Raw genomic sequence first — 113,350 nt, 5'->3', positions numbered from 1 at the left:
GACGCCATCGGCTCGGCGAGCTGCCCGCGTCTGGGGCGCAGGGGTGCGGTCTTCGGCATGGTGACGCGTCCTTTCCTCGGCCCACGCTCAAGCGCGGCGGCCGATGCGGGATGCGACTCGGGTGAGCCGGAACCAGTAGAAGCCGTGGCCCCCGAGGGTCAGCAGGTACGGCAGTTCGCCGATCGCGGGGAAGCGGACCTCGCCGAACAGCTCGACCGGATGGCGTCCGGCGAACTCGCGCAGGTCCAGCTCGGTGGGCTGGGCGAACCGCGCGAAGTTGTTCACGCACAGGACCAGGTCGTCCTCGTACTCGCGCAGGAAGGCCAGCACCGCGGGGTTGGAGGAGGGCAGTTCGGTGTAGGTGCCCAGGCCGAAGGCGGGGTTCTGCTTGCGGATCTCGATCATGCGGCGGGTCCAGTGCAGCAGCGACGAGGGCGAGGCCATGGACGCCTCGACGTTCGTCACCTGGTAGCCGTAGACCGGGTCCATGATCGTGGGCAGGTAGAGGCGTCCCGGGTCGCAGGTCGAGAAGCCGGCGTTGCGGTCCGGGGTCCACTGCATCGGGGTGCGTACGGCGTCGCGGTCGCCGAGCCAGATGTTGTCGCCCATGCCGATCTCGTCGCCGTAGTAGAGGATCGGCGATCCCGGGAGAGCGAGGAGCAGCGCGGTGAACAGCTCGATCTGGTCGCGGTCGTTGTCCAGCAGGGTGGCGAGCCGGCGGCGGATGCCGATGTTGGCGCGCATGCGCGGGTCCTTGGCGTACTCCGCGTACATGTAGTCGCGCTCTTCGTCGGTGACCATTTCCAGGGTCAGCTCGTCGTGGTTGCGCAGGAAGATGCCCCACTGGCAGCCGGAGGGGATGGCCGGGGTCTTGGCGAGGATTTCCGAGACCGGGTAGCGGGACTCGCGGCGCACGGCCATGAAGATGCGGGGCATGACCGGGAAGTGGAAGGCCATGTGGCACTCGTCGCCGCCCGCGGAGTAGTCGCCGAAGTAGTCGACCACGTCCTCCGGCCACTGGTTGGCCTCGGCCAGCAGCACCGTGTCCGGGTACTGCGCGTCGATCTCGCGGCGTACCCGCTTGAGGAAGGCGTGACTGGCGGGCAGGTTCTCGCAGTTGGTGCCCTCTTCGGCGTACAGGTAGGGCACGGCGTCGAGACGGTAGCCGTCGACCCCCAGGTCCAGCCAGAACTTCAGGGCGGCCAGCATCTCCTCCTGCACGGCCGGGTTCTCGTAGTTGAGGTCGGGCTGGTGGGAGAAGAAGCGGTGCCAGTAGTACTGGCCGCGGACCGGGTCGTAGGTCCAGTTGGACGCCTCGGTGTCGACGAAGATGATCCGGGCGTCGGCGTACTGGGTGTCGTCGTCGGCCCAGACGTAGTAGTCGCCGTACGGGCCGTCCGGGTTCTTCCGGGACTCCTGGAACCACGGGTGCTGGTCGCTGGTGTGGTTCATGACGAAGTCGATGATCACGCGCATGCCGCGCTGGTGCGCCGCGTCGACGAAGGCGACGAAGTCGGCGAGGTCGCCGAACTCGGGCAGCACGGCGGTGTAGTCGGAGACGTCGTAGCCGCCGTCGCGCAGCGGTGACTTGAAGAAGGGCGGGAGCCACAGGCAGTCCACGCCCAGCCATTGCAAGTAGTCCAGCTTGGCGGTCAGGCCCTTCAGGTCGCCGACGCCGTCGCCGTTGCTGTCCTGGAAGGAGCGGACGAGGACCTCGTAGAAGACGGCTCGTTTGAACCAGTCCGGGTGCCGGTCCCCCGCGGGGGTGTCCTCGAAGGTGTCCGGCACGGGCTCGTTGACGGTCATGAGGCTCCTGCCCCTCCGTTCTGCGGCGCGCCGGCGGACGGCCGCCGGACGTGGAAGACGTGGGCGGGAGCCCGGCCGGGCTCGAGCCGCACGTAGTTCGTCCGGCCCCAGTGGTAGGTCCGACCCGTGAGTTCGTCGTGGACCGGCACGGACTCGTGCCAGTCCAGGCCGAGCTGCGGCATGTCGAGCGAGATCGTGGCCTCCTGGATGCGATGCGGATCGAGGTTGGCGACCACCAGGACGACGTCGGACCCGACGCGCTTGCTGTACGCGATGAGCGCGTCGTTGTCGGTGTGGTGGAAGCGGAGGTTCCTCAGCCGGTGCAGCGCGGGATGGGCGCGCCGGATGGTGTTGAGGCGGGTGATGAGGGGGGCGATGGTGGTGCCCTCGTGTTCGGCGCGGGTCCAGTCGCGGGGTTTGAGCTGGTACTTCTCGCTGTCGAGGTATTCCTCGCTGCCTTCGCGCAGGGGGGTGTTCTCGCAGAGTTCGTAGCCGCTGTAGATGCCCCAGGCGGGGGAGAGGGTGGCGGCGAGGACGGCGCGGACCTCGAAGGCGGGGCGGTGGGTCGAGGTATTCCTCGCTGCCTTCGCGCAGGGGGGTGTTCTCGCAGAGTTCGTAGCCGCTGTAGATGCCCCAGGCGGGGGAGAGGGTGGCGGCGAGGACGGCGCGGACCTCGAAGGCGGGGCGGTGGCCGTGCTGGAGGTAGGCGTGGAGGATGTCGGGGGTGTTGGCGAAGAAGTTGGGCCGCATGTAGGAGGCGGCGTCCCCCGTGAGTTCGGTGAGGTACTCCGTCAGTTCGGCTTTGGTGTTGCGCCAGGTGAAGTAGGTGTAGGACTGCTGGAAGCCGACCTGGGCGAGGGTGTGCATCATCGCGGGGCGGGTGAAGGCCTCGGCGAGGAAGACGACGTCGGGGTCGGCGCCGTTGATCTCGGCGATGACGCGTTCCCAGAAGGCGACGGGTTTGGTGTGGGGGTTGTCGACGCGGAAGATCCGCACGCCGTGGTCCATCCAGTGCCGCAGGACGCGCACCGTTTCCGCGACGAGTCCGTCGGGGTCGGTGTCGAAGGCGATGGGGTAGATGTCCTGGTACTTCTTGGGCGGGTTCTCGGCGTGGGCGATGGTGCCGTCGGGGCGGTGGTGGAACCACTCGGGGTGTTTGTGGACCCAGGGGTGGTCGGGGGAGCACTGGAGGGCGAAGTCCAGGGCCACTTCGAGGTCCAGGCGTGCGGCTTCGGTGACGAAGTGGTCGAAGTCGTCGAGGGTGCCCAGGGCGGGGTGGACGGTGTCGTGGCCGCCTTCGGGGGAGCCGATGGCCCAGGGGACGCCGACGTCGTCGCCGGTGGCGGAGAGGGTGTTGTTGCGGCCTTTGCGGTGGGTGGTGCCGATGGGGTGGATCGGGGGGAGGTAGACGACGTCGAAGCCCATCGCGGCGATCGCCGGGAGGCGGCGGGCGGCGGTGCGGAAGGTGCCGTGGGGCTGGGTGGGGGTGCCCTCGGAGCGGGGGAAGAACTCGTACCAGGCGCCGTACAGGGCGCGTTCCCGCTCGACCAGCAGGGGCAGCGGCTCGGAGGAGGTGACCAGGTCCCGCAGGGGGTGGCGGGCCAGGACCGCGTCCACCTTCGGAGCGGGGGAAGAACTCGTACCAGGCGCCGTACAGGGCGCGTTCCCGCTCGACCAGCAGGGGCAGCGGCTCGGAGGAGGTGACCAGGTCCCGCAGGGGGTGGCGGGCCAGGACCGCGTCCACCTCCGGCGTCAACGCCGCCGCCAAACGGGTGGCCACCGGCAGTGTGTCGTCGAGCAGGGTCTCCGCCGCGGCCAGCACCACCGACCGTCCGGAGTCCGCCGGCACGCCCGCGGCGGCCCGCCGGTACAGCTCCGCCCCCTCCTCCAGGACGAGGCCGGTGTCGATGCCGGCCGGGACCTTGATCCGTGCGTGGTGCCGCCAGGTCGCGACGGGGTCGCTCCACGCCTCCACCCGGTACGTCCAGTTGCCCGGTGCTCCCGGGCAGACCTCGGCGCCCCAGCGGTCGGTGCCCGGGGCCAGCTCCCGCATCGGCGTCCAGGGGCCCGGCCGGCCCTCGGGGTCCTTCAGCACGACGTTGGCGGCCACCGCGTCGTGCCCCTCCCGGAACACGGTCGCGGTGACCTCGAACGTCTCTCCCGTCACCGCCTTCGCCGGGCGCCTGCCGTTCTCCACCACCGGGTGGACGTCCCGGACCGGGATACGTCCGATCCCCATGGTCGCACTCATCCGCATCTCACCTCCGCCGTGCTCGGGGCCGGGCGCGGGCCCGGCCGATTGGGTTGGGCCGATCGGGTCAGGCCGCACCCGAGGGGGTCTTGTGCCCCGTCGGGGAGAGCCGCTCCGTCCGCTCCTGCGCATGGGTGAGCAGGTTCGTCCGCAGATACCTTTCGGCGGCGTCCGCCGCCTCGCGTGCGCACCGCTTCCCCATCAGCACGCAGAGGGTGTATCCGGAGTCCTCGAAGGTGGTCCGGACGGCGACGTCCGTGGGGGACGCCAGCATCGAGCGTTCCCAGGCGCGGTAATGCCGCAGCTGCCGGGCGACTTCGCTCTTCGCGGGGAGCAGCATGGCCGGTCACCTTCCGGACGGTCCGGTGGTACGGACGATCGGGTTCTGGACGATCGGGGTCAGGGACGGTCGAGTTCTTCACACATGGTGCATGGATGGTGACAGCCCGTCTTGTTGGATCTTCAACTGCTTTTCGCCGCCCGCGCCCGTCCGGATTCCGGCTCCGAGCTGCTCGTGTTGCACGAATGGACTACCGCTCCCACTCTGGAGTGACTCAGAAGCGATCAGCGCTCACGCTTCGTGATCGGGGAGCCCGTCCCCCAAGGGACGTGGAGGAGCGAGAGCCCTCGCGGTGAGGAGCCACGACGATGAAGACCGCAGTGCCCTGCTACTACCACCTCGACGTGGAAGTGAGCCCGGAACGGGTCGGACAGGTCAGGCGCATCCTGGCCGCTCACCTCCGGTTCTGGAACCTGGAGAACCTCGTCGAACCCGTCTGTTCGGGCGCCGAGATGCTGCTGCTGGCGATCGACGAGCACGCGAGCGACAAGAACACGTCGATCGAGATGTGGTGGAACCGCCAGCACCTCATCACGGCCGTAGGGGGCAACGACCAGGCGCTCCGTCCCGACCAGGACCTGCGCACCTGTCTGCAGCACCTCGCCGCCAACAGCGACGGCTGGGGCTGCTGCGCCACCGACACCGGTTCGAAGGTCATCTGGTTCTCGCGCCGCGCCCGCGCCGGCGAGCGCGTCCCGCTGGTCGCGACGGATCCCGAGCCGATCACCCAGGAGGGGCTGGAAGTGCCGCGTGAGATCATGCCGGTGGCCCGGGTGGCCGGCTGGGCACGTACGGGCGACGGCGTGCTGGAGGAGGCCCGGTGACCCGCGCCAGGCCGAACTGGAAGGGGGCGCCCGTGTGGAGCGGGCTCCCCTACCCCCTGGGGGCCGCGTACGACGGACAGGGCACCAACTTCGCCCTGTTCAGCGAGGTCGCCGAGCGGGTCGACCTCGTGCTCGTCGACGACGACGGCAACCACAGCACCATCCCGCTGCCCGACGTGGACGGCTTCGTCTGGCACTGCTACCTGCCCGGCGTCGGCCCGGGACAGCGCTACGGCTACCGGGTCCACGGCCCGTGGGCCCCGGCCGTCGGCCACCGCTGCAACCCGGCGAAGCTGCTCCTCGACCCGTACACCCGGGCCGTGGACGGGCTGGTGGACAACCACGCCTCCCTCTTCGAGCGGGCCCGGGGCAAGGCGGACCCGGGCGACAGCGCCGGGCACACCATGCTCGGCGTGGTCACCGACCCCTTCTTCGACTGGGGCGACGACCGACCGCCCAGGCGCCCCTACTCGGAGAGCGTCATCTACGAGGCCCACGTCCGCGGACTCAGCCGCACCCACCCCGGCGTCCCCGAGGAACTGCGCGGCACCTACGCCGGCCTCGCGCACCCGGCGGTCGTCGAGCACCTGACGTCCCTCGGCGTGACGGCCGTGGAGCTGATGCCGGTGCACCAGTTCGTCCACGACGGGGTGCTCCAGGACCGGGGCCTGTCCAACTACTGGGGCTACAACACCATCGGCTTCTTCGCGCCCCACAACGGCTACGCCGCCCTCGGCACGCGCGGCCAGCAGGTCAGCGAGTTCAAGTCGATGGTCAAGACCCTGCACGAGGCCGGCCTCGAAGTGATCCTCGACGTGGTCTACAACCACACCGCCGAGGGCAACGAGAAGGGCCCCACCCTCTCCTTCCGCGGCATCGACAACGCCTCGTACTACCGCCTGGTGGACGGCGACTGGCAGCACTACTACGACACCACCGGCACCGGCAACAGCCTGCTGATGCGCCACCCCTACGTGCTCCAGCTCATCATGGACTCGCTGCGGTACTGGGTCACCGAGATGCACGTCGACGGGTTCCGCTTCGACCTCGCGGCCACCCTGGCCCGGCAGTTCCACGAGGTGGACCGGCTGTCCGCGTTCTTCGACCTCATCCAGCAGGACCCGGTGATCAGCCGCGTCAAGCTGATCGCCGAGCCCTGGGACGTCGGCGAGGGCGGCTACCAGGTGGGCAACTTCCCGCAGCTGTGGTCGGAGTGGAACGGCATGTACCGCGACGCCGTACGGGACTTCTGGCGCGGCGAGGACCACACCCTCGGCGAGTTCGCCTCCCGGCTGACCGGCTCCTCCGACCTCTACCAGCACAGCAGGCGCCGCCCGCGCGCCAGCGTCAACTTCGTCACCGCGCACGACGGCTTCACGCTGCGCGACCTCGTCTCGTACAACGACAAGCACAACGACGCCAACGGCGAGAACAACCGGGACGGCGAGAGCCACAACCGGTCCTGGAACTGCGGCGCGGAGGGCGACACCAAGGACCCGGCCGTCCGGGAACTGCGCGGCCGGCAGCAGCGCAACTTCCTGGCCACGCTCCTGCTCTCGCAGGGCATCCCGATGATCTGCCACGGCGACGAACTGGGTCGCACCCAGCGCGGCAACAACAACGCCTACTGCCAGGACAACGAGATCTCCTGGATCGACTGGCGCCTCGGCGACGAGCAGCGCGCGCTGCTCGACTTCGCCCGGCGCCTGATCGCACTGCGCGCCGACCACCCCGTGCTGCGCCGGCGCCGCTACTTCCGCGGCGAGACGGTCACCCATGCGGAGCAGCCGCTGCCCGACCTGGTGTGGCTGCGGCCGGACGCGCGGGAGATGACCGACGACGACTGGCAGCGCTCCGACGCGCACATCGTCGGCGTGTTCCTCAACGGCGACGCCATCGCCGAACCCGACCCCCGGGGCCGGGCCGTCGTCGACGACTCCTTCCTGCTGCTGCTCAACAGCCACTGGGAGCCGGCCGACTTCCGGCTGCCCGACGTCACCTACGGCGAACGCTGGACGACCCTGGTCGACACGGCCGACCCGGAGGGCGTCCCCGACGAGGCCGAGCACAAGGCGGGCACCCGGCTGACCGTCGAGCAGCGCAGCCTGGTGCTGCTCTCCCGGCCGTCCCGCACCGGCCGGTGAGCCGGTGAGGTCAGCTGCCGAGGCGGCGCGCGGTCACCGTGAACTGCGCGCCGTCGGCGTCCCGGAGCACCGCCTCGTCCTCGCTCAGGGAGAGCACGCTGCCGCCGTGCCGCTCCGCGGCGCGGGCGCAGGCCGTGACGTCCTCGACGGCGAAGTGGACCTGCCAGTGCGGCCGCACGGCCGGGTCCGGGGCGGCTCCCAGGGCCCCCGACTCGATGCGGGCCACCACCTCGTCCTCCTGGCGCAGGACCACCTCGTCACCCTCGTACCGGACCTCGCAGCAGCCCTGCCCCGACGCCCAGTCGAAGATCTCGCCGTAGAAGATGGCCGCGTCGAAGGCGTCACGGGTGTGCAGCCGGATGAAGGCGGGGCGCTTGGTGCGCCAGGCGTCCCAGTCCGAGAACAGCTCGCCCTCCCAGATCCCGAACGTCGCGCCGTCCCGGTCGGCGAGCAGGGCCGCCCGCCCCGGCGGCAGGGAGATCGGCCCGACGGCGGCGGTGCCGCCGCGCTCCTGCGCCCGCGACGCGGCCTCGTCGGCACTGCGCACGGCGAAGTACGGCGTCCAGGCCACCGCCATCTGCCACATCGCGGCGACGGCGGCGATCCCGGCCACCGGCACCCCGTCGGCCAGGGCGATGCGGAAGGGCTCGCCCAGCCGGGCGGGCCGCCACTGCCAGCCCAGCACGGCGGAGTAGAACTCCTCGGTGGCCTTCAGATCACGGCTGGTGAGACTCACCCAGCAGGGGGCCCCGTAGACGGAGTGCGTGGACAGCAGGCCCTCCCTGCGGGCGGAGGAGGTCATGTCGTGGTTCATGGCAGTCGTGTCCTGGTCTCGTCCACCGGCAGCCACCGGCTCCACACCAGTGTCCGGCCGGGAGTGCGGCGGGCGCCTGGCGAGTACCCCGCACATGGCGCCGAAACGGTGGCGCGCCCGCCCCGGGCGGCCCGGTGGCGCGGCACGCCACGGCTGGCGAGGATGGGGGTCCGGAGGTGACCATGCCCCCCACCGACGTGCGCCCGGGCCCTGCCCCGGGCGCGGATTCCGACTCGGACCAGATATTCCGGCTGCAGGAGGAGGTCCGGCAGCTCAAGGAGGCGGTCGTATCGCACGCCGTCGTCGACCAGGCGATCGGTGTGATCATCGTCCTCGGCGGGGTGACGCCGGACGAGGGGTGGATCGTCCTGAAGGAAGTTTCCCAGCATACGAACATCAAACTCCGCAATGTGGCGGAAACGGTACTCATCTGGGGGCGCACCGGAGTGATGCCGCCGGAAATCCTGGCCGCTCTGGAGGACCGCCTGGGGCGGCCCGCGTTCAGCGGGCCTCCGCCAGGATCTCCTCGCGTATCCGGTCGAAGCAGCCGGTGAGCAGCCGGGAGACGTGCATCTGGGAGATGCCGAGCTGCTGGGCGATGCGACTCTGCGTCATCCCTCCGAAGAAGCGCAGGTAGAGGATGGTGCGCTCGCGTTCGGGCAGCGCCTCAAGGCAGGGCCGCACGGCCACCCGGTCCACGACCGCGTCGAAGGCGGGATCGGGGCCGCCCAGCGCGTCACCGAGGGCGTACCCGTCGGTGCCGGGCATCTCCGCCTCCAGTGACAGCGCGGAGAAGCACTCCAGGGCCTCCATGCCGGTACGCACCTCGACCGTGGTCAGTTGCGCGTGCTCGGCGATCTCCTCGACGGTCGGGGGACGCCCCGGCGTGGTCTGCGCCAGCTCCTTCGCCGATCTGCGGACCCGGTTGCGCAGATCCTGGATCCGGCGCGGCACGTGCAGCGTCCACATGTGGTCGCGGAAGTGCCGTTTGATCTCCCCGGTCACGGTCGGCACGGCGTACGCCTCGAAGGCGTGGCCGCGCTCCGGGTCGTAGTGGTCCACGGCCTTGACCAGGCCCAGGGCCGCCACCTGATACAGATCCTCCAGGTTCTCGCCGCGGCCCCGGAAGCGGACGGCGATCCGCTCCGCCATGGGCAGCCAGACCCGGATCAGTTCGTCCCGCAGCGCCTTGCGCTCGGGTCCCTCGGGCAGCCCGGCGAGACGGTCGAACGCCGCGGCCGTGTCGGGGGCGTCGTCGTGCGGGTGGGGCTTGGTTCTGCCGGCGACACGCATCACGCGCACCTCCCTCAGCAGGGGTGCTGGCAAGTCCTCGTATATATGGATACTGAGCGCGAATGCCCCGAACGGCCACTCGAACGGCTGCGTACCGGTGACCGGACGGCCGCCCGGTCGCGGGACGTGATGTGCGGCACGCTCCGGGTGATCGCGCGGACGGGCGCCGGCGGATCGTCCCTGCGCAACGCTTGATCATCGATCAAAAGGGGCGAAGCTGCTGGCCACAGCGCATTCCGCTCATTTGACAGTGCGATCGGCGCACAGATAGGAAGCAGCGTCGAGAGGTCGAGAGGGGCACCGTGTACGAGCCGAACGTGGTCGGGGACTGGCAGGAGTACGACGAGCACGCCGGCCTGCGGGTCCGTGTCCACCGTCTTGAGCCGGCCGAGCCGCCGCGTGGGCGTGACGACGCCGCCGAGGGGCTGACGTACTTCCGGGTCCGGGTGACCGTCGAGAACCGGGGCGTGCGGCAGCTCGGCATCCACCTGGAGGACGGCCAGATCGACGTGCGGATCGGCCCCGACGGGGAGAGTGCCTTCCTCGACTGGCGCAACTCCCAGTTCATCGAGGGCTTCGACGTGTACCCGCTGCGCCGGGCCACCGCCGTGCTCTACGGAGCCGGCCCGGAGGCGAGCCTGAGCCTGGTCGACGTCCAGGTGCAGCTGAGGGTGGACGAGGAGTGGGCCGACCGCCGGCTGTGGAGCGGCGCCCTCGGGCTGCCCGACGGGGCCGGCGCCGCCCCGTGCGGCACGGCACGGGACGAGGGCGTGGCACACCAGGTGAGCGCCTTCCTGCGGGGCCAGTCGGAGGAGGGCTCCGCCTGACCCGCTGATCTGCCGGACGGCCGCTCCCGCCGAGCGGCCGCTCCCAGGGGGCGATGCCGCTCTCAGTGGGCGATGCCGTCGATGATCTCCCGGGCGCCCTGCCGCAGCAGGGCCACCGCGACCGAGGTGCCGAGGGTCGCCGGGTCGAGCCGGCCCGCGCACTCGTGGGCGTTCAGCCGGGTCTTGCCGTCCGGGGTGAAGACGCAGGCCCGCAGCGAGAGTTCCCCGCTCCGGTCGACGCGGGCGTGCCCGGCGATCGGGCTGTTGCAGTGCCCCTGCAGGACGTGCAGGAACGTGCGCTCCGCCGTCGCCTCCCGGTGTGTTTCAGGGTGCCCGAGGCCGCTCACCGCGTCGATCAGGCCGCTGTCGCCCTCGCGGCACTGCAGGGCGAGGATGCCCGCGCCGATCGGCGGCATCATCGTCTCGGGGGAGAGGACCTCGCTGATCACGTCGGCCCGGCCGATGCGCTCCAGACCGGAGACGGCGAGCAGCAGCGCGTCCGCCTCGCCCGCGGCGAGTTTCGCCAGCCGCCGGTTGGCGTTGCCGCGGAACGGCACGCACCGCAGGTGCGGGTGGGTGGCGGCCAGCTGGGCGACACGGCGCACCGAGGACGTGCCGACGCGCGTCCCCTCCGGCAGCTCGGCCAGGGCGAGCCCGTCGGGGTGGACTAGCGCGTCCCGCACGTCGTCCCGCTTCAGGAACGCGGCGAACACCGTGCCGGCGGGCAGCGGCCGGTCGGCGGGCACGTCCTTGACGCAGTGCACCGCGAGATCGGCCTCGCCCGACAGCAGCGCGGCGTCGACCTCCTTGGTGAACGCGCCCTTGCCCTCCACCTGCGACAGGTCCCCGAGCCACTTGTCGCCGGTGGTCCTCACCGGTACGACCTCGGTGCGCACGCCGGGGTGGAGGGCCGCCAACTCGGCCCGGACGCGCTCGACCTGAGCCAGCGCCATGGGCGAGTCGCGGGAGACGATGCGGATCAGTTCGGGGGCGGACATGCGGACACGATAGTGCGCGCGGGGGCGTCCACGGGTCGAGGTCCGCTCGACCGGCCCGTTGCCGCCCCCCGTCTCACGCGTACGGGTCGAAGGGGACGCCGGCGGGCTTGGCGGCGGCCAGGTGGGGGGCGAAGCCGGCGTCCTTGAGGCCGAAGTCGGCGCTGCCGAAGTCGTAGGCGCTCAGCTTGTCGCGCAGGCCCGCCGGGTAGCCGTCCCAGCCCACCAGGGCCGGGTACTGCCAGGTGCCCTTGTGGTTCTCCGGCGGCTCGTCGCCCGAGGTCGCCAGGCGGAAGCAGTGGGTGCTGATGCCGTCCTTGTGGTAGACGATCTTCGGATGGGTGCCGTCGAAGCGGACGGCCGACCGCTCGTGCACGCTGAACGAGCCGTGGTTGGACGTCGACACGTACTGCACGGTGTCGTCCTTCACCCACACCACGACGTGCTCCCAGTCGTGCCGGTGTCCGCCGAGGCTCGTGCCGGGCAGCGCCTGGTCCTTCTCGAAGTAGAGGCCGTACATGTAGGCGCACCACCCGTTGTCGCACTTGGCGCGCGAGTAGCCGTTGGTGTTGTCCAGGTCGGAGGCGTCGCGGCAGTTGCCGTTGAGCGCGCCGGTCGGGTTCAGCCCGCCGTTGACCGCTCCGTCGGCGCCGATGGCCGGGGTGGGGTAGCAGCCGTCGGTGTCGTAGTCGAAGGCGGGCTGGTACGCCCGCTCCAGACGGTCGGCGTTGCCGGGCAGCCCCGGCGGCGGGGCGGCGAACGCGGTGGCGGGAAAGGCGACGACGAGGGCGAGGGCACCCAGCGGTGCGGCGAGCCATCTCCGGCGGGGCGTTGCGGCGGTACGCGAGGGCATCGCGTCCTCCTCAGGCTGGCGCAGCCCAACGGCTGTGGGGGGAAGGGGAGTTCAGGGTCCCCTCTTTTCACGCCCGCGCCAAGGGGGCCCGGGTGTCCCCGCGGTGAAAGGCAGCCCAACACCTGACCCGGCGTCACGCGCTCACACCAGGTCGTCCGGAATGTCCGCGGCCGACTCCTCGGGCGCCAGGTCGGGGCGGAGTCTGAGCCAGGACGGCTGGCGCAGCATGCCCTCCCGGGTCCGGGTGCTGTAGCGGACCTCACCGACCAGCCGGGGCACGACCCAGCGCGCCCCCGGCACCGGCGGCACCGGGTCGAAGGGGCAGACGTCCGTCGCGGCGGCCGCCAGCAGCTCGGCCAGCTCGGCGCGCTCGCCCGCGCTCCAGCCGGTGCCGACGCCGCCGACGTAGCGCAGCCGGCCCGCGGCGCGCTGGCCGACGAGGACGGCACCGGGCAGGCCGACGAGCCGTCCCTTGCCGGGCAGCCAGCCGCCGACCACGACGTCCTCGCTGCGCATGTTGCGGATCTTGGTCCAGGCCCGGGAGCGGACCCCGGGCTCGTACACCGAGTCCAGTCGCTTGCACACCAGCCCCTCCAGGCCGTGCTCGCGGGTGGCGCGCAGCGCCTGTTCGCCGTGGCCGACCAGCGCGGCCGGGGTCGACCACGACGGCCCGTTCAGGCCGAGGTCCGTCAGCCGCTCGCGGCGGCCGGTGTAGGGCGTGCGCAGCAGGGAGCGGCCCGCCAGGTGCAGGGCGTCGAACAGCACCAGGTGGACGGGGACCTTCGCCGCCCGGTGTGCCGCCCGGCCCGGGGCGTGGGCGAGGCCCATCCGGGACTGGAGCAACTGGAAGTCGGCGCGGCCCCGTTCGTCCAGGGCCAGCACCTCGCCGTCCAGTACGGCGGGGGTCTCGCCGAGCGCGGTGGCGAGCGGCGCCAGCTCGGGGTAGGCGGCGGTGATGTCCTGGCCGGAGCGGGCGCGCAGCAGGACGCTCCCGTCGCCGGGCAGGTAGACCACCACGCGCTGGCCGTCCTGCTTGGTCTCGTAGGCCCAGCGCGCGTCCTGCGCGGCGGGCGGCAGGGTGCCGGGGGTGGCGAGCATCGGAGGGATCAGCGGCAGCTCCACGGGTCAGTTCTCGACCCGACCGGGCGCCGTCACGCGCGTCGACCGCCAGGTTCGCCTGAACGGCGCCGGTCCCGGGCGGGCGGGACCGGCGCCGTCGCGGGCGCGGTCAGCGGACGGAGGCGGGCTCCGTCTCGACTCCGTCGGCCGGTGCCGTGCCCGCCGCGGGGGCGGCGGGACGGTGCCGGGGGATGAAGGACGCGATGGCGAAGGCCAGCAGGGCGGCGCCGGCCCCGATGGCCATGACCACCTTGAACGCGTTCTCGGACGGCAGGGCGAAGCCGCCGAGGTCGATGGTCATCTGGGCCAGGATCACGCCGGCGATGGCACTGGCGACCGACGTGCCCAGGGACCGCATGAGGGTGTTGAGGCTGTTCGCGGCGGCCGTCTCGCTCGCCGGCACCGCGCCCATGATCAGCGACGGCATGGCGCCGTAGGCGAAGCCGATGCCCGCGCTGATGACGCAGGAGACCAGGACCAGGTGCCAGACCTCGGCCATCAGCACGATGTTCAGACCGTAGCCGGCCGCCACGATCAGGGCGCCGATCATCAGCGTCACCTTCGGGCCCCTGGCCTTGGAGACCTTCGCGGAGACCGGGGCGAACGCCATCATCACCAGACCGGACGGCGCCATCACCAGACCCGTGGTCAGCAGGGAACGGCCGAGTCCGTAACCGGTGGCCTCGGGCAACTGCAGCAGCTGCGGAAGGACCAGGGACATCGCGAACATCGAGAAGCCGATGGCGACGGACGCCAGGTTGGTGAAGAGCACCTGACGGCGGGCGGTGGTGCGCAGGTCCACCAGGGGCTCCGTGGTGTGCAGCTCCCACCAGCCCCACACCAGCAGGATCACCACGGCCGCCGCGAACAGACCGAGGGTGGTGCCCGAGGACCAGCCCCAGTCGCCGCCCTTGGAGATCGCCAGCAGCAGGCTCGCGAGACCGGCGGCCATGCCGATGCCGCCGAGCAGGTCGAAGCGGCCGCCGGTGCGCACCGCCGACTCGGGGACCAGGGCCAGCACCAGCACCAGGGACACGACGCCGAGCGCGCCGGAGAGCCAGAACAGCATGTGCCAGTCGAGCTTGTCCGCGATCAGCGCGGCGGCCGGCAGACCGAGCGCGCCGCCGACCCCGAGGGAGGCGCTCATCACCGCGGTGGCGCCGGCCAGCCGCTCGGCCGGCAGCTCGTCGCGCATGATGCTGATGCCGAGCGGGATCACGGCGGCGGACAGGCCCTGCAGGGCGCGGCCGGCGACCATCGGGACCAGCGCGTCGCTCAGTCCGCAGACCACCGAGCCGGAGATCAGCAGCACCAGGCTGAGCAGCAGCATCCGCCGCTTGCCGAACATGTCGCCGAGCCGGCCGACGACCGGAGTGGCCACCGCGGAGGCGAGCAGCGTGGCGGTCACCGCCCAGGCCGCGTCCGAGGCCGACGCGTCCAGGAGCTTCGGCAGCTCCGGGATGATCGGGATGACCAGGGTCTGCATCAGCGCGACGACGATCCCGGCCAGGGCCAGTACCGCCACCACGGCGTTCGGCCGTGGTGGGGCGGGGGAAGCGGGCATGGAGAAGCCTTTCGAGCGATGAGTACGGCGATGAGCCGGAGTACGGAGTGCGAACTTTTTAAGTCAGTCGCTTGAAGTATCCTACGGGGTATGGAGAGGGAACGCCCGTCCGGGCCGGGCGGCGACCCGGCGCCGCCGCCCCGTAGGCTTCCGTGACAGCCCGCCGTACGGCGGCGGACCTGCGACGACTCGAGGGACTGGTCGTCGCGGGCCGTAAGGAGAAAGGTCCCGGCGCGGTGGTGATCATGGCGGGCAGGACGGTCCGGACGGAACAGGTCAGCGCGACCCGGCAGCTGATCCTGATCACCGCTGAGCGGCTGTTCGCCGAGCACGGGGTGTACGCCGTCTCCAACCGCCAGGTCAGCGAGGCCGCCGGGCAGGGCAACAACGCCGCCGTCGGCTACCACTTCGGTACGAAGGCGGACCTCGTCCGGGCCATCGCGCAGCGCCACTCGGAGCGGGTCGAGGACCTGCGCGCCCGGCAGCTCGCCACCCTCGGCGACTCGCCCGACCTGCGCGACTGGGTGGACTGCCTGGTCCGTCCCCAGTTCGACCACCTGGCGGCGCTGGGCAGTCCCACCTGGTACGCGCGGTTCTGCGCCCAGGTCATGACCGACCCGGCGCTGCGGCAGATCATGACCGAGGAGTCCCGCGCCTCCGTCTCCCTGCGGGCGATCATGGAGGGCCGCAACCGGTGCATGCCCGCGCTGCCGGCCGAGGTCGTCGCGGAACGGGGCGACATGGCCCGCCACCTCATCGTGCACACCGCGGAGGAGCGGGAGCGGGCCCTCGCCGAGAACCGCCCCACCCCGCGCGCCAGCTGGCAGGAAGCGGCCGACGGCCTCGTCGACGCGATCGTGGGGATGTGGCTGGCGCCCGTCACGCCCCGGGGCGGGGGGTGACGGGCGCCAGGTGGTGGGTGACGGGTCAGCGGGTGAGGCGGATCCGGGTCACGGTGTCCTCGGCGGCGCCGGCTCCCGACTTGTCGACCACGTAGGCGGTGCCGTCGGCGATCTCCACGTGGTTGGGGTTGGCGCCGGTGGTCACGGTCTCCTCCACGGCGCCCCGGCGCGGGTCGACCCGGGTGACGGTGGCGTCGGTGCGGTTGACGACGAGGACGTCGCCCGAGCGCTCGTCGGTCGCCACGGACAGGGCGCCGGCGCCGGTCGCCACGGAGGCGGTGACGACGCCCTTGCCCAGGTCGATCACGGAGACGGTGCCGGAGGTCTGGTCGGCGGTGTAGGCGGTCCGGCCGTTCTTGGACAGCGAGACCGAGATCGGGCCGTCGCCCGCCGGGAGGAAGCGCGGGGCCGCGGAGCCGCGCCGCAGCTCGATCAGCCGGTCGTTGTTCAGGTCGGCCGCGTAGAGGGTGCCCGTGCTCTCGTTGACGGCCAGGCCGGTCGGGGCGGAGCCCTCGACGGTGATCCGCTTCTTCTCCTCGAGCGACTTGGAGTCGTAGGCGACCAGCGTGCCGTCGCCGAAGCCGCTCGCCCACACGGTGTTGTGCCGCTCGTCCACGACGATCTCGCGGGCGTGGGCGACGTTCGGCAGGCCGGCCAGGCGCTTGCCGGTGCGCTGGCTGTAGACGGAGACGGTGTTGTCGCGGGTGTTGGTCGTCCAGACGGTGTTGTGCTCGTCGTCCACCGCCACGCCGTAGACGGCCTCGACGGCGCCGGTGGCGCTGTCGGTGACCGGCGGGGTGAGGTCTGCCTTCACGGCGAGGGTCCGCGGGTCGACCTTCAGCAGGTGCGACTCGGTGACCGGCGGACGGCCCACGGCCGCGGTGACCCACAGCACGTTGTTCCGCTCGGAGTACGCCGACTGGTACAGGCCCTTGGTGAGCTTGGCGGTGGTGACCTTCGAACCGGAGGTGTGCGCGGAGGCGGTGCCCGCCAGGGTCAGCGTGCTGCCCGCGGCGACCGCCACGGCGACGGCGGCGGTGAGCGCGGTGCGGTGACGGTGGGGGCGGACGGCGGGGGTGGACGAGGACATGATGGTGGAACTCCCTCTTCTGAGCGGGGTCGACCCATTGATCCCTTAAGATCAAGGAAGGTAAGCCTAACCTAACTAAGAGATGATGGACGGTCAATTGACTTCCGCACACGCGATCGCCGAGGCCCCTCCCGAAGGCGCCCCGCACCACCCGCCCCGCGCGCCCCGCACCCACCCGGTGCCGCGACTGGCCGACCCCGTGTGCGAGCTGCCCGGCCCGGACGGCACCGAGGGCTTCTGGGAGGACATCCGTGAGCGCGGCACGCCCCTGGTCGGCCCCGATCCGCTGGGCGACTCCGAGCGCCGGGCGGTGACGTTCCTGTGGCGCGGCACCCCCACGACCCGCGCGGTCCAGGTCCTGCCGAACAAGCTCGGCGACCCGCGGGACCCCGCCGGAAACCTCATGGAGCACGTCCCCGGCACGGACGTGTGGCACTGGACGCTGCGCCTGCGCCACGACTGGCGCGGTACCTACGACCTGTACGTCGACGAGGGCGGCGAACCCGCGCCGGGAACCGCCGCGTACTGGCGCCGGCTGCGCACCCGCAGGCGCGGCGACCCGTACAACTCCCGTGCCCTGCCCCACCGCTGGGACGGCGGGGCGGTGCCTTACGCCGAACTGCCCGCCGCCCCGAACGCGGCGGACTGGGCGCCCCGCCCCGGCGTCCCGCACGGCACCCTCAGCGAGCACGCCGTGGTCAGCGCGCGCCTCGGCGGGAGCCGCCGGGTCTGGCTGTACGAACCGCCCGGCGGAGCCCGGGAGCAGGACGGGCTGCCGGTCCTGGTGCTGCTCGACGGCGAGCACTGGGGGCCGCGACTCGGCCTCGCCCACCTGCTCGACAACCTGATCGCCGACGGCCGCGTCCCGCCCCTCGCCGCCGTGCTGCCGGAGGCCGTGGACGAGGCGACGCGCTGGGCCGAACTGTCCTGCCGGCCCGAGTACGTGGACTTCCTCGCCCGCGAGCTGCTGCCGTGGGCGGCCGGGCGGCTCCCCCTCACCGACGACCCGGCACGCACCGTAGTCGCCGGGCAGAGCCTCGGCGGGCTGACCGCCGCGTACGCGGCCGTGGCGGCGCCGCAGCGCTTCGGCAACGCGCTCGTCCAGTCCGGGTCGTTCTGGTGGCCCGTCGGACCGGAGGCGGAGTGGCTCACCCGGGCCCTCGCCGAGGGCCCCCGGCCGCCGGTGCGCTTCCGGCTCTCCTTCGGCACACAGGAGTGGGTCGCCCTGCCCGCCGCCCGCAGGCTGCGCGACACCCTGGCGTCGATCGGCTGCCACGACGCCTCCTACCGTGAGTTCAACGGCGGTCACGACTACCTCTGCTGGCGCACCGAACTGGCCGACGGGCTGGTCGAGCTCCTGGGCCGCTGACGGCGGCCCGCGTCACGCGTCGAGTTCCTTCAGACGCGCGGCGAGCACCGCCGCGACGTCGTCCAGGTACCGGTCCCGCATCAGCTGCGGGTGGGTGCAGTCCAGGTCGTGGTTGGTGATCGCGCCGCTCACGTACGGACGCCACGCCTCGCGCGTCAGCCAGTCCTCGGCGCGCGGGGCGGCGGCCGTGAAGAACAGCACGTCGCCGTCGTAGGCGGCGTGTTCGTGCGCGCGCATCATGCGGGCGTGGTTGGGCACGATGTCGACGATCCGGGACAGGGTGCGCTCGGGCAGCCCGGCCAGCGGACTGCCCGCCCGGCGCAGGGTGGCCAGCACGTCCTCGCGGTCGCGCTCGCCGGTGCGGTCGAAGCCCGCCATGCGCAGCACCGCGGTCAGCGCGTCGCCCTCCTCGGGTGCGGGCCGCTGACGCCACTGCTCGGAGGGGAAGGCGTCGAGCAGCGCGAGGAGTTCGACCTTCTCACCGGCCCGCTGGAGCAGCACCGCCACGGTGTGCGCGAGCACCCCGCCGACCGACCAGCCGAGCAGACGGTACGGGCCGTGCGGCTGGACGCCGCGGATCTCCCGGGCGTAGTCCTCCGCCTCCTCCCGCAACGTGCGCGGCAGTCGCTCGTCGCCGGTCAGACCGCGGGCCTGCAGACCGTACACGGGCTGTTGCGGCCCCAGCCGCGCGGCCAGCCCGGCGTAGCACCAGGAGAGGCCGCCCGCCGGGTGGACGGCGAACAGCGGTGTCCGCTCGCCCTCGGTACGCAGCGGCAGTACGACGCCCAGCGCCTCCTCGGCGGCCGGTCCGGCCGCCTCCAGCCGAGCGGCGAGCGCGGCGGGCGTCGGCGCCTCGAACAGGGAGCCGATGGTCAGTTCCGTACCGAACTCCTCCCGCACCCGCGCCACCAGCCGCACCGCGAGCAGCGACGTGCCGCCCAGGTCGAAGAAGGCGTCCTCGGGTCCGACCCCCTCCGCCTCCAGCACCTCGGCGAACAGCCGGACCAGCGCCGCCTCGTGGGCGGAGGCCGGGGGCCGTGCGCCCGCGCCGCCCGCGAAGACCGGGGCGGGCAGCTCACGACGGTCCAGCTTGCCGCTAGGGGAGAGCGGGAACGCCGCCAGGACCACGACGGCCGCCGGGACCATGTGCTCCGGCAACTCGCGGGCCAGCGCCGCCCGTACGTCCGCCGGCTCGGCGTCACCGGTGACGTAGCCGACGAGACGGTCCTCCCACACCACCGCGCAGGCGCCGTCGACGCCGGGCCGGGCGGCGAGCGCCGCCTCGATCTCGCCGAGTTCGACGCGCTGACCGCGCAGCTTCACCTGGTGGTCGGTGCGGCCGAGGTACTCGACCTCGCCCCCGCCGGTCCAGCGCGCCAGGTCGCCCGTGCGGTACATCCTGGCGCCCGCAGGCCCGAACGGATCGCGCACGAACCGGGACGCCGTCAGCTCCTGCCGGCCCAGATACCCGTCGGCCAGTTGCACGCCCGCCAGATACAGCTCGCCGGGCACACCGGGCGGGCACGGCTGGAGCGCCGCGTCCAGCACGTACAGGCGGGTGTTCCACACCGGCCGGCCGATCGGCACCGGGCCCCGGTCCGCCGGGTCGCAGGCGTGGTACGTGACGTCGACGGCGGCCTCCGTCGGACCGTACAGGTTGTGCAGCCCGACGCCAGGAAGCAGACGGGCGAAGGTCTGCGCGGTCTCGCGGGGCAGCGCCTCGCCGCTGCAGAAGACCCGGCGCAGCGCGGCCCCGCACCCGGCCGCTTCCGGGGCGGCCAGGAACACCTGGAGCATCGAGGGCACGAAGTGGCAGGTGGTGACCGCCCGTTCGCGGATCAGCCGGGCCAGGTACACGGGGTCCTTGTGCCCGCCCGGCTCGGCGACGACCAGAGCCGCGCCCTCCCGCAGCGGCCAGAAGAACTCCCACACCGACACGTCGAACGACGACGGCGTCTTCTGCAGCACCCGGTCCCCGGCGGTCAGCCCGTACTCGTGCTGCATCCACCGCAGCCGGTTGTCGATCGCCCGGTGGGGGACGACCACGCCCTTGGGACGGCCCGTCGAACCGGACGTGTAGATGACATACGCCGGATGGGAGGGAGTGAGGGCGCGGGGCGGGTTCGTCCACGGGTACGCCGACACGTCGAGGCCGTCCAGGACGACCGTCTCGGTGCCCGTGCCGTCCGGGAGCCGGCCGGCGCGGTCGGCGACGGCGCAGACGGGCGCCGCGTCCCGGAGCATGTACGTCAGGCGCGCCGCCGGGTAGTCCGGATCCAGCGGCAGATAGGCCGCCCCCGCCTTGAGCACGGCGAGCAGGGCCACGACCAGCTCCGCCGAGCGCGGCACCGAGACGGCGACCACCGCGCCGGGCCGGGCGCCCAGGGACTGCAGGTGCCGGGCGAGGCGGTTGGCGCGGACGTTCAGCTGCCCGTAGGTCAAGGCGGTGTCCCCGTACACGAGCGCGGTGGCGTCCGGCGTGCGGGCGGCCCGCGCTTCGATCGGCCCGATCAGCGTGGTCGGGGGCAGGGCACGGTCGGTGCGGTTGAACTCCTCCAGGACCAGGGCCCGTTCGGCCGGGGTGAGCACGGCGTGCTCGGCGAGCGGGCGGTGCGGGTCGTCGAGGGTCAGCCGGTCCACCAGGTGCAGGAACCGGTCCTGGTGCGCGGCCAGGGTGTCGTCGTCGTACAGGGCCGGGTTGCCGTCGTGGTCGATGCGCAGGCCGCGGCCGTCGGCACGGTCGTGGACGTTGACCGTGAGGTCGTCCACCGGACCCGCGGACAGGTTCCGGGCGAGCGCCGGGGCGCCCGCGAAGTCCACGCCGTAGTCGAACGGCATGATGTTGACGAGGGGGCCGACCAGCGCGCGGCTCTCGCCCAGCAGGCCGAGGTCGCGGCGGATGTCCTCGTAGCGGTAGCGCTGGTGGCGCCGCACCTCGCGGATGCCGAGCACCACCTGCCGCACCAGTTCGGCGAAGGACACCTCGGGGGACACGGCGAGCCTGAGCGGCAGCACGTTCATCACCATGCCGGGCACGCGCAGGGACACCGAGCCCATGCGGCCCATCATCGGCAGGCCGAGCACCACGTCCGGCTGCGCGGTGACGCGGGAGACGTAGAGGGCCTGGGCGGCGATCAGCACGTCCGGCCAGGTGGCGCGGAGGCGGGCGGCGAGGTCCCGTAGCCGCAGCGTCGTCTCCGGGGTCACGTGGGCGCTGCGGCGCAGGAAGGTCCGGGACGGCAGCGCCCCGCGCCCCGCGAGCCGGGGCGCCTGCGGACGGTCGGCGAACGCCCCGGCCCAGTGGGCGCGGTCCGCGTCGAAGGCCGGTGAGGAGCGGTACGCCGCGTCGTCGGCGATCAGGTCGGCGAGGGAGCCGAAGGCGCGCGGGACGGGCTCGTCGCCGCGGGCGAGGGCCGAGTACACCTCGGCGGTGCGGCGCACCAGCAGGGAGTAACCGTAGCCGTCCATGACGAGGTGGTGGACGCGCTGGTACCACAGCCAGCGGTCCGGTCCGACGCGGAACAGGGCGTGCCGGAACAGCGGGCCCCTCGCCAGGTCGAAGGGCTCGGCCAGGTCGGCGCGCATCCACGCCTCCGCCTCGGCCTCGCCGGCCGGCTCCCGCACGGTCAGCGGCACTTCGACGTGGTCGGCGACGTACTGGCGGGGCCCCTCACTCGTGTCCTCGACGCGGACCACACGCAGCGCCTCGGCCTCGGCGGTCACCCGGCGCAGGGCGGCGGCGAACAGCTCCGGGTCGAGCCGGCCGTCGATCTCCAGGCACTCGGCGGTGTTCTGCGCGGGGCTGAGCGGGTCCAGGGCCTGTGCGTACCACATGCCGGACTGGGCCGCGGTCAACGGGAGTCCGGCCGGACGGGAGACGCTCACACCGCCCCCAGCAGGGGAGCCCAGGCCTCGATGGCGGGCCGCTCGGCCAGGTCGGCGAAGTCGGCCGTCACGGCGTGCTCGCGGCGCCAGCGTTCGAGCAGCGTCATGACCCGGACCGAGTCGAGGCCGTGGTCGACGAGGTTCTCGTCGACGGGTATGTCCGCCGGGTCCTCGCCGAGGCAGTCGGCGACGTCGGCGCGGATCCGTTCCACGGTGAGCGGGGTGGGTGCCACGGCTCAGACCTCCTTCAGGAGCGCGTCGGTGGTGGTGACGACCGCGCAGCGGCCGGCGGCCCAGCGCAGCGCCATGTCGTGGTCCTCGCGGGAGAAGTCGGCGACCGCGTCCGCGACGACGAAGGCGAGGAGGTCCCGCTGCCAGGCGTCGGCCGCCGTCATCAGCACGCCGATGTGCGCGTACACACCGACGATCACAAGCTGGTCGCGGCCCGTGTCGCGCAGCAGGTCCGCCAGGCCCGTGCGGACGAAGGCGCTGTACTTCCACTTCGTGAGCAGCGTGTCCCCGTCCTCCGGCGCGACCGCCTCCGGCACGGCGAGCTTGTCGGGGTCGTCGGCGACGCCGGGGCCCCAGAAGTCGAGTTGGAGTCCGCGCTCCTCCGGCGTCTGGCCGCCGCGCTGGGCCGAGTAGACGACCGGGACACCGAGGCGGCGGTACTCCTCGACCAGCCGCGCGGCGTTCCCGAGCATGCCGGTCAGGGGCTGTTCACCGGCCGGGAAGGCGGAGAGGAAGTGCTGCTGGAGGTCGTGCACGAGCAGGACGGCACGTGCGGGATCCACGGTCCAGGACACGCGGTTCGCGGGGAGTTCGTCCGCTGCCGGGAGCGGATAGGGGGCGATGGCGGGCAGGGCCATGGGGGAGGGCCTCTCGGGGTCGGACTCACCGGCGGCGGAGCGCAGGTGCTTCTTGCTGATCTTGCCTACGCCGGTCTGCGGGAAGGCGTCGACGAACTCGACGAGGTCGGGCACCTTGTAGGCGGCGATGCCGCGCTCGCGCACGAACCGTTTGACCGCGACCGGCCGCAACGGCTCGGCGCCCTCGCGCAGGATCACGTAGGCGAGGGAGCGTTCGCCCAGGTAGTCGTCGGGCACCGCGACCACCGACACGTCGTGCACGGACGGGTGGCCGAGGATGATGTTCTCGACCTCCTCCGGCGCGATCTTCTCGCCGCCGCGGTTGATCTGGTCCTTGGCCCGGCCCTCCACCACGAGATGGCCCGTCGGGGTGCGGCGCACGATGTCACCGGTGCGGTAGAAGCCGTCCTCGGTGAACGCCCGCCGGTTGTGCTCCGGGGCCCGCCAGTAGCCGCGGATCGTGTACGGGCCGCGGGTGAGCAGATGCCCGAACTCCCCGTCGGGGACGTCCCGGTCGGCGTCGTCGACGACACGGATCTCGTCGTCGGGTGAGATCGGCCGCCCCTGCGTGGTGACGACGGTCTCGGTGTCGTCGTCCAGCCGCGTGTAGTTGACCAGGCCCTCGGCCATCCCGAAGACCTGCATCAGCCGGCAGCCCAGCGCCGGCTCCAGCCGTCGGGCCGCCTGCTCGCTGTACTTGGCACCGCCGACGAGCGCCAGCTCCAGGCTGGACACGTCGTGCGCGGTCTCGGTCGCGGCCTGCGTCCACACCAGCGCCAGCGGCGGCACCAGGCCCGTCATGGTGATCCGCTCCCGGGCGATCAGCGGGAACGCGGTGTCCGGGTCGGGCTTCGGGCACAGCACCACCGTGCCGCCCGCGTACAGCACGCCCAGCCAACCGGGGGAACTCATCGGGAAGTTGTGCGCGGCGGGCAGCACGACGAGGAACCGGGTGTCGCCGTCCACGCCGCAGATCTCGTTGGAGCCCCACACCGAGTACAGGTAGTCGTCGTGGGTGCGCGGGATCAGTTTGGACACGCCCGTCGTCCCGCCCGACAGCTGCAGGAACGCCAGCTCGTGCGGCTCGGGCCCGTCGAACGGGGCGGAAGGCTCGCACGGCACTTCGGCCAGCGCGGTGTGCTCGCCGGGCTCGCCCGCCACGAACACGTGCTTGAGAGTCGGCGCCGACTCCCGCATCCGGGAGGCGAGTTCCCGGTGGTCGTAGCCCGCGTGCACGTCCGGGACGACGTACGCGACGGCCTCGGCGAAGGAGCAGAAGTGGGCGATCTCCGTCTCCCGGTGCGCCGGCAGCGCGTACACGGGCAGCGCGCCGATGCGGAACAGGGCGAACACCACCTCGACGAACTCGCCGACGTTGGGCAGCTGTACGACGACCCGGTCGCCCTTGCCGATGCCGTGCGCGAGGAACCCGGCGGCGAGCCGGTCTGCGCGCTCGTCCAGTTCCCGGTAGGTCCAGGTCCGGCGCTCGGGTGCCGGGTCGACCAGGGCGAGCCGGTCGGGGTGCTCGGCTGCGCGCTCACGGAGCATGCCGCCGAAGGTCTCGCCGCGCCAGTAGCCGGCGGCGCGGTAGCGTGCGGCGAACTCGGCCGGCCAGGTGGGCGCGTCCACGCCCGGGGCGAGGGTCACAGCGATGCTCCCACCGCGTCCAGGAACGTACGGAACTTGGCGGCGGTCTCCGCCGTCTCGGACTGAGGCGTGGAGGCCGCCACGACGCCGGCGCCGGCGAACAGCCGCAGGGTCCGGCCCTCGGCCTCGGCGCAGCGGATCGTGACGACCCACTCGCCGTCGCCGTCCGCGTCCTGCCAGCCGACCACGCCGGTGTAGGCGCCCCGGTCGAAGGGCTCGGACTCCGCGATCACGGCCCGTGCCGTCTCGGTCGGGGTGCCGCACACGGCGGGGGTGGGGTGCAGGGCGGACGCGAGGTCCAGCGCGGTCGTCCCGGCGTCGGCCACCTCGCCCGTGACCGTGGTCGACAGGTGCCACATGGCCGCCGTACGCACCAGCGTGGGCCGCTCGGGCACCTCCAGCGCGCCGCACAGCGGCGCCAGCGCCTCGCGTACGGCGGCCACGACGACGGCGTGCTCGTGCAGGTCCTTCTCGGACTCCAGCAGGGCGACCGCGCGTCGCACGTCCTCTGCCAGGTCCTCGCTGCGGGGCGCCGAGCCCGCGAGCGGGTTGGCGGTCAGCCGGCCGCCCCGCCGGGCGACGAGCAGTTCGGGGCTGGCACCGATGAGGGTGCGGCCAGGACCGCTGGGCACGGCGAAGGTGTAGCCGGCGGGGTCGCGGCGGGCCAGGCGGCGCAGCATCGCGGGCAGGTCCGGCTCGTGGGCCGAGGTGAGTTCCAGGGTGCGGGCGAGGACGACCTTGTCGAACTCCCCGGCCCGCATGCGCTCGACCGCCGCCGCGACCGCCGCGCCGTACCGCTCCGGTTCGGGGACCTCCCGCACCGTCCACCGGGGCCGGTCCAGGCCCTCGGGGACGGGCAGGGCGATCAGCGGGTCCTCCCGCAGGGGCGGTGCCCAGCGCACCGACTCCGGTACCGCGAGCGAGGGTGGCGCGTCCGGGGCGAAGGGCAGCGCGCCGACGACCACCGGCACCGGATCGCCCGGCCGGCGCAGCGCGTTCAGCACCTCGCGGACCCGCACGGCGGGCGGGCGCGAGTCGTGGGGTATCGCGGCGGCGGTGCCGCGGCCCAGCAGGGTGCGGTGGGGTGTGGCGAGGAAGCGGTCGGTGGCGGGGCGGTAGGACCCGAGGAGAGCGGTCGCGGCACCGGGTGCGGTCGGCCCGGCGGTGTGCGGGAACTCGTGAAGGGGTTCGTGCAGGGAAAGGGACATGGCTGTCTCCTGTGGGGTGGCGTGAGCGGTCCCGTGGGGGAGGGGCGGGCGGGTCAGGCCCGCAGGGTGGCGCCGCCGTCGACGTACAGGTCGTGCATCGTGATGTGCCGGGCGCGGTCGGAGGCCAGGAAGACCACCGCGTCGGCGATGTCGGCCGGGTCGGCGATCCGGCCCAGCGGGATGCCCGTGCGGTACGAGGCGAGGTCTCCGTCGATCACGCGCCGTGCCGAGGCCGTCTCCTCACCGGCCGTCCACAGGGCGCGCTGCATGTCGGTGAGGGTGGAGCCGGGGGAGACCGTGTTGCAGCGCACGCCGTGTCCGGCCACTTCCAGGCCGAGACACTTGGTGAACATGACGGCGGCGGCCTTGGAGGCGGCGTAGGCGGCGAGGCCCGCCCGGGGGATTCCGGCCGCGTTGGAGGCGACGGTGACGATACTGCCGCGCCCGCGTCCGCTCATCCGGCGGGCGGCGGCGCGGGAGACGTGGAAGACGCCGGTGGAGTTGACGGCGAACGTGGCCGCCCAGTCCTCGTCGGTCAGGTTCACGACGTCCGACGGGCGCAGGATCCCGGCCACGTTGACGGCCACGTCCAACGGACCGAGGGTGCGTTCGGTCTCGTCGGCCAGCGACTCCACGGCGTCGGCGTCGGTGACGTCCAGGAGGCGTGCGGTGACCCGGTCCGCGCCGTGCTCTCCGGCGAGCTCCTCGATGCCCCGGGCCGTGCGGTCGGTGGCGAGGACGCGGGCGCCCTGTTCGACGAGCGCGGTGACGACCGCCGCGCCGATCCCCCGGCCCGCGCCCGTCACGAGGGCGAGCCGCCCGTCGAGTCCGGCGCTCACGAGGTGAGCGCCTTGGTCAGGTCGTCCAGGACGATCCGGGCCGCGAGCGGGCCGCCCGCGCTGTTCCACGCGGAGCCCTGGACCACGACCACGCGGCCCTCCCGCTCGGCCTTCAGCCTGCCGAAGTTGGGCACCTGCTTCGCCTCGGCGTACGCCTTCTCCCCGTCGGCCTTCTCGCCCAGGGTGCCGAAGAACAGCCAGTCCCCGTCGATCGTGGAGAGCTTCTCCAGGCTGACCGGCTCGCTGTGCCCGGTGCCGACCCCCTGCTGGTCCTCCGGCCGGTCCAGGCCGAGGGCGGTGATGGTGGCACCCACGTGGCCCACGCCCCGTCCGACCGCGGACGGCGCCTTGTTCTGCCAGCGGACCACGCTCACGACGGCGCCGGCGTTCTCGCCCAGCTTGCCCTTGGCCGCGCTCACGTCGGCGTCGAAGCCGCTGAGCACCTTCTCCGCCTCGGCCTTCCGGTTCAGCGCGTCGGCCGTGGCGGTGAAGGCCTTCTTCCAGTCCTCGTTGAGCTTGGCGGTGACCACGGTCGGGGCTATGGACTCCAGCTTGGAGACCTCCTTCTTCACCGCCGTGGTCTCGTCGATCAGGATCAGGTCGGGTTGCAGCGCGGCCAGCTTCTCCATGTCGGCCTCGGCGACCGTGGCGACGACCTCCGCCCCGCCCGCCTTGTCGGCCAGATAGGTGGAGACGCCCTTCTGTCCGCGTCCCGCGGTCGCGCCGACCGGCTCGACGCCGAGCGCGAGGGCGGCGTCGAGGGTGGGCTCACTCAGGGTGACGACCTTCTTCGGCTCGGCCGGCACGTCGACCTCGCGGCCCGTCGCGTCGGTGATCTGCCGGGTGCTCGCGTCCTGGCCGCCCGCGCTGTCGCCGTCGTCGTCACCGCAGCCGGTGAGGAGCAGGGCTCCCGCCACGACGGCGGCGACGGAGGTCACGACGGTTCTGCGGGAGGCATGTACGAACGACATGAGAAGAGGACTCCTTGGCACAGAGATGTGTGAGTGGGTGGAGAGTTACGTGGTTCAGAGGGCGGAGGCGGCGTCCGTGCCCAGCAGACGCACCAGGCCGGTGGCGAGGGCACCGTGCCAGCAGACGTAGTCGTGGCCGCCGTTGTACGCGTCGTAGCTGACCCGGTGCCCCGTCGTGCGCAGGGTGTCGTACAGGGCGAGGGCGTGGTCGGCCATGGAGCCCTCGTGCAGTCCGACGTCCAGATGGACCGTCAGGGGCTCGGCGGAGCCGGACGCGTAGCGGCCGACGAGCCAAGGCCTCCCGTACACCTGGGGTTTGGCCGCGCCCGCGGGCGGCAGGCCGGGGCGCCACCACAGGGAGGGCGACTGGGCGAGCACATTGGCGAACCGGTCGGGACGCAGGAGGCCGGCGTACAGCGCGGTCATGCCACCGAGGCTCTGACCGGCGACCACGGTCCGGCGCGGGTCGGTGGTCAGCGGCCAGCGTCCGGCCGCCCAGGGCAGCAACTCGTCCGCCAGGAAGGCGACGAACGGCTCCCGGCAGCCCAGGTCGCGCCACCGGGTGTGCCGGTCGACGGCGTCCGGCGCGACCACGACGAGGGGCGGCAGCGCGCCGTCGGCGATCAGCGCGTCCAGCGTGTCGCCGAGGCCGAGCCGCCCGAACCACATGTCGCCGTCGCACACCACCGCGACCGGCAGCGGTGCGCCGGCCCCGTGGTCGTGCCCCGGCGGCAGATAGACCCAGGCGTCCCGGTCGCCGACCGGCTCCGTGCCCGGTACCCGGTGCCGCTCCACCCGCCCGGCCGGCACGGTGCCCCGGCGCCCGGCCCAGGGCTCGGCCGGGGCGTGCGGCAGGGAGAAGACCGAGCTGTGGGCGGGCTGCCAACGGGTGACGACGGTACGGCGGTTGAGCGGGTCGACCGCGGCGTGCGCGGACAGCGACCGCAGCCGTTGTTGGAGGGCGGCCGGGTCGGTGGGCGCCTCCTTGAGCGAGATGTCGGCGGCCAGCCGGTACGAACCGCGGTGGTCGGCGCGCAGCCGCAGCCCGAGATACCAGACGTCCGTGCCGGGCACCCTCTCCAGCAGCGAACCGGCCAGCCGGTCGCGGTCGGTGACACGGTTGCCGAACAGCAGGACCAGGCGCGTGGCGCGGTGCCCCCGCCACAGGAACGTGACCGCGCGGTGGCCCGGTTCACCCTCGATCTCCTCGACCAGCGGGGTGCCCAGGCGTTCCGTCTCGCTCCAGAACGCGGCCGCCAGCCCGGTCCGCCGTGCCTCGTCCGCGCCCTCCGTCTCCTCCAGCAGGCGTGCGACGCGCGGGCCTGTGATCCGGGCCGGGCGGACGTCCGGCGCGGTGGCACCGCGGGAGGTGGGGCGGGGGAGCGTGGTCATCGGCGTTCTCCGTGAACCGCTGGGCAGAGGTCGGGCAGGAACCAACAGCCGCCGACGAAATCGTCAACAGCCGAAGTTAGGTTAGCCTAAGCTAATCACATGTCCATCGGAGTGTGTGTATCGCGACCGGCCGACCTGGCGCCCGTCGTTCGTCAAGGCGTGCCGCGGGCGGCGGGCTCATGAGCGCCGCGACCGCCCCCGCCCCGGCCGGCCTCGCGCCCGCTGGGAAGAAGCCCCGGCCCAGGGGCTCCCTGCGTGTGGCGGGCCTGCTGCTCGGCGTGGTCCTGCTGGTGGCGACCGCCGCCCTCTCCCTGGCCGTCGGGGCCAAGCAGATCCCCCTCGACCAGGTCTGGTCGGCCCTGTTCACCCCCTCAGGCACGGAGAACGACGCGATCGTGCGGGACTTGAGGCTGCCCCGCACCCTCATCGGCGCGGCCGTCGGCACGGCCCTCGGGCTCGGCGGCGCGGTCATGCAGACCCTGACGCGCAATCCGCTCGCCGATCCCGGGCTCCTCGGCGTGAACGCGGGCGCGTCCGCCGCCGTCGTCACCGCGATCGGCGTCCTCGGCATCACCTCGTTCACCGGCTACCTGTGGTTCGCCCTGGCCGGGGCCGCCCTCGCCGCCACCGCCGTGCACGCCCTCGGCGGCGGCCGCCGGGCCACCCCGGTCCGGCTCGCGCTGGCCGGAACCGCCGTCAACGCCGCCCTGTTCGGCTACGTCAACGGCCTCTCGCTGTGGCACCTGAGCACGCTCGACGAGATGCGGTACTGGTCGGTCGGCACCCTCGCCAAGCGCGACGTGTCCCTGCTGCTCACCGTCGCGCCGCTGCTGGTGGCCGGTACGCTGCTCGCCCTCGTCCTGGCCCGGCCGCTCGGCGCGCTCGCCCTCGGCGAGGACCATGCGCTGGCGCTGGGCACCCGGGTGCGGCGCGTACGGGCGCTGTCCGTCGTCGCCATCACCCTGCTGTGCGGCGGCGCCACCGCCGTGTGCGGGCCGATCGGCTTCGTCGGCCTGATGATCCCGCACGCCGCCCGCGCCTTCTGCGGCCCCGACCCGCGCTGGATGTTCCCCTACTGCGCCCTGTACGCGCCGGTGCTGCTGCTCGTCTCCGACGTGGTCGGACGGATCGCGGTGCCGCCGTCCGAGATCGAGGTGGGCATCGTCACCGCCTTCCTCGGCGGCATCCTGTTCATCCATCTCGTCCGGCAGCGGAAGGTGGCCCAGCTGTGAGCGTCGTGAAGGACGACGCCGCGCCGGTCCGCGCGGACGGGCGACCTCGGACGCGCGGCCTGCGGCCCGGGCTGCTGCGTGCCGGCCGCTGGTCGCTGCGCTACGACACCCGGGCCCTGGTGGTCTGCGTGGCGCTCGGCGCGCTCACGGCGTGCGCCATGGTGCTGGCCATCGGCACCGGGACCTACGAGCTGTCCCCGCCCGAGGTGCTGCGCACCCTGGCCGGCGACGGTCCGCCGGGCGCCGGTTTCGTGGTGCTCGACCTGCGGCTGCCGCGTGCCCTGGTGGCCGCGCTGGTCGGCTTCGGGACGGGCATGGCCGGCGCGGTGTTCCAGTCGCTGACCCGCAACCCGCTCGGCAGCCCCGACATCATCGGCTTCGGCAACGGCGCCTCGGCCGGCGCCCTCGTCGCGATCATCTTCCTCGACGCGGGCGCGCCACAGGTCGCCCTCGGCGCGGTGTGCGGGGGACTCGCCACCGCCGCCGCCGTGTACCTGCTGGCCTGGAAGCGGGGTGTGCACGGCTACCGGCTGGTGCTGGTCGGCATCGGCGCCTCCGCCGTGCTCGGCTCGGCGACCAGCTTCCTGTACGTGCGCGCCGACATCGGCAAGGCGGCGCAGGCGGCCGCCTGGATGATCGGCTCGCTCAACGCCCGCGACTGGACCGACGTGCGCACCGCGGCGCTCGGGCTGGTGGCCCTGGTCCCGGTCGTCCTGGTCCACGGGCGGCGGCTGACCATGCTCGAGATGGGCGACGACACCGCCGCCGCGCTCGGCGTGCCGCCCGAACGCAGCCGTCTCGTCCTGTTGAGCGCCGGCACGGGACTGACCGCGATGGCGGTCGCGGCGGCCGGTCCCGTCCCGTTCGTGGCCCTCGCCGCGCCCCAGCTGGCCCGCCGGGTCACCCGCGCCGCGGGCCCGGGCGTCCTGTCCGCCGGGTGGATGGGCGCGTTCCTGGTGACCGCCGCGGACCTGACCACCCAACGGCTCACGGGTTCGGCCCTGCTCCCGGTGGGCGTGGTCACCGGCGTGGCAGGCGGCGCCTACCTGGCATGGCTGCTGAGCAGGGAGCGATGGGGGTCCCGGTTGTGAGGCCCGGTGGTGGGGGCGGCGGGGCTGCCGGTCGGGCCTGTGGCCGGTTGGGTGGGGCTCCCGGTCGGGCCCGGCGGGGGCTCGCCGTCGGGCTCGTGGCGGGCGCTTGGTGAGGCTCGCCGTCGTGGGCTCCGTCGGGGCTGCTGCGGGTTGCCGGTCGGGCTTACTGCGGGTTTGGCGAGGGCTGCCGGTCGGGCTCGTGGCGGGCTTGGTGGGGGCTCCCGGTTGGGCCCGGCGGGGGCTTGCCGGCGGGCTCGTGGCGGGCGTTTGGTGAGGCTCGCCGTCGTGGGCTGCGTCGGGCTGCTGCGGGTTGCCGGTCGGGCTTGCTGCGGGTTTGGCGAGGGCTGCCGGTCGGGCTCGTGGCGGGCTTGGTGGGGGCTCCCGGTTGGGCCCGGCGGGGGCTTGCCGGCGGGCTCGTGGCGGGCGTTTGGTGAGGCTCGCCGTCGTGGGCTGCGTCGGGCTGCTGCGGGTCGCCGGTCGGGCTTACTGCGGGTTTGGCGAGGGCTCCCGGTCGGGCTCGTGGCGGGCTTGGTGGGGGGCTCCCGGTCGGGCCCGGCGGGGGCTTGCCGGCGGGCTCGTGGCGGGCTTGGTGCGGCTCGCCGTCGGGCTCCGGCCGGCTTGCTGCGGGTTCCCGGTCGGGTCCGTGCCGGGCTCGGCGGAGGTTGCCGGCCGGAACCCGCCGGGCATGGTGTGGGGCTCACCGCCGGGTTCGTGCCGGGCTTGGTGGGGGCGAGAGGACCGCCGGGGCCCGTGCCGGGGCACCACTGGACCCCCCGCGAGGGCTCGCCGCCGGGCGCGTCACTGGGCCCGGTGGCGTGTCACCGTACGTCGGCCTCGCTCGTCGTCGGCGCGTCCATGGCGGGCGGCGTCGCGGGCGGGGACGGCTCGCGCAGGCCGCACAGCAGCAGTCGGCCCGCGGCGGGCAACGCCACCAGCGGCAGCAGCGCCGCCCGCAGGGAGGCCGCGTCGGCCAGCACGCCGAGCACCGGGGCGGCCAGGCCGCCGATGCTCACGGTCAGCCCGAGCGTGACCCCGCCCGCCGTGCCCACCCGGCGCGGCAGGTAGTCCTGGCCCAGCGTGATGTGCAGGGAGAACGGCACGTACAGCCCCGCCGACGTCAGGGCGACGAACAGGTACACCGCGGGTCCCGGCACGAGGACGACCCCGGCCACCGCGAGGACCGTCAGCACGTACGACCGCCGCACCACCTTCAGCCGTCCGTGCCGGTCGGCGAGCCGGCCCCCGGCGACGGTGCCCACCGCGCCGCCCAGGTAGAGCACGAACAGCGCCACCGTCCCCGCCGCGCTCCCGCCGCCCACCCGCTCCCGGACGTACAGCGACACGAACGTGCTCAGGCAGACGAAGACGACGGAACGGCAGACGACGGCGCCGGTGAGCCGCAGGAAGGACGCCCAGTCGTCCCTCCCCGCCACCACCGCCGTACGGCCGCCCGACCCGCGGACCGCCCCGGCCCGACGCACCGCCACCCCGCACAGCACGGCGCCCACGACCGCGGGCAGGACCAGCAGCCCGGAGGCGCCCAGGCCGCCGCCTCCGACGACGGCCCACACCAGCGGCGGCGCCAGCGCGAAGCCGACGTTGCCGCCCAGGGAGAACCACCCCATCGCCGTATGGCTGCCCCGCGCGGCCTCCCGCGCCGCCCTCGCCGCCTCCGGGTGGTACGCGGCGACCCCGACACCGCCCGCCGCGACGGCCGCGAGGGTGAGCGCGTAGGAGCCGGCGAGGCCGCCGAGGGCCACCCCCGCCCCGGCGGCCAGCGTGCTCAGCGGCAGCAGCCACGGCAGCGCCCACCGGTCGGTGAGCGCCCCGAACAGCGGCTGCACCAGCGACGACAGCAGCGAGGCGGCGAGGACGACGCCCGAGGCGGCGGCGTAGCTGTACGCCCGCTCGGCGACGAAGTACGGCACCAGGGCGGCCACCGTGCCCTGGTAGACGTCGACACAGGCGTGGCCGAAGGACAGCAGGGCGATGGGCCGGTTGCGGGTGCGGGTCACCCGTCGATCGTCGCGTCCACCACCGTTGGCCCGCTTTCGATAACCTGCCGACTTGTGTCGGACATCCGCCAGAACAGCGCGGCAGCGGGTACCGGTCCGGGGACCGGTGCCGAGGCGGTGCGCGTTCGCCACACCCCGGCGGCCCCGACCCGCGCCCAGCGGCTGCTCGCCGGGCAGCGGATCGACGCGCACCGGCACGACGAGCACCAGATCGTCCACGCCGGGTCCGGGGTCGTCGCCGTCACCACCGAGGCCGGCACATGGTTCGCGCCGGGGACGCGGGCCATCTGGATCCCGGCCGGCACCGTGCACGCCCACCGGGCCCACGGCCGCCTCGACCTGCACCTGGTCGGCCTCCCCGCCGACACCAACCCGCTCGGCCTCGACACCCCGGCCGTCCTCTCCGTCGGCCCGCTGCTGCGCGAGCTGATCGTCGCCTACACCCGCGACCCCGGGGACACGGGGCCGGAACGCGGCCGGCTCCTGGCCGTACTGTGCGACCGGTTGCGCGCCTCGGCGCAGCAGCCGCTGCGCCTGCCCGCCCCCGCGGACCCCCGGCTGGCCGCGGTCTGCGCGCTCGTCCACGCCGATCCCGCGGACACCCGGACCCTCGCCGCCCTCGGCGCCGCCACCGGCACCTCCGAACGCACCCTCAGCCGCCTCTTCCGCCGCGAGTTCGGCATGACCTTCCCCCAGTGGCGCACTCAGTCGCGCCTCTACCACGCCCTGCGCATGCTCGCCGACGACCTGCCCGTCACCACCGTCGCCCACCGCTGCGGCTGGTCCTCCGCCAGCGCGTTCATCGAGGTCTTCCGCCGTGCGTTCGGCTGCACACCCGGCACCCACAACCGCCGGGCGTGAAACGGGCACCACCTGTTCCTTACCGTCGAGTAATATCGCGCGGCAGGCCCCCATGAGGAGGAACCGTGTCACGGTCCGAACGCTCACCACTGCTGCTCGCCGGCCTGCTGGCCACCGCGGGCGTCGCCCATTTCGCCCAGCCCCGCACCTTCGACGCGATCGTGCCGCGCTCCCTGCCGGGCACGCCGCGGGCATGGACGTACGCCAGTGGCGTCGCCGAACTCGCGCTGGCCGCCGGACTCGCCCTGCCGCGCACCCGCAGGGCTGCCGCACTCACCGCCGCCGCCTTCTTCGTCGGGGTGTTCCCCGCCAACGTCAAGATGGCCTGGGACTGGAGGCACCGCCCCACCCCGCAGAAGGCCGCCGCCCTGGGACGGCTGCCCGCGCAGGTGCCGCTCGTGCTGTGGGCCCGCGCCGTCGCCCAGGGCAGCGAGGGCCGGTCATGAGCAGGCTCCCCGCCGTGGGCGACACCGTCGAGGACTTCACCCTGCCGGACGAGACCGGCACCCCGCGCCGCCTGTCCGAACTGCTCGCCGACGGACCGGTCGTCCTCTTCTTCTACCCCGCGGCCCTCACCACGGGCTGCACCGCGGAGGCCTGTCACTTCCGCGACCTCGCCGCCGAGTTCGCCGCGGTCGGCGCCCGGCCCGTCGGCGTCAGCGGCGACCCCGTCGAACGGCAGCAGGAGTTCGCCGGACGCCACACCCTCGGCATGCCGCTGCTGTCCGACGCCGACGGCACGGTCCGGGAGCGGTTCGGGGTGAAGCGGGGGTTCAGCCTGGCTCCCACCAAGCGGGTCACCTTCGTCGTCGGACCGGACCGCACCCTGCTGGAGGTCGTCCGCAGCGAACTGAGGATGAACACGCACGCCGACCGAGCCCTCGCCGCGCTCCGCGCTCACCGGGAGTGACGGGGCCACCCGCGCCCCACCCCGGTTGATACCGCATCGTCCTGGGATGATCCTGGACGGCATGGAGGAATCCTCCGCCACGATGACCGTCGACGCCCGCGGACTGGTGACCGGGTGGAGCGACGGCGCGCGGCGGCTCACCGGATACACGGCCGAGGAGGTCGTGGGACGCCCCGCGCGGCACCTGCTCGCGCGGGACGCGCCCCCCGGCCCCCTGTCCCGCACCGTCCCGGCCGGCACCCCCGTCCTGTCCGGCACCGCCGTGGTCCGGCACCGCGACGGCCGCCCGGTGGGCCTGCGGCTGCGGGCCTGCCCGCTGCTGGGCGCCGACGGCGGACCGGACGGCTACGCGGTGACCGCCGACCCACCCGGCGCCCCGGCGCCCGCCCTGATCGACGACGCCGTACGGCAGGCCTCCCTGTCGATGTCCGTCCTCGACCTCGGCCTGCGCTTCCTGCACGTCAACGAGACCGCGTGCCGGATGATGGGCAGACCGGCCGACGAACTGATCGGCCGCGGCCTGGCCGACACGCTGGCGGACTTCGAGGGCGACGCCCGGTCCTTCCTGCACCACCTGCGAGTCGTCGCCGACACGGGGCGGCGCGTCCAGTACGAGAGCTACTCGCCCGCGCCGGCCGGTACCCGCCTGCACGCCTGGACCGTGGAGATCTGGCCGGTCCGCGACGCGTCCGGCGCGCTCACCGCCGTCGCCATGGCCGCGCTCGAGAGCACCGAACAGCACCGGGCCCGCGAGCGGCTGGCCCTGCTGAACGCGGCCGGCACGGTCGGCACCACCCTCGACGTCGTCCGCACCGCCGAGGAACTGGTCGGACTCCTCGTGCCGCGGTTCGCGGGCTTCGCCGGCGTCGACCTGCTCGACTGGGTCCTCGGCACCGACGAACCCCTCGCGACGCCGCCCGAGCACGCCGGACTGCGCCGGGTGGCCCACGCCTTTGCCACCGAGGGCTTCCCCACCCCCGCCGTGCACCTCGGCGGGCACGAGGTCCACCCGTCCGACAGCCCTCCCGCCCGGGCGGTGCGGGAGGGCCGCGTCGTCCTCAGCGGCCCCGGCGACCCCGAGTTCGACCGGTGGATGCGCACCCGCGAGGCCGAGGCCCCGCACAACCGCCCCTTCCGGGAAGCCGTCTGCTCGGTGCTGGCCGTGCCCCTGCGGGCCCGCGGCACCACCCTGGGCGTCGCACTGGCCGCCCGGACCGCGCCCCGGGAGCCGTACGCCACCGAGGACGCCGTACTGGCCGAGGAACTGGTCGGCCGGGCCGCCGTCTCCATCGACAACGCCCGTCGCTTCGCGCGCGAGCGCTCCACCGCCCTGGCGATCCAGCGCAGCCTGCTCCCCAGGGACCTGCCCGGACAGGCCGCGGTCGAGGTGGCCCACCGCTACCTGCCCTCCGCGTCCGCGGCCGGCATCGGCGGCGACTGGTTCGACGTGATCCCGCTCTCCGGCACCCGCGTCGGCCTCGTGGTCGGCGACGTCGTGGGCCACGGCATCCCGTCCACGGCGACCATGGGCCGGCTGTGCACGGCCGTGCGCACCCTCGCCGACGTCGACCTGCCCCCCGACGAGCTCCTCACCCACCTCGACGACCTCGTCACCCACCTCGCGGCCGTCGGCGGGGACGACGGCGTCGACGCGGAGATCGCGGAACTGGGCGCCACCTGCCTCTACGCCGTGTACGACCCCGTGTCCCGGCGACTGGCCCTGGCGGCCGCCGGTCACCCCGCACCCGCCCTCCTCCTCCCCGACGGCACCACCCGGATGGTCGCCATGACCGCCGGGCCGCCGCTCGGCGTCGGCGGACTGCCCTTCGAGGCGACGGAGCTGGAACTGCCGGAGGGCTCCGTCGTCGCCCTCTACACCGACGGACTGGTCGAGGACCGCGACCGCGACGTCGACCACGCCACAGCGGAACTGTGCCGGGCGCTGGCCGCGCCCGCGAACTCGCTCGAGGCGCTGTGCGACGGCGTACTCAAGGCCGTGCTGCCCGAGGAGCCCGGCGACGACGTCGCCCTGCTGCTGGCCCGCACCCGGGCGCTGGGCGAGGACCGCGTGCGCACCTGGGACGTCCACCCGGACCCGGTCGGAGTGGCGGCCGCCAGGCGGTCCGTCGGCGAACAGCTGACGGCGTGGGGGCTGGACGACGCGGCCTTCGTCACCGAACTCGTCGTCAGCGAACTCGTCACCAACGCCATCCGGTACGGCGAGCCGCCCATCCAGTTGCGCCTCATCCGCCACACCGCCCTCATCTGCGAGGTCGCCGACGCCAGCTCCACCTCGCCCCACCTGCGCCGCGCCCACGCCTACGACGAGGGCGGCCGGGGCCTGCTCCTGGTCGCCCAGCTCACCCAGCGCTGGGGCAGCCGCCAGACGGACACCGGCAAGACCATCTGGGCCGAACAGGCGCTGCCCGCGCAGTGAACCGCCCGCGCGGTCGCTGCTCGCCCGTCCCTACTTCCCGCCGTCCTCCGCGGCCACCCGTGCCAGCGTGCGGCCGGTGCGCGCGGAGCGGGCCCGCCGGGGGGCGGGGGTGCCGTGCCCGCGCCCGCCGCCGCCCGTCTTCACCAGCAGCCACGCCGCGTCCTCACCGGCGCCGCGGTCCGGGCCGCCGCGGAACCGGGTCAGCGCGTACTCGCCGCGCAGCTTCGCGCCGTGCAGCCGGAACCGGGCGTGCCCGTGCGCCAGCGACTCGGCGAAGTCGACCGGCCGTCCCCGGCGGTCGTGGCTCAGCGGCTCGTAGGTGCCGCGGTCCCACACGATCACCGTGCCGCCCCCGTACTCACCCGCCGGGATCACGCCCTCGAACTCCTCGTACTCCAGCGGATGGTCCTCCGTCGGCACCGCGAGCCGCTTGTCGCTCGGGTCCGCGGACGGACCCTTCGGCACCGACCAGGACTTGAGCACGTCCGCCACCTGCAACCGGAAGTCGAAGTGCAAGGTGCTCGCGTCATGGATCTGCACGACGAAGCGGGGTGCCACGCCCTCACCGGGGGCTCCGCCCTCGCCGGGCGGCCCCCCTCCAGCGGGTTCACCGGTCCGGCCGAAGTCCCGTTTGCCGTGGTAGTCCCGCAGCCCGTCGCCCTTGCCGCCCACCTGACGCTCCTTCCCGGGAGAGCCTCCCCGACCCGGACCGGGTACCCCGCTCAGAACTCCTCGTGCACCTCCGGGTCGCCGCCGATCCGCCGGTGCGCGCGGTCCGCCACCGTGCGCATCTGCTCGGCGTCCAGTTCGAAGCCGAAGACGTCCAGGTTCGCCCGCTGCCGCGCCGGGTCGGCGGACTTCGGGATCGGCACCGCGCCCAGCTGGGTGTGCCAGCGCAGGACCGCCTGGGCGGGCGTCACCCCGTGCGCCTCGGCGACCGCGGCGACGGCGGGGTCGTCCAGCAGGTCGCTGCCCCGGCCCAGCGGGCTCCAGCTCTCGGTGCGGATGCCCTTGCGCTCGTCGTAGGCGCGCAGGTCGTCCTGCGGGAAGAGGGGGTGCAGCTCGATCTGGTTGACGGACGGCAGGACACCCGTCTCCTTCTCCAGCCGCTCGATGTGCTCCGCCGTGAAGTTGGAGACGCCCACCGAACGCACGAGGCCGTCCTCGCGCAGCTTGACCATGGCCTTCCAGGAGTCGACGTACTTGTCCACGCGCGGCAGCGGCCAGTGGATCAGGTACAGGTCGACGTACTCCAGGCCGAGACGGGCGCGGGACTCCTCGAACGAGGCGAGCGTCTCCTCGTAGCCGTGGTGCCGGCCGGGCAGCTTGGTCGTCACGACGATCTCCTCGCGGGGGAGACCGGCGGAGGCGACGCCGCGGCCGACGCCGGTCTCGTTGCGGTAGTTCGTCGCCGTGTCGATCAGGCGGTACCCCGCCTCCAGGGCCTCGCGGACCGCCCGTTCCGCCTCGTCGTCCTTCATCGGCCAGGTGCCCAGGCCCAGGGCGGGGAGCGTGGTGCCGTCGTTGAGCGTGTACGCCGGGATGCTGATCACCGTGGGACCTTCCCTCGACTGTGCGCGGCGGTGTGCCGTCCGGTCCAGCCTCGCCCACGCCGGGACCGGTGATCAACCGGACGGCGCGCAAGGACGTCTGCCACGATCGGCGCATGACGACCGACAGGGCAACGGACAGGGCAACGGACACGACGACGGCAGAGCGTACGGCGGCCACCGGGGCCGGGGGGATCGAGGTGCGGCCGGCCGCCGGGCACATCGGCGCGGAGATCCGCGGCGTGGACCTGGCGGCGGGCCTCGACGCCGCCCAGGTCGCGGCGGTGCGGACGGCCGTACTGCGCTGGAAGGTGGTGTTCTTCCGCGACCAGCGCCTCGACCACGCGGGCCACGTCGCGTTCGCCCGCCTCTTCGGCGAGCCGGTCGTCCTGCCCCGGCGCGGCACGGCCTCCCCGGCCGGCTTCCCGGAGATCGAGACCACCGCCGACCGGCTGGAGCTGGGCGGGCGGTTCGGGATGGAACACGACGAGTGGCTGCGGCGCCGGCGCCACACGCTGCTGCGCGGCTGGCACTGCGATCACGGCGCCCGCGTCGACCCGCCGGCCTTCACGATCCTGCGCGCCGAGACCGTCCCGCCGTACGGCGGCGACACCACCTGGTCGAACCTCGCCGCCGCCTACGCCGGACTGTCCGCCCCGCTGCGTGCCTTCGCCGACACCCTGCGCGCCGAACACCGCCTCGGCGTCGGCTACCAGCCCCGGCCCGGCGACGACGCCTACGTCCGGCATCTCCTCGACCACCAGACCGCGACCGTGCACCCGCTGGTCCGCGTGCACCCGGAGACGGGGGAGCGGGTGCTGTTCGTCAACGGCTACTACGTCGAACAGATCGCCGGGCTCTCCCGGCCCGAGAGCGCGGCGATCCTCGAACTCCTCATCGAGCAGGCCACCCGTCCCGAGTACACCGTCCGCCTCCGCTGGGAGCCGGGCAGCGTCGCCTTCTGGGACAACCGCGCCACCATCCACCTCGCGCCCAGCGACAACGCCCACCTCGGCCACCCCCGCACCATGCACCGGGTGATGCTCACCGGCGACGTACCGGTGGGCGTCGACGGCACCCCGTCCGAGCCGGTCGTGGGGAGCGAAGCGGGCCGCTGGTGAGACGCCCCCCCGGGTGAGGCGGCCCCCGGTGAGGCGGGCCGGGCGCCGGTCACACGAGCGGGATCGTCACCTCGTCCTCGACCGGCGGGTCCTCCTCCTGGGCCCGGTTGCCCGTGGCGGCGAAACAGCGCAGCCGGACCGCTTCCGGCGTCACGTCCAGGCGCAGGAAGCACTTGAAGAAGGGCGGGCTGTACGTCGCCGAACCCGGCGAGAACACCGACGTGTAGATCTTGCGCACGGGCAGCCGGAACCGCTTGCGGCGCTCGGGCCGCCGCGCGGTGCCGAGCAGTCCGGCGACGATCCGGGTGCGCCGGGTGACCCGCGCGCCGGCGCCCGGGGCGCGGCCGGTGCGGATGCCGAGGCGTTCGGCGATCACGGCCGTCGCCTCGGCCTCCGTGAGGGTGAAGAAGCGCCGCAGCCGCAGCCGGCGGCCGTACAGGGCGCTGTAGAAGGCGAGCGAGTCGCCGCGCAGCGGATAGGAGCGGAAGTCGTCCTCGGTGACGCCGGCCACCGACACGCGCGGAATCGTGTGAGTGGCGTGCATGAACGCACCCCCGCCGCCCGCCACGACGTACTGGACGGTGCGGCCGTCCACGTCGACCGGATAGCGCTGGTAGTTGTGGATGTCGCCGCCGATCGCCGCGACGTAGTGGTGGGCGGGGTCGCGCACGATGTCGTCGACCGTGCCGCCGCCGTCGACGGGGCAGGGACGGTGCTCGCCGTCCACGTACAGGGGCGAGCCGGTGACGAGGATCTTCGGCCGGTCACCCGCCGACACCTCGCGCAGCCAGGCGCCCTGCTCCGCGTCGATCGTGCCCAGGAGCCCCGTGTCGATGCCGACGATCCGCACCGGACCGGCGTCGAGCGCCCAGTACGGCCCCGGCTGGACGGCCTGCTGGGCGGGGGCCGAGCGCAGCTTGCGCGCCTCGTCCAGGTGCGGGCCGTCGTCCGGGCGCGGCCGGTGCCACAGCAGGGACCGCAGCCGGGCGGGGGTGAACGGGCGCGGCGCGGGCTCCGGCGGCAGGGGCGGGGCGTCGTCGCAGAAGACGCGCATGAAGCCGCCGAGATCCTCGTACCAGTCGTGGTTGCCCGGTATCGCGTATATGGGCGCCCGGTAGTCGCGGTAGGGGCGGAAGAACTTCGTGCCGTAGTCGTCGGCGCTGCCCACCGGGTAGATCACGTCGCTCGCCAGGACCGCGAACCGGGTGTTGCCGCCCGCCTTCAACAGCCCGGGCACGACGGCGTACTGGGGGTCGTCGCCCTCTCCCGTGTCACCGATGACCAGGAAGGAGAACCGGTCGGGGTCGTCCCGCCGGATCACCTTGTCGGCCGGTGCCCCGGCCGCGGCCCGCTGCGCCACCCAGCGGGAGCGGGTGTGGCCCGTGGGGTCCCCGAACCACGAGGCCAGCACGCCGTTGCGGGCGGCCCACAGCGTTCTCGGGTTCAGCCAGGACAGCTTCTCGGTGCGCTGCGGCATGAGCGCCCGGTAGGCGCCGGGCTCGGCGGAGCCCCAGCCGGCGCCTTCGGCGGAATCGCGTGAGGAGTTGGACACCCGGGCACGGTAACAACGCCCGGTCCGGGGGCCGGACGAGGGCGGCCTCGCCAAGTGCGGCGTCGAATGGGCCGTTTCGCGGACGTCCGGGTCAGAACGTGCGCTTCAGGAGGTCGAGCAGCGCGTCCCAGTGGCGTTCCGTCGCCTTCTCGTCGTACGCGGAGGTGTCGGCCTGGGTGTAGCCGTGGTGCGCTCCCGCGTAGACCTCGCAGCGATGGGTCACGCCCGCCGCGGTCAGGGCGGCTTCCAGACGCTCCTGCTGCTCGGCGGGCATGCCCGGGTCGTGGTCCGCGTGGGCGAAGTAGGCCTCGGCGGTGATGTCCCCGGCCACCAGGTGCGGACTGCTGGGACCGTCCGTCGCCAGGTTCCCGCCGTGGAACCCGGCCACCGCGGCGACCCGGTCCGGGTATGTGCCGGCGGTGCGCAGGGCGAGTCCGGCGCCCATGCAGTAGCCGGTGAGCGCGACGGGGCCGTCGGCTGCCTCCGGGGCCCGGGCCAGCCACTCCAGGTAGGCGCCCGCGTCCCGCATCGCCCGGTCGGGGGTCAGCGACTTCATGATCGGGCCGAGCTGCCGGAAGATCTCCGGCCGTGCCTCCGGGTCGATGAACTCGGGCAGCTCCACGACGGGCGTCCGTCCGCTGCGGTAGAAGACGTTGGGCACCAGGACGGTGTACCCGGCGCCGGCCAGCCGGTCCGCCATGGCGCGCAGGGACGGGCGCAGCCCGAAGGCGTCCATGTACAGCAGGACCGCGGGATGCGGTTCCCCGTCGGCCGGGTGGGTCAGACAGGCGTCGGCGGTGCCGTCGCCGGTGGGGATGTCGACGTCGGTTCCCTCTACGGCGGTCATGGCGTGATGTGCCTCTCTCTGGCTGGTGTTCTCGCGGTCGGGCGGGCGGTGCCGCGCTACTCGAACCGGGTCGTGTCGCCCGCGCCCCGTCGCACGATCTCCGCCTCGCCGTCGGAGAAGTCGACGACCGTGGTCGGCTCGGTGCCGCAGTCGCCGGAGTCGACGACCGCGTCCAGCACGTGGTCGAGCCGGTCCTTGATCTCCCAGCCCTGCGTCATCGGCTCCTCCTCGTCGGGCAGCAACAGCGTGCTGGACAGCAGCGGTTCACCGAGCTCGGCGAGCAGGGCCTGGGTGACGACGTGGTCGGGGATGCGCACGCCCACGGTCTTCTTCTTCGGATGCTGGAGCATGCGCGGCACCTCCCTCGTCGCCGGCAGGATGAAGGTGTAACTGCCGGGGGTCGACGCCTTGATCGCCCGGAACACGTCGTTGTCGATCTGTACGAACTGCCCGAGCTGCGCGAAGTCCTGGCAGACCAGGGTGAAGTGGTGCCGGTTGTCCAGGTGCCGGATCGACCGGATGCGGTCGATGCCGTCGCGGCTGCCCAGCCGGCAGCCCAGCGCGTAGCAGGAGTCCGTCGGGTACGCGATCAGCGCGCCGGAGCGGACGCTGTCGGCGACCTGGGCGATGCTGCGCGGCTGGGGGTTGTCGGGGTGCACGTCGAAGTACTTCGCCATTCATCGAGCTTATGCCCGCTCGGCCGCCCCGACCGACAGGCCCGGCGATCCCGCCCGCCGACGCCGGAACGGGCCTCTGCACAGAGCCATGAGGTAACGTCCCCGACCTGGGCCGAAGACGAGGCGAGGCGAGGAGAAGGCCGACGTGGCGGGCCGAGAGGACGCGGAACGGCAGCGGACATCCGGAGCCGGTGAGCACGCGGGATGGGCACGGGAACTGCTCGAGCACCTGCGGCCGGCCGGACGCGACCTGAACCGGGTCGTGACCTGGCTCGCCGGCACCGCGCACGCGGCCGTGTCGCTGCAGGACGGCACCGGCCGGCTGCTGGCCGGCACCCGCGTGCCGCTGGACGAGGGCCTGGTCGCCGACGTCACCTCCGGCCGGATCGCGTCGGCCGCGCTGGAGGACCGGGGCCGCCATCTCCGGCTCGTCCGCGTGGAACGGTCCCACCCGGCGCGGGCCGCCGTCCTCGCGGTGGCGCGCGAGAGACCGTTCGACCGGCGCGTCTCCGACATCGTCACGCACGCCGCCCAGGTGGTGGAGCTGCTGCTGGCCGGCCACGAGTCGACCGCGGCCGGACAGCGGCTGCGGCGGGCCACCTCCGACCTGCGCCTGGCCATCCTGCAGCTGCTGATGGTGGAGGACACCGTCTCCGCCCGCCGCGTGGCCGCCGGACTGTGGCCGGGCCTGCTGGACACCGACACGGCCTGCGTGTACGTCGTGGAGAGCAGCCCCGCCGAACGGGACCGCATCGCCGAGGAGTGCGTGTCGGCGACGGAGGAACGGGCGCTGGTCGTGCGGTGCCCGGCGGTGGACGGACACGTGATCGTCCTCGCGCCGCGCGACACGGCCGGGCAGGAGCTGCGCTCGCTCGTCGGCCGCCGCCCCGGCGTCTTCCTCGGCGGCAGTGCCCGGCAGGGCCTCGCCCGTACCGCGGCCGCCTACGGACAGGCCGTCAGTGCCCTGGCCGTGGCCCGGTTCCGTCCGCAGAAGGCGGCCCTGTACGCCGAGCGGACCCGTCCCGAGCGGCTGATGGACCCGGCGGAGCTGCACGACTGGACGGCCGGCGTGCTGAGCCCGCTCGACACCCTGTCGCACCACACGCGTGCCGAACTGCTCGCCACCACCCGGCTCGGCCTGGAGTTCACCGCCGTCAACACGGCGAAGGTCCTCGGCGTCAGCCGCAACACGGTCCGCGCCCGCATGGACCGGGTCGAGTCGATGCTGCGCACGGACTTCGCCGACCTGACCGTCCGGGCCGCCGTCCACCTGGCCCTGAACGCCCAGGTGGGCCTCGCCGAACCCCCGCCGGGCGCCGGCGCACGGGCCGGTGCCGCCCGGCTCACCGACCTGCTGTCCGGACCCGCGCTGCGCACCTGGGCCGTCGACCTGCTCGGCCGGCTCGAGACGGACGGCCGGGACCTGAGGCGCACCCTGCGCACCTGGATCGCCGCCGGCGGCAACGCCGAGCGTGCCGCGCAGAGGCTCGGCATGCACGCGCAGACCGTCCGCGAGCACGTCCGCAGCGCCGAGCCGGTCCTCGAACGCGAGCTGCTCGCAGCCGGCAGCGACCTGTACGAGGTCGTGCTGGCCCACCTGGCGGCCGGTGACCTCGACCAGCCGCCGCTGCACGGGACGAAACCGGGCCATCCGGACTCACCTGTGCACGAGTGAGTCCTCCGGGCCCGGCAGCGGGCATCGGCACGATTCACAACCGCGGAGCCGTCCACGTAGGTTCGACGGGCAGGGGGCACGACCGGAACGGGGGACCGGTCGCGCCCCCTGGGACCGGTCAGCCGTGGGGCAGGATCACCGCGCGGCCGTTGACCTTGCCCTCGTGCAGCCGCTCGTAGGCGAGCGGGGCGTCGTCCAGGGAGTACGTCTCGGTGTGCACCGACACGGCGCCGGAGCGGGCCAGGTTCAGTACCTCGATCAGCTCGCTGCGGCTGCCCCAGTACGGGGCGTTGACCGACACCTCGAACGGCAGCATGCCGAACCCGACGGGCAGCGACCCGCCCCCGATGCCGACCAGCGTGACATCGCCCTCGACGGCGGCGACGGCCCCGGCGGTCTGCACGGTGGGCGCCACGCCGACGAAGTCGAACACGGCCTCGGCGCCGAGACCGCCGGTGATCTCGCGCACCGCGTCCGCGGCCTTCGCGTCCGACAGCACCGCCTCGTGCGCGCCCACCGCACGGGCGAGGCGCAGCTTCTCCTCGCTGACGTCCAGGGCGACGACCCGGGCGGACGTCAGGGCGCGCAGCAGCTGGATGGCGACGTGGCCGAGACCGCCCGTGCCGATGACCACCGCGGTCGAGCCGGGGACCAGCTTGGGCAGCGACCGCTTGATCGCGTGGTACGGCGTCAGCCCGGCGTCGGTGAGCGGCACCGCCGCCACCGGGTCGAGCCCGTCCAGCGGGACCAGGTGCCGGGGGTCGTCGACGAGCAGGTACTCGGCCATGGAGCCCGGCCGCCCGAGCCCCGGCGGGCGGATGCCCAGCTCGTCGGCGCGCAGGCAGTAGTTCTCCTTGCCCTCGGCGCACTTGGCGCAGGTGCCGCAGCCCCAGGGCCCGTACACGGCGACCGCGTCGCCCTCGGCGATCCCGCTCACCCCGGCGCCGAGCGCGGCCACCGTGCCGACGCCCTCGTGGCCGAGGGTGAGCGGAAGCTCGTACGGGAAGCCCTCGGCGGGCCAGCTCATCACCGCGATGTCGGAGTGGCAGACGCCGGCCGCGGTCACCTTCAGCAGCACCTGGCCGGGGCCGGGTTCCGGATCGGGGACCGTGACGACCTCGGGCGGGGCCCCGATGGTGCGGTACTGCAGTGCCTTCATGATCGAACTCCTTTGTTCTCCCCCCGGTTCGTCCCCCTGGTTGTGCGACCGGTGGTCAGACGGCGGTGTAGGCGCCGTCGACCAGGTGATAGCTGCCTGCGACGAAGGACGCGCGCTCCGAGAGCAGGAAGGCGATCAGCTCGGCGACCTCCTCGGAGCGTCCGAGGCGGCCGGCCGGGTGCAGGGCGACCAGGCCGTTGTAGGCCGCCTCGTCCATGGTCTTCAGCAGCGGGGTGTCGATGAAGCCCGGACCGACCGCGTTGATCCGGACGCCCTGGGCGGCGTACTCGGCGGCGGCCGCCTTGGTCAGCCCGACCACGCCGTGCTTGGCGGCGACGTAGGCGGGGGAGCCGGCGAAGCCGACCGAGCCGAGGATGGAGGCGACGTTGACGATGGAGCCGCCCCGGCCCGCGGCCAGGATGGCGGGCAGTTCGTAGCGCATCGAGTAGAAGACGCCGTCGAGGTTGGTGTGCACGACGCGCTGGTAGGCCTCCACGTCGTACTCGCCGGTCGGGGCGCTGGGGCCGCCGATGCCGGCGTTGTTCACGGCGAGGTCCAGGGTGCCGTACGTGTCGACGGTGAACCTGACGGCCGCCTCGACGGACTCCGGACGGGTCACGTCCAGCTCGACGGCGGCGGCGCGGACGCCCTGCGCCGTGAGCTCGGCGACGGCCTTCTCGGCGCCCTCGGCGTTGAAGTCGGCGACGACGACGTTCGCGCCGCCGGCACCGAGTCGGCGGGCGGTGGCCAGTCCGATGCCGGAGGCGGCGCCGGTGACGAGGGCGGTACGTCCGGCGAACTCGGCGGCGTACTCGATGGTGGCGGGGGTGGTGCCGGTGGTGCTCATGGTGCTCTTCTCACTCTTCGGTGGTGCTGTCGGGGGTCGCGGCCGCGGCCTCCGAGGTCAGGGCGTCGTAGGCCCGCTCCACGAGGGCGGCGAGGTCTGCGGCTCCCGAATCCCGCTCACCGCCGCGCGCCCACAGGCGCAGGGCGGCGATCAGGACTCCGGCGGCGGCGTCGACGACGGCGGCCGGGCGCACGTCCCGGGCGTCGTCGCTGCCGAGCCGGCCGGCGACGATGCGGATCGACTCCTCCTGGGCGTCGACCCGGATGCGCTGGTAGGCGGCGAACAGCTCGGGCTCGGTGTCGGCCAGGGCCAGCAGGCGGCGCATCCGCGGACGCACGTGCCAGGCCGGGTCCTCCCGGTCGGCCAGCCACTCCCGCACGGCCCTGCGATAGGCGAGCAGGGGCGGCTCCTCGGCGGGGCGGGAGCGCAGCAGCGCGTTGATCCGGTCGCCGTCCCGGCGGACGAAGTCGAGCGCCGCGTCCTCCTTGCCGGCGAAGTGCCGGCTGAACGTGCGGCGCGTGACGTCCGCGCGCTCGGCGATCGCCTCCACCGTGGTCGCCGCCGAGCCGCGCTCCAGGAGCAGGTCGCAGGCGGCGGTGGCCAGCGCGTCGCGGGTCTGCCGCGCCTTGCGCTGCCGCCGGTCCTCGGTGGCGGGGGAGGGCTTCGTCGCCGTCATGCCTCCGAGCGTACACCTGGAAGTGTCCCAATGAGACATGTGACCCGATGGGACATTACGTGTCCGGAGCGACCACGCCGTACGGCGCGGCTCATCCCGCGTGCCGCAGCGCCGCGCGCGCCGCCGCGACGGCCTGCTCGGCGTAACCGCGTCCGAACAGCACGGCGTGCACCAGCAGCGGGAAGAGCTGGTGCACGCCGACCCGGCCGGCCCAGCCGTCGGCGAGCGGCGCCGCCCCCTCGTAACCCGCCAGGATCCGGTCCAGGTGCGGACAGCCGAAGAGCCGCAGCATCGCCAGGTCGGTCTCCCGGTGCCCGCCGTGCGCGGCCGGGTCGATCAGGTGGACGTGCCCGTCGGCGCCCCACAGCACGTTGCCGTTCCACAGGTCCCCGTGCAGCCGGGCAGGCGGCTCCGCGGGTCCCGCCAGTTCGGGCAGCCGCTCGCAGACCCGCTCGACGTCGGCCGCCTCGCCCGCCCGGACGGTGCCGGCGTCGACCGCGCGGCGCAGATACGGCAGCACGCGATGCGCGGCGTACCAGCGGGGCCAGTCGTCCCCGGTGACGTTGCGCATCGGGGCGAGCCCGATGAAGGCGTCCTCGGGCCCGCCGGGCGGCGCGGCACCGAACGCCGGCGCCCCGGCGGCGTGCAGTTCGGCCAGGTCCCGGCCGAACCGCACCGCCGCGCGGGCGCTCGACGGCCCCTGCGCCACGCGGTCGGAAACCAGCCGGCTCTCGTCCACGCCGTGCACCACCGGGACCCGCACCGTGCCCGCGTCCGCCAGCCAGCGCAGCCCCGCGGCCTCGGCCCGCGCCGCACCGGGGCCGTCCGCGGCCTTGACCACCACCGAGCGGCCGTCGTCGAGGTCGACTTCGGTGAGCGCACCGGACAGCGGGCGCTCGCCGGTCACCGCCCGACCGGTGAACCGGGCCGCGACGGCCGACGAAGAGCTGGCGGGACACATGACCACGAGCCTAGGACCACCCCACCGCCGAGTCGGGTCCACGCCACGGCCGACCGGCGGCGTGCCGGGGTTTCCTGCCGCCGACCCGGTGAAAAGCGCCGGGTATGCCGATCGGACACCCCGGGCGCGGGGGAGCAATGGGACTATGACCAGTTCAGCGTTTCATCGCACGATCACCCTGCCCGCCCCCGTGTGCCGGCAGGCCGCACAGCACCTCGAGCAGGCGGTGCACAAGGCCATCGACGGTGCCGCCACGCCGTGGCGCGCGTTCCGCGGGGCCGACGGCGACGACTTCGCGTTCTCCGTGCCGGTCGTCGAGCAGGCCGCGGGCTGTCTGCTGGTGCTGGCCGCCGAGAGCGCCCAGAGCCTGCGGCCCTCCGCACTGCGCGCCCTGATCACCGTCGCGCTGCACCTGCGGGACGCGGCCGAGGCGGTCCGCCGTCCCGCGGTCCCCAGCCCGGCCTGGTGAGCGCGGACCCCGCGCGAAAGGTGCGGGAACGTGGGTCCGGCGCGAGGGTGCCAGAACGCGGAGCACGCGGAAACGCCGCACCCCAGGTCTGAACGTGTGTTTGGCTCGGAGTCATGGAGTACAAGCGATTCCTCGACTGCCTCGCGGCCGACCACGACCGGCTGCGGGCCGTCGTCGAGACCGACGCCGACGCCCCGGTGCCGGCCTGCCCCGGCTGGACCGTCGCCGATCTGACTCGCCACGTCGGCGAGGTCTACCTGCACAAGGCCGCCGCCATGCGCGACGGGGCCGAGCCCGATCCCTGGCCGCCGAAGGAGTTCGCGGACGAGGCGCCGACGGCGCTGCTCGACCGGGGCTGCACCGCGCTGCGCGCCGAGTTCGCCACCCGCGCCCCCGGGGACCCGGCCGGTACCTGGTACGGCCCCGACCAGAGCGTCGGCTTCTGGATCCGGCGGATGGCGCAGGAGACCGTCGTCCACCGCATCGACGCCGAACTCGCCACCGGACGGCCCGTCACCCCCGTACCGGACGACCTCGCGGTCGACGGGGTCGACGAACTGCTCGAGGTGTTCGCCACGTACGCCGTGGCCGAGTGGGGCGACTACTTCGCCGGGATCCTGGACGGCTCGCCGGGGCGTACGTTCCTGGTGCGGGCCGGTGACGACGCGGCGTGGCGGGTGCGGACCGGTCCGGGGGAGTTCACCGTCACGGACGGCGCGGGCGACGGCACGGCCGACGTGACGCTGAGCGGCTCCCCGGAGAGCGTGCTCAGGTCGCTCTGGAACCGGGCGGGCGACGGCGGGGACGGCGGCGTGAGCGTCGAGGGCGATTCCCGGGCCGTGGCGGAACTGAGGCGCTGCATCGTCGTCGCGACCCAGTGAGCGGGCGCCCGGCACGGGGCCCGCGCCGCGGGCGTCAGGTGCCGACGAGGCGCAGTGCCAACCACAGGGCCACCGTCGAGGCGGCGACCGTGGCCGGCACGGTGAGCAGCCCCAGCCGGGTGAAGCGGCCCAGCTCCACCTCGAGGCCGTGCCGGTGCAGGATGCGCCGCCACAGCAGGGTCGCCAGCGAACCGACGTAGGTCAGGTTGGGACCCAGGTTCACACCGATCAGCACGGCGAGGACCTGGGCGGGGCCGGCGGGCGCGGCCAGGGGGAGCAGGGCGAGCACGGCCGGCAGGTTGTTGACGAGGTTGGCCAGCAGCGCGGCGACCGCCGCCACCCCCAGCAGCGCCGGCAGCGAGTCCCCGTCGGGCAGCAGCCGCCCCAGCCCCCTGGCCGGGCCGTCCGCCACCACCGCCTGCACCACGACGCCGAGGGCCAGTACGAACAGGCAGAACAGCGGCGCGGCGGCGCCCGCCATCTCCCGGGGCGTGACATGGCGCCGGGCCAGCGCCCGCACCCCGAGCACCAGTACGCCGCCGAGCGCCGCCCAGGCGGGGTCCACCCCGGCCGGCGACGCCAGGGCGAACCCGGCCAGGGTGAGGGCCACGACGATCACGGTGAAACGGGGCACCGCGGGCGCGGGCGGCGTGGCCGGCACGGTCGGCCCGGCTCCGGCGGCGCCCGGCGCCTTCGCGGGCACGGGGCGGACGCGTGCGGGAGCGACCGGTACGGGGCCGACGCGCGCGGGCGCGACGGACACGGGCTCGGCCAGGTCCGCGCGGAAGAAGCGGCGGAAGACGGCGTACTCGACGGCGATCGCGGCCAGCCAGGGCAGCGCCATCAGCGCGGCGAACCGGGTGAACGTCAGCCCACTGGCCGTGAACGCCAGCAGGTTGGTCAGGTTGGAGACCGGCAGGAGCAGCGAGGCGGAGTTCGCCAGGTGAGCCGTCGCGTACACGTGCGGGCGGGCCCGGGCCCCGGCCCGGGATGCGGTGGCGAGGACCACGGGGGTGAGCAGGACGGCGGTGGCGTCCAGACTCAGCACGGCCGTCACCGCGCAGGCCACGGCGAACACCCCCGCCAGCAGCCGGTGCGGGCTGCCCCCGCACCGGCGGGCCACGGCCGCGCCGACGGCCTCGAACAGGCCCTCCTTCGCGCACAGGTACGCCAGCATCAGCACCAGCGCGAGGAAGGCGACGACCGGCAGCAGGGTACGGGTCTGCTCCCACGCCTCGCGCGGGGTGACCGCGCCGAGCGCCAGCACCAGCGCGGCGGCGGGCACGGCGGCCACCGCCTCCGGCAGCCCCCGGGGACGCAGCACGGCGAAGGCCAGGACGCCCAGCAGCAGGACGAGGGGGACGGCCTCGGAGAGGACGGCGGTACTCAGGACTTCTCCTCCACACCGGTGAGCCGGGCGGGAACCCGGTGATCGGCGAACGGGATACAGGGTCGCACCCGGGGCGGGGACGAGGTGCGCAGGACGTGGTGTGGCCGAGGCCACGCCGCGGGCGAGACCCGGGCCATGTCCCGCGCGGTACGCCGCGGGCTACCGTTCTCACGGACCCGTGTTCCCCACGACGAGCAGTTCGGACGGCCCGGCAGTGCACACAGATCTCTCCCCCGTCATCGCGGCGACCGCGCAGTGGCTCGTCCGCGCCTATCCGGCGTCCGGTGGCGCGCTGGCCGGCGCCCTGTGCGAGGTGCAGGCCCGGCAGGCCGTGACGGTCGCGGCCCGGCTGCGCTACCCCACGCCGATGGACGTGGCGCTGCTGGGCGTCGCGGGCCCCGGAGGCGCCGCCCGGCTCGACTGGATCACCGGCGCCGACGGCGCGACGCCCGCCGACCCGGACGCGGACGCCTGGCGGACCTGGGTGGACGAGGTCGTCGCCAGCTGGGCGGCCTGTCTGCTGACCGACCCGGCGCTCGCCGGGCCGGCCGTGGCCGCGCTGGCCGGGGGCGGTCCCTCGGCCGGGACGCCCGCGGAGTTCCGCCGCCTGCTCGCACCCGACGAGGCCGACCGCCGGGCGGCGGCTCTGCTGCGCCACCCGGACCTCGTCGCCCCCGTCGCGGCCCTGCACCACGCCCAGCTCGTGACCCGGCTGGACCCGGGCCAGGCCCTCGTCGCCTGATCCGCGCCGGGCCGGGGGCGGGCGGCGCCCGCCCGGCTGCGGGGCGGGGCACCCGCGCGGACACCGGCGGGCCTCAGGCAGCCGTCTCCAGGTTCGCCACCGGTGACAGCCGCGGCACCGCGGTCCGGCGCTCGCGCAGCAGGTGGCCCGCACCGATCGTGCCGGCGATGATCAGCCCGCCTGCGATCAGGGCGCCGCGGGCGCCGGCCAGCTCCATCAGGAGGCCCAGCGCGGGCGGCCCGCCCAGGCCCCACACCGTGCCGATGCTGCCCCACACCCCGAGCACCCGGCCCCGCATGTGCGCGGGCGGGTCGGTCTGCAGCACCGCCGTGCCGGCGGTGTCGGAGACGGACTCCACGACGGCCATCGGCAGCACCATGACCAGCAGCACGGCCAGCGACGGCGACATGCCCGCCACCACCTGGAGCAGCCCGCCCGCCGCCGCCAGCGCGCCCACCACCCGTACCGAGGGGCGGCGCAGCCGGGCACCGAGGACGGCACCGACGATGCCGCCGACCGCCAGCACCGTGGAAACCGTGCCGAACGACCCCGCGCCGCCCGCGAGCGGCCCGGTGACCAGTACGGCCAGGGTCAGCTGGTAGTTGCGACCGAAGACGGCGCTGACCCCGGTGACACCGGCCAGCGCCAGCAGCCGGGGACGGCGGGCGAAGAAGGCCAGGCCCTCGCGCACGCTCATGGTGTCCCGCGTACCGCGGTCCTTCGCCGCCGCCACGGGCCCGACCGCACCGCGCGCCGGTCGCAGGAAGGGGATGACCGAGGCCACGAACAGGAACGACAGCCCGTTGGCGGCGTACGCCGCGGCCGTGCCGAGGAAGCCGACCGTCACGCCGGCGAGCGCGGCGCCGGTGAGCCGGCCCGCCTGGTGCACCAGCGCGCCCACGCCGATGGCGGACGGTACGTCCTCGCGCGGGACGAGATCGTTGCCCAGCAGGGAGCACGCCGGGCCGTCGACGGTGGCGATGACGCCGGTGACGGCGGCCAGCACCATCAGGGAGGTCAGGTCGAGCCGGTCCAGCGCCACCATGAGCGCGGTCACGAACGCGACCGTTCCGAGCAGCGCCTGGCTGACCGCGGCGGTCAGCCTGCGCGGCCAGCGGTCGACGGCCGCACCGCCGAACACGCTGATCAGCAGCGCGGGCGCGGCCTGGACGGACATGGACAGGCCCGTCGCGGCGGCGGACCCGGTGATCTGCAGGACCAGCAGGTTCTGCACGGTGAGCTGCATCCACGTACCGGCGTTGGACACGAAGTTCGCGACCGACCACCAGCGCATGCTGCGGTACCTCAGGGAGCGCCACGGCGAGGTGGTCGCGGACCCGGACGGCACGGGGGCGGGAGGCGGCGGGGCGGAGACGGAGGAAGAAGACACAGGGCGCCACTCGAAGGCGGGTCGGGGGACCCGGAAGGGGATACGGACGGGAACGAGAGGGCCGGCTGCGCTGCGCGGCCGTTCCACTGAGCCGGAGACGGCGCCGACCATCGTGGCAGAAGGGACCGGCCAGTCTTCGCCGGTCCGCGTTCCCGCCCGCTGCCCGGGAGGACCAATCGCCGCTGCCCTGACCGCACTTGGCGAACCGAGTGTGCTTGATCACAGCCCTTGACCACAGCGCCCGGCACCCCGGCGCGGGACCCGTCGGCCGTGACCGTGGTCACGGGGAGCGGTCCAGGGGAGCGGTCCAGGGGAGTGGTCCAGGGGAGCGGTCCAGGGAGTGGTTCCGACGGCGGGCAGCGGAGCATGTGAGCGCCTCGGTGGGGCACTCGGGGCACGCTCTTCAGCGCTCCGTGAGCGCACGGTGAGTGCTCCGTGAGGGCACACCGGCGCTCCGTCAGCGCCTCGCCGAGGGAGAAAGGTCGTCCTCATGATGCCGATGGCGGCGTTCAGTCCACGGGGGGAGTCCCGCGCGCCCTGGGACCGTGTCCTGGTGACCGGAGGTGCCGGATTCCTCGGCTCCCACCTGTGCACCCGGCTGCTCGACGCGGGCGCCGAGGTCGACTGCCTGGACAACCTCTCCACGGGACGTGCCGAGAAGGTGGCCCACCTGGCGGGCCGCCCCGGCTTCCGCTTCCTGGAACGGGACATCTCCGAACCCGGCTGCGCGGACGCGCTCCCCGGCCCCTACGACCTGGTCCTGCACCTGGCGGGGCCCGCGGCCCCGGCCGCCTGGCCGGAGCGGCCCGTGGACGTCCTCGACGCCGGCAGCCTGGGCACCCGTACCGCCCTGGCCGTCGCCGGCCGGGACGGGGCCCGGTTCCTGCTCGCCTCCTCGCCGCCGGTGTGCCCCGACACCCGGGTCGGCGACGTACCCGACGACGCCGACCCGGTCCGGCCCCACAGCGCCTGCGCCGAGGCCGTCCGGTTCGCCGAGGCCCTGGTCGCCGCCCACGCGGGCGCCCACGGCTCGAACGCCGGGATCGTCCGGCTGTTCACCGGCTACGGGCCCGGCATGCGGACGGACGGGGCAGGGACGCCGGCCGCCGCCATCGAGCAGGCCCTGGCCGGGCGGCCGGTCACCGTCCCCGGGGACGGCAGCCGGACGCATCCCCTGTGCTACGTCGACGACATGGTGGACGGCGTACTGCTGGTCGCGGCCGGCCGTTCGGTGCGGCCCGTGGACATCGGCGGCGACGAGGAGCCCTCCGCCGCGGAGATCGCCAGGCTGGTGATCGAGCTGACCGGCTCCGACTCGCCGCTGACGTTCGTCGAGGACACCGGGGACGGGCCCACCCAGCCCCGGCCGGTCACCGGCTTCGCCCGCGAGATCTTCGGCTGGCTGCCGAGCGTGACCTGGCAGGACGGCCTGGAACGCACCGTCGCCGCCCTCCGTGGACGGCCCGATCCGGTCCCGACGGCGACCGGGGAGACGGCGCAGGGGCGGACGGGGCAGTGGTGGGCGTGAGCGCGCGCGTCGCCCGGCGCGGCGCGTGCGAGCGCGTGCGAGGGGCCCGTCGCCGTGGCGACGGGCCCCTCGCACGTTGAGCCGGCGGTGGCCGCTCAGTCGGACTTGCCCCGCCCCGACAGCGCGTCCCGCACCCGGTCGACCATGCCCGCACCAGGGGCGAGCAGCTTGTTCATCGGCGGCTTGTCCGGGGAGGACGGGTGCGGTCGGGTCGGCGCCGTCTTCTTCGCCTGACGGACCTTGTCGCCCAACTGGTCCAGGGCGTCCGCTGGGCACGCCTCGCGGAGCCTGGGGAAGAGGTTGCCCTCCTCGTCGGCGACGTGCTCACGGATCTCGCTCATCAGCTTGCCGATCAACCGGTCGAACTCGGCGTCGTCCGCCGCGCAGCCCTCCAGGTCCTTCATGATCTGCTCGGCGCCGGCGTGGTCCTCGAGCTCCTTGTCCGCGAGGGCGCCGCCGTTCGCCACGTGCTCACGGACAGCCGGGTACAGATACGCCTCCTCCGCCACCGAGTGCCGGACCAGCTCGATCGTGGCCTGATCGGCGTACAGCTTGCGGTCCTTGTGACCGGACGGCAGTGCCTCGATCTTGCCGAAGAGCTCCTCGACCTCACGGTGATCGGTCGTCAGCTCGTCGATGACGTTTCCTCCGTGTCCCATGTTCCACCTCCAGAGTGTTGTGGCGGCTACGGGACCGACCCGCCACGGGCATACGGACGACCGGGTCCCCCCTTGCGCGGTGCGCTAACGCCCGGTTCACGCCCCCAGCTTGGCCCGGACACCGCCCGCCCGCGCCACGGGGCCGGCGGCGGACCGCACCGAACGGCGCACCAAGTGGGCGTCGTGCCGGAGGTCCTTGGCGGCGTGCCGGCCGCGCCACAGCAACGAGGGCGCGCTGCCCGTGTCGTCGGCGGCGATCAGCAGCCCGCCCATCATGGACAGGTTCTTCAGGAAGTGGATGCGCTGCTGGGCGCGGTCGGAGGGGTCCTCCGCCTCCCAGTACCGGTGTGCCGCCAGCGTGGTGGGGACCAGCGTCGCCGCGAGGGCCAGCGCGGCCAGCCGCGGACAGCGGCCGAGCCCGAGCATGATGCCGCCCACCATGTGCACGGCGCCGTTGAGCCGTACGAGTTGCTCGGTGCTGTCCGGCAGCACCGGTACGCGGTCGGCCACCGGCCGCGCGATCGGCTCGGCCGCCGGTGCCACGTCCTGCGGCCTGCGCAGCGAGTGCAGGCCGCCCGCTACGAACATCGAGGCGAGCATCGGCCGGCCGGCCAGACGCAGAAGACTCATGACGCTGTCTCGCTCTCTCCGAGGGGGTGTCAACGGGGTCATCAGCGGGGGTGTGCCCCACTGGGATCATCAGGTGCTCCGGGCGGCCCGCGCCATTCGGCGTCCGGTGCGGCACCGGTGCTCTCCGGTACCGCACCGGACGGGGAACACGCAGGTCACAGGCTGGTGAGGATCTGGGGCGACAAGTTCTTGATCATGGTGTTGGTCCAGCGCATCTGGCGCAGTGTCTGCGGGTGACAGGAGGAGGCGAGCGCCAGCAGCCCGCTGTCCTTCGACGCCTGGGCGGCCTGGGCCAGCATCTCCCAGTGCAGTGAGTTCTCCGCCGCGGCGACGTGCAGCTCCCGCAGGTCGCGCAGGAGCAGCAGGCCCGGCTCCGGCCGGTGCACGACCGCCTCGGACGCCTTCTTCCGCAGCGTCGCGAAGACGCCGTCCGCAGAGTGGTCCGGCCCCTCGCCCAGCTTCACGCCGTGCTCCGCGGCGACCTCGGCGATCCGCCGCACGTGCTCGCGGGACCAGCGGGCGATGTCGGTGGCGACGTGGTGGACCTCGTGCTCGGTGCGGTGCCGCTCGGCGACGGTCACCAGGTCGTGCGCCAGGTGCCGCTCGCCGCGGTGCAGGGTGCGCAGGGTCAGGGTGATGCCGTTCACCGGGCGCCTTCCTCGTGGCCGTGCGGGAACTCGGTGGGTTCCTGCTGTGTCGTGTGCGCCGCCGGTCCGCCCGAGGTGGGCGGGGCGACGCCGGCGGCGGCCGGTGCCGACGCGGTGGTGGTGGGTGCCGGGGAGGGCCGGCCGTCCCCGCGTTCCACGAGGGCGAGCGCGGCCGTGCCCGTCTTGAACAGCGGCTGCTTGGAGGCCGGGTCCCAGTCGGTGATGGTCGTCTCGTTCGCGGCCCGCCCGGGAGTGTCCGGTCCCGGCCCCGACCCGCCCTCGGTGTCCCAGTAGCCGTAGTGGAACGGCACGAACAGCAGCCCCGTGCGGATGCCGGTCACCCGCAGCCGCCCGCGCAGGGCGCCGCGCCTGCTGGTGACCTCCACCAGATCGCCCTCGCCCAGGCCGAGCCGTTCCGCGTCCCGGGTGGAGATCTCCACCCACACGTCGGGAGCGGCGTCGTTGAGCTGGGGCGCGCGCCCGGTCTTCGTACGGGTGTGGAAGTGGTAGATCGTCCGCCCCGTCGTGAGCTGGAACGGGTACTCCTCGTCCGGCTCCTCGTGCGGCGGCAGATAGGCGGCGGCCTTCAGCATCGCCCTGCCGTCCGGGTTGAGGGAGCGGTACTCCACGACCTCCTGCGACGCTCCGGTCTCCAGGTCCTTGCCGTAGCTCTCGCACACATCGGGGTGGGCCCAGGAGATGCCGTCCGTGTAGAGCCGCGCGGTGCCCTCCGGGTTCCGCTCGTCGCAGGGCCACTGGATGCCGCTGGTGTCGCGCAGCAGGGCGTAGGACAGGCCCGTGTAGTCGCAGGGGCGGCCCGCGCTGCACCGCTTCCACGCCTCGAACGCCGACTCGGGATCGTCCCAGGTGATCAGCGGGCCGCCGTCCTTGTCCCGGAAGTCCATGCGCCGTGCGTAGTCCAGGAAGATGTCCAGGTCGGGCTTGGCCTCGCCGGGCGGCTCCACCGCCTTCCGGGACAGGTGCACCGTGCGGTCCGCGTTGGTGAGCGCGCCGGTCTTCTCGCCCCAGGTGGCGGCGGGCAGGACCACGTCGGCCAGTTGCGCCGTCTCCGTCAGGTACAGGTCCTGTACGACCGTGAACAGCCTGTCCTGCGTCAGGATCGAGCGGATGCGCGACAGTTCGGGCATCGAGACGGCCGGGTTGGTGCCGCTGATCCACAGCATCCGGAGCGAGCCCTGCTCGGCGTACCGGAAGATCTGCATCGCGTGGGTCGGCGGCGCGAAGTGCGGGATGGTCTGCGGCTCGACGTTCCACACCCGGGCCAGGTCGGCCACGTGCGCGTCGTTCTGCCAGTTGCGGAAGCCCGGCAGGTCGCCGTCGGCGCCGCACTCGCGGGTGTTCTGGGCGGTGGGCTGGCCGTTCATCTGGAGGAGGCCGGCGCCGGGCCGGCCCAGCATGCCGCGGATCAGGTGCAGGTTGTTGACCTGGACGGCTGCGGCGGTGGCCTGGTGGGACTGGTAGACACCCTGGAGGACGGTGGAGACCAACGAGTCGGTGGTGCCGACGAGTTCGGCCGCCTCCTCGATCCGGGCGGCGGGGACGTCGCAGATCTCCGCCGCCCACTTCGGCGTGCAGTCGGCGACCCGGGCGGCCAGCTCGTCGAAGCCGACGGTGTGCGCGGCGATGAAGTCGCGGTCGATCCACTCGTGCCGGATCGTCTCGTGCAGCAGGGCGTTGAGCAGGGCGACGTTGGTGCCGACGCGCGGCGCGAGGTGCACGGCGGCGTGTTCGGCGACGCGGGTGGGGCGCGGGTCCACGCACAGCAGGCGCGGCGGGTCGGCCCCCTCGAAGCGGTCGAGAAGCCGCATCCACTGCACGGGCTGGGTCTCGGCGATGTTGTGGCCGAACAGCGCGATCACGTCGGCGTGGTCGAAGTCGTCGTAGCTGCCGGGCTGCCCGTCGCAGCCGAAGGTCTCCTTGAGCGCTTCCGCGGCCGTCGACGTGCACAACCGGGTGTTGCCGTCCAGGTGGTTGGTGCCGATGCCGGCCCGGGCCAGGACCGCGAGCGTGTAGTACTCCTCCAGGAACAGCTGGCCGGTGGTGTAGAAGCCGATCGAGCCCGGCCCCCGCTCCTCCAGCAGCTCGCGCGAGCGGGCGGCCACCCGGTCCATCGCCGTGTCCCAGTCCGTCTCCACCAGCCGCCCGTCGCGCCGCACCAGCGGCTGGGTCAGCCGGTCACGGGAGGCGTTCGCCTGCCAGCCGAACAGGTCCTTCGGGCCGAGCCGGCCCCGGTTGACCCGGTCCACGTCCCGGCCCCGCACGCCCACCATCCGGCCGTCGGCCACCGCGATGTCCATCGCGTCGCCGTCCGAGTGCAGGGTGGACGCGGACTGCACCCATCGCTGCACCGCCCCGGGCGCCACCCCGTCCGCGAGAAACGTGTCCACCCGGGCCGGCCAGGTCGCGTGCCGCCCGTAGGGCACCCTGGCGCCCCACGGCCGCGCGATCCGGTCCGTCGCATCCTCCATCGCCGGCCTCCAGCCAACTTCCAACGTTCCGTCGTTCCGCCCCATCGCGGGCCGCCGGGTACCCGGGCACGGGGGATCGAAGCGAACCACTTGTGGGAGCGCTCCCAGCGAGGCAGGATGCTGCGGTGACAGCGACTGCCTCCGTACGCCCCTACCGCCCGGCCGACGCCCCGGCCCTCGACGACATCTGCATCCGGACCGCGCACAACGGCCGGGACAGCCGGCCCGTGTACGCCGACCCCGCCGTCCTGCCCGTCATCTTCGCCACCCCCTACGTCCACCTCGACCCGGACCTGGCCTTCGTGCTGGACGACGGCCAGGGCCGTGCGGTCGGCTACATCCTCGGTACGGCGGACACACCGCGCTTCGCCGAGGAGTTCCGGGCGAAGTGGCTGCCGCGGGTCGCGGACCGCTACCCGGCACCGCAGGGCCCGCCCGGCACACCGGACGAGGTCATGGCCGGGCTGCTGCACGACCCGGAGCGCATGATCGTCCCCGAGCTGGCCGCGTACCCGGCCCACCTGCACATCGACCTGTTGCCCGCCTGGCAGGGACAGGGCCACGGCCGGACCCTGATGCGGACGTTCTGGCGGGCCCTGCGGGACCGCGGCGTCCCGGCCGTCCACCTGGTCATGGCGACGGCCAACACACCGGCCAGGGCCTTCTACGACCGGCTGGGCTTCCACGAGATCGCCGCGGCGGGGCTCGACCCCGCCGACGTCACCTGCCTCGGGCGTACGACGCAGGACCCGGGACAGACCTGACGGGTGACGGGCGGGGGACGGTCAGGCGGCGCCCAGCTGGTAGACGTTGAAGGCCCGGCGGATGACCGGCTGCGCCACGTTGCGCACCCGGACTCCGCCCGCCGTCATCCCGTGCTCCGAGCCCAGGTGGGCGTGGCCGTGGACGGCCAGGTCGGCGCCGGCCGTGTCGATGGCCTCCGCCAGCAGATAGCTGCCGAGGAACGGATGGATCTCCGGCGGCTCCCCGGCGAGCGTGTCGGCGACGGGGGAGAAGTGGGTCAGCGCCACCCGCGCCGCGCAGCCCTCCTCGTCCAGCTCCTTCAGGGCGGCGTGCAGACTGTCCGCCGAACGGCGTGTGGTCCGCACGAACTCCTTCATCACCGGCTCACCGAACTCGCCCGCGCTGCGCCCGACGAACCCGCCGCCGAACCCCTTGGTGCCCGCGATCCCCACCCGGCCGCCGGCACACTCCACGACGGTTCCCTCGCCCTCCAGCACTCTGACACCGGCCTCCCGGAGGAGGGCGGTGACCTTCTCGGGCTGTTCGTCGTGGTGGTCGTGGTTGCCGAGGACCGCCACCACCGGCACCGGCAGGTCGCGCACCTCCCGGGCGACCACCCGTGCCTCCTCCGGTGTGCCGTGCCGGGTGAGGTCCCCGGCGAGCAGCAGCAGGTCGGCACAGTCGGGCAGCGTCTCGAACGCGGGCCGCAGCAGCCCTTCGCTGTCGGGCCCCATGTGGATGTCTCCGACGGCGGCGACGCGGATCATCACAGCTCCTCCGCACGGTCGGGGCGGGTGGCCTCCGCCACCACGACGTCCGTGTGCACGGTCAGTCCGGCCAGCTCCTCGCGGGCGACGCGCAGCACGGTCTCGCGGCACTGCGCCGAGGGCACCGTACCCGTGAGCGCGATCGCCCCGGCCCGGACCTCCGCCCGTACGCCGAGCTCACCGAGCTCCTCCGCGGCGAGCCGCTCCTGAAGATGGGCCACACGGTATTCGACGTTCTCGGGGGCCCCGGGGCCCCCGTCCGCGGAGGCGGGGCCGCTCGCCGCGGGGCCTTGGTGTCCGACGGGGTCGCTCATGGCTGCTCCTCCTTCGAGGCGGTGGCCGCAGGACCGGCCGGGGGAATGATCTCCAGCCGTTCGAGGATGAAGAAGAACGCGGCGGGCATCGGGTCGTCGCCGCAGTCGCGGCGCAGCGCCTCCCAGTCGATCTTCTCGCGCAGGGTGCGGGCGATCGGCAGCACCGCACCGAAGTCGCAGTGGTGCTCCGAGAAGGCCGCCAGCAGACCGCCCAGCAGATCGGTCGGCGACAGGACCGGCATCAGCACCGAGTCGACCGACAGTTCCTGGGCCCGGGCCAGCAGCCCCGTGGTGACGGGCTCGTGCGCCAGCTCGAAGATGAGGTCGACCTGCTGTCCCAGGCAGTCCGCCTTGAGCAGCCAGTCCTCGGGCGGCGTGTAGACCGCCAGCCCGGCTTCCCGCAGCGTCGCGGCGACGGCGTCCGCGTCCTCGGGCCGGATGCAGAAGTCGACGTCGTGCTGGAGGTTCTGGGTGCCGCCGTGCGCGTACACGGCGACGCTGCCGGCCAGCGCGAACGGCTGCTCCGCCTTCTTGAGGATCGAGCCCACCTGCTTGGCGGCCTGGAGGATCGCCTGGTTGCGGTCGAGGGGGAGATCCTCGTGAGGCGCCTCGTGCCGGGGGCCGGCTCCCGGCTCCCCGGCGGCCGGGCGCAGCTCGGACACGCCGGCGCGCCTGCCGTGGGCGTGGTCGTCGGCGGGCTGCCTCATCGCTGTCCCCTTCCCGGGCTGTCGCCGTCGCGGGGGCGGAACGGACCGGTCCACCCCTGCGGATCCGGGTACCCGGCGCCGTACCGTCGACACCGCGGCCCGTCGCCGGGTGGGCCGTGCGGGGATCGTGGGCACTCGGCCGGCATGAGCGACGAGCACATGCGACAGGGGACCGGCCCGGCCGGCCGCCGGACCGTGGAACGGCTGGTGGCGGCGTGGCTGGCGGAGACCGAACGGCACGACGCCGAGGCCGCGGCACAGGCCCGTGACGGATGGGAGCGGGGCGCGCTGTCCGAACGGGCCGCGCAGGACCTGGCCACCTGGGTCACCGCCAGGGTGACGGACACCGGCTTCAGTGAGGACGAGGGCCCCTACGTGGCAGGACCCGTCCGGATCACACCGTCGGACAAGGACACCGTGCACGCCTGGCTGCGCGCGCGAGGACACGCCGTGTGAGGCGGACACCGGTGCGGGCCGCCGTCCCGGCCCGCTCCGTCCCGCCGGCCGTCAGCCGGGCGGCGTGCGCGGGTGCGGCCGCCTGCCTTCCAGGGGCGGCCGCCACTCGAACATCAGCAGCGTCGCGTCGTCCCGCAGCCGGCCGTCCTGCATGGCCAGGATCGAGTGGATCAGACGGCGCAACGACTCCGGCGCCAGCTCTCCGCCGGCCGTGGCCCGGATGACGTAGTCGGCGAAGCGTTCGAGGCCCAGCAGCTTGGCCTCCCGGGTCTGGGCCTCCACGACACCGTCGGTGTACATCAGCACCCGGTCCCCGGGCTCCAGCGCGATCTCGTGCGTCCGGCGGGGCTGCGAGGTGAGCAGGGAGGGCATGCCCATGGGCGGGTCGGTGTCACGCTCCATGGCGTCGATGATCAACCGCCCGGCGCGGATGAGGATGGGCGCCGGGTGACCGCAGTTGACCCAGCGCAGCACCCCGGTGACCAGGTCCAGCTGTGCGATCACCGCCGTGCAGAACTTGTCCGGGAGCCAGCTGGACAGCGCCTCGTCCACGCTCCGTACGAGTTCGGGCAGGTGCAGGCCGGTGCGCCGGGCATTGCGGCAGGCCGCCAGCGAGACGGTGGTGGTGAGCCCGGAGGCCAGGTCGTGCCCCATGGCGTCCAGGACGGCCACGTGCAGTGTCGTGTCGGTGAGCGCGTGGTCGAAGGCGTCGCCGCCGATCTCGTAGGCCGGCTCGAGCACGGCCGTCGACACCACGTTGCCGTCGCCGATGGTGCGCGGCGGCAGCAGGGCCCGGAGCAACTCGGCCGGCAGTTGCATCCGCTCGGTACGGGTGCGCCGCACGAAGGAGTCCTCGTACAACCGCTTGGACGTGATCACCATGGCGAGCAGCGAGGCGAGCGCCCGGCCGCGGGTCAGCGAGGCCGCGGTGAGAGCGGTCTCGTCGACCGCCAGCACGCCGAGCCGCTCCGCGCCGTCGAGGAGCGGGAACCAGGCGGTGATGCCGCCGCCCGCCCCGGACTCCTCCACCCGCAGCGACTGCGTGCGGTACGCCCAGCCCGCCAGGGAACCGTCGACGGGGAGCGCCGGTGCCACGGCCGTCTGGGGGACCAGGCGGCGTGCTGGAGGTCGACGAGGTAGACGACGGCGTGCCGCAGTCCCAGCGCCTTGGCGGAACGCGCCGTGGCGGTGCGCAGGTCCAGGGTGAGGTGGGCCGGATCGGCGAGGAACCGCCGCAGCGCCGCGTCGCCCGGATCCGACGTGGACACCTCGTCTCCTCTCGTCGGGAGCCCGCCGCGGCGGGGGGCGATGCCCAGCAGTCTGGCACCGCGCGCCCCGCCCCGCCCGTCGGGCCGGTCGTCCGTGCGGTGCTTCGCTCCCGTCAGAAGGGGCACGCGTCACCACGTACGACCCCGAGCACCGAGGAGTGGTGCCGCATGACCGAGTACGAGCGTTCCCGCACCATGCCCGCCCTGCCCGAGCAGATCTTCGACCAGGCCGCGAACGTCGGACAGCTGGAGACCTGGCTGCCCCGGGACCTGCACGTGGAGCCGGAGGAGCCGCCCGCCGTCACCGTGCACGAGGACCGCACCGACCAGGACACCTCGGCGCTGCTGAGCGCCCGGCCCGAGCAGTTGCGGCTCGAGTGGGGCACCCGCGAGCAGGGCAGCTACGCCGGCTGGCTCCAGGTCGCCGGACTCGACAGCGGGGCCAGCGAGGTCACCGTGCACCTGTCGTTCTTCGACGACAGCCACGACCCGGGCCGGCGGACGGTGGCCGAGGCACTCGACGGCAGCCTGCGACGCCTGGAGGAGCAGGTGAGGATGCGCACCGACAACGCGGCCGGCTGAACGAAGGCGGAGAGAACGCGAGGGCGGCGAGAACACGAGAACGCGAGGGCAACCCATGGCGGTCCTGTCGTGTCGTAAAGGGAAACCCGAACGACACCGATGAACCGAAGGCCCGATCCGACCGCCATGGGGGAAACATGTATGTCCGTGACCGAGGTGTCCGCGCCGCCGTGACCGTACTGGCGGCCGGTGCCGCGCTCGCCGTGGCCGCCGTCCCGGGGACCGCGGCGACGCCGGACTCCGGGACGCCCGCCTTCCTGGAGCCGTCCGAACTGCCGCCGCACCCCGCCTCCGACTGGTACGCCGGGCCGGTCGCCGCCGGGCAGCCCGACCCGCCGCCGATGTGCGTGGGCGACGCGCTGCCGTCCACCGCCTCCCACCGCCGGTACTGGACCGAGTACGACACCGGCGCCCTCCAGGTCACGGTCGTCGAGCGCAGCGCCCGGCGGGCCGAGCGGCTCGCCGCCCTGCTGCGCGCGGACCTCGACGACTGCGCGCGCGAGGTGATGGAGCAGAACCCCGACGTCACCGCCACGCAGAAGTACTACGGCCGGCTGGACGTGGAGGAAGGCGCCCACGTCTACGGCGTCCACACGGTCACCGAGTGGGGAGCCACGGACATCGGCCTGTTCTCGGTCGGCCGGGACGGCAGGACCGTCACCGTCGTCCAGTGGGGACAGATGGGCTCCTTCGAGGACGCCCGGGTGGCCGGCTTCAGGGCCACCACGGTCACGGCCGTCGACAAGCTGTACTGAACGGGCGGGGCGGCGGACCGGACGCCACCCCGGCCCGGGTGTCCGCCCGCCGCTCCGGGGCACCCACCCGCCATGGACGCTCACCGCCGCCCGCTCATGGACCGCACCCCGGCGCTGCTCACCGAGGGCTACGCCTGGCTGCCCAACCGCATGCGCGACAGCACCCGCTCCGTAGTGCGCACCCGGCTGCTCGGCAGGCCCGCGCTGGCCGTACGGGGACCGGAGGCCGTGCACTTCTTCTACGACGAGTCACACGTCCACCGCCACGGCGCGATCCCTGCACCGGTGCTGGACACCCTGTTCGGACAGGGCGCGGTCCACACCCTCGACGGCGCTGCCCACCGCACGCGCAAGGAACTGTTCCTGCCGCTGCTCGAAGCCGGCCACGTCGCCCGCCTCACCGAACACGTCACCAAGGCCTGGGACGAGGCCGTGCGTTCCTGGAGCGAGCGCGAGCGCGTCGTGCTGTTCGACGAGGCGGCCGTCGTGCTCACCCGCGGGGTCTGCGACTGGGCGGGAGTCCCGCCCCGGGCCGTCGAGGCGCAGACCCTGGCACGGGACCTCGTCGCGATGGTCGACGGCTTCGCCACCCCGGGCCCGCGCCATCTGCGGGGCCGCCGTGCCCGCGCCCGGCAGGAGGCCCGCATGGCCCGCCTGATCGAGGAGGTCAGAGCGGGCGCGGTCGCCGCTCCCGCGGACTCGGTCCTCGAACGGGTGGCCCGGCACCGCGACACCGAGCAGAGCCCGCTGGACTCCCGGACGGCGGCGGTCGAACTGCTGAACGTCCTGCGCCCCACCGTCGCCGTGAGCTGGTTCGTGGCCTTCGCCGCCCATGCCCTGCACCGGTGGCCGGCCCACCGCGAGCGGCTGCGCGCCGGTGACGCCGCCTTCGCCACGGCCTTCGCGCACGAGGTCCGCCGCTTCTACCCGTTCGCCCCGTTCCTCGGCGGCCGGACCGTCACCGAGCTGACCTGGCACGGCGAGTCCGTCCCGGCCGGCGGGATCCTGCTGCTCGACGTGTACGGACAGAACCACGACGAGGAGCTCTGGGGCGACCCGTACTCCTTCCGGCCCGAACGGTTCCTGGACCGGCCCCCCGGCCCCGACGAGCTGATCCCGCAGGGCGGCGGCGACCCCGCGCACGGTCACCGCTGCCCCGGCGAGCGCGTCACCGTCGGCCTGCTGGAGGCGCTGGCGGTGCGGTTGGCGCGCCTGGACTGCACGGTCCCCGAGCAGGACCTGCGCATCCCGCTGCGCCGCATCCCGACCCGCCCGCGCAGCGGCTTCGTCGTCACCGACGTACGCGCACCCTGACGGCACGTCACGCGCACCCGTGCAGGCCCGGTTGGCTGATCGTTTGCAGCCGTCCGGGTGTGCGGCCGTCCCGGGCGGCCGCAGCGGCCGTCACCCGAATGGACCCCGCTCGCTACTGGTCACGGCCGAACCGGTGTCTCCTGGAGAGTGTCAGCGGCGTCCAGGCTGGGAGGCCGATCATGTACGAAATGTGCGTGGGCCCGGAGAAGGCGGGCGGAGCGTTGGTGTGGCACGTGTTGGCCAAACAGGCCGCGGCCACACTCTGCGGACAGCAGCTCCGCGAACGCAGAGAAGCATCCGACGGTGAACGGGCGCGTCACTGCCCGGACTGCATGGCTTCCTTCGAGAAGTTGATGGCAACCACACCGTGCTGACGGACCGTCCGCAAGCCGTCCGCCCCGTCGCTTCCGCGGCGGGGCGGACGGCGTACGCGAGTCGGCGTGATTGTCGGCTGGGGTCATGGTCATAGATCTGGGCCGCTTCGGTGATCTTTCGCCGGGCGGGGTGGCGCGGCCGCTCCTCGCGGGTAGCGGCAGCCGATTGACTGGTGGAACGGCCGGTGCGGCGCGTGTACGCGCCGCCGGATCCCGCTTCCCGCCCTCCTGCCCCGCCATCGTGAGGAGTAGTACGTGTCGCAGATCACCGACTCGGCCCCGGCAGGTGCCTTTCCGCGACTGGACTGGGTGGACGACGTACTGTCACCGGCCCTGCGGTCCGCGGTCGAGTCGCTGCCGTCCGCGGAGAGCCGCGTGGCCCGCTACCACCGGGGCTGGTGCGAAGCCGACGGCGCGCCCCGCGCGGCCACGTCCGGGGGCGGCAAGACGGTACGGCCGGCGCTCGCCCTGCTGTCTGCGGCGGCCGTCGGGGCGGACCCCTCGGACGCGGTGCCCGGCGCCGTCGCCGTCGAGCTGGTCCACGACTTCACCCTCCTGCACGACGACGTCATCGACGGCGACGCGCTGCGCCGCCACCGGCCCGCCGCCTGGTCGCTGTTCGGGACCCCCGCCGCCGTACTGACCGGGGACGCGCTGCTGGTGGCGGCACTGCGCGTACTGGCCCAGGCGCCGGCGGACCGGTCCGGGGCGGCCGTGCGGGAACTCGTGGGCGCCCTCCTGGAACTGGTCGAGGGACAGAGCCGCGACGTCGCGTTCGAGAAGGCGCACGAGGTGTCCGTCGCCGACTACCTGGCCATGGCCGCCGGCAAGACCGGGTCCCTGATCGGCTGCGCCTGCGCGCTGGGCGGTGTGCTGGCCGGCGCGGACGGCGTCCGGGTGGGCGGACTGCGGGAGTTCGGCCGGAGCCTCGGCGTGGCCTTCCAGTGCGCGGACGACATCCTCGGCATCTGGGGCCGCAGCGCGCGCAGCGGCAAGCCGGTCGGAGCCGACCTCGCAGCGCGCAAGAAGTCCCTGCCGGTGGTGGCGGCCCTCGCCGCCCGGGGCACGGCGGCCGAGCGGCTGCGCGAGCTGTACCGCACACCGCCCCGGCCGGGGGAGACCGACGTGGACCTGGCCCGTCACCTGGTGGAGGAGGCCGGCGGCCGGCAGGCCGCCGAGGAGGAGGCACGCCGCCACATGGCGGCCGCGCTGCGGTCCCTGTCACTGGCCCGGCCGACCGCCGACGCCTACCGCCAACTGCACGACATCGCCTGGGCGATGACCCGCCGCGAGTCCTGACCCCGCCCCGCACCCCGCGCACCGGCCGCGGCGGGTGGGTCACCGGCGCGTGACCCGGGGCCGGACGGACCGTTGTCCTGGCGGTGACCGCTCCGTTCCCGCGCCCCGGCCGCGCCGTGGCCGCCACCCGTGCACCCGATCCGACGAAACACAGTGGAGCCGTGCAGCACACCGAGCACGACGCAGCGCCTGCGGGCGACCTTCCGGCCGTGGCCGCCTACGGGCTGCAGGTGGCCCGGGGCACCCGTGCGGTACTGCGCGACATCAGTTTCACCATTCCCCGGGGCCGTATCGTCGGCCTGCTGGGCCCGAGCGGCTGCGGCAAGACCACCCTGCTGCGCTGCGTCGTGGGCGTCCAGCAGCCGAGCGCCGGCCACGTCCAGGTCCTCGGCCACTCGGCGGGTGCCTGGCCGCTGCGCACCCGCGTCGGCTACGTCACCCAGGCCCCCTCCGTGTACGCGGACCTGACGGTCCTGGAGAACCTGCGGTACTTCGCCGCCGCCCTCGGCATGCGGGGCTGGCAGCGGGAGGACGCCGTGGTCCGCGTCGTGAAGGAGGTGGACCTCGCGGCGTACGCGGACCAGCCGGTCGCCCGGCTGTCGGGCGGCCAGTACTCGCGGGTCTCCCTGGCCGTGGCCCTGCTGAACCGGCCCGACCTGCTCGTCATGGACGAACCGACGGTCGGACTCGACCCGATGGTGCGGCGGGAGTTGTGGCTGGCCTTCCGGCGGCTGGCCGACGCGGGCACCACGCTGCTGGTCTCCAGCCACGTCATGGACGAGGCCGACCGCTGCGACCGGCTGCTGCTGATGCGCTCCGGCCGGCTCCTGGCCAGCGCCGACCGGGAGAGCCTGCTCGAGCACACCGGGTGCGACGAGGTGGAGGAGGCGTTCCTGCACCTGGTCAGGGCCGCGGCGGCGGCCGAGGCCAGGGCCCGGCAGCGGCACCCGGTCGACGGCCTGTCGCCCCACCTCCTCGACCAGGCCGGCGCCCCACACGCCGAGCGCACCTTCTTCGCAGCGGACACCCTCACATGACTGCCACCCACCTGACCGACCGTCTGCCGTTCTCACCCGGCATCACCGCCGCGACGGCGGTGCGCGTGCTCCAGCAGATCTCCCGGGACCGCGGCAGCACCGCCCTGCTCCTGGGCATCCCCTGCATGCTCATGGTGCTGCTCAAGCTGATGTTCCACGACTCCGAGGAGTCCTTCGAACGGGTCGGCCCCCAGGTCTTCGGCATCTTCCCGGTCATCGTGATGTACCTCGTCGCCTCCGTGTCCACGCTCAGGGAACGCACCTCCGGAACCGCGGAACGCCTGCTGACCATGCCGGTACGGCGACTGGACATCGTCCTCGGCTACAGCCTCGCCTTCGCCTTCCTGGCGCTGCTCCAGGCGGTGCTGTCCACGCTGCTCTCGGTGGGCCCGCTGGGCCTGGACATCAAGGGCCCCGCCTACCTGCTCATGGTCATCGCCATGCTGGGGGCCCTGCTGGGACTGGCCCTCGGGCTGCTGGTGAGCGCCTTCGCCCGCAACGAGTTCCAGGCGGTCCAGTTCCTGCCCGCCGGTGTCCTGCCCCAGTTCCTCGTGTGCGGGCTCTTCGTGCCCCGCGACGAGATGCACGGCGCGCTCGCCGCGGTGGCCCGGGCGATGCCCATGACCTACGCCGTGCAGGCCGCGGGCGAGGCCGCCACGCACACCGGCGTCACCGGGCTGTTCATCAGGGACGCGGTGCTGATCCTCGTATGTGTGGTCCTGGTGCTCGTCGCCAGCGCCGCCACGCTGAAACGCGGATGAGGGCCGTCCACGACGGCCCTCATCCGCGTACCGACTGCCCCGGGGGTGGCTAGCGCGCCAGGCCCCAGGAGAAGCCGCCGGAGACGCTGCCGAACTTCGGGATCTCGAACGGGCCGAAGTGCAGCGGCGGCTCGTGGCCGCCGTTGAACCCGCCACCGCCGCCCTCACCGCCGCCCGGGCCCATCGAGGCGACGGCGGGAGCGGACAGCGGGGCGGCACCGGCGGCCGACACGGCCCCGCCCGCCGTCAGGGCCAGAGCGGCCAGGGAAACCACCGCGGCACGGCGCAGCGAAAACGACATGAAAAACCTCCTGATGGAATTACAGAAATGAGGGACCGGGGTGAACGACTGAAAGCCTAGCCAGGAAAGTCGGCCGATGTCGTGAATGAAAGGCGGAGTTCCCTCGAACGAGGCGGTGGATACACCAGAAGAAAACGCGATGAACGTCACTGAATCCGAAGTCGGAAAAAGAAAGGCGCAATTCAATATGACCGCGACGCGGCACACCGCACTCGCCCTCCGTGCGGCCCTCACGGCACTCCTGACCCTCGGTACGGCAGCGGCAGCGGCACCGGCCTGGGCCGGACCACCGCCCGCGCCGACGCCGCCCACGCCCTACCGCGCGCCCCTGTGGCCGGTCCCCGAGCCGGGCCGGTGGCAGCCCGCAGCCGGCCCGGCCGCCCCCGGCGGCTCCGGCGATTCCGGGGGCTCGCGAGGCTCCGGGGGCGACCGGCCGCGGGACGCGCGCCCCGGCACGGCGGACAGCCGTATGGTCGCCGCCGTCAACCGGCAGCGTGAAAAGGCCGGTTGTTCGCCGGTGCGGCTCCACAAGGCGCTGAGCCGGGCCGCCCGCGAACACAGCGCCGCCATGGCCCGCGCCGGGCGGCTGACCCACACCGGAGCCGACGGCAGCAGCCCCGCCGACCGGATGCGGGAGGCCGGATACCGTGTGGGTTCCTCGGGCGAGAACCTGACCGCCGGCTCCGACAGCGCCCAGGACGCCGTGGCCGTGTGGATGCGCAGCGCCCCCCACCGCCACATCCTCCTGACCTGCCGTTACACCCATGCGGGCGTGGGCAGGGCGACGGGTTCCGGCGGTCCCTGGTGGACCCTGGACCTCGCCTCCGGGCGGTGACAGTGCCCGCGGTCCGGAGCGTCAGGCGAGGCCGTCGTCCCACCACCAGGCGATGGACGGTGCGCCCTCCACCGGCCCGGGACGGGTGTCCGACGGCTTGTCGGCCCAGGCCGGCAAGGTGTCGTCCCTCTCGTCCGGCCAGTACCCGGCGCGGAGGTACCGCGGCACCCGCAGGCCCCACTCGTTGTTGCCCCGGATGCCGTACCTGAGTCCCTGCAGGTAGGTGACGAGGTCGCTGCCCGCGGTCGGCCGGACCCGGTCGTGGAGGTCGATGAACCGCAGCAGGACGCGGTCGCGCAGGCCGGTGGCGGCCCGAACCGCGTCCTGGAGCGGGCAGGACAGCTCCTGCATCAGCACCGTGTAGACGTTCTGGTCGGCCTCGCCGCTGGACAACTCCTTGTGCAGCGAGTGCCCGTCGTTGTCCAGGGCGGCCACGAGGATGGCCATCTCGGTCAGTGCGCGGACGGCCGGGCGGTGCAGTTCGCGGTCCGGCACCTGCGCGCCCGTCGCCAGTTCCAGCAGAGCGAAGGTGGGTTCGCCGCCCGACGACAGCAGCCGCATCGTCAGGAAGTCGTCCAGGTGCGGCATACGGCCGGCCGCCTGGTTGCCGATCTGCCAGGCGACGCCGGACAGCCAGGCGCGGTGCGCGTGCGTGAACCGGCTCACCTGGGTGGGCGGGGCGAAGCCGCGGAAGCGGCGCATGACGTCCTGCAGGGCGGCGACGAACCGGTCCGGGCCCACGGCCGAGTCCGCCTCGCAGGCCCGCTGCACCTGCCCGGCCAGCGCGTTGAACTGGGCGGGCCGGCTGCTGAGCGGCCCGCTGTCGCAGCGCGCGTCGTCGAAGGCGAAGCCCCAGTACACCCACAGGGCCGCCGCCAGCAGCCGGTCGTCGTCCGCGACCGGGGCGAACCGGGCGAAGAAGTCGGCGCTGTGCGTCGCCACCGCCCAGGCCCGTTCCCGTTCCGACGCGCACATGCCGCTGTCGCGAATCCATTCCACGGCCCGTTTCTCGACCTGTCGCACCCGAGGGTGAATGGCGGACTCGAAAGGACAGAAGACGGGCGGCAATTCCACGCCGGACACGCGGGACGCGGGGGATCCCATGAAAAACACGCACCTTCCGGTTGGGAGACGGGGATTCGCTCACGATCATGGGTAACGGCCCGGTCGAATGGCGGAAGACCTGGCCAGCTCGTGGCGGGTGTCAGCCGAAAGGGGGGCGCCGCCGCCCAGGTTGACCTCGGGGAATCAGGGGGCCGCGGGGGTTCGGGGGACCCGGCCGGGAAACCGGGAGCCGGAGCGCGGCATCTGACGATCACTCGGTTGGTGCAGTGTCACGGTGGGGAGCCGGGGAAGTCGCCGGTCATGCCCCGCGGCGCGTCGTCCTCCCGCGCCCGGGGCGGCAGGGCGCGCCGCGGCCGGGATCCCCGAGTCGGCCGCGGCGCTTCCTCCTCGGGCCGCCGAGCGGCTCCCCTGCCCGTGCGGTCGATGGGTGTCGGCCGCCGGACCATTTGGGTGTCGTCCCCGATGGCCGCGCGGTGGCCCGGCGTGTGACCGTGGACCGACGCCGCGCCCCGGGGGTCTTTTCGGGGGCCGGGGGACGTTTCAGGGAGGCCCTGTCCCGCCCGTTCGCGGGCGTTGCCGCATGGTTCGGTGCGGGGTGTGCCGTGCGCACGCCGGGCGCCGGGGCGGCCGATGGTCATGGTGGCACACCGCCGCGGACGCGGCCCGGGTACGGGCGCTCGTCGTCCGGGCTCGTGGCCGACCCGCCGGTGTTCCCTTTCCGCCCCGGGGCGGTGCCACGGCACGGCGTCGTGGGCGTTCCACGGCCGTCCGGCCCGACGGCGTACGACATGACGACGTACGGCACGACGACGTCCGGCCCGACGGCGCACGACATGACGACGTACGGCACGACGACGTACGACACGAGGACGAACAGAACCGACGACGTCCGACCCGACGATGCACGACCGACGAAGGAGAATGCGCATCCATCCCCGTCAAATGAAGCTCTCCCGACCCTCCGCGCGGCCGAAGGCGGTGGCCCGTGGGACACGCTGACACCCTGCTCGCCATGGGCGGCGCCTTCGTGGCCGCCGCGTTCCTCGCCCGCCTCGGCGGCAGGATCGGACTCCCGACGATCCCCCTGTTCATGCTCGCCGGCATCCTGCTCGGCCCTCATACACCGGGCTTCGTCCTGGTGGAGGACGCGCACGACTTCGAGATGCTCTCCGCGCTCGGACTGGTGCTGCTGCTCTTCTACCTGGGTCTGGAGTTCCACCTCGACGACCTCAAGAGCGGCGGCAAACGGCTGCTCACCGCCGGGGGCGTCTATCTGCTCCTGAACGTCGGTGCCGGGCTCGGCTTCGGCTTCGTCCTCGGGTGGGGTGTGCGCGAGGCGCTGGTGCTGGCGGGCGTGCTCGGCATCTCCTCGTCCGCGATCGTCACCAAGATCCTCATCGACCTGGGCCGGATCGGCCGCCCGGAGACCCGGCTGATCCTCGGTGTCATCGTCGTGGAGGACATCTTCCTCGCGCTGTACCTGGCCGCCCTGCAGCCGGTCGTCTCGGGCGCCCACGGCGTCGCCGACACGGTCCTGCAGGCCGGCAAGGCCTTCGGTTTCCTGCTGGTGCTGGCCGCCGCGGCCCGCTACGGCACCCGGCTCGTGGGCCGCCTGATCGACACGCGGGACAACGAACTGCTCGTCATCAGCTTCCTCGGCGCCGCGGTGCTCGTCGCCGGGGTCTCCGAAGTCCTCGGCGTCGCCGATGCGATCGGCGCCTTCATGGTCGGCCTGATCCTCGCCGGCACCCCCTCGGGGCCGCGGATCCGCGAACTGGTGCACCCGCTGCGCGACGCCTTCGCGGCCATCTTCTTCTTCGCCTTCGGGCTCGCCATCGACCCCGGCGACCTCGCCTCCGTCGCCGGCCCGGTCGCCGCCGCGGCGGCACTGACCGTCGTCATGAACGTCATCGCCGGGCTGTGCGTCGCCCGGGTGTACCACTACGGCAGCGAACCGGCCGCGGAGATCGCCACCACCCTGGTCGCCCGGGGGGAGTTCGCCCTGATCCTGGCCGCCATGGCCGCGGGCGCCGGACTGGACGCGCGGCTCGCTCCCTTCATCGCCGGATACGTGCTCGTCCTCGCCGTCCTCGGGCCCGTCGTGGCGGGACGCGCCCACGTACTCGCCGGCGCGCTGCGGGCCGCCGGACGGCTGCTGCCCGGGACGACGGCACCGGTCGCGGCGCAGGGTGACGGGACCGGCGAGGGGACGGAGGCGGACAGCCGGCCGGTGCCGGTGCCGGTGCCGACCCGGGCCTCTCCTTCGTCCGGGTCCTCGCCTTCCTCCTCGGAGCACGCGGAGGCAGAGCGTTAGAGGCCGGAACGGGCGCCTGGGCGAAGCGCGGGGGTGGCCGGTCATCGCCCTGGGCGGAACGGCACCGTGATCCCCGGTGGGACAATCTGCCCACAGGGCCGTTGTCCGACACCGTGGTCGGACGCGTCCGGGACCGGAAGGAGCCGTCAGCATGATCGAGTGGGTGCCCCTGGGAAGCGGCGCCAGACCCGTTCCCAGGCCGGTCGCGGCTCCCCTGGTGTGGGCGGGAGCGTTCGGCGGCGCCCTCCTCCTGGTCGCGCTCCTCAACGGCACCGTGGGCTCGGGGCGTCCGGGGCTCGCCCTGGTCGCGCTCTCCCTGCTGGCGGCCCTGCTCGGACTCTGCGCCCCGTTCACGGCCGCACCGGGGACGGCCGTCCTGTGCTGGCTGTCCCTCAACGGCTTCGCCATACCGCCGGCCGGCACCCTCACGTGGACCGGGCGGCGGGACGCGTTCTGGCTGGCCTGCCTGCTCGGCGCGGCCCTCGTCGGTACGGCACTGGCCCGCCTGGTCCACGCGCGGGCCGCCTACCGCCGGCTGACCACGGCGACGGGCCTCGACGCGCCGGAGCCGGGAACCGGTCCCGGCGACGTCTGAGCCCCCCGAGCACAGGGTCGTGGCAGGGCTTCGGACACCGGTGGTGCCTCGTGCACCGGTGGTGCCTCGTGCACCGGTGGTGTCTCGTGCACCGGTGGTGTCTCAGGCACCGATGGCGCCTCGGAAACCGGTGGTGGGGAAGGGCCGGACCGGAGACTGGCCCGTCCCTCCCCACCACCGTCGGATCAAGCCGTGTGCAGGGTCAGGCCGTAGCGGTTCAGGATCTCGTTGACCGGCTGGAACCAGGTCTCCCCGCCGCTGGAGCAGTTGCCCCAGCCGCCCGAGGTGACGCCCTGCGCCTGGTCACCGCTGATGAAGGAGCCGCCGGAGTCGCCGCCCTCGGCGCACACACTCGTCTTGGTCAGCTGGTGCACCACCGAACCGTCGCTGTAGTTGACCGTCTCGTTGTGGGCGAGGACGGTGCCGCAGTGCCAGTGCGTGGTGGATCCGGAGCGGCAGATCGAGGCACCCACGGGCGCCACGTTCGAGCCGCGCACGAGCTGGTCGGAGACCGTGCCCCAGCCCAGCACGACCGGCACCGTCCACCAGCCGCTGCCCACGCTGACCCACGCGTAGTCGTTGTCGGGGAAGGACGAGCCCTGGAACGTGCCGATGTACGAGCCGTCCCAGCCGCTGACCCCTGCGCCCGCCCGGCCGCAGTGCCCTGCGGTGACGAACCCGCCGTGCACGGAGAAGCCGATGGAGCAGCGGACGTTGCCGGTGTAGTAGGGGTCGCCGCCGACGGTGCCCGCGGCGAAGGTCTGCGGGGCCGACGGCACCGAGCGCACCGTGACCGGTCCGGCCTCGCGCGCCTGCTTCACGAAGTTCTGGACATCGTTGTCAGCGCGCTCGCTCTCGACCACGTCGACGACCACGGTGTTGGCGCTCTGGTCGACGCGCCAGCTGCTGACGCCGGCGGGGGCGTCGAGGCGGTCGACGCGGGCCTTGGCCGCGTCCAGCTGCCGTGCGCTGTGCTCGACGGTGCGCACCTGCGCGCCGGTGGCCCGGACCGCCCGCAGGGTCGAGGGTGCCGCGTCCGAGGTGACGGCCACGGTCAGTCTTCCGGCGTCGGCGTCGAACCACGAGCCGCCGAACGCCTCTCCGGCGGCCCGGCGCGCCGCGGGCTCGAGGCCGGTGGCGTCGCGTTCGGCGGCGAGCCGGTCCTCGGCCTCGGCGCGGCTGAGGCCGAAGTCCCGCTGCATGGCGTCGAGAAGGCCGGCGGAGGCCGGCTGCTCGTCGGAGGAGGAGGCGGAGGAGGAGGGGGAGTCGGCCGCCGAGGCCGGCAGGGTGCCGACCGCGGTGAGGCTGCCCAGCACGAGGAGGCCGGCCAGGCCGAGGTGCCTGAGTCTGCTGCGTCTCACGGGAGTTGCCCTTCGTCGTTCCAGCAAGGTGGGGGTGGAACAGATGGCATGGAACAACCACGGTTTGAGAGCGCTCTCATCGGGTTGCTTCGAGCTTAGCCAGCCCTTGTCATCAGGTCCATGCCAATGCACGTCCTTTCCCTGCCGCCGGTCTCCGCGCCCAGTGACCCGACCCGTCCGCTTTGGTTGGCCCCTCGCCGACGGGGCACCCAGACTCCGTCCTCGCAATGACGGCCCCAGGGCGGCCACTGGACGTGGGAGGCACACGTGGCGGTTCGGCACCGGCTGATCCAGGCGACCCCGGAGGCCGTCTGGGACGTCCTCGCGGACGGAGACCTGTACGTGGAGTGGGTGGTGGGCCCCTCGGAGGTCACCCCCAAGACCGGGCAGTGGCCGCAGGTCGGCGCGACGGTCGCGTACGAGGTGCGGCTCGGGCCACTGCGGCTGCACAACGAGTCGGTGGTCAGGCGCTGCGTGGAAGGCTCCGAACTGGAGCTGGAGGCCAAGGCGGGCCGGCTCGGCACGGCCCGGATCGCCGTCGAGCTGCGCCCGTGGGGCGAGCAGTGCCTGGTGATCGTGGACGAGCACCCGCTGCGCGGTCCCGGCGGCCTGGTGCACAACGTCGGCGTCGAGGCGCTGATCCAGGTGCGGCACCGCGCCATGCTCGCCAGGCTCGCGAAACTGTGCGAGTCCCAGGCCGGTGACCGGTGCCGGCCCGACCCGCCCGACACGGCGGGCTCCGTGCACCAGCGGCCGGGGACCGGCCGTGCCTGACGCCGTCGTGGTCGGAGCCGGACCCAACGGCCTGGTGGCGGCGAACCTGCTGGCCGACGCCGGCTGGAGCGTGACGGTCCTGGAGGAGCAGCCCGAGCCGGGCGGCGCGGTACGGCACGACGACGCGGTCGCCCCCGGCTTCGTCAACGACCTGTTCAGCTCCTTCTACCCCCTCGCCGCCGCCTCCCCGATCCTCCGCGGACTGCGGCTGGAGGACCACGGGCTGCGCTGGGCCCACGCGCCCCACGTACTGGCCCACCCCCTGACCGACGGCACCTGCGCCGTCCTCGACCGCGACATCGCCACCACCGCCGCCTCGCTCGACGTCTTCGCACCCGGGGACGGCGCCGCCTGGGAGGGGCTGCACGAGGTGTGGGACCGCTACCGGGCCGACATCGTGGACGCCCTGTTCACCCCCTTCCCACCGGTGCGCGCCGGTGCCCGGCTGGCCCTGCGGCTGCGCGGCGCGGGCGGACTCAGGCTCGCCCGCACCCTGGTCCTGCCGGTGCGCCGCATGGGCGAGGAGGAGTTCCGCGGCGAGGGCGGCAAACTGCTCCTGGCCGGCAACGCCCTGCACGCCGACCTCGCCCCCGAGGCGGCCGGCAGCGGCGGCTTCGGCTGGCTGATGTCGATGCTCGGACAGACCTACGGCTTCCCCGTACCGGTCGGCGGCTCCGGCGTCCTCACCGAGGCCCTGGTCCACCGGCTGCGCGCCCGGGGCGGCACCCTGCACTGCGGGCGGCGCGTCGAGCAGGTCCTGGTCCGCGACCGGCGCGCGGCCGGCGTGCGAACCGCCGACGGGGAGACGGTCACCGCCCGCCGCGCCGTCCTCGCGGACGTCTCCGTCCCCGCCCTGTACGGCGGCCTCGTCGCCCCGGCGGACCTCCCGGACCAGGTCCTCGCCGACCTGCGGCGCTTCCAGTGGGACTTCGCCACCTTCAAGGTGGACTGGGCGCTGGACGGGCCCGTGCCCTGGCGGTGCGAGGAGGCGGCGCGGGCCGGCACCGTGCACCTCGCCGACGGCCTCGACGAGTTGACCCGGTTCGCCGCCCAGATCGCCATGCGGCAGGTCCCCGACCGCCCCTTCTCGCTGTTCGGCCAGATGACGACCACCGACCCGACCCGCTCACCGAGCGGCACCGAGTCCGCCTGGGCCTACACCCACGTCCCCCACGACATCCGCGCCGACGCGGGAGACGAGGGCATCACCGGCAGCTGGGACACCAAGGAACAGGAACTGATGGCCGACCGGGTCGAACGCCAGGTGGAACGGTTCGCACCCGGCTTCCGCACGCTGGTCCGGGCCCGCCGCGTGCTCGCCCCGCCGACGCTCCAGGCCATGGACGCCAACCTGGAGGGCGGCGCCATCAACGGCGGCACCACCGCCATGCACCAGCAACTCGTCTTCCGGCCGGTGCCCGGCACCGGACGGCCGGAGACACCGGTGGCCGGTCTCTTCCTCGCCTCGGCGGGCGCCCACCCGGGAGGCGGCGTGCACGGAGCACCCGGCGCCAACGCCGCGCGCGCCGCCCTGCGCCAGCACCGTTTCGCGGGGCTCGCCCGGGTGCAGCGGGCCCTGACCCGACGGGACCGGGCCGGTGACCGTCGCTGAACGCCGGTGACCGTCCGACCAGCCCACGAGCACTCCGAGGAAAGGGCCGACCGGTGACAGACAGCCCCCTCCAGAACCGCACCGTCGTGGTGACCGGCGCCGCACGCGGACTCGGCGCCGCCCTGGCCCGCGCCTGCGCCCGCCGCGGTGCCCGGCTGGCGCTGCTCGGCCTCGAGAAGCCGCGCCTCGACGCCCTGGCGGCGGACCTGCCGACCCCGGCGCTCGCCGTCGAGACCGACGTCACCGACCCCGCCGCGCTGGCCGACGCGGCCGGTGAGACCCGCCGGCGCCTGGGCAAGCCGTCGGTCGTCGTGTCGAACGCCGGTGTCGCGCACGGCGGACCGTTCGCCACGTCCGACCCCGCCGAGTGGCGCCGTGTCGTCGACGTGAACCTGACCGGCAGTGCCCACACGGCCCGCGCCTTCCTGCCGGACCTGTTCGACACCGCGGGCTACCACCTGCAGATCGCCTCGCTGGCCTCGCTCGGCGCCGCCCCCATGATGAGCGCCTACTGCGCCTCCAAGGCGGGCGTGGAGGCCTTCGGCCACTCGCTGCGCGCCGAGGTGGCCCACCGCGGCGTCGCCGTGGGCATCGCCTACCTCAACTGGATCGACACCGACATGATCCGCGACGCCGACCGGTACCCGGCCCTGCGCGAACTGCGCGCCCACATGCCGCCCCCGGCCCGCCGCACCTTCTCACCGCAGGACGTCGCCGCCCGGCTGGTCCGCGCGGTGGAGCGCCGCCGTACCGCCGTGTACGTGCCGGGCTGGCTGCGCCTGGTCCAGTGGGGGCGCGTGACGCTGCCGCCCGCGGTCGTACGGCTGTCCCGCCACGAGCTGCCCCGGATGGAGGCCGAGGAGTCTCTGGGCCCCACCGGACCGCTGGGCCCGGGCGGGCTGGCCGACCGTGCGGCGGACACGGGGCAGTAGCCGTCGCGGCGCGGCCGGCTCGTGTCAGTACGCCCCGAACCGCCGCGCCAGGGCCCGCAGCGGCGCGGACCGGCCCCGGTCGGGCACCGTCCACAGCGTCTCGCCCCGCACTCCCCACCGCTCCAGCAGGGCGTTGGCGGCCAGGAAGCCGGAGGTGGCGGCGCGCTCCATCAGCGCCACGGGCAGATCCGTACGGACCAGGTCTCCGGCGACCACGACGGCCGGGTCGGTGGTGCGCACTGTGGGACGGTCGCGGTAGCCCCCGACGGTGAACAGCGGGCAGTCCGCCCGCCACTCGTGCCGTGCGGCGACCACCCGGGCCCGGCGGGTCTCCGGGTACACCCGGTGCAACTGGTCGACGAGGCGCTTCTCCTCGACCTCCCTGACGGCAGTCGACGGCACGGCGTAGGCGTGGAGTTCGACGACACAGCCGCCGGTGCGCGCCGCCCAGCGGGCCGCCTCGCCCTCCCAGTGGGACAGCACGCTGACGTTGTCCAGCGAGCCGTAACCGCTCGTGCCGAGGAACCCGGGCCGGCCGGCGGCGACCGGGCGGTCCAGCCACAGCCGGGAGACCAGGAACGGCGGAGCGTTCCGCAGCCGTGTCACCCGCGCACGCCACGCGGCGTCGCCCAGGTGCGGCGAGCGGCACACCACGCCCCGCAGCCCGCCGACGTCCATCGCGAGCACCACGGCGTCGTACGGCCGGGCCCCGGCGGCGTCGACCACGAGCTGCCCGCCGGACGGACCGGGCCGCAGGGCCTCGACGGACGTGCTCGTGCGCACCTCGACCCCGTGCCGCGCCAGATGCCCGGCCAGGGGATTCCACAGCGCCTGCGGGAACGGCTCACGCGGCACGTCGAACAGCAGCCCCTCGCTGGAGCCGAGGAAGTAGATGTGGAACATCAGGGCCATCTCCGCGGCCGACAGCTCGCGCGGGTCCGCGAAGAAGCTGCGGGAGAACACCTCGAAGGCCAGATGCCGCGCGGCCGCCGGAAAGCGCAGGGAATCGAGGAACGCCTCGGCGCTGACGTCGTCCAGGCGCTCGTGGACGCGGTGGGTACGGACGTCGAGGAGCGGCAGCGCGGCCGAGGGCCGCAGGGCCGTCAGGTCGCGCAGCCCGAAACTGGGGCTCAGGGCGACGAAGGCGAGGGCGCTGAACGGGGGAGTGCGCGGAATCCGGCGGAAGCTGTCGCGCAGCCCGCTGCTGTGCCGCAGGGGGTAGTCCGGCAGTCCGGTCAGCATGGCGAGGCCGGGATCGCAACGGCGCAGCAGGCTCCGCAGGTTGTAGTACTGGCGGAAGAAGGCGTGGAAACCCCGGCTCATCGTGGCGGGCGTGCCGTCCGGCAGGGCGACCGTCCGGCCCGCGACCCGGCCGCCGAGCACGGGCTCGCGCTCGTACAGCGCGACGCGCACTCCGCGTTCCGCCAGGACGGCCGCCGCCGCGAGGCCCGCGACGCCGCCGCCGATCACGGCCACCGACGGCGCATCGCCCTCGACCCGCTCCCGTCCCGGCCCGGGGCGCAGCACCCGCGCCCGCCGGTCCCGCCCGGGCGGCCGCACCTCACCGCCCCGGCCGCCCGCACCCCGCCGGATCACCGCGCGTCTCCGGCGCGGGCGCGGAGGGCACGCGTGCCGCTGCTGCCGGCGCTGTCGTCCTGCCCGTCGCCGGTCCGGGAGCTGTCGGCCTCGGTGCCGGGGGCCTTGGTGCCGTCGTTCTGCGGGCGGCTGCTCCGCGGGTTCCCGGTCGCGGCGGCGGGGAATGCCGCGGCGGCGGGGAATGCCGCGGCCAGGGCGGCGGTCGAGCCCCCCGCGCCGCAGCCCGGGTCCAGCACCCGGCTCCCGGCACCGTCGTCCGCGAGGCACCGCCCGGGGGCGGAACGGCGCAACCGGGCGTGGCGGCCCGGGGCGAGCGCGACAAGGCGGTCGCAGCGGTCCGCCCCGCGGTCGAAGGCGGCGGTCAGCGCGGCGTCGCTCAGCAAGGGCATCGGGGGACTCCCGGGTGGGTCGGCGTTCAGCGGACGGGCAGGTGGCGGCGCGGCAGCCACGGCAGTTCGGCCGCCGTGCGCAGCATCGGCAGGACGGGGACACGCACGCCGACCGCGAGGTCCTCGGACAGCCGCGACCGGCCGTCGAGAAAACGCAGCAGCCGCCCGGCGGGTACGCGGTCGAACAGCCGGAAGAAGAGGTCGGGGCCGTCGACCCGGCCCGTGTCCAGCGCACGCAGCAGCACCGCGTCCATCAGCCGGGCCCGCGCCGGATGCGGGGGCGGCGGCACCGGGCGGCGGCCCGCGCGCACCGCACGGGCGACGGCCTCGGACTGCCGCTGCACGGCGGCGAACGTGTAGCCGGTGGACGCCCGGGTCGCCCCGCCGGCGACGCCGATCCGGAAGACCCGGTCGCAGCCCCCGGCCCGCCGCTCGAAGACGGCGTCGGTCATCGGGATGATCCCCTGCTCGGTCGACAGGACCTCCGTGGCGCCGGTGCGCAGGACGCGGCGCGTGTAGTCCTCCAGCGCGTCGTCGTACGCGTCGGACGTCAGGGGGGCCGGGCCGAACTCGGTGTACTCGACCAGCGCGGTGTGCCGTCCGGTCGGCAGCACGTAGCCGAACGACAGACCCCGCCGCGGCTGCCCGGTGCGGAAGTCCATCAGGTCGACCACCTCCGGGTCGAAGACCGGCCGCTCGGTGCGGACGAACCAGCCGCGGAAGTGCTGGAGCAGGCGGGTACGGGCGGGCGGCAGCCGGTCCGGCGGGCGGGAGTCGAAGACCCAGCGGGTGCGCAGGTCGACCGGCGCCCCCGCGGCGTCCGTGGCCGCCACCCGCACGGTGGCGTCCGGCAGGCCGGTCACCGCGCCGACGGTGGCCTCGACGCGCCGCAGCCCCGGACGGTCCCTCAGGTCCCGCTCCACCAGTGCCTCGAAGTCGTCGGAGCGGATCATCTTGTAGCGGGCCGGCGCGATGTGCCGCCGGACGGCCTCGCCGTCCCGGCCGTGCACCCGCAGCCACTCCCACGACGCCGTCGCCGCCCGGTCGAAGCGGCCGGACCCGGCCTCCCAGAAGCACCAGGTGCGACGCGGGGGCCGCAGCGGCCCGGGCGGCGGATCGACCAGGACGACGGAGGGCACCGCACCCTGCGGCGCTCCGGACGCGATCCGGTGCGCCAGGGAGAGCCCGGCCGCCCCCGCACCGACGACCACGATGTCCGCGTCGAGCACGTCCGCCTCCTTCCCGTCGGTCCGCCCGCCGGTTCGCTCCCGCCCGGCGGAGTATTCCGCCCGGTGCCGTCCGCGGTCGCCCGGCGCGCTGGACGGCACGGCACCGGCACCCGTCGGAAGCCGCGATGCAGCCGGGCGGGTGACTGCCGGACGGGAACCGGCTTCCTGTGGCGTCGCGCCGGAGGCGAGGGGGGAAGGCATGACGCCGACCACACGAGAGGAACCGCGATGCGCCCCAGCACGGTCGACCACGGCAACCAACGGCCGGACGAACCGTCCGCGGTCCCGGGCGCGCGATGACGCGGACGGTGACCGGCCGCACCGACCACGTCGTGGTCGTCGGGGCCGGGCTCGCCGGGCTGTCCGCCGCCCTGCACCTGCTGGGCGCGGGACGCAGGGTGACGGTCGTGGAACGCGACCCGCTGCCCGGCGGCCGGGCCGGGCGGCGTGAACTCGGCGGCTACCATCTCGACACCGGTCCGACCGTGCTGACCATGCCGGACCTGGCCGACGAGGCCTTCGCGGCCGTCGGCGAGCGGCTGCGCGACCGCGTCGAACTCCTGCCCCTGCACCCCGCCTACCGGGCCTGCTTCGCCGACGGCGGCACCCTGGACGTGCACACGGACGCCGACGCGATGGAGGCGGAGGTTCGACGCTTCGCCGGGACCCGGGAGGCGGCCGGGTACCGGCGGCTGCGCGACTGGCTCGGGCGGCTGTACGCCGTGCAGATGCGCCGGTTCATCGACGCCAACTTCGACTCGCCGCTCGGCCTGCTCACCCCCGACCTGGCCCGGCTCGCCGCCCTCGGCGGCTTCGGCCGCCTCGACACCCGTATCGGACGGTTCCTGACGGACGAACGGCTCAAGCGGGTCTTCTCCTTCCAGGCTCTGTACGCCGGTGTCGCGCCGTCCCGCGCGCTGGCCGCCTACGCCGTCATCGCCTACATGGACACCGTCGCCGGCGTCTACTTCCCGCGCGGCGGCCTGCACGCCCTGCCCCGCGCCATGGCCGCGGCCGCCGCCGGCGCCGGGGCCGACCTGCGCCTCGGACGGGACGTCACCCGCCTGGAACGGTCCGGCACCCGCGTCACCGCCGTCGTCACCGACCACGAGCGCATCCCGTGCGACGCCGTCGTCCTCACCCCCGACCTGCCCGTCGCCCACCGGCTGCTGGGCCGCCGCCCGCGCCGCCCCGTCGCCCTGCGGCACGCGCCCTCCGCCGTGGTCCTGCACGCCGGCACCACCCGTACCTGGCCGCACCTGGGCCACCACACGCTCTCCTTCGGCGCCGCGTGGCGACGGACCTTCGACGAACTCACCAGGACGGGCACCCTCATGACCGACCCGTCCCTGCTGATCACCCGGCCCACCGCCCACGACCCCTCCCTCGCCCCCGAGGGCCGCCACCTCCACTACGTCCTCGCGCCCTGCCCCAACACGGACATCGGCCCCGGCGCCCGCGCCTGGAGCGACCTCGCGCCCCGCTACCGCGACCGGCTGCTCGCCACCCTGGAACGCCGGGGACTGACCGGCATCGCCGCCGCCGTGGAGGAGGAGTGCCTGGTGACACCCGCCGACTGGGCCGCGCAGGGGCATGCCGCCGGCACCCCGTTCTCCGTCGCCCACACCTTCGCCCAGACCGGGCCCTTCCGCCCCCGCAACCTGGTGCGCGGCACCGACAACGCGGTCCTCGCCGGCTGCGGGACCACCCCGGGCGTCGGTGTGCCGACCGTACTGATCTCCGGGAAACTGGCCGCCGCCCGCATCACCGGTGCACCGGCCCGCGCCGCGGCGGTGAGGGGCGGGCAGCGATGACCGGGCGCGAACTCGACGCCGCCGGCATCACCGACCCGCGGCTGCGGGCCGCCTACACCCGGTGCCGGCTCCTCAACGCCCGCCACGGACGCACCTACTTCCTCGCCACCCGCCTCCTGCCCGCCGACCGCAGACCGGCCGTGCACGCCCTGTACGGGTTCGCGCGGTGGGCGGACGACATCGTCGACGACACGGGGGCCGGCGCCACGCCCGCCGAGCGCGCCGCCGCCCTCGCCCGCCTCGACCGGCTGCTGCGCCGCGCGCTCACCGGCGGCCGGCCGGCCGCCGAACCCGTGGTGCTCGCCCTGGCCGACACCGCCGCGCGGTACGCCATCGAACCGGCGCACTTCACCGACTTCATGGCCTCGATGCGCGCCGACCTCACGGTCACCGACTACGCCACCTACGCCGACCTGCGCGCCTACATGCACGGCTCGGCCGCCGTCATCGGCCTCCAGATGCTGCCCGTCCTCGGCACCGTGACCGCCCGCGCCCCGGCCGCCCCGCACGCCGCCGCACTGGGCGTCGCCTTCCAGCTGACCAACTTCCTGCGGGACGTCGGCGAGGACCTGGACCGCGGCCGGATCTACCTCCCCGCCGACCTGCTCGCCGCGCACGGCGTCCAGCGGGACCTGCTGCTGTGGAGCAGGCGCACAGGCCGCCACGACCGGCGCATCACCGCCGCGCTGCGGGCCGCCGAGGACCTCACCCGGGGCGTGTACCGCGACGCCGAGCCCGGACTGGCCATGCTCGACCCCGTCGCCCGGCCCTGCATCCGCACCGCGTACCTGCTCTACCGGAACATCCTGGACACCATCGCGGACGGCGGGTACGCGGTACTGCACCGGCGCGCGGTGGTGCCCCGCCGACGGCGCGCGGCCGTCGCGGCCGGCGGGCTCGTACGCGTGCTCGCCGCCCGGTTCGGCGCACGTCACGCCCCCGCGCCGGTGCCGTGCGGCGCCGACGCCCCCGACGTGAAGGAGCCCGGATGAGCACGGACCCCCGGCCGCGCCGAGGACGCCTCCCCCTGCGCCTGCGGCGCCACGCGGTCCCCTGGGAGCGGCAGCGGCCGACGTGGCGCGAGGCCCGCCCCGCCGTCATCGCCGCGGCCCTCCAGCGCGCCGAGGCCCGGCCCTCGGGCAACTGGTACGCCCTCGGCGCGAGCACGGACGTACGTCCCACGCGTCCGCTGTCCGGCACCGTCGCCGGGGCCGAGGTCGTCGTCTGGCGGGACGCGCGGGGGCGTCTCGTGGGCGGCCCCGGCGCCTGCCCCCACCTCGGCGCCCCCCTGGCCGACAGCCCGGTGCGGTGCGGCACGCTCGTGTGCCACTGGCACGGACTCGCCCTGGACGGCGCCCCGTTCGCCGGCTGGGAACCCCTGCCGGTCCACGACGACGGCGTACTGGTGTGGGTGCGACTGGACGCCGCGGGGGAGGAGCCACCGACCCCGGCGCCCCTCGTTCCGGACCGGCCGCCCCGGGCGATGGCCCTGACGTCCGTGTGGCGCGGGGTGGGGGCCTGCGAGCCCGAGGACGTCGTCGCCAACCGGCTCGACCCGTGGCACGGAGCCTGGTTCCACCCGTACTCCTTCGTGGACCTCACCGTCGTCGAGGCGCCCGGGGAGAGCACGCCCGACGACGGGAGCGGCGACCGCTTCGTCGTGGACGTGTCCTTCCGGCTGACCGGGCGCCTGGTCGTCCCCGTACGGGCCGAGTTCACCGCGCCCGGACCCCGCACCGTCGTCATGCGCATCACCGAGGGCGAGGGCACCGGTTCCGTCGTGGAGAGCCACGCCACGCCGCTCGGCCCGGACGGGGACGGCCGGCCGCGCACCGCGGTCGTCGAGGCGGTGCTCGCCACCTCGGACCGGCCCGGTTTCCACCTGGCCCGCCGCCTGGCACCGGCCCTGCGCCCGCTGATGCGCGCCGCCGCCGGCCGTCTGTGGCGCGACGACCTCGCCTACGCCGAACGCCGCGGACACCTGCGCGCCCGCGGCCTCTTCCCCGGCTGAACGGAGCGGCACCGGAATGCAGACCTTCCTTCCCCACCCCGGTTTCCGGGACTCGGCGCTGGCCCTGGACCGGCGTCGCCTCGGCAAGCAGCGCGTGGAGGCGCTCCAGGTGCTGCGCGGACTCACCGTCCCCGGCTACGGCTGGCGCAGACACCCGGCGGTGCGGATGTGGGCGGGCTACGAGGAGGCACTCGTCCGGTACGGCCTCGACGTCTGCCGGGTCTGGCGCGAGCACGGCCACCAGGACAGTTGCGCGGCATCACTCGTCAGCGGGCTCGCCGAGGTCCGACCGGGGAAGCCGGTGCGGGACCAGCCGGAACTGGCGGCCGCCGGGGAACTGCCGCCCTGGCTCGGCGACGAGGCCTTCCACCGCAGCCACCGCTCGGCGCTGGTGCGCAAGGAACCCGCCGTGTACGCCGGGCTGTTCCCGGGAGTCCCGGACGACCTGCCCTATGTGTGGCCGCGTTCGGACCGGGAGCGCGGGGAGGCGGGGAGCGGCGGCGCCTAGGACGATCAGGTCTGCTGCTCGCCCGCGAGTTCCTTCAGGTCGACCGTCTCGTCGGCCGGCGGCTGTTCGGGGTGCACCGTCTCGCCGTACTCGCTGAACGTGACGGTGCCGGGGTTCTTGCCGCCCTCGGTCGTGGTCTTGAGGATGTACGGCTCGCCCTCCGTGGCGACGAAGAGGGTGAGCTTCTCGCCTCCGGAGACGTCCTTGGTCAGCTTCAGGGCCTCCTCGCCGTTCACGTCCGTCGTGGAGCCGCGCTTCATGCCCTGGCGCTCGGACTCGTCCTCGTCCATGGCGGCGACGAAGCCCTGCTTGTCGCAGACCCCGGCGGTCGTGGCGTCGTTCGCCGGCATCTTCACCCACTTGTCCTGAAGCTTCGGCGCCATCTTCCGCGCCGCGTCGGGCTGCTGCTCCAGGGCGGTCTGCCAGTACTGCTCGTCGCCCCGCAGGTAGAGGGTCGCGTCGGTGTGCCGCACGTCCGCCTCGGTCCCGCCCGCGCCGATGGTGCCCTGACAGTTCTTCTCCTGGTCGACCGAGACGTCGATGCTGACGGTGCCCCCGTCCTCGAGCCGGGTGTCGCCCTTCACGTGCATGGACTTCGCCTGCCGGGTTGCCTCGACGGCCTTCGCGGCGATGTCGTCGGCGCTCTGCCCCTCGAACGGCTCGCCCTCGTCGCCCGAGTCGCCGCCGCAGCCGGCCAGCAGGGCGACGGAGACGCTCGCGGTCGCCACGGCGGTTGCCACTTTGCTGGTGCGCACTGGCGGTTCCTTCCCATGTCCGTTCATTGCCGTCAAATCCCTTGTCTCACCGATGTGTTGGCACCGGAACCCTCCGACTACCCCCGATTCCCGTGACATGCACGTGATGAAGATGCCGTGGCGAGCGTGTGAGCGGCCGTCGCCCCCGATTGGTCCCCGACAGCGGACGCGAAGTGGACCCCGTGGCGGACCGCCTCGCTCTCTAGCGTCGTGGCCATGAACGCCACCACCACGCGCGGGGCCCTGCTCGCCGCGCTCGCCTGTGTCCTCGTCGGAGGATCCTTCACCGCCAACAGCCTGCTCGGCGACTACCCGTACGCGGGCGGCCAGTTCCTGCGCTACGGCCTGGCCTTCCTGCTGCTCGTCCCCCTGGCCGGCCCCGGCGCCGCGACCCGGCTGCGGGCGCTCGGCGCCGGCCGGTGGGTGCGCCTCGCGCTGCTCGCGGCCGTGGGCATGGTCGGCTTCAACCTCGCCGTCCTCGCCGCGGAACGCACGGCGGAGCCCGCGGTACCCGGTGTCCTCGTGGGCTGCGCGCCCGTGGTCGTCGCTGTCGTCGTCCCCCTACTGGAGGGGCGCAGGCCCCAACGGCTCGTCATGTACGGGGCGTTGTTCGTGGCTCTGGGTGCCTTCACCGTCCAGGGCTGGGGGCGCACCGACGGCGCGGGCCTCGCCTTCTCCGTGTGCGCGCTGGCCGGCGAGGTCGGGTTCGCCGTCCTGGCCGTGCCCGTACTGCGGCCCCTGGGCCCGCGGCTGCTGTCCACCGTGGTGTGCGGCGTCGCGGCGGCCGAGTCGGCGGTGGCGGGCGTCCTGGCCGACGGGACCGGGTGGCTGCGCCGGCCGGACGCGGTGGAGGCGGGCGCGCTGCTGTGGCAGGCGGTGGTGGTCACCGTCGTCGGGTTCGTGTGCTGGTACATGGGCATGCAGCGGATCGGGGCCGAACGCGCCACCCTGTTCTCCGGGCTGATCCCGGTCGCCGCCGCCTGCACGGCCCCGCTGGTCGGCACGGGTTCCTACGGCGCGGCCCAGGCCGTGGGCAGCGCCCTGGTCTTCGCCGGGGTCGCCGTGGGGTCGGGCGCGCTCGTGGCCGTGCGCCGACGACGGCCCGCGGCGAGGCGTCAAAGCGTCTTCGAGCGGTCCTTGGAGAAGCTGTAGAGGTCCTTCGAGGTCGTGATGAGCTCACGCTGTTCCTGCCGGGAGCCCACCATGGGCTGCGAGCCGTTCAGCGGCACCTGGGCGCTCTCCGGCAGGAACTTCACGGTCACCAGGCCGATGGCGCCGGCGGCCATCAGGTAGTAGGCGGGCATCAGGTCGTCGCCGGTGATGCTCACCAGCGCCTCGGTGACCAGCGGCGTGGTGCCGCCGAAGGCGGCGACGGCGAAGTTGAAGCCGATGGCCATCGCGGCGTAGCGCACGGCGGTCGGGAACAGCGCGGGCAGGGTGGCTGCGCTGGGCGCGGCGAAGCAGGCCAGCAGGGTGGACAGCAGCAGCACCCCGAGGACCGGCGCCCAGACGCCGTCCGACTTCAGCAGCAGGAACGCCGGGACGGCGAGGACGATCATCGCCGCGGCGCCGACGGCGTAGAGCGGGCGGCGGCCCACGTGGTCGCTGAGCCGGCCCAGGAAGGTGATCAGCAGCACGATCCACACCATGCCGATCAGCACCAGCACGTCCGCGAAGCCGCTGGAGCGGCCCAGGGTCTCCGTCTGGTACGTCGGCAGATAGCCGGTGACCATGTAGTTGGTGACGTTGTAGAGCAGCACCAGGCCCATGCAGACGAGCAGCGGGCGCCAGTGGCCGCGCACGATGGTCTTGAACTCGCTGCCCGCCGACTCCTGGGCGAGGCCCTTCTCGTGCTCGTCGAGCTGCTGCTGGAAGGCGGGGGACTCCTCCAGCTTGAGCCGCATGTACAGGCCGATGACGCCGAGCGGTCCGGCGATCAGGAACGGCAGCCGCCAGCCCCAGTGCAGCATCTGGGCGTCGGTCAGCGACAGGTTCAGGACGGTGACCAGCGCCGAGCCCAACGCATAGCCGACGAAGGTGCCGAAGTCGAGCCAGCTGGAGAGGAAGCCGCGCCGCCGGTCGGGTGAGTACTCGGCGACGAAGGTGGTGGCGCCGCCGTACTCGCCGCCGGTGGAGAAGCCCTGGACCATCCGGGCGAGCAGCAGCAGGACCGGGGCGGCGATGCCGATGGTGGCGTAGCTGGGGATGAGGCCGATGGAGAAGGTGCCGAGCGCCATCATGATCATGGTGGTGGCGAGCACCTTCTGCCGGCCGACGCGGTCCCCGAGCGGTCCGAAGACCAGGCCGCCGAGCGGGCGTACGACGAAGGCCGCGGCGAAGGTGGCGAAGGAGGAGATGACCTGGGCGGCCGGGGAGGCGCCGGGGAAGAACACCTTCCCGATGGTGGCGGCCAGATAGCTGTAGACGCCGAAGTCGAACCACTCCATGCAGTTGCCGAGCGCGGAGGCCCCGACCGCGCGCTTGAGCAGCGGTCCCTCGACGACCTGGACGTCCTCCTCGCGAAAGGCCCGCTTGGTGCGGCGGAGCCGGCGGGCCAGCTCCTCGCGCACCTGCCGCGGCAGGTGCGCGACCGTACTCGGCATCTTCGCCCCGCTCCGGGGACCGGACCCGCCGTCGGGCTTCGCGTCGACCACGCCGCTGCCTTCCTGTCGCTCCGCCACAGTTCGCCTGAGCGAATTCTGTGCCGCAACAGGGGACCGGCGCATGCCGGAGCCGCTGCCCGGGGCGGCGCGGAGGCCCCGGGCAGCGGTGCCGCGGTACGGCTCAGGGCTGTGCCGGCATGCTCCAGCAGTTGGAGCCGGCCGGCTTGCCGGAGAGCCGGTCGGTGAGCCAGGAGACGGCGTTGCCCTGATCGGTGAGCAACGGGGCGAAGTGGTTGAGCAGACCGCTGCCCACGCCCGGCAGCAGCACGGGGACGTAGGTGACCTTCGCGCCCTTGTCGCACCAGTCGACGGCCAGCCGGCGGGCCTGGCCGTGGGGGACCAGGTCGTCGCTGGTCCCCGTGGCCACCCTGACCGGCCCCGCGGGCTTCAGCGCGCCGATGCGCTGCTCGGCGAGGAAGTCCTGGAGCGCGGGCTCGGCCCGGATGATGTCGCTGAGGGACTGCCCGGTCTTCGTCCAGTGCGTGCTGCTGTCGCCGCCGTAACCGAAGAGCGCGTCGCCCACGCACATGGTCGACAGGTCCTTGAGCGCCTCCTCGCCCGCCTCGTTGACGTACCGGTCGGCGATGGGTCGCAGGGCCGGCTCGGTCTGGAGGAAACCGTTGAGCGACCAGCCGAGGGCGCCCGCCAGGTCGCTGCCGTCGATCGCCTTCGTCACCTCGGTCAGGTCGGCGGGCGGTGCACCGGCGTAGGTGCCGGCCAGCTGGACGTCCGGGGCGTAGGAGGGCTGGAGCTCGGCCGCGGCCGCGGTGGCTCCGCCCCCCTGGCTGTATCCGAACAGACCCACCCGGGAGCCGGAGGTGACGGACGCCGAGTCGAGGGAGCGCGCGGCGCGTACGGCGTCGAGCACCGCGTGGGCCCCGTCGACGCGGTTGACGTAGGTGTGCAGCCGGTCGGTGGTGCCGAGGCCGACGTAGTCGGTGACGACGACGGCGACGCCGCGCAGCAGCAGCCGGTACACCGACAGGTCCTCGTAACCGACGGAGACCGTCTGCCCGTTGAGCTGCAACGGGTGCTCCAGGGCCATCGAGGCGGCGCACTGGTCGCCCTGCCCCATGGTGCCGGGCGCGACGGCGACCAGGGGGCGCGGCCCGTCGCCGCGCCACTTCGCGGCCGGTTCGATGTAGGCGCCGGTCACGGCGACCGCCTCGCCGTTCGCGTCGGTCGACTTGTACATCAGCCGGGTCGCCCGGCCGGGGAGCGGCCCGTCGATGCCGGGCAGGCTCAGCGCCAGGGGCAGCGGCTCGCTGCGGATCAGCGTGCCGTCGGTACCGGGGAGTTCGGACGGCGGGGTGTAGAAGGCGGGTATCTCGACGCCGCGGGACGTCTGAGTCGCCGATGCGCCGGCTGCTGCGGCCGGGACGGCCTGCGCGCCGAGGGCGAGCGCGGCGGCGATCGCCGCGGCGAGCATGCGTGGACGTGGGGGCATGGCGAACCTCCTGGGGAAGGGCCGGATCCGGTCGTCCGCGGCCCCGTGGGGTCGGGGCCGTGGTCGCGCTGCTCCTGTGGGTTACGGGACCGTAACCGGACAGGGGTTACCTGGGGTAGCACCTGACTCATTACGGTTCAGTAACTTGACGTCGCGTCTAACAAGAGCCGGGCCAGGCGTCCCGGTCGGCCAGCCGGAGCACCAGCGCCGCGATGTTCCAGGCGTCGTCCACGCCCCGGTGGTGCCGTCCTTCGAGCGGCAGCCCGGCGATCTCCAGCGCCCGCGCCATGCCGGGACGCCTGCGCAGCCCGTGGGCCTTGGTGAAGACCGCCTTGGCGTTGGTGTGCGCGCGCTCGGCCGGGTGGCCGAAGGGGTAGGGCACGCCGTCGGCCGCGCACTGCCGGAGGAACTGCTTCCGGTCGTAGTCGCCCCAGCTCGCCCAGGGCCGGACGCCCGCGCCGTGTTCGCGCACCAGCGTGTCGCAGGCCTCGGCGAGACCCACGCCCCGGTCGGTCTCGGCCCGGGTGATACCGGTCAGCTCCGTGCAGAACGCGCTGACCCGGGAGCGGGTGGGCCGCACCAGGATCCGGTGCCGGGCCACCCGCTCCCGGGCGTCGAGGTCGACCACGGCGAGCCCGATCTCGATGATCTCGCTCACCGCTCCGGGCGGCGGCTGCCCGTCCCAGCGGGTGGCCTCGAGATCGATGACGTTCAGCAGGCCCGCGTGGCCCCCGTCCGCGGCGCGCCGGTCCATGGCGGCACCGTACGGGGGCACACCCCTTACCGGCACCCGGATTTCCCCGCCGCCGTGCCTAGCGACGGCTCCGTACCAGGAGATACAGGAAGTACGGCGTCCCGATCACCGCCGTCATCAGGCCCGCACCGAGCTGGGCCGGGGCGATGACCGTGCGGCCGAGGAGGTCGGCGGCGCAGACGAGCGTGGCGCCGAGCAGGATCGCGACCGGCACGACCCGCACGTGCCGCCGGCCCACCAGGGCGCGTGCCGCGTGCGGGGCGACGAGCCCGACGAAGCCGATGGTGCCCGCGCAGGCCACGGCGGTCGAGCTGAGGACGACGCTCAGCACGAGGAACCCGAGGCGGCCCGGAGCCAGCAGCAGGCCGAGCAGCCGCGGCGTGTCCTCGTCCAGGGAGATCAGGTCCAGCTCGGTGCGCCGGGCGACGGCCACGCCGATGCCGACGGCCAGTGCCAGCGCGACCGGCACGACGTCCGGCATGGTCCGCCCGTAGGTCGAACCCGACAGCCAGGTCAGCGCCTTGGTCGCGTTGAACGGGTCGGTGAGCACGATCAGCAGGCTGATCAGGGCCGCCGTTCCGGAGGCCACGCCGATACCGACGAGGACCAGCCGGTTCTGCCGGAAACCGCCCCGGGCGGCGAGCCCGAAGACGAGGACCGCGGTGACGGCCGACCCCGCGAACGCGGCTCCCGCCACGCCCCACGTCCCGGCGGCCGGCACCGTGGTCACCAGGATCACGGCACCCAGCGCGCCACCGCCGGTCACCCCGAGGACGTTCGGCTCGGCGAGCGGGTTGCGGGTGACGGCCTGCACGAGCGTGCCGGCCAGGGCGAGCGCCGCGCCCGCGCACAGTGCCGCGAGCACCCGGGGCACCCGCGTGTCCAGCACGAAGGAGACGGTCCGACCGGCCCGGCCCTGGGCCCAGTTGACGACGTCACCGAGCAGCAGCTTGGTGTCGCCGATCAGCACGGCGGCGATCACCAGGCCCACCAGGGCCACGACCAGGACGGCGACCGTGGCCAGGAACACCGCCCGGCTCGGGATCCGCAGCCGGTCCGGCGCCCCGGCCCCGGCGGTGTCCCGCACCCGCAGCGCCATGGCGACCAGGAACACGGCGCCGACCAGGCTCGTGACGACACCCGTGGGCACGGACACCGAGCGGTCGTCCGAGACCAGGGCCCGCAGCAGCACGTCCGAGCCGAGCACCAGGGCCGCGCCGGTCAGCGCCGCCGCGGGCATGGCCGTACGGGAGCGGGCGAAGCCGCGGAACCGGCGGGCGAGCGGGCGCACCAGGGCGGGTGCGCACAGGCCGACGAAGCCGATCGGGCCGGCGAGCGTGACCGCGGCGGCGGACAGCAGCGCCGCGAGCACGACGACCGTGACCCGGGTGGCCCGGACCGGCACACCGAGCCCGCGCGCCGCGTCGTCGCCGAGGGCCAGCGCGTCCACCCGACGGGCGGTCAGCATCAGGCCCACCAGCCCGATCAGGGCGATCGGCAGCATCTGCAGGACGCCGTCGAAGCCGTTCTGGGCGATGCTGCCCTGGTTCCACTCGTAGAGGCCCTTCGTCTGCTCCGGGAAGAGCAGCAGCAGTCCCTCCGTCATGGAGTTCAGGCCCAGCATCAGCGCGGTGCCCGCCAGCACCAGCCGGACGGTGCCCGTGCCGAGGCCGGACAGGCCGAGCACGACGGCCGCCGCCGCGAGTCCGCCCACGAAGGCGACACCGGACGAGGCGAGCATCGGCAGCGAGACGCCGGTGGCGCCGGCCAGTCCCAGGGCCAGGTAGGAACCCGCGTTCACCGCGAGGGTGTCGGGGGAGGCGAGCACGTTGCGGCTGACCGCCTGGAGCACGGCGCCGGCCATGCCCAGGACGGCGCCGACCAGCAGGCCCGCGGTCATCCGGGGCAGCCGGGAGGCGACGACGACGGACGCGTCGTCCGGATCGGCCCGGCCTGTCAGGGCCTTCAGCACCTCGGACGGGCCGACGGCCGCGGTGCCCTGGGTGATGTCGACGACGGCGAGTACGGCGACCAGCAGGACGATTCCGGCCGTCACCGCGGCCGCGCCCGACCGGGACGTGGGGACCGTCGACGGACGGGCCGCGGTGGGTTCGGTTGCGGTGACGGCCATGGCCCCGCTACTTCGTCAGGGCGCCGACGACGGCGTCGATGTACGCCTCCATCGACCCGGGCCCACCGAACATCCAGATGCCGTCGTCGAGACGGTGCACGTCCCCGGCCTTCACGAACGGGAGGGACTTCCACACCGAGTTCTTCGCCAGCTCACCGGTGAACGGGGTGGCGCTCGGGTCGTCGTCGTTGCCGATGTAGGCGAACTGGGTGTCCTTGGGGAGCTTGGTCAGACCCTCGACGTCGGTGGTGCCGAGGCCGTAGGCCTCGTCGCCCTTCACCGTCCAGGCGTTCTTCAGACCGACCGCCTCGTTGACCTCACCGATGAGCGAGGTCGCCGTGTAGGGGCGGATCGAGACCTGGTTGGAGGCGACGTAGCCGTCGGCGAAGGCGAAGTCCTTGCCGGCCATCCCGGCGTCGGCCAGGGCCTTCCTGCCCTCGGCGACCTTGGCCTCGAAGCCCTCGCGCAGCGACTTGGCCTTGTCCGAGGTGCCGGTGGCCTTGGCGATGAGGTCGACGTTGTCCAGCATCTGGTCGATCTGGCCGGTGCCGTCGGCGGAGGTCACCTCGATCACCGGGGCGACCTCGCGCAGCTGCTTCACGGCGGCGGGGGTGAGGTCCGTGGTGGCGACGATGAGGTCGGGGGCGAGCGAGGCGATGGTGTCCATGCTCGGCTCGCCGCGGGTGCCGATGTCCTTGGGCTCGTTCTTGAGGGGAACGGCGCTGTCCCAGGTCTCGTAACCCTTGACGTCCGCCACGCCCACCGGGTCGACCCCGAGCGAGACGAGGCTTTCGACGACGTTCCACTCGGTGGCGACCACCTTGGTGGCCGGCCCGTCGAGCTTCACCTCGGTGCCCTTGCCGTCCTTGAGCGTGATCGCCTCGGAGGCCTTCTTCTCCGTCTTGTCGGCGGCGGGTTCGGTGGTGCCGCAGGCGGCGAGGGTGAGCGCCGCGGCGGTGGTGACGGCCGCGGTGAGCAGGAGGCGTCTCATGAGGTGGTGCCGAGCCTTTCGGGGGTTCGTATGTGGTGGCGGCCGATCGGGCGGGTGCGCAGCCGGCCGGTCAGGGGGTCGGTGTCGACGTCGATCCGGATGCCGTAGACGGCGGTCAGCCGTTCCGGCGTCAGCACGTCCTCGGGCGGGCCGTCGGCGACGATCCGGCCCGCTTCGAGGAGCGTGATCCGGTCGGCGACGGCCGCCGCCTGGTCGAGGTCGTGCAGGACGACTCCGACGGCGATGCCGTGGTGGTCCGCCAGGTCACGGACGAGGTCGAGCAGTTCGACCTGGTAGCGCAGGTCGAGGTACGTCGTCGGTTCGTCCAGGAGCAGTACGCCGGTCTCCTGGGCGAGACAGCTCGCGAGCCACACGCGCTGCAACTGCCCCCCGGAGAGGTGGTCGGCGCCGCGGTCGGCGAGCCCGTCGACGCCGGTGAGCGCCAGCGCCCGGTCGACGGCGGCCGGGCCGTCCGGGTCGGGCCGCCCCCAGCGGCCCCGGTACGGATAGCGGCCGAACTCGACGACGTCCCGTACGGTCAGCCCGCCGGGCGTCGGCCGTCCCTGCGTCAGAAGGGCGACGTACCGCGAGAACTGACGGGACGTCAGCGCCAGGCCGTCGGTGGTGCCGTCGATGCCGATCGTGGCACTGCGGGCCCGCTGCAGCCGGGCGACGGTCCGCAGCAGCGTCGACTTCCCACTGCCGTTCGGACCCACCAGGACGGTCACTTCGCCGGGCCTGAGCCTGACCCCCGCGTCGTGCACGACATCGACGCCGTCGTAGGCGACGGTCACGCCCGTCGCCGACAGCTCATGACCGCGCAGGCGCGGGGTACCGGCTGCGTCTTCAGCTGATCTCACGCGACAAAGGTTAGCCTAACCTAAAAACCGCTGGTAGAGGCGGGGCTCACACGGCCCCCGCGGCAACCGCCCCTCCCTTCGCTTCCCGGCGAGGCGGAGGACTCAACTCGCCTGCCAGGACTGGCGTTTCCACAGACCCGCCCGGTTCAGGGACATCGGGCAGTGGAGGTAGATCTCGTCGATCTCCAGGAGCAGTGCGAGGTCCGGGCGCCGTCCGTCCCGCGCCATCGCGTCGAAGAAGGGCGCGTCGGTGAGGATGCGTGCCCGGCCGTTGATCCGGAGCACCTCCTTGCCGCCGGGGATCAGGTAGAGCAGGCCGGCGTGCGGATTGTCGAGGATGTTGTGGAAGCTGTCCCCGCGCCGGTTGCCCGCCCGGTCCGGCAGGGCGAGGGTGCGGGAGTCGAGGACGTGGGTGAAGCCGGGGGTGTCGCCGCGGGGTGACACGTCGCAGTTGCCGCCCGCGTCCGAGGTCGCCAGGAGGCAGAAGGGGGAGCGGGCCAGTATGCCCAGGTCGTCGTCCGATAGGCGGTCGTGCACCTTGTCGATGACGATGGGCCAGGGCTCGCCCAGCAGCTCGCGAAGCTGCGCGCGAGAGCCGAGCTCTACCCAGCCCTCTTCGGTGGCGGTGGCGGTGGCGGTGGCGGCGGCGTTGGGCCGGTCTCCGGTCGTGTCGATCGTGTGCGGCAAGGCCGGCTCCCGAGTGTGCTTGCGGAACAGCCGGAAGGGTTGCTTCCGGTGGTTGTGGCACACGAAACATTATCTGATCTTAGGTCTGCCTTACTTGGCGTCCGTGGTTCGCCCTCAGAAGGCGTAACGGATCCGCAGCCAGGGTGCGTGGGCGGCGACCAGCGCACGGAGCCGGGCGACCGCATCGGCCTTGACACCCACGCGGTAGCGCACGTTCAGCGCGCCGTTCTCGGAGCGCTTGGCCTGCTGGATCTCCGGCCGCCACAGCATCTCCTCGGCGCGCGGATGCCAGCCCAGGTTGACCTCGTGCAGGTCCCGGTTGTGCGTCAGCATGATCACCTCGGCGGCGGCCTGCCGCTTGACCCGGTCCGGCAGCACGTCGTCGAGATGCCGCAGCAACTCCGCCCAGGCCTCCTCCCAGCCCGGCCGCACCACCACGGGGGAGAGGTTGAAGTGCACCTCGTAGCCGGCGTCCAGGAAGTCGCCGGCCGCGGCGATCCGTTCGGCGACCGGGGAGGTGCGTACGTCCAGCAGTCGTGAGTCGTCCGGCGGCATCAGGGAGAAGCGGATGCGGGTCCGGCCGCGCGGGTCCAGGGCCAGCAGGTCGGGGTTGACGAACTTGGTCGCGAAGGAGGCCTTGGCCGTCGGCCACTGCCGGAAGGCGTGCACCAGGTCCGCGGTGTTGTCACAGATCAGGGCGTCCACCGAGCAGTCGCCGTTCTCACCGATGTCGTAGACCCAGGCCTCGGCATCGCACTGGTTCGGTTCGGGCTTGGGCCCCAGCCGGGCGATGTGCCGGCCGAGGTGGGCGATGATCCGGTCGATGTTGGCGAAGACCGTGACGGGATTGGCGTAGCCCTTGCGGCGCGGCACGTAGCAGTAGGCGCAGGCCATCGCGCAGCCGTTGGAGCCGCCCGGCGCGATCCAGTCCGCGGAGCGGCCGTTGGGGCGGGTGGTCAGCGACTTGCGCTCGCCCAGGACGAGCGTCTCGCCCTTGACCCGCACCCAGCGCTCGACGTTGCCCTCGTTGCCGTGCAGGCCGGGGATGCCCCAGTGGGAGTCCACCTCGACCACGCGGGCGTCGGGGAACCTGGCGAGGACCTGCCGGCCGCGCGGGGAGGCGGCCGCCGCCGGCTCGGCGTGGATCTCCCGTACCGGCAGCAGCCGACGGGCGACGGAGGAGTCCCGGAAGAGCGGCCCGGCGGCAGGTGCGGCGGCCGGCGGGCCGGGCGCCAGGGCGTCGAGGCCGAACAGGGCGTCGGAGCCGTCGTCCGGTGCGGTGGAGGGGTCGTGCATGAGGGCTCCGGGACGAGGAGGCGGGAGAGACCGGGCGGCTCCGCCACGGTCCGGTCCCTCCACTGTACGAAGCGCACGGCGCCTTCCGCCGTGTCACGCACCCCTCAGGGGGCATACGCGTGACACGGCGCCGGCCCGGTGCCGCCGATCCGAAGGGATGTACACGGTGCTCGCCATCGTCGCGGCGGTTCTGTTCCTCCTCGCCTGGCTGATCAACGCGGCGGAGGTGTCGACCAACGACATCTTCACCTCCACCAACGTCATGCTCATCGGGCTCGCCCTGCTGGCACTGCATGTCGCCGGCATCGGCAGCGGCTGGGCGACGCGCGGGCGCCGCCGCTGAGCCCACCCACTGCCCGGCCTCCCCGCCACCCGGTCAGGGAACGCGCGCCACGCCCGCGTAGATACCGCTCTCCTCCGGCGCGGGCGGCTCCAGGCCCTCGCCGGACCACTCCGTGGCCGTGACCAGGCCGGGAGGCACCAGGTCCAGGCCGTCGAAGAAGCGGGCGACCTCCGCCCGGGTGCGGAAGCCGAGACGGATGCCGCCCTTGGCGTACTGGGCGATCACCTGCTCCGCCAGCTCGGGGAAGAGGTCGATCGCGGCGTGCGAGAGGACCAGGTGGCTGCCGGACGGAAGGGTCTCCACCAGCCCCCGGACGATTCCGTGGGCGTCCTGGTCGTCCGGGACGAAGTGCATCAGGGCGATCAGCGACAGCGCGATCGGCCGGTCGAAGTCCAGGATCCCGCGGGCGTGCCGCACGATCTCGTCCGGCTCCCGGACATCGGCCTGGATGTAGTCCGTGGCCCCCTCGGGACTGCTGACCAGCAGTGCCTCCGCGTGCCGCAGCACGATCGGGTCGTTGTCGGCGTAGACGACCCTGGCCTTGGGCACCGTCCGCTGGACGATCTGGTGCAGGTTGGGCTCCGTCGGGATGCCCGTGCCGATGTCCAGGAACTGGTCGATGCCCTGCGCGGCGAGGTGCGCCGCCGCGCGGTTCATGAACGCGCGGTTCTGCCGCGCCGCGTCCCGCGCCTCGGGCGGCAGGGTCTCGCCCACCGCCTCGTCGACCGGGTAGTTGTCCTTGCCGCCCAGCAGCCAGTCGTAGACCCGCGCCGGGTGGGCCCGGCCGGTGTCGATGTGGGGAGGCTGGGAATGGTCCGTCGTCATGGCAGGCTCCGTGGTCCGGGAGGTGACGCTCCGCCGCAGTTTTCGATCATCGTACTGTGGTGTCGTCCCGCCATGTACCGGTCGGCCGGAGCGAGTTGCCGGTCACCTCGGGATCACCCGGCGTCCGGACCCAGGGTGCGCGGCGGACGGCAGGTCCACTCGCGGTCGGCGTCGGTGATCTCGCGCGGCACCCGGGCCGGGGTCCCGGCGACGACCGTCATCGGCGGCACGTCGGCCGGCTCCTTGCCGCGCAGCCGCTCTTCCGCCAGGGCCTCCAGGCCCGGCGCGCCGTCCGAGTAGAGCTCCCGGGCCGTCCTGCGGCGGGTCTCGTGCTCACGGGGGCCGGTGGTCATGAGGTGCTCCCCTCTGGAGGCGTGGTCGCCCGTGGTGGCCCCTCCCGTCCGGATCCGGGCAGGAGGGGACAACCCCGGAGCGGATGCGTGCCGCTCCGGGGAGTCGCGGTCGCGGGGTCAGCCGGCGGGCGTGCGCAGGACGGCGACCTCTCGGCCCGCCAGGACGACGGCGCCCTCGTCACCGGTGGTGCCCACCAGGACCTCCCCGGTGAGCCCGGGCACGGTCACGGTCTCGTCGGTCCGGTTGACCAGGAACAGGAACCGGCCGCCGGGGCCGCGGCGCACGGTGGCCTCGACCCGTCCCCGCGCCTCGGTGGGCAGTTCGCTCGTCACCCCGGCCGGCTCCAAGAGCCTCGGCAGCAGCGCGGCGAGCCCGTCGGCACCGAGCCGGGTGGAGACGTAGGCGGCCGAACCGCTGCCGGCGCCGCGCCGGGTGACCGCGGGGCGGCCCGCGTGCGTACCGGTGCGGTAGCGGACCAGGACCTCGGTCTCGGGGGCGGTGACGGTGACGTGGTCGGTCCACAGGCCGCCGGTGCTGTCGTCGTCCAGCTCCACGCTCTGCCCGGCGGGCAGCGGGCCGAACTCCTCGACGCGGATGCCGAGCAGGTCCCGCAGGGCGCCCGGGTAGCCGCCGAGCCACACGTGGTCGTTCTCGTCGACGATGCCGGAGAAGTACGTGGTGACCAGGTGCCCGCCCTGCTCGGTGTAGCGCGTGAGGTCCTTGGCCAGCTCGGCCGGGACGAGGTGCAGCACCGGCGCGATCAGGACCCGGTGGCGGCTCAGGTCGGCGCCGGTGGTGACTACGTCGGCGCGGACGCCGAGGGAGAGCAGCGCCGAGTACCAGTCGAGTGCCTCCTGGTGGTAGTCGAGCAGCGAGGTGGGGTGCGAGTCCTGCTCGCTCGCCCACCGCGACTCCCAGTCGAAGAGGATGCCGACCTCGGCGGGCTCCCGCTCGCTCCCGGCGACCGGCGCGAGCGTCTTCAGCGTGTCGCCGAGCGCGGTGACCGAGCGGAACAGGTCGCTGTCCGCGCCGGCGTGCGGGACCATCGCCGAGTGGTACTTCTCGGCGCCGGCCGCCGACTGGCGCCACTGGAAGAAGCAGACCGCGTCGGCGCCGTGCGCCACGTGCGTCAGCGAGTCCCGGGCCATCTCCCCGGGCCGCTTGGGCAGGTTGACGGGCTGCCAGTTCACGGCACCGGTGGAGTGCTCCATCAGGAACCAGGGGCGGCCGCCCGCGATGCCGCTGGTGAGGTTCGCCGAGAACGACAGCTCGTCACGGGCCTGGGGATGCGGGACGACGTAGTGGTCGTTGGCGACGAAGTCGACCTCGCCCGCCCAGTCCGCGTAGTTCATGCCCTTGGTGCCGGGCATCACCATGAAGTTGGTGGTGACGGGGACGTCGGGGGTCAGCTCCCGCAGGAGGTCCCGCTCCGCGCGCAGGTGGTCCTTGAGCGCGTCCGAGGAGAACCGTTTGAAGTCCAGTTGCTGGGTCGGGTTCGGGTGCGAGGCCGCGAGCCGGGGCGGCAGGATCTCCTCCCAGTCGCCGTAGCGCTGCGACCAGAACGCCGTGCCCCAGGCGTGGTTGAGGGCGTCCGTCGTGCCGTACCGCGCGCGCAGCCAGACCCGGAAGGCACGGGCCGCGTCATCGGAGTAGTCGTAGACGTTGTGGCAGCCCAGCTCGTTGTTGACGTGCCAGGCGACCAGGGCCGGATGATCGGCGTAGCGGGTCGCCAGCTCCCGGACCAGACGCAGGGCGTGCTCGCGGAAGACGGGCGAGGTCGGGCGCCAGTGCTGACGCGCTCCAGGCCACAGCGTCTCGCCCCGTTCGGTGACCGGGAGGATCTCGGGGTGCGCGGTGGTCAGCCAGGGCGGCGGGGAGGCGGTGGCGGTCGCCAGGTCGACGCCGACGCCGTGCTCGTGCAGCAGGTCCATCACCTCGTCGAGCCAGGCGAAGTCCCAGGCGTCGGGCCCCGGTTGGATACGGGCCCAGGAGAAGATGCCGAGCGACACGATGGTGACGCCGGCCTCGCGCATCAGGCGTACGTCCTCCTGCCACACCTCCCGGGGCCACTGCTCGGGGTTGTAGTCGGCGCCGTAGGCGAGACGGGGGGCGGGCGCACCGTCCGCCCCGCGGTGCGGGCGGGAGTGGAGGGTGGAGATCATGGCGGTCCTTCCGGTGGGGGGCGTGCGCTACTTCTCGACGGTGAAGCCCTGCTCCTCGCCGTACTTGACCGAGGCCTCCTGCCAGGACTCGAGGCCCTCGGTCAGCGTGGTGCCGGAGACGTACGCCTTGCCGACGGTGTCGTTGAAGACCGAGTTCGCGTACACCTGGTAGGGCAGGTACGACCAGTCGTCGGGGACGTTCGCGGCCGACTCGGCGAAGATCTTGTTGGCCTTCTGGCCGCCGAAGTACGGGAACGCGGTGTCCTGGAACTTCGTGGACTGCAGATCCGCGGTGGTCGCCGGGAATGCGCCGTTCTTCAGGCGGGTCTGCACGCCGTCGCCGGCGTTGGCGTACTCGACGAAGGCGTATGCCAGCGCCTCGTTCCCACCCAGCTCCGGGAGCGCGAGCGCGCTGCCGCCGTTCTCGGCGCTGACCTCGCCGCCGGCGGTCCACTGGGGCAGCGGGGCGACGCGCCAGTCACCGGAGGCGGTCTTCGCGCCGGACTCGAGGTTGGCGGGCATCCAGGCGCCGGTCGCCAGCGTCGCGATGCTGCCGTCGCCGAGGCCCTTGTACCACTCGTCGGTCCAGGCGGGGACGGAGGCGAGCAGCTTCTCGTCGATGAGCTGCTGCCAGGTGTCGGTGAACGTCTTGGCGCCCTGGTCGGAGAAGTCGATCTTCACCTTGGTGCCGTTCACCGTGTAGGGACGCGAACCGGCCTGCCAGAGCATGCTGGTGGCGAACCCGGCGTCGCCGTTGTCGGCGGTGATGTACGCCTTCGGGTCGGCCTTGTGCAGGTCGCGTGCGGCGTCCAGGTACTCGGCCCACGTGGTGGGCACCTTGATGTCGTACTTGTCGAAGACCTTCTTGTTGTAGAACAGCGCCATCGGGCCGGAGTCCATCGGCAGCGCGTACACGCCGTCCGAACCGGCCTTCACCCCGTTCCACGGACCGGGGGAGAACTTGGCGGAGAGCTTGTCGGCACCGAAGGACTTGAGGTCGGTGAGCTGCTCGGTCAGGGCGTACTGGCCCATCGCGTAGTACTCGATCTGGGCGACGTCCGGGACGCCCTTCTTCGCCGAGATGGCGTTCTGCAGCGCCGTGTACTGGTCCTTGTTGGTACCGGCGTTGACCAGGTCGACCTCGACGCCCGGGTGTTCCTTCTCGAAGTCGGCGGCCACCTGCTTGAGCGTGGGCTCCCACGCCCAGACCGTGATGGTGCCGCCCTCCTTCAGGGCCGCCTGTATGTCCGCCTCGGAGACCGCCTTCCGGCTCGACCCCCCGTCGTCGGAGTCGCCGCAGGCGGTCGCCCCCAGGGCGAGGGCGCAGACGAGGACCGTGCCGCGCAGGAGGCGGCGCGAGTGCTTGGTCAGGTGTGTGGGCATGGGTGTGCTTCCACTTCTTCGTGGCCGGAACCGGCACCGTTGAGGGTTGGCGAGGCTGTTGGTGTGTGGGGGAGTGGCGCTACTCCTTGACGCTCCCGGCGGCGAGACCGGACTGCCAGTACTTCTGGAGCAGCAGGAACGCGGCGATCAGCGGCAGGATGGTGATGAGCGACCCGGTGACGACGAGGTTGAAGACGGCCTCGCCGCCCGCGGTCGCGGCCTGCTGGTTCCAGCTGTTGAGCCCCAGGGTCAGGGGGTACCAGTCGGGGTCCTTGAGCATGACCAGCGGCAGGAAGTAGTTGTTCCAGGTGGCGACCATGGTGAACAGCAGGACGGTGACGATGCCGGGCGCCAGCAGCGGCAGGGCGACCCGGAAGAAAGTGCGCACCTCGCCCGCCCCGTCGATGCGGGCGGCCTCCATCAGCTCGGTCGGGACGGCCTCGGTGGCGAACACCCACATCAGATAGAGACCGAACGGCGATATCAGGGACGGGATGATCACCGCCCAGGGGGTGTTGGTGAGCCCCATCTTGCTGAACATCAGGAAGGTCGGCACCGCCAGTGCCGTACCCGGCACGGCGACCGCGCCGATGACGACGGCGAAGACGGCCCGCCGGCCGGGGAAGTCGAACTTGGCGAGCGCGTAGCCGCCGAGCACCGCGAGGAAGGTGGCGCCGCCCGCGCCCAGTCCCACGTACAGCAGGGTGTTGAGCAGCCAGCGGGTGAAGACGCCGCCGTCGTAGGTGAACGTCTCGCCGATGTTGTCCCACAGCGCGAAGTCGCCGTCGAACCAGAGACCGGGGGAACGGGACAGCCCCTCCTGCGTCTTGGTGGCGCTGACGGCCAGCCAGACGAGCGGTACCAGGCTGTACAGCAGCACGAGTGCGGTGAGCACGGTCAGCAGCACGCTGCGCCGGGGCCGGTCGGCGGAGTGCCGGCGCCGGGGCGTACGCAGCCCGGGGACGGAGCCCGAGGTGCCGGACGGCGTGGGCGTGGAACGGTCCGGGGCGGTGGCGACGGGACTGGTCATCGCTGCCTCACACTCCCTTGCGCATGCCGCGCAGCTGCACGGCGTAGGCGATGACCATGGTGATCAGCCCCATGACGATGGCGACCGTCGCGGAGTAGTTGTGCTGCTGCCCGTTGAAGGACAGCGCGTACGTGTAGTAGTTCGGCGTGTAGTCCGTGGTGATGGCGTTGCGCGCCAGGGGCTGCAGGATGCTGGGCTCGTTGAAGAGCTGGAAGCTGCCGATGATCGAGAAGATCGTGGCGATCACCAGGGCCCCGCGGATGGCCGGGAGTTTGATGGCGGTGATCACGCGGATCTGGCCGGCGCCGTCGATCTGGGCCGCCTCGTACAGCGAGTGCGGGACGACGCGCAGCGCCGCGTAGAAGATCAGCATGTTGTAGCCGACGAACTCCCAGGTCACGATGTTGCCGATGGAGGCCAGCATCAGGTCGGGGGAGAGCGGGTCGGGCAGCGAGACGCCCAGCGCGCTGTTGATGTCACCGACCAGACCGAAGCGGGTGCCGTACATGAAGCCCCACATCAGGGTGGCCACCACGGCGGGCACGGCGTACGGCAGGAAGATGGAGATGCGGAAGAAGTCCCGGCCGTAGAGGCGTCCGCTGTCGAGCGCCAGGGCCACCAGGAGCGCGATGCCGAGCATGACCGGCACCTGTACGGCGAGGAAGAGCGAGACCCGGCCGAGCGAGGCCCAGAACCGGTCGTCCTTCAGCGCCTCGGCGTAGTTGTCGAGGCCGACGAAGGTGGTTCCGCCGATGAGCTGGTCGCGGAAGAGGCTGAGGTGGACCGAGTAGGCGATCGGCGCGAGGAACACCAGGGCGAACACGGCCACGAAGGGGCCGAGGAAGCCCCACCCCGTCCAGGAGCGGCGGTCCCGCCGCACCGGGGGCGGGGCCGGCCGCGGCTCGGCGGCGGCCGGCGGTTGCAGCGTCGTCATGTCGTTCCTCGCTCGTCCACGTCCTGGAACTTCGCCCGCGGTGTTTACGTAAACATCGCGCACCACGAAAAGGCGTCGAGCTGCTATGTTTACGTAAACATCCGATGGCGGCATGTCTACACTGCCCCGATGACGGCGGTCAAGGGTCCTTTCGCACCCGGACCTGGCAGCGACAGAGAGGCGGCTGACGGCGAGTGAGCACGGCTGAGGAAGTCCCGACGAGCGCACCCGCGCGTCCCCGGCGCGGCCGGGAGCGCACGGCGTCCATGGCGGACGTCGCCCGGCTGGCGGGAGTCTCCTCGCAGACCGTCTCCCGCGTCTCCAACGGCTACGCGGGCGTGACCGAGGAGACCCGGCAGCAGGTGCTGGCGGCGATGAAGGAGCTCGGCTACCGGCCCAACAGCGCGGCCCGGGCCCTCAAGCGCGGCGAGTTCCGCACCATCGGCGTCATCACCTTCACGCTGACCACCACGGGCAACGTCCGCACCCTGGAGGCCATCGCGACCTCCGCGGCGAGCGTGGGGTACGCGGTGACGCTGCTGCCGGTCGCCGTCCCCACTCAGGACGAGGTGCGCGGCGCGTTCTCGCGGCTGGAGGAACTGGCCGTCGACGCCGTCATCGTCATCATGGAGGTCCACCTCCTGGACGCGGCGTCCCTCAAACTGCCGCCGCACGTCCAGGTAGTCGTGGTCGACTCCGACGCCGGCGACACCTACACAGTCGTCGACACCGACCAGGCCGGCGGCTCCCGCGCCGCCGTGCGCCACCTGCTCGACCTCGGGCACGACACGGTGTGGCACCTGGGCGGCCCCGAGGGCTCCTTCGCCGCCCAGCGCCGCACCGACGCCTGGCGGCAGACTCTCACCGAGGCCGGGCGCACCCCGCCGCCCCTCGTCCGGGGCGACTGGTCGGCGGAGTCCGGCTACCGGGCGGGCCTCGAACTCGCCGCCCGCGAGGAGTGCACCGCCGTCTTCGCGGCCAACGACCAGATGGCCCTCGGCCTGCTGCGCGCCCTGCACGAACGCGGCCGGCGCGTGCCCGAGGACGTCAGCGTCATCGGCTTCGACGACATCCCCGAGGCCGGTTCCTTCCTGCCCCCGCTGACCACCGTCCACCAGGACTTCGCGGAGGTCGGCCGGTTGTGCGTCCAGGCGGTGCTGCGCAAGATGCGCGCGGCCGGCCCGGAGCGGGGCACGACCCTGGTGCCGACCCGGCTGGTGACCCGGGCGAGCACGGCACCGCCGCCCGCGTGGGCGACGGGCGGGGCCGGGAAGCGGCTGAAGGGTACGGACCGGTCGGTTTAGGGACGGCCGGGAGGGTAACCCCACAAGCCGACCGCTGTCGCCACACGCCCGGGAGAGCTCCATGACCCAAGTCGCCGACTACGTGCTCCAGCGCCTGTCCGAGTGGGGCGTCCAGCGGGTGTACGGCTATCCGGGTGACGGCATCAACGGTCTGCTCGGCGCCTTCGACCGGGCCGACGGGGACCCGGAGTTCATCCAGGCCAGGCACGAGGAGATGGCCGCGTTCATGGCCTGCGGCCATGCCAAGTTCACCGGTGAGGTGGGCTGTTGCGTCGCCACATCGGGGCCTGGCGCCGTGCACCTGCTCAACGGGCTCTACGACGCCAAGCTCGACCACCAGCCCGTGGTGGCGGTGGTGGGGCAGCAGAAGCGGCTGTCGCTGGGCACCCACTACCAGCAGGAGATCGCCCTCGACCAGCTCTTCGCGGACGTGTCCGAGTACTGCCAGATGATCGTGCACCCGGGCCAGGCCCGGCACGTGATCGACCGGGCCTTCAAGACCGCGCTGACCACCCGGGGCGTCGCCACCATCATCATCCCCAACGACATCCAGGAGGAGGAGGCCCAGCCCTCCCCGCCCAGGGAGCACGGCTCCGTCTTCTCCAGCGTGGGCTGGAGTCAGCCGCGGGTCCTGCCCGACCTCGACGAGCTGCGCAAGGCCGCCGACGTCCTCAACGCGGGCGGCAAGGTCGCCATGCTCGTCGGTCAGGGCGCGGCCAACGCCGAGGCCGAGGTGATGGAGGTCGCCGAACTGCTCGGCGCGGGCGTCGCCAAGGCGCTGCTCGGCCGCGAGGTCCTGCCCGACGACCTGCCGTACGTCACCGGACCCATCGGCCTGCTGGGCAGCAAGGCCAGCGACAACATGATCCAGGGCTGCGACACCCTGCTCATGGTCGGCAGCAGCTTCCCGTACTCGGAGTGGCTGCCCGAGGAGGGACAGGCACGCGGCGTCGAGATCGACATCGACGGCCGCATGATCGGCATCCGCTACCCCATGGACGCCCACCTCGTCGGCGACTCCAGGGAGACCCTGCGCGCCCTGATCCCGATGCTCCAGCGCAAGGAGGACCGCGGCTGGCGGGAGAAGATCGAGAAGGACGTCCGGGAGTGGCACGATCTGTGCGACCGCTGGGCGGGGGAGCACTTCGGCAAGACCATCAACCCCCAGGCCGTCGCCGGCGAACTGTCCTCGCGGCTGCCGGACGACGTCATCCTGACGGCCGACTCCGGCTCGGGCACCAACTGGTGGGCGCGCCACCTCCTGCTGCGCGACGGCATGCAGGCCTCGCTCTCCGGCACGCTCGCCACCATGGGCCCGGGGACGCCGTACGCCATCGCCGCCCGGTTCGCCTACCCGGACCGGCCGGTGATCGCCTTCGTCGGGGACGGCGCGTTCCAGATGAACGGCATGAACGAGATGATCACCATCAAGCGGTACATGGACCGCCTGTCCGGGCCCGCGCCGTTCATCTTCTGCGTGTTCAACAACCAGGACCTCAACCAGGTCACCTGGGAGCAGCGCGCCATGGCCGGCGACCCCAAGTACCCGGGCTCGCAGGACATCCCCGACGTGCCCTACGCCGCCTACGCCGAGCTCCTCGGCCTCAAGGGCATCGTCTGCGACGACCCCAAGAAGGTCGGCGCCGCCTGGGACCAGGCGCTCGCCGCCGGCCGGCCCGTCGTCCTGGAGTTCAAGGTGGACGCGGAGATCGCGCCGATCCCGCCGCACATCATGAAGGACCAGGGCAAGAAGGCGATCAAGGCCGCGCTGCACGACCCGGAGCTGACCGGGATCGCGACCAAGGGGGTACGCCAGAAGCTCACCGAGTACGCCGAGCACCTCCCCGGCCGGGGCAGGAAGTGAGCGGCGCCCGACTTCGCGGGCAGGTCGTCGTCGTCACCGGCGCCACCGGCGGCGTCGGCCGTGCCGCAGCCCGGGCCTTCGGCGCCCGGGGGGCCGCCGTGGCCCTGCTCGCACGGGGCGAACACGCGCTGGAGCGGGCGGCCGAGGAGATCCGCGAGGCGGGCGGGCGGGCGCTGCCCCTGGTCGTGGACGTCGCCGACGCGGAGGCCGTGGACGCGGCGGCCGGACGGGTCGAGGAAGAACTCGGCCCCATCGACGTATGGGTGAATGCCGCGTTCTCGACCGTGTTCGCGCCCGTGCCGGAGATCCGGCCCGAAGAGTTGAGGCGGGCCACCGAGGTGACCTACTTCGGCTTCGTCCACGGCACCCAGGCCGCCCTGCGCCGCATGACTCCGCGCGATCGCGGCACCATCGTCCAGGTCGGGTCGGCCCTGGCCGAACGCAGCGTCCCGCTCCAGGCCGTCTACTGCGGGGCCAAGCACGCCATCCAGGGGTTCACCGAGTCACTGCGCTGCGAGCTGCTGCACGACCGCAGCGGGGTGCGGGTCACCATGGTCCAGATGCCCGGGCTCAACACGCCCCAGTTCAGCTGGGTCCTCACCCGGCTGCCCCGCCATCCGCGGCCGGTGGCCCCCGTGTACCAGCCCGAGGTCGCCGCCGAGGCCGTGCTGTACGCGGCCGACCACCCCGAGCGGCGCATGTACTGGGTCGGCGGCTCCACCGTCGCCACTCTGCTGGGCCAGAAGTTCGCCCCCGGGCTCCTGGACCGCTATCTGGCCCGCACCGGCTACGACGGGCAGCAGACCGACCGGCCCGTCGACCCGTCACGGCCGGTCAACCTCTGGAAGCCGCCGGACGACACCGCCCCGGACGACTACGGCGCGCACGGCATCTTCGACGACGAGTCCCATCCGCGCAGCCTCCAGTTCTGGATCTCCCGCCGCCGCAGGCCGCTGGCCCTGGCCACCGCCGTGACCGGGGTGGCCGCGGCGGTAGTGACCGGCGGCCTGCGCCGGCGCGCCGTCTGACCGGCCGGCCGACAGCTCTTCGACGGCCCTGTCGACCGCCCTGACGGCCCTCGGGTCAGTCCGGTCTGCGGTCGATGTTCCGCGCCCACCAGTGGTGCTCGCAGAACCAGTGCCCGACCATCGCGCCGCCGAAGACGACGAACCCGACGCCGATCAGCCAGGACTCCACCACCAGCACGATGCCGACCGCGCCGTAGCTGAACGCGTTGTCGAGGATGAGCGGAGTGAAGAAGAGGTACGAGAAGCCGCGCAGCCCGATCAGTCCCACCATCGTGGCGAGGGCTCCCGGCAGCAGGTCGCGCCAGCGGACCTGCCCGCCCAGCAGGAAGTGCTGGCCCCACCAGAAGAACACAATGCCGCTGGCGGTCGACAGCGCGATCCGCGCCGAACCGTGCAGCGCGGTGCGCGTCTGCACCTCCTGGTAGAGGTAGGCGGTCAGCAGGACCACCCACGTCATCTGGCGCCAGATGCGGTGCCACGGGCCGGAGGGCAGTTCCCAGATGCGCTCGTAACCGTTCTGGACGCTCGCCGCGAAGGACACGCCGAACACGCCGAGCAGGATTCCGCCCCACACGCTCGTCGTGCCGACGACCTTGGTCGGTGGGCTGATGATGTCGGTCAGCACGCGGGCCGACCGCCCGGACAGGCCCATCCCGTCTGCCAGCCACGAGGCGAAGCCCCCCCGTCCCAGCGGATCGGCCGCGGCCACCACGATCAGCAACGGAGCCAGCGTGACCAGGGCGAGCGTGGCGAAGCCCATGGCCCGGTGCATCAACTCCAGGTCCCGGCCGCGCCGGACCAGAGCGGACGCGGCCAACCAGTCCCACACACGGTGGAACGGCCGCCACAACCGGTTCACGGGTGCTCCTCGGGCGTCCTTTCGATGGCTCGCGACGGGGAACTGAGTGACCCGGCCGGAGCCCGGGCAAACGTCGGTGCACCCGGACGGCCCGCCCGGCGGCACCGCCCCCGGGCCGGACGGCGGGCGCGGGGGACGGGCCCGGGAACGCCGGGGCGGGGGAGCGGGCGATGCCCCGGCCTCAGGGATCGGTGCGCTGCTGGGCTTCCCGCATGCGCTCGTTGTGCCAGGCGACGGCGGCGCGGATCTGCGGCTCCTGGAGGCCGGTCCGGCAGCCGAGCTGGTCCATGCTGAGGGCCGGCGGGCCGGAGGTCAGGGCCCGGTTCAGCTTCGCCGCCCACAGCTCCTCGTCCACGAAGGGCCGGTGCGCGTACTCCTCCTTGATCGCGTCGAAGTGGTCGTCCGAGCACGTCGTGATGAGCCGGAGCCCGTCGAAGCACTCGTTGGTGCCGTGCGCCGCGGAGGAGTCCGGCACGTAGCCGCTCACGGACTCGTCCTCGGGGAAGACCCTGGCGCACAGGTCGCACAGTTCCATGGGGACCGGCTTGGCGGTCCGGCGGCCCTTTCTGCCCTTGCGCTTCCACATGGCGACTCCCGGGGGTCGGCGTCCGGAATGCCGGAGTTACCCGCGGGGCGGGAAGCAAACGCGCCGCGGGTGAGGGACCCGGCCGTGGCCGGGTGCGGTCAGGCCGGTCTGACCGGCAGCTCGAACAGGTCGTTCTGCGTGACCACCGGCTTGTTGCGCAGCTCCGCGGCCGGCACCGCCAGGTCCAGGCGCGGGAAGCGGGCGTACAGGGCCGGGAGCGCCACGCCGGCCTCCATCCGCGACAGGGCCGCGCCGGGGCACACGTGCGGGCCGTGGCCGAAGGAGATGTGCCGGTTCTCGGACGTGCGGGTGATGTCGAAGGAGCCCGCCGTCGGACCGTGCGCCCGCTCGTCGCGGCGCAGCGCGCCGTACGACACGATCAGCGCGTCCCCGGCGGGTATCACCCGGTCGCCCACCGGCACGTCCTCGGTCGCGAACCGGATCAGCACGTGCGAGGTGGGCGTCGAGTGGCGCAGCGTCTCCTCGACCACCGCGGACCACTCGGCCTCGCCGGACAGCACCAGCGCCCGCTGCTCGGGGTGGGTGGACAGGTTGACCACGGCGTTGACGATGAGCGAGATCGTCGTCTCGTGCCCGGCGGCCACCATCAGCTGGAGGGTCGAGACGATCTCCGCGTCGGTGAGGTGGTCGCCGTTCTCGGAGGCCTGGATCAGCGCACTCGTCAGGTCGTCACCGGGGTTCGCGCGCTTCGCGGCGACCGTGTCCGCCATGATCGAGGCCAGCTCGGTGAGGGTCGCCACGACCTCCTCGGGTGGGGTCTGCGTCGAGAAGAACTTCTCGAACAGCACCTTCAGGCGCGGCAGCCGCGCCTCCTCGATGCCCATCAGGTCGGCGATGACGTACATCGGCAGCGGGTAGGCGAAGGCCGCCTTGAGGTCGACGACCCATCTCGGGTCCTCGCCAGGCCGCCGGAGCGGCCCTCGTGTCGTCCAACGGGGCGCATGCGAGCAGAGGCTGTCACACGGCACTCAACTGGCGATCACTATACGAGGGTTCATGATCTGAACGAGAGAGACTTGTTCATCTTCTTGCTCGTCCTCCAGGGCGGGCCACCCCGTTCCTCTCAGGGCAGGCCCCCCTGTTCGCAGACCTGTGCCGCCACGGTCCGCAGTTTGACGTTGTTGTCCTGCGAGTACCGGCGCAGGGTCGCGAAGGCCTGGTCCTCGGTGAGGCGGTGCCTGCCCATGAGGATGCCCATGGCCTCTCCGATGGTGTGCCGGGTGCCGATGGCCTCCTGCAACTGGGCGTGCGTACGCGCGCTGGAGAAGGCGACCGCCGCGTGGGAGGCCAGCAGCCAGCCGGCCGTCTCGTCGGCCTCGGTGAACGCACCGGGCCGGTAGGAGTACAGGTTCAGCGCACCGAGGTCCTCGTCCTCGGTGAACAGCAGGAAGCCCATCATGCTGCCGAGGTTCAACTTGCGTGCCTCGGGGACGTACTTGGGCCAGCGTCGGGCCTCGTGCGTGAAATCGGCGATGCGGAACTGCCGCTCTCCCGTGGAGGCGCGGGCGGCGTCGAAGCACGGGCCTTCCCCGACGCGCCCCTGCAGTTCGTCGCTGTCGATGACCACCTGAGCGGTGGGGGCCAGCGACTGCACCTTGTGGTCACGCAGGATGAGGATGCCGGCGGCGTCGCAGTCCTCCACCAGCTCCGTGGCCGAAGCGGTGATCCTTTCCAGGGTGTCGTTGAGCGATTCCTGGGCCAGCAGATCGCGGGCCATCGAGGCCATCTGCTTGGCGAACCCGCGCCAGTCGTCCATGCCGTTTCCTCCCTCGCTCTCTGGAGGAGTGCCCCGGGGGCGGCCGGAGGCAACAGGGGAGGCGGCGCCGATCCACCTTGTTTCATGCTACATCTAAATGCATAATGTGCTTATGGATGCGCCGACGGAGGGGCCTGGACCGAACAGTCCGCCCCGCAACGCCCC

General features: G+C 73.5%; 103 protein-coding genes and 4 pseudogenes (2 of these 107 cut by a window edge). 42 read left to right on the top strand and 65 right to left on the bottom strand.

Going from position 1 to position 113,350, the window contains the following annotated elements:
* The 5 genes and pseudogenes from ABS735_RS20290 to ABS735_RS20270 all read right to left on the bottom strand — a co-directional run.
* On the bottom strand, positions 1-59 hold the 5' end (the start) of the coding sequence (locus tag ABS735_RS20290; RefSeq protein WP_373901248.1) for a maltokinase N-terminal cap-like domain-containing protein. Its footprint begins 1,303 nt before the window's first position; 59 of the gene's 1,362 nt are visible here — the first part of the coding sequence; it begins with the start codon at positions 57-59; its stop codon lies off the left edge, out of view.
* Positions 60-87: 28 nt separating this feature from the next.
* The gene (gene treS, locus ABS735_RS20285; protein WP_373901289.1) at positions 88-1,806 is read right to left on the bottom strand and encodes a maltose alpha-D-glucosyltransferase; all 1,719 of its coding nucleotides are present in this window, start codon (positions 1,804-1,806) and stop codon (positions 88-90) included.
* Positions 1,803-2,258 (bottom strand): annotated as a pseudogene (locus tag ABS735_RS20280) (alpha-1,4-glucan--maltose-1-phosphate maltosyltransferase); the annotation flags it as partial. The pseudogene ABS735_RS20280 and the gene treS, both read right to left, overlap by 4 nt.
* 145 nt (positions 2,259-2,403) lie before the next feature.
* Positions 2,404-4,045 (bottom strand): annotated as a pseudogene (locus tag ABS735_RS20275) (maltotransferase domain-containing protein); the annotation flags it as partial.
* A gap of 79 nt (positions 4,046-4,124) precedes the next feature.
* Positions 4,125-4,397, bottom strand: coding sequence for a DUF5133 domain-containing protein (locus ABS735_RS20270; RefSeq protein WP_373902991.1), 273 nt, complete (start codon positions 4,395-4,397; stop codon positions 4,125-4,127).
* Positions 4,398-4,705: 308 nt separating this feature from the next.
* Here ABS735_RS20270 and ABS735_RS20265 point away from each other — a divergent pair, with 308 nt between their 5' ends.
* A complete protein-coding gene (locus ABS735_RS20265; RefSeq protein ID WP_373902992.1) occupies positions 4,706-5,221 on the top strand; it encodes a pep a2 in 516 nt (171 codons plus the stop codon).
* Complete coding sequence (gene glgX, locus ABS735_RS20260; RefSeq protein ID WP_373902994.1) at positions 5,218-7,365, top strand: glycogen debranching protein GlgX; 2,148 nt, start codon at positions 5,218-5,220, stop codon at positions 7,363-7,365. The genes ABS735_RS20265 and glgX overlap by 4 nt, the downstream gene beginning before the upstream one ends.
* 10 nt (positions 7,366-7,375) lie before the next feature.
* Here the strand turns inward: glgX and ABS735_RS20255 are convergent, their stop codons facing one another.
* Positions 7,376-8,179: a VOC family protein gene (locus tag ABS735_RS20255; protein ID WP_373902995.1), complete on the bottom strand. Its 804-nt coding sequence runs from the start codon at positions 8,177-8,179 to the stop codon at positions 7,376-7,378.
* Between the two features lie 182 nt (positions 8,180-8,361).
* Here ABS735_RS20255 and ABS735_RS20250 point away from each other — a divergent pair, with 182 nt between their 5' ends.
* A complete protein-coding gene (locus tag ABS735_RS20250; RefSeq protein ID WP_373902996.1) occupies positions 8,362-8,733 on the top strand; it encodes an ANTAR domain-containing protein in 372 nt (123 codons plus the stop codon).
* Here the strand turns inward: ABS735_RS20250 and ABS735_RS20245 are convergent.
* Positions 8,681-9,472, bottom strand: a complete 792-nt coding sequence (locus ABS735_RS20245) for a SigB/SigF/SigG family RNA polymerase sigma factor (RefSeq protein ID WP_373903415.1) — start codon at positions 9,470-9,472, stop codon at positions 8,681-8,683. The genes ABS735_RS20250 and ABS735_RS20245 overlap by 53 nt on opposite strands.
* A gap of 302 nt (positions 9,473-9,774) precedes the next feature.
* On the opposite strand from ABS735_RS20245, the gene ABS735_RS20240 reads away from it, so the two are divergent.
* A complete protein-coding gene (locus ABS735_RS20240) occupies positions 9,775-10,299 on the top strand; it encodes a hypothetical protein (RefSeq protein WP_373902997.1) in 525 nt (174 codons plus the stop codon).
* Between the two features lie 62 nt (positions 10,300-10,361).
* Here the strand turns inward: ABS735_RS20240 and hemC are convergent, their stop codons facing one another.
* From hemC to ABS735_RS20220, 4 genes are all read right to left on the bottom strand, one after another.
* A complete protein-coding gene (hemC, locus tag ABS735_RS20235; protein ID WP_373902998.1) occupies positions 10,362-11,297 on the bottom strand; it encodes a hydroxymethylbilane synthase in 936 nt (311 codons plus the stop codon).
* A gap of 73 nt (positions 11,298-11,370) precedes the next feature.
* Positions 11,371-12,147 (bottom strand): NPP1 family protein, encoded by a 777-nt coding sequence (locus ABS735_RS20230; protein ID WP_373902999.1) that lies wholly within the window; start codon positions 12,145-12,147, stop codon positions 11,371-11,373.
* A 141-nt stretch (positions 12,148-12,288) separates the two neighbouring features.
* Positions 12,289-13,269, bottom strand: a complete 981-nt coding sequence (locus tag ABS735_RS20225) for an ATP-dependent DNA ligase (protein WP_373903000.1) — start codon at positions 13,267-13,269, stop codon at positions 12,289-12,291.
* A 106-nt stretch (positions 13,270-13,375) separates the two neighbouring features.
* Positions 13,376-14,830: an MFS transporter gene (locus ABS735_RS20220; RefSeq protein WP_373903001.1), complete on the bottom strand. Its 1,455-nt coding sequence runs from the start codon at positions 14,828-14,830 to the stop codon at positions 13,376-13,378.
* A gap of 245 nt (positions 14,831-15,075) precedes the next feature.
* Between ABS735_RS20220 and ABS735_RS20215 the strand changes: the two genes are divergently transcribed.
* Positions 15,076-15,732, top strand: coding sequence for a TetR/AcrR family transcriptional regulator (locus ABS735_RS20215; RefSeq protein WP_373903416.1), 657 nt, complete (start codon positions 15,076-15,078; stop codon positions 15,730-15,732).
* Positions 15,733-15,757: 25 nt separating this feature from the next.
* On the opposite strand, the gene ABS735_RS20210 is transcribed toward ABS735_RS20215, so the two are convergent.
* The gene (locus tag ABS735_RS20210; RefSeq protein WP_373903002.1) at positions 15,758-16,822 is read right to left on the bottom strand and encodes a YncE family protein; all 1,065 of its coding nucleotides are present in this window, start codon (positions 16,820-16,822) and stop codon (positions 15,758-15,760) included.
* A 97-nt stretch (positions 16,823-16,919) separates the two neighbouring features.
* Between ABS735_RS20210 and fes (ABS735_RS20205) the strand changes: the two genes are divergently transcribed.
* Positions 16,920-18,191 (top strand): enterochelin esterase, encoded by a 1,272-nt coding sequence (gene fes / locus ABS735_RS20205; RefSeq protein WP_373903003.1) that lies wholly within the window; start codon positions 16,920-16,922, stop codon positions 18,189-18,191.
* A gap of 12 nt (positions 18,192-18,203) precedes the next feature.
* Here fes (ABS735_RS20205) and ABS735_RS20200 read toward each other — a convergent pair whose 3' ends face one another.
* The 8 genes and pseudogenes from ABS735_RS20200 to fes (ABS735_RS20165) form a co-directional block, all read right to left on the bottom strand.
* Positions 18,204-22,025 (bottom strand): amino acid adenylation domain-containing protein, encoded by a 3,822-nt coding sequence (locus ABS735_RS20200; RefSeq protein ID WP_373903417.1) that lies wholly within the window; start codon positions 22,023-22,025, stop codon positions 18,204-18,206.
* Positions 22,026-22,072: 47 nt separating this feature from the next.
* Positions 22,073-22,309, bottom strand: coding sequence for a phosphopantetheine-binding protein (locus tag ABS735_RS20195; RefSeq protein ID WP_373903004.1), 237 nt, complete (start codon positions 22,307-22,309; stop codon positions 22,073-22,075).
* Positions 22,310-22,312: 3 nt separating this feature from the next.
* Entirely contained in the window at positions 22,313-22,945 is a 633-nt protein-coding gene (locus ABS735_RS20190; protein WP_373903418.1) for an isochorismatase family protein, read from the bottom strand.
* Positions 22,946-22,975: 30 nt separating this feature from the next.
* A pseudogene (locus ABS735_RS20185) lies at positions 22,976-24,592 on the bottom strand ((2,3-dihydroxybenzoyl)adenylate synthase); the annotation flags it as partial.
* Positions 24,589-25,800, bottom strand: a complete 1,212-nt coding sequence (locus tag ABS735_RS20180) for an isochorismate synthase (protein WP_373903005.1) — start codon at positions 25,798-25,800, stop codon at positions 24,589-24,591. The pseudogene ABS735_RS20185 and the gene ABS735_RS20180, both read right to left, overlap by 4 nt.
* 53 nt (positions 25,801-25,853) lie before the next feature.
* Positions 25,854-26,639 carry a 2,3-dihydro-2,3-dihydroxybenzoate dehydrogenase gene (locus ABS735_RS20175; protein WP_373903006.1) on the bottom strand — a complete coding sequence of 262 codons (786 nt, stop codon included), beginning with the start codon at positions 26,637-26,639 and terminating at the stop codon, positions 25,854-25,856.
* On the bottom strand, positions 26,636-27,610 hold the full coding sequence (locus ABS735_RS20170) for an ABC transporter substrate-binding protein (protein ID WP_373903007.1): 975 nt from the start codon (positions 27,608-27,610) through the stop codon (positions 26,636-26,638). Before ABS735_RS20170 ends, ABS735_RS20175 begins: the two co-directional genes overlap by 4 nt.
* Before the next feature lie 54 nt (positions 27,611-27,664).
* Entirely contained in the window at positions 27,665-29,002 is a 1,338-nt protein-coding gene (fes, locus tag ABS735_RS20165) for an enterochelin esterase (RefSeq protein WP_373903008.1), read from the bottom strand.
* Between the two features lie 179 nt (positions 29,003-29,181).
* On the opposite strand from fes (ABS735_RS20165), the gene ABS735_RS20160 reads away from it, so the two are divergent.
* Both ABS735_RS20160 and ABS735_RS20155 read left to right on the top strand, forming a co-directional pair.
* Positions 29,182-30,234 (top strand): FecCD family ABC transporter permease, encoded by a 1,053-nt coding sequence (locus ABS735_RS20160; protein WP_373903009.1) that lies wholly within the window; start codon positions 29,182-29,184, stop codon positions 30,232-30,234.
* Complete coding sequence (locus ABS735_RS20155; RefSeq protein WP_373903010.1) at positions 30,231-31,325, top strand: FecCD family ABC transporter permease; 1,095 nt, start codon at positions 30,231-30,233, stop codon at positions 31,323-31,325. Before ABS735_RS20160 ends, ABS735_RS20155 begins: the two co-directional genes overlap by 4 nt.
* An 818-nt stretch (positions 31,326-32,143) precedes the next feature.
* Here ABS735_RS20155 and ABS735_RS20150 read toward each other — a convergent pair.
* Positions 32,144-33,340: an MFS transporter gene (locus ABS735_RS20150; protein WP_373903011.1), complete on the bottom strand. Its 1,197-nt coding sequence runs from the start codon at positions 33,338-33,340 to the stop codon at positions 32,144-32,146.
* Positions 33,341-33,403: 63 nt separating this feature from the next.
* Here ABS735_RS20150 and ABS735_RS20145 point away from each other — a divergent pair, with 63 nt between their 5' ends.
* From ABS735_RS20145 to ABS735_RS20130, 4 genes are all read left to right on the top strand, one after another.
* Complete coding sequence (locus ABS735_RS20145) at positions 33,404-34,201, top strand: AraC family transcriptional regulator (protein WP_373903419.1); 798 nt, start codon at positions 33,404-33,406, stop codon at positions 34,199-34,201.
* A gap of 65 nt (positions 34,202-34,266) precedes the next feature.
* Positions 34,267-34,647 carry a DoxX family protein gene (locus ABS735_RS20140; protein WP_373903012.1) on the top strand — a complete coding sequence of 127 codons (381 nt, stop codon included), beginning with the start codon at positions 34,267-34,269 and terminating at the stop codon, positions 34,645-34,647.
* Complete coding sequence (locus ABS735_RS20135) at positions 34,644-35,111, top strand: peroxiredoxin (RefSeq protein ID WP_373903013.1); 468 nt, start codon at positions 34,644-34,646, stop codon at positions 35,109-35,111. Before ABS735_RS20140 ends, ABS735_RS20135 begins: the two co-directional genes overlap by 4 nt.
* A 61-nt stretch (positions 35,112-35,172) precedes the next feature.
* Complete coding sequence (locus ABS735_RS20130; RefSeq protein WP_373903014.1) at positions 35,173-37,548, top strand: SpoIIE family protein phosphatase; 2,376 nt, start codon at positions 35,173-35,175, stop codon at positions 37,546-37,548.
* Positions 37,549-37,578: 30 nt separating this feature from the next.
* Here the strand turns inward: ABS735_RS20130 and ABS735_RS20125 are convergent, their stop codons facing one another.
* Positions 37,579-38,220 (bottom strand): DNA polymerase ligase N-terminal domain-containing protein, encoded by a 642-nt coding sequence (locus ABS735_RS20125; protein WP_373903015.1) that lies wholly within the window; start codon positions 38,218-38,220, stop codon positions 37,579-37,581.
* Positions 38,221-38,270: 50 nt separating this feature from the next.
* On the bottom strand, positions 38,271-39,101 hold the full coding sequence (locus ABS735_RS20120) for an aldo/keto reductase (protein WP_373903016.1): 831 nt from the start codon (positions 39,099-39,101) through the stop codon (positions 38,271-38,273).
* A gap of 113 nt (positions 39,102-39,214) precedes the next feature.
* On the opposite strand from ABS735_RS20120, the gene ABS735_RS20115 reads away from it, so the two are divergent.
* Entirely contained in the window at positions 39,215-40,219 is a 1,005-nt protein-coding gene (locus tag ABS735_RS20115) for a TauD/TfdA dioxygenase family protein (protein ID WP_373903017.1), read from the top strand.
* A 49-nt stretch (positions 40,220-40,268) separates the two neighbouring features.
* Here the strand turns inward: ABS735_RS20115 and ABS735_RS20110 are convergent, their stop codons facing one another.
* From ABS735_RS20110 to ABS735_RS20100, 3 genes are all read right to left on the bottom strand, one after another.
* Positions 40,269-41,771 (bottom strand): metallophosphoesterase family protein, encoded by a 1,503-nt coding sequence (locus tag ABS735_RS20110; protein ID WP_373903019.1) that lies wholly within the window; start codon positions 41,769-41,771, stop codon positions 40,269-40,271.
* Between the two features lie 91 nt (positions 41,772-41,862).
* Positions 41,863-42,618: a dienelactone hydrolase family protein gene (locus ABS735_RS20105; RefSeq protein ID WP_373903020.1), complete on the bottom strand. Its 756-nt coding sequence runs from the start codon at positions 42,616-42,618 to the stop codon at positions 41,863-41,865.
* Positions 42,619-42,674: 56 nt separating this feature from the next.
* Positions 42,675-43,295, bottom strand: coding sequence for an L-threonylcarbamoyladenylate synthase (locus tag ABS735_RS20100; protein WP_373903022.1), 621 nt, complete (start codon positions 43,293-43,295; stop codon positions 42,675-42,677).
* Positions 43,296-43,440: 145 nt separating this feature from the next.
* Between ABS735_RS20100 and ABS735_RS20095 the strand changes: the two genes are divergently transcribed.
* Entirely contained in the window at positions 43,441-44,970 is a 1,530-nt protein-coding gene (locus ABS735_RS20095; RefSeq protein WP_373903023.1) for a helix-turn-helix domain-containing protein, read from the top strand.
* A 118-nt stretch (positions 44,971-45,088) separates the two neighbouring features.
* On the opposite strand, the gene ABS735_RS20090 is transcribed toward ABS735_RS20095, so the two are convergent.
* The 4 genes from ABS735_RS20090 to ABS735_RS20075 form a co-directional block, all read right to left on the bottom strand.
* Positions 45,089-46,129 (bottom strand): NAD(P)-dependent alcohol dehydrogenase, encoded by a 1,041-nt coding sequence (locus ABS735_RS20090; protein WP_373903024.1) that lies wholly within the window; start codon positions 46,127-46,129, stop codon positions 45,089-45,091.
* A 55-nt stretch (positions 46,130-46,184) separates the two neighbouring features.
* Complete coding sequence (locus ABS735_RS20085) at positions 46,185-46,976, bottom strand: SDR family NAD(P)-dependent oxidoreductase (protein WP_373903025.1); 792 nt, start codon at positions 46,974-46,976, stop codon at positions 46,185-46,187.
* Positions 46,977-46,986: 10 nt separating this feature from the next.
* Positions 46,987-47,652 (bottom strand): TetR/AcrR family transcriptional regulator, encoded by a 666-nt coding sequence (locus tag ABS735_RS20080; protein ID WP_373903026.1) that lies wholly within the window; start codon positions 47,650-47,652, stop codon positions 46,987-46,989.
* 91 nt (positions 47,653-47,743) lie between these two features.
* Complete coding sequence (locus ABS735_RS20075; protein ID WP_373903027.1) at positions 47,744-48,613, bottom strand: fructosamine kinase family protein; 870 nt, start codon at positions 48,611-48,613, stop codon at positions 47,744-47,746.
* Between the two features lie 145 nt (positions 48,614-48,758).
* On the opposite strand from ABS735_RS20075, the gene ABS735_RS20070 reads away from it, so the two are divergent.
* Positions 48,759-49,082, top strand: coding sequence for a hypothetical protein (locus ABS735_RS20070; RefSeq protein WP_061446364.1), 324 nt, complete (start codon positions 48,759-48,761; stop codon positions 49,080-49,082).
* Between the two features lie 113 nt (positions 49,083-49,195).
* Entirely contained in the window at positions 49,196-49,963 is a 768-nt protein-coding gene (locus ABS735_RS20065; RefSeq protein ID WP_373903028.1) for a maleylpyruvate isomerase family mycothiol-dependent enzyme, read from the top strand.
* 34 nt (positions 49,964-49,997) lie between these two features.
* Here ABS735_RS20065 and ABS735_RS20060 read toward each other — a convergent pair whose 3' ends face one another.
* On the bottom strand, positions 49,998-51,353 hold the full coding sequence (locus ABS735_RS20060; RefSeq protein ID WP_373903420.1) for an SLC13 family permease: 1,356 nt from the start codon (positions 51,351-51,353) through the stop codon (positions 49,998-50,000).
* 214 nt (positions 51,354-51,567) lie between these two features.
* On the opposite strand from ABS735_RS20060, the gene ABS735_RS20055 reads away from it, so the two are divergent.
* The gene (locus ABS735_RS20055; protein WP_373903029.1) at positions 51,568-52,095 is read left to right on the top strand and encodes a hypothetical protein; all 528 of its coding nucleotides are present in this window, start codon (positions 51,568-51,570) and stop codon (positions 52,093-52,095) included.
* Between the two features lie 73 nt (positions 52,096-52,168).
* Here the strand turns inward: ABS735_RS20055 and ABS735_RS20050 are convergent, their stop codons facing one another.
* Positions 52,169-53,389 carry an MFS transporter gene (locus ABS735_RS20050; RefSeq protein WP_373903030.1) on the bottom strand — a complete coding sequence of 407 codons (1,221 nt, stop codon included), beginning with the start codon at positions 53,387-53,389 and terminating at the stop codon, positions 52,169-52,171.
* 586 nt (positions 53,390-53,975) lie between these two features.
* Between ABS735_RS20050 and ABS735_RS20045 the strand changes: the two genes are divergently transcribed.
* The gene (locus ABS735_RS20045; RefSeq protein WP_373903031.1) at positions 53,976-55,013 is read left to right on the top strand and encodes an NAD-dependent epimerase/dehydratase family protein; all 1,038 of its coding nucleotides are present in this window, start codon (positions 53,976-53,978) and stop codon (positions 55,011-55,013) included.
* Positions 55,014-55,108: 95 nt separating this feature from the next.
* Here the strand turns inward: ABS735_RS20045 and ABS735_RS20040 are convergent, their stop codons facing one another.
* The 4 genes from ABS735_RS20040 to ABS735_RS20025 form a co-directional block, all read right to left on the bottom strand.
* Complete coding sequence (locus tag ABS735_RS20040) at positions 55,109-55,672, bottom strand: hemerythrin domain-containing protein (RefSeq protein WP_373903032.1); 564 nt, start codon at positions 55,670-55,672, stop codon at positions 55,109-55,111.
* Positions 55,673-55,768: 96 nt separating this feature from the next.
* On the bottom strand, positions 55,769-56,302 hold the full coding sequence (locus tag ABS735_RS20035) for a DoxX family protein (protein ID WP_373903033.1): 534 nt from the start codon (positions 56,300-56,302) through the stop codon (positions 55,769-55,771).
* Between the two features lie 155 nt (positions 56,303-56,457).
* Positions 56,458-56,949, bottom strand: a complete 492-nt coding sequence (locus tag ABS735_RS20030; protein ID WP_373903034.1) for a hypothetical protein — start codon at positions 56,947-56,949, stop codon at positions 56,458-56,460.
* Entirely contained in the window at positions 56,946-59,438 is a 2,493-nt protein-coding gene (locus ABS735_RS20025; protein WP_373903036.1) for a molybdopterin oxidoreductase family protein, read from the bottom strand. Before ABS735_RS20025 ends, ABS735_RS20030 begins: the two co-directional genes overlap by 4 nt.
* Positions 59,439-59,563: 125 nt before the next feature.
* On the opposite strand from ABS735_RS20025, the gene ABS735_RS20020 reads away from it, so the two are divergent.
* Positions 59,564-60,202: a GNAT family N-acetyltransferase gene (locus tag ABS735_RS20020; protein ID WP_373903037.1), complete on the top strand. Its 639-nt coding sequence runs from the start codon at positions 59,564-59,566 to the stop codon at positions 60,200-60,202.
* A gap of 21 nt (positions 60,203-60,223) precedes the next feature.
* On the opposite strand, the gene ABS735_RS20015 is transcribed toward ABS735_RS20020, so the two are convergent.
* From ABS735_RS20015 to ABS735_RS20005, 3 genes are read right to left on the bottom strand one after another with little or no spacing between them, the layout of a single operon-like run.
* Positions 60,224-60,949 carry a metallophosphoesterase family protein gene (locus ABS735_RS20015; protein ID WP_373903038.1) on the bottom strand — a complete coding sequence of 242 codons (726 nt, stop codon included), beginning with the start codon at positions 60,947-60,949 and terminating at the stop codon, positions 60,224-60,226.
* Positions 60,949-61,263 carry a BON domain-containing protein gene (locus ABS735_RS20010; protein WP_373903039.1) on the bottom strand — a complete coding sequence of 105 codons (315 nt, stop codon included), beginning with the start codon at positions 61,261-61,263 and terminating at the stop codon, positions 60,949-60,951. Before ABS735_RS20010 ends, ABS735_RS20015 begins: the two co-directional genes overlap by 1 nt.
* A complete protein-coding gene (locus ABS735_RS20005; protein ID WP_373903040.1) occupies positions 61,260-61,970 on the bottom strand; it encodes a nucleotidyltransferase family protein in 711 nt (236 codons plus the stop codon). The genes ABS735_RS20010 and ABS735_RS20005 overlap by 4 nt, the downstream gene beginning before the upstream one ends.
* Before the next feature lie 144 nt (positions 61,971-62,114).
* Here ABS735_RS20005 and ABS735_RS20000 point away from each other — a divergent pair, with 144 nt between their 5' ends.
* Positions 62,115-62,426 carry a hypothetical protein gene (locus ABS735_RS20000; protein WP_373903041.1) on the top strand — a complete coding sequence of 104 codons (312 nt, stop codon included), beginning with the start codon at positions 62,115-62,117 and terminating at the stop codon, positions 62,424-62,426.
* Between the two features lie 51 nt (positions 62,427-62,477).
* On the opposite strand, the gene ABS735_RS19995 is transcribed toward ABS735_RS20000, so the two are convergent.
* Complete coding sequence (locus ABS735_RS19995; RefSeq protein ID WP_373903042.1) at positions 62,478-63,521, bottom strand: PP2C family protein-serine/threonine phosphatase; 1,044 nt, start codon at positions 63,519-63,521, stop codon at positions 62,478-62,480.
* A 341-nt stretch (positions 63,522-63,862) separates the two neighbouring features.
* Here ABS735_RS19995 and ABS735_RS19990 point away from each other — a divergent pair, with 341 nt between their 5' ends.
* From ABS735_RS19990 to ABS735_RS19965, 6 genes are all read left to right on the top strand, one after another.
* The gene (locus ABS735_RS19990) at positions 63,863-64,276 is read left to right on the top strand and encodes an SRPBCC family protein (RefSeq protein WP_373903043.1); all 414 of its coding nucleotides are present in this window, start codon (positions 63,863-63,865) and stop codon (positions 64,274-64,276) included.
* A gap of 137 nt (positions 64,277-64,413) precedes the next feature.
* Positions 64,414-65,031, top strand: a complete 618-nt coding sequence (locus tag ABS735_RS19985; protein WP_373903044.1) for a hypothetical protein — start codon at positions 64,414-64,416, stop codon at positions 65,029-65,031.
* Between the two features lie 72 nt (positions 65,032-65,103).
* Positions 65,104-66,345 carry a cytochrome P450 gene (locus ABS735_RS19980; protein ID WP_373903045.1) on the top strand — a complete coding sequence of 414 codons (1,242 nt, stop codon included), beginning with the start codon at positions 65,104-65,106 and terminating at the stop codon, positions 66,343-66,345.
* Between the two features lie 629 nt (positions 66,346-66,974).
* Complete coding sequence (locus tag ABS735_RS19975) at positions 66,975-68,018, top strand: polyprenyl synthetase family protein (protein ID WP_373903046.1); 1,044 nt, start codon at positions 66,975-66,977, stop codon at positions 68,016-68,018.
* A gap of 161 nt (positions 68,019-68,179) precedes the next feature.
* The gene (locus tag ABS735_RS19970) at positions 68,180-69,055 is read left to right on the top strand and encodes an ABC transporter ATP-binding protein (RefSeq protein WP_373903047.1); all 876 of its coding nucleotides are present in this window, start codon (positions 68,180-68,182) and stop codon (positions 69,053-69,055) included.
* Positions 69,052-69,816 (top strand): ABC transporter permease, encoded by a 765-nt coding sequence (locus ABS735_RS19965; RefSeq protein WP_373903048.1) that lies wholly within the window; start codon positions 69,052-69,054, stop codon positions 69,814-69,816. The genes ABS735_RS19970 and ABS735_RS19965 overlap by 4 nt, the downstream gene beginning before the upstream one ends.
* Positions 69,817-69,865: 49 nt before the next feature.
* Here ABS735_RS19965 and ABS735_RS19960 read toward each other — a convergent pair whose 3' ends face one another.
* A complete protein-coding gene (locus ABS735_RS19960) occupies positions 69,866-70,117 on the bottom strand; it encodes a hypothetical protein (RefSeq protein ID WP_373903049.1) in 252 nt (83 codons plus the stop codon).
* 187 nt (positions 70,118-70,304) lie between these two features.
* Here ABS735_RS19960 and ABS735_RS19955 point away from each other — a divergent pair, with 187 nt between their 5' ends.
* A complete protein-coding gene (locus ABS735_RS19955; RefSeq protein WP_373903050.1) occupies positions 70,305-70,952 on the top strand; it encodes a CAP domain-containing protein in 648 nt (215 codons plus the stop codon).
* A 21-nt stretch (positions 70,953-70,973) separates the two neighbouring features.
* On the opposite strand, the gene ABS735_RS19950 is transcribed toward ABS735_RS19955, so the two are convergent.
* Complete coding sequence (locus ABS735_RS19950; RefSeq protein WP_373903051.1) at positions 70,974-71,951, bottom strand: terpene synthase family protein; 978 nt, start codon at positions 71,949-71,951, stop codon at positions 70,974-70,976.
* Between the two features lie 1,051 nt (positions 71,952-73,002).
* On the opposite strand from ABS735_RS19950, the gene ABS735_RS19945 reads away from it, so the two are divergent.
* Entirely contained in the window at positions 73,003-74,331 is a 1,329-nt protein-coding gene (locus ABS735_RS19945) for a cation:proton antiporter (protein WP_373903052.1), read from the top strand.
* A 151-nt stretch (positions 74,332-74,482) separates the two neighbouring features.
* Entirely contained in the window at positions 74,483-74,926 is a 444-nt protein-coding gene (locus ABS735_RS19940) for a hypothetical protein (RefSeq protein ID WP_373903053.1), read from the top strand.
* Positions 74,927-75,111: 185 nt separating this feature from the next.
* Here the strand turns inward: ABS735_RS19940 and ABS735_RS19935 are convergent, their stop codons facing one another.
* The gene (locus ABS735_RS19935) at positions 75,112-76,287 is read right to left on the bottom strand and encodes a S1 family peptidase (protein WP_373903054.1); all 1,176 of its coding nucleotides are present in this window, start codon (positions 76,285-76,287) and stop codon (positions 75,112-75,114) included.
* Positions 76,288-76,554: 267 nt separating this feature from the next.
* Here ABS735_RS19935 and ABS735_RS19930 point away from each other — a divergent pair, with 267 nt between their 5' ends.
* The 3 genes from ABS735_RS19930 to ABS735_RS19920 are packed head-to-tail and all read left to right on the top strand — an operon-like array spanning position 76,555 to position 79,605.
* On the top strand, positions 76,555-77,061 hold the full coding sequence (locus tag ABS735_RS19930) for an SRPBCC family protein (RefSeq protein ID WP_373903055.1): 507 nt from the start codon (positions 76,555-76,557) through the stop codon (positions 77,059-77,061).
* Positions 77,054-78,673, top strand: coding sequence for a phytoene desaturase family protein (locus ABS735_RS19925; RefSeq protein WP_373903056.1), 1,620 nt, complete (start codon positions 77,054-77,056; stop codon positions 78,671-78,673). Before ABS735_RS19930 ends, ABS735_RS19925 begins: the two co-directional genes overlap by 8 nt.
* Before the next feature lie 53 nt (positions 78,674-78,726).
* A complete protein-coding gene (locus ABS735_RS19920) occupies positions 78,727-79,605 on the top strand; it encodes an SDR family oxidoreductase (RefSeq protein ID WP_373903057.1) in 879 nt (292 codons plus the stop codon).
* 24 nt (positions 79,606-79,629) lie between these two features.
* Here the strand turns inward: ABS735_RS19920 and ABS735_RS19915 are convergent, their stop codons facing one another.
* From ABS735_RS19915 to ABS735_RS19905, 3 genes are read right to left on the bottom strand one after another with little or no spacing between them, the layout of a single operon-like run.
* Positions 79,630-81,201: an FAD-dependent oxidoreductase gene (locus tag ABS735_RS19915; RefSeq protein WP_373903058.1), complete on the bottom strand. Its 1,572-nt coding sequence runs from the start codon at positions 81,199-81,201 to the stop codon at positions 79,630-79,632.
* Positions 81,198-81,590: a hypothetical protein gene (locus ABS735_RS19910; RefSeq protein WP_373903059.1), complete on the bottom strand. Its 393-nt coding sequence runs from the start codon at positions 81,588-81,590 to the stop codon at positions 81,198-81,200. The genes ABS735_RS19915 and ABS735_RS19910 overlap by 4 nt, the downstream gene beginning before the upstream one ends.
* A 26-nt stretch (positions 81,591-81,616) precedes the next feature.
* Positions 81,617-82,819 carry a lycopene cyclase family protein gene (locus ABS735_RS19905; protein ID WP_373903060.1) on the bottom strand — a complete coding sequence of 401 codons (1,203 nt, stop codon included), beginning with the start codon at positions 82,817-82,819 and terminating at the stop codon, positions 81,617-81,619.
* Between the two features lie 296 nt (positions 82,820-83,115).
* Here ABS735_RS19905 and crtI point away from each other — a divergent pair, with 296 nt between their 5' ends.
* From crtI to ABS735_RS19885, 4 genes are read left to right on the top strand one after another with little or no spacing between them, the layout of a single operon-like run.
* Positions 83,116-84,633: a phytoene desaturase family protein gene (crtI, locus tag ABS735_RS19900; protein WP_373903061.1), complete on the top strand. Its 1,518-nt coding sequence runs from the start codon at positions 83,116-83,118 to the stop codon at positions 84,631-84,633.
* Entirely contained in the window at positions 84,630-85,625 is a 996-nt protein-coding gene (locus tag ABS735_RS19895) for a phytoene/squalene synthase family protein (protein WP_373903062.1), read from the top strand. The genes crtI and ABS735_RS19895 overlap by 4 nt, the downstream gene beginning before the upstream one ends.
* The gene (locus tag ABS735_RS19890) at positions 85,622-86,644 is read left to right on the top strand and encodes a Rieske (2Fe-2S) protein (protein WP_373903063.1); all 1,023 of its coding nucleotides are present in this window, start codon (positions 85,622-85,624) and stop codon (positions 86,642-86,644) included. Before ABS735_RS19895 ends, ABS735_RS19890 begins: the two co-directional genes overlap by 4 nt.
* Positions 86,645-86,660: 16 nt before the next feature.
* The gene (locus tag ABS735_RS19885; protein WP_373903064.1) at positions 86,661-87,152 is read left to right on the top strand and encodes an MSMEG_6728 family protein; all 492 of its coding nucleotides are present in this window, start codon (positions 86,661-86,663) and stop codon (positions 87,150-87,152) included.
* A 5-nt stretch (positions 87,153-87,157) separates the two neighbouring features.
* Here the strand turns inward: ABS735_RS19885 and ABS735_RS19880 are convergent, their stop codons facing one another.
* A complete protein-coding gene (locus ABS735_RS19880; RefSeq protein WP_373903065.1) occupies positions 87,158-87,907 on the bottom strand; it encodes a hypothetical protein in 750 nt (249 codons plus the stop codon).
* Between the two features lie 216 nt (positions 87,908-88,123).
* On the opposite strand from ABS735_RS19880, the gene ABS735_RS19875 reads away from it, so the two are divergent.
* Positions 88,124-89,059 (top strand): EamA family transporter, encoded by a 936-nt coding sequence (locus tag ABS735_RS19875; protein ID WP_373903066.1) that lies wholly within the window; start codon positions 88,124-88,126, stop codon positions 89,057-89,059.
* Here ABS735_RS19875 and ABS735_RS19870 read toward each other — a convergent pair.
* The 8 genes from ABS735_RS19870 to ABS735_RS19835 form a co-directional block, all read right to left on the bottom strand.
* Positions 89,023-90,510 carry an MFS transporter gene (locus ABS735_RS19870; RefSeq protein WP_373903067.1) on the bottom strand — a complete coding sequence of 496 codons (1,488 nt, stop codon included), beginning with the start codon at positions 90,508-90,510 and terminating at the stop codon, positions 89,023-89,025. The two genes, ABS735_RS19875 and ABS735_RS19870, sit on opposite strands and share 37 nt — an antisense overlap.
* Positions 90,511-90,691: 181 nt before the next feature.
* The gene (locus ABS735_RS19865; protein ID WP_373903068.1) at positions 90,692-92,017 is read right to left on the bottom strand and encodes a lipase family protein; all 1,326 of its coding nucleotides are present in this window, start codon (positions 92,015-92,017) and stop codon (positions 90,692-90,694) included.
* Between the two features lie 157 nt (positions 92,018-92,174).
* On the bottom strand, positions 92,175-92,771 hold the full coding sequence (locus tag ABS735_RS19860; RefSeq protein ID WP_373903069.1) for a 3'-5' exonuclease: 597 nt from the start codon (positions 92,769-92,771) through the stop codon (positions 92,175-92,177).
* A gap of 58 nt (positions 92,772-92,829) precedes the next feature.
* Positions 92,830-94,902 carry a siderophore ABC transporter permease CdtC gene (gene cdtC, locus ABS735_RS19855; RefSeq protein WP_373903070.1) on the bottom strand — a complete coding sequence of 691 codons (2,073 nt, stop codon included), beginning with the start codon at positions 94,900-94,902 and terminating at the stop codon, positions 92,830-92,832.
* A gap of 7 nt (positions 94,903-94,909) precedes the next feature.
* Positions 94,910-95,893, bottom strand: coding sequence for a siderophore ABC transporter substrate-binding protein CdtB (cdtB, locus tag ABS735_RS19850; RefSeq protein WP_373903071.1), 984 nt, complete (start codon positions 95,891-95,893; stop codon positions 94,910-94,912).
* The gene (gene cdtA, locus ABS735_RS19845; RefSeq protein WP_373903072.1) at positions 95,890-96,753 is read right to left on the bottom strand and encodes a siderophore ABC transporter ATP-binding protein CdtA; all 864 of its coding nucleotides are present in this window, start codon (positions 96,751-96,753) and stop codon (positions 95,890-95,892) included. Before cdtA ends, cdtB begins: the two co-directional genes overlap by 4 nt.
* A gap of 102 nt (positions 96,754-96,855) precedes the next feature.
* On the bottom strand, positions 96,856-97,440 hold the full coding sequence (locus ABS735_RS19840) for an MSMEG_1061 family FMN-dependent PPOX-type flavoprotein (protein ID WP_373903073.1): 585 nt from the start codon (positions 97,438-97,440) through the stop codon (positions 96,856-96,858).
* Between the two features lie 114 nt (positions 97,441-97,554).
* Positions 97,555-98,736 (bottom strand): spore photoproduct lyase family protein, encoded by a 1,182-nt coding sequence (locus tag ABS735_RS19835; RefSeq protein ID WP_373903074.1) that lies wholly within the window; start codon positions 98,734-98,736, stop codon positions 97,555-97,557.
* Positions 98,737-98,893: 157 nt separating this feature from the next.
* Here ABS735_RS19835 and ABS735_RS19830 point away from each other — a divergent pair, with 157 nt between their 5' ends.
* The gene (locus ABS735_RS19830; protein ID WP_373903075.1) at positions 98,894-99,079 is read left to right on the top strand and encodes a hypothetical protein; all 186 of its coding nucleotides are present in this window, start codon (positions 98,894-98,896) and stop codon (positions 99,077-99,079) included.
* Positions 99,080-99,112: 33 nt separating this feature from the next.
* Here the strand turns inward: ABS735_RS19830 and ABS735_RS19825 are convergent, their stop codons facing one another.
* The 6 genes from ABS735_RS19825 to ABS735_RS19800 all read right to left on the bottom strand — a co-directional run bounded on the left by ABS735_RS19825 (position 99,113) and on the right by ABS735_RS19800 (position 105,767).
* Positions 99,113-99,904, bottom strand: coding sequence for an SAM-dependent methyltransferase (locus ABS735_RS19825; RefSeq protein WP_373903076.1), 792 nt, complete (start codon positions 99,902-99,904; stop codon positions 99,113-99,115).
* 113 nt (positions 99,905-100,017) lie between these two features.
* The gene (locus ABS735_RS19820) at positions 100,018-100,257 is read right to left on the bottom strand and encodes a hypothetical protein (RefSeq protein ID WP_373903077.1); all 240 of its coding nucleotides are present in this window, start codon (positions 100,255-100,257) and stop codon (positions 100,018-100,020) included.
* Positions 100,258-100,374: 117 nt separating this feature from the next.
* Positions 100,375-102,420: a beta-galactosidase gene (locus tag ABS735_RS19815; RefSeq protein ID WP_373903078.1), complete on the bottom strand. Its 2,046-nt coding sequence runs from the start codon at positions 102,418-102,420 to the stop codon at positions 100,375-100,377.
* Between the two features lie 27 nt (positions 102,421-102,447).
* Positions 102,448-103,803, bottom strand: coding sequence for an ABC transporter substrate-binding protein (locus ABS735_RS19810; protein ID WP_373903079.1), 1,356 nt, complete (start codon positions 103,801-103,803; stop codon positions 102,448-102,450).
* 79 nt (positions 103,804-103,882) lie between these two features.
* Complete coding sequence (locus tag ABS735_RS19805) at positions 103,883-104,833, bottom strand: carbohydrate ABC transporter permease (RefSeq protein ID WP_373903080.1); 951 nt, start codon at positions 104,831-104,833, stop codon at positions 103,883-103,885.
* Between the two features lie 7 nt (positions 104,834-104,840).
* Positions 104,841-105,767, bottom strand: coding sequence for a carbohydrate ABC transporter permease (locus ABS735_RS19800; RefSeq protein ID WP_373903081.1), 927 nt, complete (start codon positions 105,765-105,767; stop codon positions 104,841-104,843).
* Positions 105,768-105,961: 194 nt separating this feature from the next.
* On the opposite strand from ABS735_RS19800, the gene ABS735_RS19795 reads away from it, so the two are divergent.
* The 3 genes from ABS735_RS19795 to ABS735_RS19785 all read left to right on the top strand — a co-directional run bounded on the left by ABS735_RS19795 (position 105,962) and on the right by ABS735_RS19785 (position 109,963).
* On the top strand, positions 105,962-107,071 hold the full coding sequence (locus ABS735_RS19795; RefSeq protein WP_373903082.1) for a LacI family DNA-binding transcriptional regulator: 1,110 nt from the start codon (positions 105,962-105,964) through the stop codon (positions 107,069-107,071).
* A gap of 61 nt (positions 107,072-107,132) precedes the next feature.
* Positions 107,133-108,935, top strand: a complete 1,803-nt coding sequence (locus ABS735_RS19790; protein WP_373903083.1) for a thiamine pyrophosphate-requiring protein — start codon at positions 107,133-107,135, stop codon at positions 108,933-108,935.
* Positions 108,932-109,963: an SDR family oxidoreductase gene (locus ABS735_RS19785; RefSeq protein WP_373903084.1), complete on the top strand. Its 1,032-nt coding sequence runs from the start codon at positions 108,932-108,934 to the stop codon at positions 109,961-109,963. The genes ABS735_RS19790 and ABS735_RS19785 overlap by 4 nt, the downstream gene beginning before the upstream one ends.
* 55 nt (positions 109,964-110,018) lie before the next feature.
* Here ABS735_RS19785 and ABS735_RS19780 read toward each other — a convergent pair whose 3' ends face one another.
* The 4 genes and pseudogenes from ABS735_RS19780 to ABS735_RS19765 form a co-directional block, all read right to left on the bottom strand.
* On the bottom strand, positions 110,019-110,822 hold the full coding sequence (locus tag ABS735_RS19780; RefSeq protein ID WP_373903085.1) for a ribonuclease BN: 804 nt from the start codon (positions 110,820-110,822) through the stop codon (positions 110,019-110,021).
* A 181-nt stretch (positions 110,823-111,003) separates the two neighbouring features.
* Positions 111,004-111,408, bottom strand: a complete 405-nt coding sequence (locus ABS735_RS19775; RefSeq protein WP_373903086.1) for a hypothetical protein — start codon at positions 111,406-111,408, stop codon at positions 111,004-111,006.
* 98 nt (positions 111,409-111,506) lie between these two features.
* Positions 111,507-112,313: pseudogene (locus ABS735_RS19770) on the bottom strand (cytochrome P450); the annotation flags it as partial.
* A gap of 179 nt (positions 112,314-112,492) precedes the next feature.
* Positions 112,493-113,185 carry a GAF and ANTAR domain-containing protein gene (locus tag ABS735_RS19765; RefSeq protein ID WP_373903087.1) on the bottom strand — a complete coding sequence of 231 codons (693 nt, stop codon included), beginning with the start codon at positions 113,183-113,185 and terminating at the stop codon, positions 112,493-112,495.
* Positions 113,186-113,297: 112 nt separating this feature from the next.
* On the opposite strand from ABS735_RS19765, the gene ABS735_RS19760 reads away from it, so the two are divergent.
* Positions 113,298-113,350 carry the 5' portion of a MarR family winged helix-turn-helix transcriptional regulator gene (locus tag ABS735_RS19760; protein ID WP_373903088.1) on the top strand. 430 nt of this gene lie beyond the right edge of the window, so the window shows 53 of its 483 coding nt (coding positions 1-53); it begins with the start codon at positions 113,298-113,300; its stop codon lies beyond the right edge, outside the window.

The sequence above is a fragment of the Streptomyces sp. MMCC 100 genome, from assembly GCF_041538145.2.
Classification (GTDB): domain Bacteria; phylum Actinomycetota; class Actinomycetes; order Streptomycetales; family Streptomycetaceae; genus Streptomyces.
The sequence above is the reverse complement of the archived record's forward strand: the minus strand, read 5'-3'. Positions and strand labels throughout refer to the sequence as shown.

Bases quoted from the DNA above. Each gene is read 5' to 3' on its own strand.
- treS (WP_373901289.1), bottom strand. From the start codon at position 1,806: ATGACCGTCAACGAGCCCGTGCCGGACACCTTCGAGGACACCCCCGCG.
- ABS735_RS20270 (WP_373902991.1), bottom strand. From the start codon at position 4,397: ATGCTGCTCCCCGCGAAGAGCGAAGTCGCCCGGCAGCTGCGGCATTAC.
- ABS735_RS20265 (WP_373902992.1), top strand. From the start codon at position 4,706: ATGAAGACCGCAGTGCCCTGCTACTACCACCTCGACGTGGAAGTGAGC.
- ABS735_RS20255 (WP_373902995.1), bottom strand. From the start codon at position 8,179: ATGAACCACGACATGACCTCCTCCGCCCGCAGGGAGGGCCTGCTGTCC.
- ABS735_RS20250 (WP_373902996.1), top strand. From the start codon at position 8,362: ATGCCCCCCACCGACGTGCGCCCGGGCCCTGCCCCGGGCGCGGATTCC.
- ABS735_RS20245 (WP_373903415.1), bottom strand. From the start codon at position 9,472: ATGCGTGTCGCCGGCAGAACCAAGCCCCACCCGCACGACGACGCCCCC.
- hemC (WP_373902998.1), bottom strand. From the start codon at position 11,297: ATGTCCGCCCCCGAACTGATCCGCATCGTCTCCCGCGACTCGCCCATG.
- ABS735_RS20230 (WP_373902999.1), bottom strand. From the start codon at position 12,147: ATGCCCTCGCGTACCGCCGCAACGCCCCGCCGGAGATGGCTCGCCGCA.
- ABS735_RS20220 (WP_373903001.1), bottom strand. From the start codon at position 14,830: ATGCCCGCTTCCCCCGCCCCACCACGGCCGAACGCCGTGGTGGCGGTA.
- ABS735_RS20215 (WP_373903416.1), top strand. From the start codon at position 15,076: ATGGCGGGCAGGACGGTCCGGACGGAACAGGTCAGCGCGACCCGGCAG.
- ABS735_RS20210 (WP_373903002.1), bottom strand. From the start codon at position 16,822: ATGTCCTCGTCCACCCCCGCCGTCCGCCCCCACCGTCACCGCACCGCG.
- ABS735_RS20200 (WP_373903417.1), bottom strand. From the start codon at position 22,025: ATGTGGTACGCACAGGCCCTGGACCCGCTCAGCCCCGCGCAGAACACC.
- ABS735_RS20190 (WP_373903418.1), bottom strand. From the start codon at position 22,945: ATGGCCCTGCCCGCCATCGCCCCCTATCCGCTCCCGGCAGCGGACGAA.
- ABS735_RS20180 (WP_373903005.1), bottom strand. From the start codon at position 25,800: ATGTCCCTTTCCCTGCACGAACCCCTTCACGAGTTCCCGCACACCGCC.
- ABS735_RS20170 (WP_373903007.1), bottom strand. From the start codon at position 27,610: ATGTCGTTCGTACATGCCTCCCGCAGAACCGTCGTGACCTCCGTCGCC.
- fes (WP_373903008.1), bottom strand. From the start codon at position 29,002: ATGACCACGCTCCCCCGCCCCACCTCCCGCGGTGCCACCGCGCCGGAC.
- ABS735_RS20160 (WP_373903009.1), top strand. From the start codon at position 29,182: ATGAGCGCCGCGACCGCCCCCGCCCCGGCCGGCCTCGCGCCCGCTGGG.
- ABS735_RS20135 (WP_373903013.1), top strand. From the start codon at position 34,644: ATGAGCAGGCTCCCCGCCGTGGGCGACACCGTCGAGGACTTCACCCTG.
- ABS735_RS20130 (WP_373903014.1), top strand. From the start codon at position 35,173: ATGGAGGAATCCTCCGCCACGATGACCGTCGACGCCCGCGGACTGGTG.
- ABS735_RS20115 (WP_373903017.1), top strand. From the start codon at position 39,215: ATGACGACCGACAGGGCAACGGACAGGGCAACGGACACGACGACGGCA.
- ABS735_RS20105 (WP_373903020.1), bottom strand. From the start codon at position 42,618: ATGACCGCCGTAGAGGGAACCGACGTCGACATCCCCACCGGCGACGGC.
- ABS735_RS20100 (WP_373903022.1), bottom strand. From the start codon at position 43,295: ATGGCGAAGTACTTCGACGTGCACCCCGACAACCCCCAGCCGCGCAGC.
- ABS735_RS20090 (WP_373903024.1), bottom strand. From the start codon at position 46,129: ATGAAGGCACTGCAGTACCGCACCATCGGGGCCCCGCCCGAGGTCGTC.
- ABS735_RS20085 (WP_373903025.1), bottom strand. From the start codon at position 46,976: ATGAGCACCACCGGCACCACCCCCGCCACCATCGAGTACGCCGCCGAG.
- ABS735_RS20080 (WP_373903026.1), bottom strand. From the start codon at position 47,652: ATGACGGCGACGAAGCCCTCCCCCGCCACCGAGGACCGGCGGCAGCGC.
- ABS735_RS20075 (WP_373903027.1), bottom strand. From the start codon at position 48,613: ATGTGTCCCGCCAGCTCTTCGTCGGCCGTCGCGGCCCGGTTCACCGGT.
- ABS735_RS20070 (WP_061446364.1), top strand. From the start codon at position 48,759: ATGACCAGTTCAGCGTTTCATCGCACGATCACCCTGCCCGCCCCCGTG.
- ABS735_RS20065 (WP_373903028.1), top strand. From the start codon at position 49,196: ATGGAGTACAAGCGATTCCTCGACTGCCTCGCGGCCGACCACGACCGG.
- ABS735_RS20050 (WP_373903030.1), bottom strand. From the start codon at position 53,389: ATGCGCTGGTGGTCGGTCGCGAACTTCGTGTCCAACGCCGGTACGTGG.
- ABS735_RS20045 (WP_373903031.1), top strand. From the start codon at position 53,976: ATGATGCCGATGGCGGCGTTCAGTCCACGGGGGGAGTCCCGCGCGCCC.
- ABS735_RS20040 (WP_373903032.1), bottom strand. From the start codon at position 55,672: ATGGGACACGGAGGAAACGTCATCGACGAGCTGACGACCGATCACCGT.
- ABS735_RS20035 (WP_373903033.1), bottom strand. From the start codon at position 56,302: ATGAGTCTTCTGCGTCTGGCCGGCCGGCCGATGCTCGCCTCGATGTTC.
- ABS735_RS20025 (WP_373903036.1), bottom strand. From the start codon at position 59,438: ATGGAGGATGCGACGGACCGGATCGCGCGGCCGTGGGGCGCCAGGGTG.
- ABS735_RS20015 (WP_373903038.1), bottom strand. From the start codon at position 60,949: ATGATCCGCGTCGCCGCCGTCGGAGACATCCACATGGGGCCCGACAGC.
- ABS735_RS20010 (WP_373903039.1), bottom strand. From the start codon at position 61,263: ATGAGCGACCCCGTCGGACACCAAGGCCCCGCGGCGAGCGGCCCCGCC.
- ABS735_RS20005 (WP_373903040.1), bottom strand. From the start codon at position 61,970: ATGAGGCAGCCCGCCGACGACCACGCCCACGGCAGGCGCGCCGGCGTG.
- ABS735_RS20000 (WP_373903041.1), top strand. From the start codon at position 62,115: ATGAGCGACGAGCACATGCGACAGGGGACCGGCCCGGCCGGCCGCCGG.
- ABS735_RS19990 (WP_373903043.1), top strand. From the start codon at position 63,863: ATGACCGAGTACGAGCGTTCCCGCACCATGCCCGCCCTGCCCGAGCAG.
- ABS735_RS19985 (WP_373903044.1), top strand. From the start codon at position 64,414: ATGTATGTCCGTGACCGAGGTGTCCGCGCCGCCGTGACCGTACTGGCG.
- ABS735_RS19980 (WP_373903045.1), top strand. From the start codon at position 65,104: ATGGACGCTCACCGCCGCCCGCTCATGGACCGCACCCCGGCGCTGCTC.
- ABS735_RS19965 (WP_373903048.1), top strand. From the start codon at position 69,052: ATGACTGCCACCCACCTGACCGACCGTCTGCCGTTCTCACCCGGCATC.
- ABS735_RS19960 (WP_373903049.1), bottom strand. From the start codon at position 70,117: ATGTCGTTTTCGCTGCGCCGTGCCGCGGTGGTTTCCCTGGCCGCTCTG.
- ABS735_RS19955 (WP_373903050.1), top strand. From the start codon at position 70,305: ATGACCGCGACGCGGCACACCGCACTCGCCCTCCGTGCGGCCCTCACG.
- ABS735_RS19940 (WP_373903053.1), top strand. From the start codon at position 74,483: ATGATCGAGTGGGTGCCCCTGGGAAGCGGCGCCAGACCCGTTCCCAGG.
- ABS735_RS19910 (WP_373903059.1), bottom strand. From the start codon at position 81,590: ATGCCCTTGCTGAGCGACGCCGCGCTGACCGCCGCCTTCGACCGCGGG.
- crtI (WP_373903061.1), top strand. From the start codon at position 83,116: ATGACGCGGACGGTGACCGGCCGCACCGACCACGTCGTGGTCGTCGGG.
- ABS735_RS19895 (WP_373903062.1), top strand. From the start codon at position 84,630: ATGACCGGGCGCGAACTCGACGCCGCCGGCATCACCGACCCGCGGCTG.
- ABS735_RS19890 (WP_373903063.1), top strand. From the start codon at position 85,622: ATGAGCACGGACCCCCGGCCGCGCCGAGGACGCCTCCCCCTGCGCCTG.
- ABS735_RS19885 (WP_373903064.1), top strand. From the start codon at position 86,661: ATGCAGACCTTCCTTCCCCACCCCGGTTTCCGGGACTCGGCGCTGGCC.
- ABS735_RS19875 (WP_373903066.1), top strand. From the start codon at position 88,124: ATGAACGCCACCACCACGCGCGGGGCCCTGCTCGCCGCGCTCGCCTGT.
- ABS735_RS19870 (WP_373903067.1), bottom strand. From the start codon at position 90,510: ATGCCGAGTACGGTCGCGCACCTGCCGCGGCAGGTGCGCGAGGAGCTG.
- ABS735_RS19865 (WP_373903068.1), bottom strand. From the start codon at position 92,017: ATGCCCCCACGTCCACGCATGCTCGCCGCGGCGATCGCCGCCGCGCTC.
- ABS735_RS19860 (WP_373903069.1), bottom strand. From the start codon at position 92,771: ATGGACCGGCGCGCCGCGGACGGGGGCCACGCGGGCCTGCTGAACGTC.
- cdtC (WP_373903070.1), bottom strand. From the start codon at position 94,902: ATGGCCGTCACCGCAACCGAACCCACCGCGGCCCGTCCGTCGACGGTC.
- cdtB (WP_373903071.1), bottom strand. From the start codon at position 95,893: ATGAGACGCCTCCTGCTCACCGCGGCCGTCACCACCGCCGCGGCGCTC.
- ABS735_RS19835 (WP_373903074.1), bottom strand. From the start codon at position 98,736: ATGCACGACCCCTCCACCGCACCGGACGACGGCTCCGACGCCCTGTTC.
- ABS735_RS19830 (WP_373903075.1), top strand. From the start codon at position 98,894: ATGTACACGGTGCTCGCCATCGTCGCGGCGGTTCTGTTCCTCCTCGCC.
- ABS735_RS19825 (WP_373903076.1), bottom strand. From the start codon at position 99,904: ATGACGACGGACCATTCCCAGCCTCCCCACATCGACACCGGCCGGGCC.
- ABS735_RS19820 (WP_373903077.1), bottom strand. From the start codon at position 100,257: ATGACCACCGGCCCCCGTGAGCACGAGACCCGCCGCAGGACGGCCCGG.
- ABS735_RS19815 (WP_373903078.1), bottom strand. From the start codon at position 102,420: ATGATCTCCACCCTCCACTCCCGCCCGCACCGCGGGGCGGACGGTGCG.
- ABS735_RS19810 (WP_373903079.1), bottom strand. From the start codon at position 103,803: ATGCCCACACACCTGACCAAGCACTCGCGCCGCCTCCTGCGCGGCACG.
- ABS735_RS19805 (WP_373903080.1), bottom strand. From the start codon at position 104,833: ATGACCAGTCCCGTCGCCACCGCCCCGGACCGTTCCACGCCCACGCCG.
- ABS735_RS19800 (WP_373903081.1), bottom strand. From the start codon at position 105,767: ATGACGACGCTGCAACCGCCGGCCGCCGCCGAGCCGCGGCCGGCCCCG.
- ABS735_RS19790 (WP_373903083.1), top strand. From the start codon at position 107,133: ATGACCCAAGTCGCCGACTACGTGCTCCAGCGCCTGTCCGAGTGGGGC.
- ABS735_RS19775 (WP_373903086.1), bottom strand. From the start codon at position 111,408: ATGTGGAAGCGCAAGGGCAGAAAGGGCCGCCGGACCGCCAAGCCGGTC.
- ABS735_RS19765 (WP_373903087.1), bottom strand. From the start codon at position 113,185: ATGGACGACTGGCGCGGGTTCGCCAAGCAGATGGCCTCGATGGCCCGC.